101 protein-coding genes (2 of these 101 cut by a window edge) are annotated in these 115343 nt (G+C 44.0%); 39 read left to right on the top strand and 62 right to left on the bottom strand.

Features of this window, described 5'->3' with window-relative positions; all coding sequences use genetic code 11:
- Positions 1-1126: the 5' portion of a DUF5610 domain-containing protein gene (locus IW644_RS15770; protein ID WP_269918396.1), read on the bottom strand. Its footprint begins 191 nt before the window's first position; only the first 1126 of its 1317 coding nucleotides appear in the window; it begins with the start codon at positions 1124-1126; the stop codon falls past the left edge of the window.
- Between the two features lie 190 nt (positions 1127-1316).
- Here IW644_RS15770 and trmA point away from each other — a divergent pair, with 190 nt between their 5' ends.
- The gene (gene trmA / locus IW644_RS15765; RefSeq protein ID WP_269918395.1) at positions 1317-2414 is read left to right on the top strand and encodes a tRNA (uridine(54)-C5)-methyltransferase TrmA; all 1098 of its coding nucleotides are present in this window, start codon (positions 1317-1319) and stop codon (positions 2412-2414) included.
- 78 nt (positions 2415-2492) lie between these two features.
- Here the strand turns inward: trmA and fabR are convergent, their stop codons facing one another.
- Positions 2493-3086 (bottom strand): HTH-type transcriptional repressor FabR, encoded by a 594-nt coding sequence (fabR, locus tag IW644_RS15760; protein ID WP_269918394.1) that lies wholly within the window; start codon positions 3084-3086, stop codon positions 2493-2495.
- A 339-nt stretch (positions 3087-3425) separates the two neighbouring features.
- Here fabR and IW644_RS15755 point away from each other — a divergent pair, with 339 nt between their 5' ends.
- On the top strand, positions 3426-4553 hold the full coding sequence (locus IW644_RS15755) for an acyl-CoA desaturase (protein ID WP_269918393.1): 1128 nt from the start codon (positions 3426-3428) through the stop codon (positions 4551-4553).
- 183 nt (positions 4554-4736) lie between these two features.
- On the top strand, positions 4737-6158 hold the full coding sequence (gene sthA / locus IW644_RS15750) for a Si-specific NAD(P)(+) transhydrogenase (RefSeq protein WP_269918392.1): 1422 nt from the start codon (positions 4737-4739) through the stop codon (positions 6156-6158).
- Positions 6159-6212: 54 nt separating this feature from the next.
- On the opposite strand, the gene IW644_RS15745 is transcribed toward sthA, so the two are convergent.
- The gene (locus IW644_RS15745; protein WP_025254039.1) at positions 6213-6518 is read right to left on the bottom strand and encodes a hypothetical protein; all 306 of its coding nucleotides are present in this window, start codon (positions 6516-6518) and stop codon (positions 6213-6215) included.
- 114 nt (positions 6519-6632) lie between these two features.
- On the opposite strand from IW644_RS15745, the gene IW644_RS15740 reads away from it, so the two are divergent.
- Positions 6633-7211 (top strand): uracil-DNA glycosylase family protein, encoded by a 579-nt coding sequence (locus IW644_RS15740; protein ID WP_269918391.1) that lies wholly within the window; start codon positions 6633-6635, stop codon positions 7209-7211.
- On the opposite strand, the gene IW644_RS15735 is transcribed toward IW644_RS15740, so the two are convergent.
- On the bottom strand, positions 7208-9433 hold the full coding sequence (locus IW644_RS15735; RefSeq protein WP_269918390.1) for a bifunctional diguanylate cyclase/phosphodiesterase: 2226 nt from the start codon (positions 9431-9433) through the stop codon (positions 7208-7210). The two genes, IW644_RS15740 and IW644_RS15735, sit on opposite strands and share 4 nt — an antisense overlap.
- Before the next feature lie 142 nt (positions 9434-9575).
- On the opposite strand from IW644_RS15735, the gene IW644_RS15730 reads away from it, so the two are divergent.
- A complete protein-coding gene (locus IW644_RS15730; RefSeq protein WP_269918389.1) occupies positions 9576-10481 on the top strand; it encodes a TIGR03899 family protein in 906 nt (301 codons plus the stop codon).
- Here the strand turns inward: IW644_RS15730 and IW644_RS15725 are convergent.
- The 12 genes from IW644_RS15725 to IW644_RS15670 all read right to left on the bottom strand — a co-directional run bounded on the left by IW644_RS15725 (position 10478) and on the right by IW644_RS15670 (position 22129).
- The gene (locus IW644_RS15725; protein WP_269918388.1) at positions 10478-11224 is read right to left on the bottom strand and encodes a phosphoadenylyl-sulfate reductase; all 747 of its coding nucleotides are present in this window, start codon (positions 11222-11224) and stop codon (positions 10478-10480) included. The genes IW644_RS15730 and IW644_RS15725 overlap by 4 nt on opposite strands.
- Positions 11214-12935, bottom strand: a complete 1722-nt coding sequence (cysI, locus tag IW644_RS15720; RefSeq protein WP_269918387.1) for an assimilatory sulfite reductase (NADPH) hemoprotein subunit — start codon at positions 12933-12935, stop codon at positions 11214-11216. Before cysI ends, IW644_RS15725 begins: the two co-directional genes overlap by 11 nt.
- Positions 12935-14758, bottom strand: a complete 1824-nt coding sequence (locus IW644_RS15715; RefSeq protein WP_269918386.1) for an assimilatory sulfite reductase (NADPH) flavoprotein subunit — start codon at positions 14756-14758, stop codon at positions 12935-12937. Before IW644_RS15715 ends, cysI begins: the two co-directional genes overlap by 1 nt.
- A gap of 199 nt (positions 14759-14957) precedes the next feature.
- Positions 14958-15713 (bottom strand): TIGR04219 family outer membrane beta-barrel protein, encoded by a 756-nt coding sequence (locus IW644_RS15710; protein ID WP_179984562.1) that lies wholly within the window; start codon positions 15711-15713, stop codon positions 14958-14960.
- 3 nt (positions 15714-15716) lie between these two features.
- Complete coding sequence (locus tag IW644_RS15705; RefSeq protein WP_269918385.1) at positions 15717-16709, bottom strand: DUF2333 family protein; 993 nt, start codon at positions 16707-16709, stop codon at positions 15717-15719.
- A gap of 156 nt (positions 16710-16865) precedes the next feature.
- Positions 16866-17228: a hypothetical protein gene (locus IW644_RS15700; RefSeq protein ID WP_118492171.1), complete on the bottom strand. Its 363-nt coding sequence runs from the start codon at positions 17226-17228 to the stop codon at positions 16866-16868.
- Positions 17228-17428: a PspC domain-containing protein gene (locus tag IW644_RS15695; protein ID WP_025254029.1), complete on the bottom strand. Its 201-nt coding sequence runs from the start codon at positions 17426-17428 to the stop codon at positions 17228-17230. The genes IW644_RS15700 and IW644_RS15695 overlap by 1 nt, the downstream gene beginning before the upstream one ends.
- Positions 17429-17490: 62 nt before the next feature.
- Complete coding sequence (gene pspA, locus IW644_RS15690; RefSeq protein WP_269918384.1) at positions 17491-18159, bottom strand: phage shock protein PspA; 669 nt, start codon at positions 18157-18159, stop codon at positions 17491-17493.
- A gap of 344 nt (positions 18160-18503) precedes the next feature.
- The gene (locus IW644_RS15685) at positions 18504-18788 is read right to left on the bottom strand and encodes a hypothetical protein (protein ID WP_269918383.1); all 285 of its coding nucleotides are present in this window, start codon (positions 18786-18788) and stop codon (positions 18504-18506) included.
- Between the two features lie 192 nt (positions 18789-18980).
- On the bottom strand, positions 18981-19997 hold the full coding sequence (dusA, locus tag IW644_RS15680; protein WP_269918382.1) for a tRNA dihydrouridine(20/20a) synthase DusA: 1017 nt from the start codon (positions 19995-19997) through the stop codon (positions 18981-18983).
- A 126-nt stretch (positions 19998-20123) separates the two neighbouring features.
- Positions 20124-20528 carry a hypothetical protein gene (locus IW644_RS15675; protein ID WP_269918381.1) on the bottom strand — a complete coding sequence of 135 codons (405 nt, stop codon included), beginning with the start codon at positions 20526-20528 and terminating at the stop codon, positions 20124-20126.
- A 26-nt stretch (positions 20529-20554) separates the two neighbouring features.
- The gene (locus tag IW644_RS15670; RefSeq protein ID WP_269918380.1) at positions 20555-22129 is read right to left on the bottom strand and encodes an FAD/NAD(P)-binding protein; all 1575 of its coding nucleotides are present in this window, start codon (positions 22127-22129) and stop codon (positions 20555-20557) included.
- A gap of 484 nt (positions 22130-22613) precedes the next feature.
- Here IW644_RS15670 and IW644_RS15665 point away from each other — a divergent pair, with 484 nt between their 5' ends.
- The 9 genes from IW644_RS15665 (at position 22614) to IW644_RS15625 (ending at position 32324) form a co-directional block, all read left to right on the top strand.
- Positions 22614-23180, top strand: coding sequence for a hypothetical protein (locus tag IW644_RS15665; RefSeq protein ID WP_269918379.1), 567 nt, complete (start codon positions 22614-22616; stop codon positions 23178-23180).
- The gene (locus IW644_RS15660) at positions 23177-24202 is read left to right on the top strand and encodes a glycosyltransferase (protein WP_269918378.1); all 1026 of its coding nucleotides are present in this window, start codon (positions 23177-23179) and stop codon (positions 24200-24202) included. The genes IW644_RS15665 and IW644_RS15660 overlap by 4 nt, the downstream gene beginning before the upstream one ends.
- Positions 24199-25239 carry a glycosyltransferase gene (locus IW644_RS15655; RefSeq protein ID WP_269918377.1) on the top strand — a complete coding sequence of 347 codons (1041 nt, stop codon included), beginning with the start codon at positions 24199-24201 and terminating at the stop codon, positions 25237-25239. The genes IW644_RS15660 and IW644_RS15655 overlap by 4 nt, the downstream gene beginning before the upstream one ends.
- Positions 25220-26263 carry a glycosyltransferase gene (locus tag IW644_RS15650; RefSeq protein ID WP_269918376.1) on the top strand — a complete coding sequence of 348 codons (1044 nt, stop codon included), beginning with the start codon at positions 25220-25222 and terminating at the stop codon, positions 26261-26263. Before IW644_RS15655 ends, IW644_RS15650 begins: the two co-directional genes overlap by 20 nt.
- Positions 26260-27096: a glycosyltransferase family 2 protein gene (locus tag IW644_RS15645; protein WP_269918375.1), complete on the top strand. Its 837-nt coding sequence runs from the start codon at positions 26260-26262 to the stop codon at positions 27094-27096. The genes IW644_RS15650 and IW644_RS15645 overlap by 4 nt, the downstream gene beginning before the upstream one ends.
- Positions 27097-27374: 278 nt before the next feature.
- Positions 27375-27926 (top strand): hypothetical protein, encoded by a 552-nt coding sequence (locus IW644_RS15640; RefSeq protein WP_269918374.1) that lies wholly within the window; start codon positions 27375-27377, stop codon positions 27924-27926.
- A gap of 3 nt (positions 27927-27929) precedes the next feature.
- Complete coding sequence (locus tag IW644_RS15635; RefSeq protein WP_269918373.1) at positions 27930-29693, top strand: OmpA family protein; 1764 nt, start codon at positions 27930-27932, stop codon at positions 29691-29693.
- A 15-nt stretch (positions 29694-29708) separates the two neighbouring features.
- Positions 29709-30194, top strand: coding sequence for a Rab family GTPase (locus IW644_RS15630; protein WP_269918372.1), 486 nt, complete (start codon positions 29709-29711; stop codon positions 30192-30194).
- Positions 30195-30203: 9 nt separating this feature from the next.
- Positions 30204-32324: a putative bifunctional diguanylate cyclase/phosphodiesterase gene (locus IW644_RS15625; RefSeq protein ID WP_269918371.1), complete on the top strand. Its 2121-nt coding sequence runs from the start codon at positions 30204-30206 to the stop codon at positions 32322-32324.
- An 84-nt stretch (positions 32325-32408) separates the two neighbouring features.
- Here IW644_RS15625 and fghA read toward each other — a convergent pair whose 3' ends face one another.
- Complete coding sequence (fghA, locus tag IW644_RS15620; RefSeq protein WP_269918370.1) at positions 32409-33251, bottom strand: S-formylglutathione hydrolase; 843 nt, start codon at positions 33249-33251, stop codon at positions 32409-32411.
- A gap of 113 nt (positions 33252-33364) precedes the next feature.
- Between fghA and IW644_RS15615 the strand changes: the two genes are divergently transcribed.
- Genes IW644_RS15615 through IW644_RS15605 form a run of 3 tightly spaced genes read left to right on the top strand, consistent with a single transcriptional unit; the run spans position 33365 to position 36525 of the window.
- Entirely contained in the window at positions 33365-34279 is a 915-nt protein-coding gene (locus tag IW644_RS15615) for an acyltransferase (RefSeq protein WP_179984594.1), read from the top strand.
- Positions 34276-35169 (top strand): acyltransferase, encoded by an 894-nt coding sequence (locus IW644_RS15610; RefSeq protein WP_269918369.1) that lies wholly within the window; start codon positions 34276-34278, stop codon positions 35167-35169. Before IW644_RS15615 ends, IW644_RS15610 begins: the two co-directional genes overlap by 4 nt.
- Positions 35170-35172: 3 nt before the next feature.
- A complete protein-coding gene (locus IW644_RS15605) occupies positions 35173-36525 on the top strand; it encodes a mechanosensitive ion channel family protein (protein WP_269918368.1) in 1353 nt (450 codons plus the stop codon).
- 136 nt (positions 36526-36661) lie between these two features.
- Here the strand turns inward: IW644_RS15605 and IW644_RS15600 are convergent, their stop codons facing one another.
- Positions 36662-36853, bottom strand: coding sequence for a hypothetical protein (locus IW644_RS15600; RefSeq protein ID WP_014950735.1), 192 nt, complete (start codon positions 36851-36853; stop codon positions 36662-36664).
- Positions 36854-37202: 349 nt separating this feature from the next.
- On the opposite strand from IW644_RS15600, the gene IW644_RS15595 reads away from it, so the two are divergent.
- Together IW644_RS15595 and IW644_RS15590 are read left to right on the top strand one after the other, a co-directional pair.
- On the top strand, positions 37203-38042 hold the full coding sequence (locus IW644_RS15595; RefSeq protein ID WP_269918367.1) for a DUF2884 family protein: 840 nt from the start codon (positions 37203-37205) through the stop codon (positions 38040-38042).
- Positions 38043-38279: 237 nt separating this feature from the next.
- On the top strand, positions 38280-39092 hold the full coding sequence (locus IW644_RS15590; protein ID WP_269918366.1) for an NAD-dependent epimerase/dehydratase family protein: 813 nt from the start codon (positions 38280-38282) through the stop codon (positions 39090-39092).
- 198 nt (positions 39093-39290) lie between these two features.
- Here the strand turns inward: IW644_RS15590 and IW644_RS15585 are convergent, their stop codons facing one another.
- From IW644_RS15585 to IW644_RS15575, 3 genes are all read right to left on the bottom strand, one after another.
- On the bottom strand, positions 39291-40712 hold the full coding sequence (locus IW644_RS15585) for a sodium-dependent transporter (protein WP_179984599.1): 1422 nt from the start codon (positions 40710-40712) through the stop codon (positions 39291-39293).
- A 330-nt stretch (positions 40713-41042) separates the two neighbouring features.
- On the bottom strand, positions 41043-41768 hold the full coding sequence (locus IW644_RS15580; protein WP_269918365.1) for an SDR family NAD(P)-dependent oxidoreductase: 726 nt from the start codon (positions 41766-41768) through the stop codon (positions 41043-41045).
- Positions 41758-42153 (bottom strand): thiol-disulfide oxidoreductase DCC family protein, encoded by a 396-nt coding sequence (locus IW644_RS15575; protein WP_269918364.1) that lies wholly within the window; start codon positions 42151-42153, stop codon positions 41758-41760. The genes IW644_RS15580 and IW644_RS15575 overlap by 11 nt, the downstream gene beginning before the upstream one ends.
- A 259-nt stretch (positions 42154-42412) precedes the next feature.
- Between IW644_RS15575 and msrA the strand changes: the two genes are divergently transcribed.
- Positions 42413-42958 (top strand): peptide-methionine (S)-S-oxide reductase MsrA, encoded by a 546-nt coding sequence (gene msrA, locus IW644_RS15570; protein ID WP_269918363.1) that lies wholly within the window; start codon positions 42413-42415, stop codon positions 42956-42958.
- 104 nt (positions 42959-43062) lie between these two features.
- Here msrA and IW644_RS15565 read toward each other — a convergent pair whose 3' ends face one another.
- Positions 43063-44184 (bottom strand): hypothetical protein, encoded by a 1122-nt coding sequence (locus IW644_RS15565; RefSeq protein WP_269918362.1) that lies wholly within the window; start codon positions 44182-44184, stop codon positions 43063-43065.
- Positions 44185-44432: 248 nt separating this feature from the next.
- On the opposite strand from IW644_RS15565, the gene IW644_RS15560 reads away from it, so the two are divergent.
- From IW644_RS15560 to IW644_RS15540, 5 genes are all read left to right on the top strand, one after another.
- Positions 44433-46298 carry an alkaline phosphatase family protein gene (locus IW644_RS15560; RefSeq protein ID WP_269918400.1) on the top strand — a complete coding sequence of 622 codons (1866 nt, stop codon included), beginning with the start codon at positions 44433-44435 and terminating at the stop codon, positions 46296-46298.
- A gap of 17 nt (positions 46299-46315) precedes the next feature.
- The gene (gene fldB / locus IW644_RS15555) at positions 46316-46852 is read left to right on the top strand and encodes a flavodoxin FldB (RefSeq protein ID WP_269918361.1); all 537 of its coding nucleotides are present in this window, start codon (positions 46316-46318) and stop codon (positions 46850-46852) included.
- A 26-nt stretch (positions 46853-46878) separates the two neighbouring features.
- A complete protein-coding gene (locus IW644_RS15550; RefSeq protein WP_269918360.1) occupies positions 46879-47667 on the top strand; it encodes a CLCA_X family protein in 789 nt (262 codons plus the stop codon).
- Between the two features lie 142 nt (positions 47668-47809).
- Positions 47810-48220, top strand: a complete 411-nt coding sequence (locus tag IW644_RS15545; protein ID WP_136783761.1) for an ExbD/TolR family protein — start codon at positions 47810-47812, stop codon at positions 48218-48220.
- 183 nt (positions 48221-48403) lie between these two features.
- Positions 48404-49720, top strand: coding sequence for a choice-of-anchor A family protein (locus tag IW644_RS15540; RefSeq protein WP_269918359.1), 1317 nt, complete (start codon positions 48404-48406; stop codon positions 49718-49720).
- A gap of 32 nt (positions 49721-49752) precedes the next feature.
- On the opposite strand, the gene IW644_RS15535 is transcribed toward IW644_RS15540, so the two are convergent.
- From IW644_RS15535 to IW644_RS15500, 8 genes are all read right to left on the bottom strand, one after another.
- Positions 49753-52218: a cellulose synthase subunit BcsC-related outer membrane protein gene (locus IW644_RS15535; RefSeq protein WP_269918358.1), complete on the bottom strand. Its 2466-nt coding sequence runs from the start codon at positions 52216-52218 to the stop codon at positions 49753-49755.
- Positions 52215-53321, bottom strand: coding sequence for a glycosyl hydrolase family 8 (locus tag IW644_RS15530; RefSeq protein WP_269918357.1), 1107 nt, complete (start codon positions 53319-53321; stop codon positions 52215-52217). Before IW644_RS15530 ends, IW644_RS15535 begins: the two co-directional genes overlap by 4 nt.
- Positions 53315-55591, bottom strand: coding sequence for a cellulose biosynthesis cyclic di-GMP-binding regulatory protein BcsB (locus IW644_RS15525; protein ID WP_269918356.1), 2277 nt, complete (start codon positions 55589-55591; stop codon positions 53315-53317). The genes IW644_RS15530 and IW644_RS15525 overlap by 7 nt, the downstream gene beginning before the upstream one ends.
- Positions 55588-57813: a UDP-forming cellulose synthase catalytic subunit gene (bcsA, locus tag IW644_RS15520; RefSeq protein ID WP_269918355.1), complete on the bottom strand. Its 2226-nt coding sequence runs from the start codon at positions 57811-57813 to the stop codon at positions 55588-55590. Before bcsA ends, IW644_RS15525 begins: the two co-directional genes overlap by 4 nt.
- Positions 57791-58363 (bottom strand): hypothetical protein, encoded by a 573-nt coding sequence (locus IW644_RS15515; protein ID WP_179984611.1) that lies wholly within the window; start codon positions 58361-58363, stop codon positions 57791-57793. Before IW644_RS15515 ends, bcsA begins: the two co-directional genes overlap by 23 nt.
- Positions 58364-58667: 304 nt before the next feature.
- Positions 58668-59156, bottom strand: a complete 489-nt coding sequence (locus IW644_RS15510; RefSeq protein ID WP_179984612.1) for a YgjV family protein — start codon at positions 59154-59156, stop codon at positions 58668-58670.
- Positions 59157-59169: 13 nt separating this feature from the next.
- Positions 59170-60096 carry a tRNA1(Val) (adenine(37)-N6)-methyltransferase gene (locus IW644_RS15505; protein ID WP_269918354.1) on the bottom strand — a complete coding sequence of 309 codons (927 nt, stop codon included), beginning with the start codon at positions 60094-60096 and terminating at the stop codon, positions 59170-59172.
- 154 nt (positions 60097-60250) lie between these two features.
- Positions 60251-60874 carry an NAD(P)H-binding protein gene (locus IW644_RS15500; protein ID WP_269918353.1) on the bottom strand — a complete coding sequence of 208 codons (624 nt, stop codon included), beginning with the start codon at positions 60872-60874 and terminating at the stop codon, positions 60251-60253.
- Positions 60875-60944: 70 nt separating this feature from the next.
- On the opposite strand from IW644_RS15500, the gene IW644_RS15495 reads away from it, so the two are divergent.
- Together IW644_RS15495 and IW644_RS15490 are read left to right on the top strand one after the other, a co-directional pair.
- Complete coding sequence (locus tag IW644_RS15495; protein WP_269918352.1) at positions 60945-63155, top strand: S9 family peptidase; 2211 nt, start codon at positions 60945-60947, stop codon at positions 63153-63155.
- Between the two features lie 207 nt (positions 63156-63362).
- The gene (locus tag IW644_RS15490) at positions 63363-65219 is read left to right on the top strand and encodes a S8 family serine peptidase (protein ID WP_269918351.1); all 1857 of its coding nucleotides are present in this window, start codon (positions 63363-63365) and stop codon (positions 65217-65219) included.
- Positions 65220-65369: 150 nt separating this feature from the next.
- On the opposite strand, the gene IW644_RS15485 is transcribed toward IW644_RS15490, so the two are convergent.
- Together IW644_RS15485 and IW644_RS15480 are read right to left on the bottom strand one after the other, a co-directional pair.
- On the bottom strand, positions 65370-65744 hold the full coding sequence (locus IW644_RS15485; RefSeq protein ID WP_118492099.1) for a PH domain-containing protein: 375 nt from the start codon (positions 65742-65744) through the stop codon (positions 65370-65372).
- Between the two features lie 11 nt (positions 65745-65755).
- A complete protein-coding gene (locus IW644_RS15480; protein WP_269918350.1) occupies positions 65756-68734 on the bottom strand; it encodes a putative bifunctional diguanylate cyclase/phosphodiesterase in 2979 nt (992 codons plus the stop codon).
- A 196-nt stretch (positions 68735-68930) separates the two neighbouring features.
- Between IW644_RS15480 and IW644_RS15475 the strand changes: the two genes are divergently transcribed.
- From IW644_RS15475 to IW644_RS15460, 4 genes are all read left to right on the top strand, one after another.
- On the top strand, positions 68931-69965 hold the full coding sequence (locus IW644_RS15475; protein WP_269918349.1) for a serine/threonine dehydratase: 1035 nt from the start codon (positions 68931-68933) through the stop codon (positions 69963-69965).
- A gap of 132 nt (positions 69966-70097) precedes the next feature.
- Positions 70098-71798: an amidohydrolase gene (locus IW644_RS15470; RefSeq protein ID WP_269918348.1), complete on the top strand. Its 1701-nt coding sequence runs from the start codon at positions 70098-70100 to the stop codon at positions 71796-71798.
- Positions 71795-73207 (top strand): APC family permease, encoded by a 1413-nt coding sequence (locus tag IW644_RS15465; RefSeq protein WP_269918347.1) that lies wholly within the window; start codon positions 71795-71797, stop codon positions 73205-73207. The genes IW644_RS15470 and IW644_RS15465 overlap by 4 nt, the downstream gene beginning before the upstream one ends.
- Positions 73208-73210: 3 nt before the next feature.
- Entirely contained in the window at positions 73211-73852 is a 642-nt protein-coding gene (locus tag IW644_RS15460; protein WP_269918346.1) for an MBL fold metallo-hydrolase, read from the top strand.
- Between the two features lie 146 nt (positions 73853-73998).
- Here IW644_RS15460 and IW644_RS15455 read toward each other — a convergent pair whose 3' ends face one another.
- Entirely contained in the window at positions 73999-74514 is a 516-nt protein-coding gene (locus tag IW644_RS15455; protein WP_014950763.1) for a lactoylglutathione lyase family protein, read from the bottom strand.
- Between the two features lie 226 nt (positions 74515-74740).
- Here IW644_RS15455 and IW644_RS15450 point away from each other — a divergent pair, with 226 nt between their 5' ends.
- A complete protein-coding gene (locus IW644_RS15450; RefSeq protein WP_269918345.1) occupies positions 74741-75745 on the top strand; it encodes a LysR family transcriptional regulator in 1005 nt (334 codons plus the stop codon).
- 139 nt (positions 75746-75884) lie between these two features.
- Here the strand turns inward: IW644_RS15450 and IW644_RS15445 are convergent, their stop codons facing one another.
- Positions 75885-76718, bottom strand: a complete 834-nt coding sequence (locus IW644_RS15445; protein ID WP_269918344.1) for a class II glutamine amidotransferase — start codon at positions 76716-76718, stop codon at positions 75885-75887.
- A gap of 243 nt (positions 76719-76961) precedes the next feature.
- On the opposite strand from IW644_RS15445, the gene IW644_RS15440 reads away from it, so the two are divergent.
- The 3 genes from IW644_RS15440 (at position 76962) to IW644_RS15430 (ending at position 81276) form a co-directional block, all read left to right on the top strand.
- Positions 76962-77543 carry a hypothetical protein gene (locus tag IW644_RS15440; protein WP_269918343.1) on the top strand — a complete coding sequence of 194 codons (582 nt, stop codon included), beginning with the start codon at positions 76962-76964 and terminating at the stop codon, positions 77541-77543.
- A 3-nt stretch (positions 77544-77546) separates the two neighbouring features.
- A complete protein-coding gene (locus IW644_RS15435; RefSeq protein WP_269918342.1) occupies positions 77547-79106 on the top strand; it encodes a PepSY-associated TM helix domain-containing protein in 1560 nt (519 codons plus the stop codon).
- A 124-nt stretch (positions 79107-79230) separates the two neighbouring features.
- Positions 79231-81276 carry a TonB-dependent receptor gene (locus IW644_RS15430; protein ID WP_269918341.1) on the top strand — a complete coding sequence of 682 codons (2046 nt, stop codon included), beginning with the start codon at positions 79231-79233 and terminating at the stop codon, positions 81274-81276.
- A 96-nt stretch (positions 81277-81372) separates the two neighbouring features.
- Here IW644_RS15430 and IW644_RS15425 read toward each other — a convergent pair whose 3' ends face one another.
- From IW644_RS15425 to IW644_RS15410, 4 genes are all read right to left on the bottom strand, one after another.
- Positions 81373-82425, bottom strand: a complete 1053-nt coding sequence (locus tag IW644_RS15425; protein ID WP_269918340.1) for a hypothetical protein — start codon at positions 82423-82425, stop codon at positions 81373-81375.
- Between the two features lie 218 nt (positions 82426-82643).
- Positions 82644-83114, bottom strand: coding sequence for an inner membrane protein YiaA (yiaA, locus tag IW644_RS15420; RefSeq protein ID WP_269918339.1), 471 nt, complete (start codon positions 83112-83114; stop codon positions 82644-82646).
- A 10-nt stretch (positions 83115-83124) separates the two neighbouring features.
- Positions 83125-83934, bottom strand: coding sequence for a DUF2145 domain-containing protein (locus tag IW644_RS15415; RefSeq protein ID WP_269918338.1), 810 nt, complete (start codon positions 83932-83934; stop codon positions 83125-83127).
- A 7-nt stretch (positions 83935-83941) separates the two neighbouring features.
- Positions 83942-84340 carry a hypothetical protein gene (locus IW644_RS15410; RefSeq protein ID WP_269918337.1) on the bottom strand — a complete coding sequence of 133 codons (399 nt, stop codon included), beginning with the start codon at positions 84338-84340 and terminating at the stop codon, positions 83942-83944.
- 131 nt (positions 84341-84471) lie between these two features.
- Between IW644_RS15410 and IW644_RS15405 the strand changes: the two genes are divergently transcribed.
- Complete coding sequence (locus IW644_RS15405; protein WP_269918336.1) at positions 84472-85206, top strand: helix-turn-helix domain-containing protein; 735 nt, start codon at positions 84472-84474, stop codon at positions 85204-85206.
- Between the two features lie 99 nt (positions 85207-85305).
- On the opposite strand, the gene IW644_RS15400 is transcribed toward IW644_RS15405, so the two are convergent.
- The 9 genes from IW644_RS15400 to rutA all read right to left on the bottom strand — a co-directional run bounded on the left by IW644_RS15400 (position 85306) and on the right by rutA (position 95865).
- Positions 85306-86805, bottom strand: a complete 1500-nt coding sequence (locus tag IW644_RS15400; RefSeq protein ID WP_269918335.1) for an NCS1 family nucleobase:cation symporter-1 — start codon at positions 86803-86805, stop codon at positions 85306-85308.
- A 378-nt stretch (positions 86806-87183) separates the two neighbouring features.
- Positions 87184-89502: a TonB-dependent receptor gene (locus IW644_RS15395; RefSeq protein WP_269918334.1), complete on the bottom strand. Its 2319-nt coding sequence runs from the start codon at positions 89500-89502 to the stop codon at positions 87184-87186.
- Between the two features lie 271 nt (positions 89503-89773).
- Entirely contained in the window at positions 89774-91264 is a 1491-nt protein-coding gene (locus tag IW644_RS15390) for a CoA-acylating methylmalonate-semialdehyde dehydrogenase (RefSeq protein ID WP_269918333.1), read from the bottom strand.
- Positions 91265-91283: 19 nt separating this feature from the next.
- Positions 91284-91814, bottom strand: a complete 531-nt coding sequence (locus IW644_RS15385; protein ID WP_269918332.1) for a flavin reductase — start codon at positions 91812-91814, stop codon at positions 91284-91286.
- A 22-nt stretch (positions 91815-91836) separates the two neighbouring features.
- The gene (locus IW644_RS15380) at positions 91837-92457 is read right to left on the bottom strand and encodes a malonic semialdehyde reductase (RefSeq protein WP_269918331.1); all 621 of its coding nucleotides are present in this window, start codon (positions 92455-92457) and stop codon (positions 91837-91839) included.
- A 69-nt stretch (positions 92458-92526) separates the two neighbouring features.
- Entirely contained in the window at positions 92527-93387 is an 861-nt protein-coding gene (rutD, locus tag IW644_RS15375; RefSeq protein WP_269918330.1) for a pyrimidine utilization protein D, read from the bottom strand.
- Positions 93388-93445: 58 nt separating this feature from the next.
- Positions 93446-93829 carry a pyrimidine utilization protein C gene (gene rutC, locus IW644_RS15370; RefSeq protein ID WP_269918329.1) on the bottom strand — a complete coding sequence of 128 codons (384 nt, stop codon included), beginning with the start codon at positions 93827-93829 and terminating at the stop codon, positions 93446-93448.
- A 216-nt stretch (positions 93830-94045) separates the two neighbouring features.
- Positions 94046-94777 (bottom strand): pyrimidine utilization protein B, encoded by a 732-nt coding sequence (rutB, locus tag IW644_RS15365; protein WP_269918328.1) that lies wholly within the window; start codon positions 94775-94777, stop codon positions 94046-94048.
- Positions 94777-95865: a pyrimidine utilization protein A gene (gene rutA, locus IW644_RS15360; protein WP_136783790.1), complete on the bottom strand. Its 1089-nt coding sequence runs from the start codon at positions 95863-95865 to the stop codon at positions 94777-94779. Before rutA ends, rutB begins: the two co-directional genes overlap by 1 nt.
- 309 nt (positions 95866-96174) lie before the next feature.
- Here rutA and rutR point away from each other — a divergent pair, with 309 nt between their 5' ends.
- The gene (gene rutR / locus IW644_RS15355; RefSeq protein ID WP_269918327.1) at positions 96175-96846 is read left to right on the top strand and encodes an HTH-type transcriptional regulator RutR; all 672 of its coding nucleotides are present in this window, start codon (positions 96175-96177) and stop codon (positions 96844-96846) included.
- Positions 96847-96933: 87 nt separating this feature from the next.
- Positions 96934-97152, top strand: coding sequence for a VF530 family protein (locus tag IW644_RS15350; RefSeq protein WP_269918326.1), 219 nt, complete (start codon positions 96934-96936; stop codon positions 97150-97152).
- Positions 97153-97191: 39 nt separating this feature from the next.
- On the opposite strand, the gene IW644_RS15345 is transcribed toward IW644_RS15350, so the two are convergent.
- From IW644_RS15345 to IW644_RS15275, 15 genes are all read right to left on the bottom strand, one after another.
- The gene (locus IW644_RS15345; protein ID WP_269918325.1) at positions 97192-98082 is read right to left on the bottom strand and encodes an MBL fold metallo-hydrolase; all 891 of its coding nucleotides are present in this window, start codon (positions 98080-98082) and stop codon (positions 97192-97194) included.
- Between the two features lie 63 nt (positions 98083-98145).
- The gene (locus tag IW644_RS15340) at positions 98146-98394 is read right to left on the bottom strand and encodes a DUF1653 domain-containing protein (protein ID WP_179984635.1); all 249 of its coding nucleotides are present in this window, start codon (positions 98392-98394) and stop codon (positions 98146-98148) included.
- A gap of 87 nt (positions 98395-98481) precedes the next feature.
- The gene (locus tag IW644_RS15335) at positions 98482-98679 is read right to left on the bottom strand and encodes a hypothetical protein (RefSeq protein WP_269918324.1); all 198 of its coding nucleotides are present in this window, start codon (positions 98677-98679) and stop codon (positions 98482-98484) included.
- 143 nt (positions 98680-98822) lie between these two features.
- Positions 98823-99896, bottom strand: coding sequence for a DNA polymerase IV (dinB, locus tag IW644_RS15330; protein WP_269918323.1), 1074 nt, complete (start codon positions 99894-99896; stop codon positions 98823-98825).
- 276 nt (positions 99897-100172) lie between these two features.
- Entirely contained in the window at positions 100173-103757 is a 3585-nt protein-coding gene (locus IW644_RS15325) for an FG-GAP repeat domain-containing protein (RefSeq protein ID WP_269918322.1), read from the bottom strand.
- A gap of 320 nt (positions 103758-104077) precedes the next feature.
- Positions 104078-104311 (bottom strand): (Na+)-NQR maturation NqrM, encoded by a 234-nt coding sequence (gene nqrM / locus IW644_RS15320; protein WP_014950791.1) that lies wholly within the window; start codon positions 104309-104311, stop codon positions 104078-104080.
- Positions 104312-104320: 9 nt separating this feature from the next.
- Positions 104321-105346, bottom strand: a complete 1026-nt coding sequence (locus tag IW644_RS15315; RefSeq protein ID WP_269918321.1) for an FAD:protein FMN transferase — start codon at positions 105344-105346, stop codon at positions 104321-104323.
- A gap of 131 nt (positions 105347-105477) precedes the next feature.
- Positions 105478-106710, bottom strand: coding sequence for an NADH:ubiquinone reductase (Na(+)-transporting) subunit F (gene nqrF / locus IW644_RS15310; RefSeq protein WP_269918320.1), 1233 nt, complete (start codon positions 106708-106710; stop codon positions 105478-105480).
- Positions 106711-106730: 20 nt separating this feature from the next.
- On the bottom strand, positions 106731-107339 hold the full coding sequence (gene nqrE / locus IW644_RS15305; protein ID WP_015068138.1) for an NADH:ubiquinone reductase (Na(+)-transporting) subunit E: 609 nt from the start codon (positions 107337-107339) through the stop codon (positions 106731-106733).
- 3 nt (positions 107340-107342) lie between these two features.
- On the bottom strand, positions 107343-107975 hold the full coding sequence (locus tag IW644_RS15300; protein ID WP_015068139.1) for an NADH:ubiquinone reductase (Na(+)-transporting) subunit D: 633 nt from the start codon (positions 107973-107975) through the stop codon (positions 107343-107345).
- A 10-nt stretch (positions 107976-107985) separates the two neighbouring features.
- Positions 107986-108750, bottom strand: a complete 765-nt coding sequence (locus IW644_RS15295) for a Na(+)-translocating NADH-quinone reductase subunit C (protein WP_269918319.1) — start codon at positions 108748-108750, stop codon at positions 107986-107988.
- Positions 108740-109942 carry an NADH:ubiquinone reductase (Na(+)-transporting) subunit B gene (locus IW644_RS15290; protein WP_269918318.1) on the bottom strand — a complete coding sequence of 401 codons (1203 nt, stop codon included), beginning with the start codon at positions 109940-109942 and terminating at the stop codon, positions 108740-108742. The genes IW644_RS15295 and IW644_RS15290 overlap by 11 nt, the downstream gene beginning before the upstream one ends.
- A gap of 3 nt (positions 109943-109945) precedes the next feature.
- Positions 109946-111286 (bottom strand): Na(+)-translocating NADH-quinone reductase subunit A, encoded by a 1341-nt coding sequence (locus IW644_RS15285; protein ID WP_269918317.1) that lies wholly within the window; start codon positions 111284-111286, stop codon positions 109946-109948.
- A 509-nt stretch (positions 111287-111795) separates the two neighbouring features.
- Positions 111796-112974 (bottom strand): enoyl-ACP reductase FabV, encoded by a 1179-nt coding sequence (fabV, locus tag IW644_RS15280; protein WP_269918316.1) that lies wholly within the window; start codon positions 112972-112974, stop codon positions 111796-111798.
- Between the two features lie 325 nt (positions 112975-113299).
- Positions 113300-113920: an FKBP-type peptidyl-prolyl cis-trans isomerase gene (locus tag IW644_RS15275; protein ID WP_269918315.1), complete on the bottom strand. Its 621-nt coding sequence runs from the start codon at positions 113918-113920 to the stop codon at positions 113300-113302.
- A 233-nt stretch (positions 113921-114153) separates the two neighbouring features.
- Between IW644_RS15275 and ppc the strand changes: the two genes are divergently transcribed.
- Positions 114154-115343 carry the 5' portion of a phosphoenolpyruvate carboxylase gene (gene ppc / locus IW644_RS15270; RefSeq protein ID WP_269918314.1) on the top strand. It continues 1432 nt past the right edge of the window, so the window shows 1190 of its 2622 coding nt (coding positions 1-1190); it begins with the start codon at positions 114154-114156; the stop codon falls past the right edge of the window.

The raw sequence follows: 115343 nt of genomic DNA, 5'->3' as shown, positions 1-115343 counted from the left end.
TCATCTTCTCTAGATATTGAGCGATTGGACTAACCACATTACCGAACTTCGCGTTGTCGCTTTTATCTTCGTTATAGTGCTGAATATTTTCATATGTCTTTAGCACTTCTGTTTGTGTTGTTCTATTTAGTTGTAGCGCGTAACCAACCAACTCTTTGTCGTCAAAGCCTAAACTGAGTGCTTCTTCGAAAGCCTTGTCGATGTCGCCACTATAAAAGGTGTCGGCTAGATCCTGTACTTGTCCAATTAGATCAGCTATCGAATTCAATTCCTCTTCATCAAGCTCTCCTTTTAATGAAAAGCTTATACCGCTTCTTTCATAATATTGATAAGACGCTTGTTGGGAATAGCTCGCCGAAAAACCATTTTCATTTTGTTCACCATTTCCGCCAGATAGATCTTGAGATGCCTGAGCTTGAAAATTGAGTTGCTGAGAAGCCTGGAAAGATCGCAGGCTTTCAAAACTAAAGCTCACCTCATCACCATCTTTAGTACGAATTACCAAACTACCGCTTTTTTCGTCCGATGCAGCTAAAGCTTCTAAGGATGAAAGTTGAACAGCATTAGGCTGTTGGCGACCAAAGATATCGGTTTCTAGATCATTAATACCCGTATCAATAAGATCCCGGCTTTTAGTTATACCTTGCTCAATCTCTTCATTCATAAACCCAGCGAGATCTTTTTCAGCCATTGCGAAACCGCGGCTTACTCCTTCTCTTGCTTGGCTAAATAGCCCGGTCAGCTTTTCGTCACTGGCACCTCCATCGGCTGCGCCGCGAATAACGCTGCCCACGAACTTAAGTACGTTTCGGGCTACTTTTTCAAAATCGAATAAACCGTTCGACTTTTCTTCAAGATTTTTCTCTTTCGTTTCTTGTGGTTTTTGCCCATCTATTTCTAACGCTTGATTAATATTGCTACTTACCACGCGCAAGCCGATACTCGTCTGGCTACTTGAAACAGATACTGAAGCCGCTTGTTGCTTCGAGAACTCAGCGGCTTGCTGCAATCCGTCTTGCTGCAGCTGCTTTTTAAGCGCTTCATTCGGGTGAACCGTTGCCTTTTGATCCGCTTTCTGATCAACCTTTTGGTCTCCCATAAAAGCTTTAATTTGACCCACGTTCATAATTTGATCCTCACTATCCTCATTCTTATTATCGGCAAAGAATCAATATTGTTTAATTTTAATACAGCATTTTTTTCTAAAAGCTATTTAGGCAATCATGCATACTAATAATGAAGAAGTCGGGAGCGCTTGTTGCAGTTATTTTTTAAGGGACTACAATTCGCGACCTTAATAATGAATGGAGAATTTTATGACCACCAATGAACAACAACGCTATCAAGATCAGTTGGACGAAAAAGTAAATCGTCTCACCGCGTTGCTTTCTCCATTCAATGCACCAGAGCTTTCTGTATTCCCCTCGCAGCCAACGCACTATCGTATGCGTGCAGAGTTTAGAGTATGGCATGAAGGTGATGATTTATTTCACATCATGTTTAACCAGGAAACGAAAGAGAAATATCGCGTAGATAGTTTCCCTCCGGCTTGTAAAACAATAAACGATGCGATGAGACTTTTGCTTGAAGAAGTAAGACCGAACGAAACTCTAAGAAAAAAGTTATTTCAAATCGATTACCTTTCTGCACTGTCTGGCGAACTTGTTATAAGCCTTCTATACCATCGTCAATTAGATGAAGAATGGCAAGTGGCTGCAAAAGAATTAAAAGCAACACTTGAGACTCACTTTCCCAAAGTAAACATCATTGGTCGCGCTAGAAAGCAAAAGCTTATTATCGACAACGATTTTGTGATTGAGCGTTTACCAGTAAACGGTAGAGAATTCGTTTTCAAACATATAGAAAACAGCTTTACCCAGCCTAACGCTGAAGTGAACTGTAAAATGATTGAATGGGCTCTAGATTGTGTAAAGCCGCTCTCGGGCGATTTACTGGAAATGTATTGTGGTGCCGGCAACTTTTCACTACCGTTAGCCCTTCACTTTGATAATGTAGTGGGTACCGAAATAGCTAAACCTTCGGTGCAGGCTGCTCAGTTTAACATTGAGCAAAATCAACTTAATAATGTGAAGATCGTAAGACTCGCCGCTGAAGAATTCACTCAAGCTATGAAAGGTCAGCGCACGTTTAGTCGCTTAGAAGGCATAGATTTAAGTACTTACAATTTCACCACTGTATTGGTCGACCCTCCAAGAGCTGGATTAGATGAAGATTCACTTAGAATGATTCAAGATTACGATAATATTGTATATATCTCATGTAACCCCGAAACTTTGGCGCAGAACCTTGAGCTTTTGAGCGAAACTCATAAAGTGGCGCAGTCTGCGCTTTTCGATCAATTCCCATTCACTCATCACATTGAGGCTGGGGTTCTACTTACACGCAAAAGCTAATTTGCGTGTAAGTAAGGAAAAAGCTCACACTGAAATATAATTTGGAAGAACACTTTATACTGTAAATTCTTTTCCGCGCTAGGCTTTTTGCGTAGCGCCCACTTGAACAAAGCGAAGTTGCGCTTTCACTCTTTCGCCTATTTCACTTCTAAGCTTATCATCTGCTTCTAATGCTTCAGCCCCGGCACTAAATACCAGTCTTACCATTGCATCGGCTTGTAACTGGGCGCAGGCGTATTCTACGCCTTGCTGTTCGATAATGTAGTCAGTAAGTTCATCAATGAAATGTTGAATTTCTCTGAATACTGCAAGTCGGTAAGCCGAAGACGTACCGGTATGCTCTCGCAGTAATAATCGAAATACATTTGTATTGGCCGCGATGAACTCCATGAAGGTTTCAACAGAGGTATGGATTACGCCACCACCTGAAGCAATGCGCCTTCTAGCCTGACGCATAAGCTGGCGAAGCGCCAAACCCGCTTCATCCACCAGCGTTAGACCCAACTCGTCCATATCTTTAAAGTGTCGATAAAAAGACGTGGGAGCAATACCGGCCTCTCGGGCAACTTCACGCAAGCTAATTGCCGATAGACTGCGATTTTCGTCTAGCAATGAAAATGCAGCATGAATAATATTTTGGCGGGTTTTTAGTTTCTGTTCTTGTCGGCTCACGTTCGCACCCTGTGTTCATTAACTTTTAATGGTCTGATGATTTTTAATTTTAGAGACTATTCTCAACGTCATCTGAATAACCATTAACGCAATCGAACCTCGTACATCAAAGACTAGCACGCCTAGTTTATCGCAACACGTACTAGTGGGGGAAGAGAAACAAAATCATCTCTTTTATAAACAAGGGTTAAGCATTAATTCGTATATTTTCTCTGCGAATTGGCCTCCCTCGGCTATAATTAAACTTTACACATGTAAGCAGAACTAATCAGAGTTTTGCTTGCCTGAAGCCTCGTAAAAAGATAAATTAGCGAACAGTTGTAAGCCAAGTTGTATAAAATGAAAAAACCTCCTCTTATCCTTACTAATGTGCTGGTATTTATAATATCAGGCGCAATTGCGTTTATAGGTGTGCCGCTTTGGGTGGCATATCAGGGTATCGATTGGACAGAAATCGGTACTGCTATATTCCTATTCTATTTCACCGGTATGTCGATAACTGCTGGATATCATCGCCTGTGGTCACATAAAACCTATGATGCCAATATTGTAGTTCGTGTCATATTAGCGATTGGTGGTGCCATGGCACTGCAAAATAGTATTTTGCACTGGTCGTCAGATCATCGCGTTCACCATCGCCATGTAGATGACAACGACAAAGACCCCTACTCTGCAAAGAAAGGGCTTTGGTTTGCGCATATCGGCTGGATGTTACGGGAGTATCAAGCTAAGCGTTACGATGATTACAGCAACTGTAAAGATCTACAAAAAGATAGCGTTGTAATGTGGCAGCACAAATACTACTTGCCTATCGTACTCGCTGCTAACTTTGGTATTACTGGTCTGCTGGGTTATTTGAACGGCGACGTCATGGGCATGATATTAGTAGCTGGTGTATTGCGCTTGGTGCTAGTTCACCACGTAACCTTCTTTATTAACTCACTTGCTCACTTCTGGGGTAGCCAGCCTTACACTGATAAGAATACCGCACGTGATAATGGCGTTTTAGCATTCTTCACTTTTGGTGAGGGTTATCACAACTATCATCACATATTTGAGTACGACTACCGCAATGGCATTCGTTGGTATCAGTTTGATCCTACTAAATGGCTAATAAAAGGGCTCTCTTATGTAGGTTTAACGTCGAATCTTCGCAAAGTACCTGAAGAGCGCATCGAAAAAGCCTTGGCGGCCATGCAGCTTCAAAGGGCAAGTGAAAAAGTATCGTTACTGCCGAATGCGGAAGAAATGATGCACACTATTCAAGAAGAGTACGACCTGCTCATGCAACGGATGAGTGAATACTACGCAACGAAAAAGCGCGTTATGCGCGTCAAGAAGCGTACATTAAAACGCAGCATTGAAGGGTTAGAGCTTGCTTACAAATATAAAGAGATGAAGCACGCCTTTGCAGTGCAGAAAGAGAAATGGACGCAGCTGCAAAGCCTGTCACTACAAATGGCGTAGTATTACGCGTTTATCTACATCACTCGATTCAAACAAAAACCACATAAGTATCTGCTTATGTGGTTTTTTTTATTCTATAGTAGGATAGGGTCGCTATACTAAAACTAGACTCACTTATTTTGTATTGCGGATCACTTTTTTGATCAGCCGCGTAATACGAAGATAACAAAAGGGGAAAGCAAGATGGCAACGAAGCAAAAAACTAAAGCTCCGTCTTATCATTACGACGCGATAGTTATAGGCACTGGCCCTGGTGGAGAGGGTGTTGCTATGCAGCTTGCCAAGGCTGGAAAAAAAGTGGCTGTTGTAGAACGCTATGAGGCAGTTGGTGGTGGCTGTACTCATTGGGGAACCATTCCATCTAAAGCACTTCGTCATTCTGTCAGTCGTCTTATTGAATACAATACGTCTCCACTGTTTGCCGATAACCACTTAAGTAAAAGCCTTACGTTTTCCGACATTATGAGCCATGCTAGTGGTGTAGTGAAAAGCCAAACTCGCCTGCGTTCTTCTTTTTATGATAGGAACCGCGTTACCCTGTTTCATGGCGAAGCCAGCTTTGTCGATGCTCACACCTTGGAAATAACTCGAGAAGATGGCTCGAAGGACACGGTCACAGCAGCACAAATAGCAATAGCCACAGGCTCGCGTCCCTATTGCCCGAAAGATATCGATTTTAATCACCCCCGTATTTATAACTCTGACACCATCTTATCTTTAGATCACGATCCTAAGTCCATCATAATTTATGGAGCAGGTGTAATAGGGTCGGAATATGCCAGTATCTTTAGAGGCTTGGGAGTAAAAGTCGATCTAGTTAATATGCGAGATCGTTTACTGTCATTCTTAGATGACGAGATCTCTGATGCGCTAAGTTACCACTTATGGAACAACGGTGTACTAATTCGTCACAACGAAACCTACTCTTCTGTCGAGGCTACCGATGATTCAGTAATTTTAAACCTAGAGTCAGGCAAGCGCATGCGGGCTGATTGCTTATTGTTTGCTAACGGGCGTACGGGCAACACAGATACCCTGAAACTTGAGAATATTGGTTTAAAAGCTGATGGTAGAGGCCAACTCAAGGTTAACGAAAGTTATCAAACTGAAGTAGATAACGTATTTGCTGTTGGCGATGTGATTGGTTACCCAAGTTTGGCATCTGCAGCCTATAACCAAGGTCGATTTGCCGCTGAAGCCATGCTCGGCATCAATACACATTCAGCGTTAGTAGAGGATATTCCGTCTGGTATCTATACCATTCCGGAAATTAGTTCTGTAGGTAAGACAGAACAAGAACTTACCGCAGCCAAAGTACCTTATGAGGTGGGAAGAGCCCAGTTCAAGCATTTGGCCAGAGCGCAGATAGCATCAACGCAAACGGGTAGCCTTAAAATTCTATTTCACCGGGAAACGAAAGAAATACTGGGCATTCACTGCTTTGGTGAACGTGCCTCTGAGATTGTTCATATCGGCCAAGCCATCATGCAGCAAAAAGGCGAAGGCAACACGATCGACTATTTCGTCAACACCACATTTAACTATCCGACCATGGCTGAAGCCTATCGAGTTGCTGCCATCAACGGACTAAATAGGATTTTTTAACAGATACAAAAAAGCCGGCGAAATCGTCGCCGGCTTATATGCGTTAACTAAAAATTAGTTACGGTTCGCAGCAAGCGCGTTAAGCGAGTCTTTATGTGCTACGATGTCGATGTGCATATTTTCTTGATCGAATGTCATTGTTGCAATGGCGTAGTCACCCTGACTTTCGCTTGCAATATCGATAAGCTTTGCTTGTGCATCACGGAAACGAATGTTATTGCCGATTTGATCTGACATACATTGGTTATTCATTTCGAATGTTTTCGCATCCATGCAATCGAAAAGCTGGTTCTCACCAGATTCCGCATGCGCAATACCAAAGGCTGCTGATAGAGCTAATGTTAGTACTACTTTACGCATGTTTCTTCTCCTGTGTTACAGTCTACTACTGTCACTATTAAACATACTGTATATACATTAGATAGTCAAATTGAGATCATACAATTGTGACAAAAGTATTACAGAGAGAAATAATTGGAGAAAATTTTGAAAGGCCACGATGCGTTGGTGACCAAAGCAAAGAATTGCACACTGTGCGCACCCCACCTTCCCCATAAACCTAACCCTATTTTCAGTACTTCACCATCAACTAAGATACTTATAATAGGGCAAGCGCCAGGCTTGAAAGCACATGAATGCAATACTGCATTTAACGATCCCAGCGGGGACCGCTTGCGTGAATGGCTCAGTGTATCTAAAGAAACTTTCTATAACCCGCGCTTAATCTCTGTACTGCCCATGGGGTTTTGCTTTCCAGGGTATAAAAACCGTGCTGATGCCCCGCCCAGAAAAGAGTGTGCACCGACTTGGCACGACGCTTTTCTCACTTACTTAAAACCGAAAGTCACGCTTTACGTTGGCCGTTACTCGCAGCAGTATTATCTGCCCCACTACAAAACCTTAACTGAAGCAGTAGGCGCGCCGACAAATACACACTTCGTTTTACCTCACCCGTCTGGTAGGAATAACAGGTGGCTTGCTAAAAACCCTTGGTTCGAGCTGACTATACTTCCCAAATTGCAGCGTACTATTTTTTCAGCTTTATCTGATTAGTCGTGCGATTCAAGAAACGTTAGAAGTGCATCAAATGGCATGGGCTTGGCGTATAAATAACCTTGGGCCTCATCACAACCTAGTTTAATCATATAGCTTGCTTGCTCTCTTTTTTCCACACCTTCGGCAATGGTAAGTAAACCCAGCTTGTTTCCTAAGGTTACTATGGTTTCCGCAAGTACGGCATTGGCCCCTGGCTTGATGTCTTTAACGAAAGAACGATCGACTTTCAAACGATCTAATGGCAATTGCTGCAGATAGCTCATGGAAGAAAAACCAGTACCAAAGTCATCGATAGCAATTTGAACACCAAACTCTTTTAACGTACGCAAAGCATCTATCACAATTTGCGGCTCGTCCATTACCACACTTTCGGTTATTTCAAGCTCTAAGAGACTGGGATCGCAATTGGCTTTGGAAAGTGCATGTTTAACTTTTTCAACAAATAATCTATCGCGAAACTGGGGAATAGATATGTTTACAGCGACTCTAAGATGCCCATAACCCTTTTCCTTTAGCTCTTGTAATCGGCGACATGACTCTTCGAGTACCCATTCACCAATATCAACAATAAGACCAGAGTATTCAGCAAGGGGGACAAAAACAGCTGGAGAGATATAACCACCCTCTCCATCTGGCCAGCGAAGCAGGCCTTCCATACCCACCACTTTTTCATTGAGCAAATCTACTTGGGGCTGAAACCATAGTTCTAGCTTTCTCGCCGCAAAGTCGTTTCTTAATTGACGGATCATATCCAAACGCCACGTGGTCTGATCCTCAATATCTTTAGCGTAATACTCAAAGTTGTCTGTCAGGTTTTTCTTAGCGCGATTTAACGCAATATTGGTACGCTTTAAAATCTCAATACCAATTTGACGCTTATTCTCTAGCTTGCAAAACCCGACTGTTACATTCACAGGTAGCGTGTGATCACCAACTTTAAACGATGATTGGAAAAGTGCATTTATAGCTTCTGGACAGACAAGCTCATCCGGGCCGATAAGTCCAAAAACATCAGCACCAATTCGACCTTTTTTGACTTGGCCATCGAAAGACGTCTGAAAACGAGTGCTGATTGCGCGCAATAACTCGTTGCCAACTTCTTGCCCTAGCCCATCATTAACATCGGAAAAATGATTAACATCGATAAGCGCAACACTAAAATTTTCTCCACCAAACAAGTGAGGCTTGTCTAGCATATTAATGAACTCATTGCGGTTTGGTAATCGAGTTAACCAATCTCTGAACGCTGCATTTCTTAATTCATGGAAGAGGTTGACGTTTTCGTAGCCTACCGAAATGCTAGATAAGAATACTTCTAAAAGGTTTTTGTCTAATTCACTGATTTCGTGAGTTTGCCTAACATACACAGCGGCTTCGAAACCAGCGCGACTTATATAAAGTACAGAACAACTCGCCTCAAATATGTGCTTCTTAAGGCGTAAGCAACGGCTTATATTTTCTTCAATTTCAATGTTGTTAACGTCTACAACCGGGTGATTGATAAATTTCGCATATTCACCCGCGGCACCAAGGACATATACTTGTTCGTCGTCTTGGTCTAAAAGGGAACCGGCTCGGGCACATAACAGCCCTTCAGAATCGAGACCTATAAGAGAACTAATTTGTGTGACAACTCCTTCGCAGAACTCTTTGACCGAATGCTCTTCGAACAAATTAGCCGACGAGGTAATTATCTTTTCTAAACCAGCGCGACTTTGGCTTATGGTTATAATTTGCTGGTATGAGCGCAGCGAAGAAATAATGGTCGTCAGTAGCTTGGAGCGCGTAAGTTCAGTTTTCGTTTTGTAGTCGTTGATATCGTAAACTTTAATAACTTGCTCTTCAGGTGCATAACCTGGCTGCCCTGTACGCAAAATGATACGGGGCTCGTACAGTTTCATGTCTTCACGAATATATTTAACGACATCAAAGCCTGCATCGTCAGTTTCCATAACAACATCAAGCAAAATGATAGCGATACTGTTACCGTATTCGTGAAGTTTTTCTTTGGCTTGCTTCGCAGAATAAGCGTGGATGAAGTTTAACTTGCGATCGTTTACGATGAGATCAGATAGCGCCAGTCGCGTTACTGTATGAATTTCTTCATCATCATCGACGATAAGAATGTTCCAGTCTTTGCCTAATAATACCGGCTCCGTAACTGAATCATCATCATCTAAAAAAATTAACTCGTCGTTATCGTAATCCATTGCCGACATTACCGCTCATTTCCCCGATACATACAAAACAAGAATGCACGACTTACTGTATTAAGGAGACAATCGCATTGATAAATGGGTTACGCAATGCAATAGTGCTCTCATGTTACATGCTAATTTACATTCAATAATTTAAATCAATATGAAGATTACACCTCAGCACTTGCCCCCTGAGATTAAAAAAGCTCAGAACACGGAAGTCAGTAGCGCTAAAGCGCCTAGTGACCAACCCGCTGCTGAGAAAGTGGCGAGCTCTATCAAAGCGGATGTAAGCCGCCAACGCATGTTGTCATGGTTTGCTAGAGTGGGTATTAGCCCTTCCATGATGTCTCCTGATCCTAAAAAGCAAAAACATGCGCTAGAACGAAGGAAACAAATTCTAGAAACTCAAAAAGCGAGCAATCTTCAGTCTATTTTAAATATAGCACTAAATGTTTCAATCAACGAACAAACTAGCGATAATCTTGATGCAGATTGGTTTTTTGCCTTTAGTACCATGGCTGAGGAAATCTACAGCCAACCAATGCAAGAATTGTGGGGCAAGATTTTTGCCGTTGAGGTCGCCCACCCCGGTAGTTTTTCACTTCGCACTCTGCAGTTGCTCAAAACGCTCACACACAGAGATGCAAAAGTATTTAATAAAGCAGTTAACGTAGCGAGTCGAAAAAGTAATGATACCGTACCGCGCATATTAGTGGGATATCATAAGCGTAAAGGCTTGCTTTCTTTTCTTCGAAAACCCATTCCAGAACAATTGAACCTAGCCTCTGTTGGACTTAGTTACCCAGACCTATTGTCGCTGCAGGAAATGAAATTAATCTATGCCAGTGAAATCGAGAGTGGAGAATATGTAGAGGGGCAACGGGTCACATGGCGATGTGTTAATGAGAATATAACGCTTACGTGTAAAACTTCAGGCGTTGCGTTGGTGTATTACAAATTTACTTCTGTAGGAAGTGAGCTTTACAAACTGGTGACTAAATCTTCTAACGAAAAGTATTTACAAGAATTGAAAAAAGTATTGGGCGAGGTATTCAACATAAGTTAAATACCGTCACCAAATTCGTGTAATCCACATTCGCGCTTTAACCCGAAGAAGCGGGTATCCTGCTCACTCATACCTTCTTGCAACGACTGCGTTGTATGCCAATCGCCAATTGAAACGTAACCTTGCTCCCAAAGCGGATGGTAAGACAAGTCGTTATCTTTCAGGTAGTAGTGGAGGTCTTTGTTGCTCCAATCGATAATTGGATATAGCTTAAACTGCTGCCCTACTTTTTGTAATACAGGTAGTTTGCCACGCGTATCAGATTGGCTTCTGCGCAAACCTGCAAACCAAGTGCCTGCTTTTAGTTCTCCCAACGCACGCTGCATTGGCTCAACTTTGTTCATCTTGTTGTATTTTTCAATACCTTCGATGCCTTGCTCCCAAAGCCTACCGAAGCGCGCTTCTTGCCACGCAGATGACATTTTTGCGCTGTAAACGTGCAAGTTTAAATTAAGCTTCTCAACCAGCTCATCGATAAATTTGTACGTTTCTGGAAACAAATACCCGGTATCAGTAAGCACAACCGGGATATCCGGCTGTGCTTGAGTAAGCATATGCAGCATAACTGCCGATTGCGCTCCGAAACTCGAAGACACAATATGAGTATCGGGCAAGTTATCCAGCGCCCAAGCAACTCGCTCTTGCGCTGTCATTTTTTCCAACATATCGTTGATATCAGCAAGGTCTTCCTTGCTGATATCAAGCGTAAGTGGCTGCTGCTTTTCTGCTGTATTATTCGTCATAGAAATCCCGTGCGGAGTCTACTACTGGTTTTACAACACCAGCGCGAACAACATAATCACCAAAGGCCTCGCCACTCTCACGCTCTTTAGCCCATTGACCAAGTAGCGTATCTAGCTCTGCCATGATTTCTTGTTCGCTAATGTTTTCACGATACATACGAGGGATACGTGTACCTTCTCGGTTGCCCCCTAAGTGCAAGTTGTACTTGCCTGGACCTTTACCTACCAAGCCAACTTCAGACAACATCGCGCGACCACAGCCATTTGGGCAGCCTGTTACGCGGAAGATAACACTGTCTTCTTCCAGACCGTGTTTAGCAAGTAAACCCTCTAGCTCGGTAACAGCGTCTGGCAGGTAACGTTCAGCTTCCGCCATCGCTAGCGGACAAGTTGGCAGTGCAACACATGCCATTGAGTCTAGGCGCTGATTAGAAACACTTGGCGCAATAAGGCCATGCTCACGAGCCAAGGCTTCCACTTTGTCTTTGTCCTGGGGTGGAACACCAGCAATAATCAAGTTCTGGTTTGCAGTTAATCGGAAATCACCTTTGTGTATTTTGGCAATTTCTGCGCAACCTGTTTTTAGTGTTTTACCTGGGTAATCCAAAATACGACCATTTTCGATAAACACAGTCAGGTGGTATTTGCCGTCAATTCCTTCAACCCAGCCAAAACGGTCACCACGGTCGGTAAATTCGTAAGGTCGGCTATCTTGGAAAGTCACGCCTGCGCGTTTCTCAACTTCAGCTTTGAAGTTGTCCACGCCAACACGCTCTAGGGTGTATTTGGTTTTCGCGTTCTTACGATTAACACGATTACCCCAATCACGCTGCGTAGTAACAACCGCAGCGGCAACGTCTAGCGTGTTTTCCAGCGGTATAAAACCAAAGTCAGAGGCTTTACGCGGGTACGTGCTCTTGTCGCCGTGAGTCATTGCAAGTCCACCACCAACAAGTACGTTAAAGCCAACTAGCTGCCCATTTTCTGCAATCGCAACAAAGTTAAGGTCGTTCGCGTGAACATCTACGTCGTTTTGCGGAGGAATAACCACGGTAGTTTTAAACTTACGTGGCAGATAGTTATCACCTAAAATAGGTTCAACAGGCTTTTCAGTAGTCTCAACTTTTTCACCGTCCAACCAAATTTCTGCATATGCGCGAGTTTTAGGAAGTAAGTGTTCACTTATCTTTTTAGCCCACTCAAACGCCTGAAGGTGAAGCTCGGATTCAACTGGGTTAGAGGTACATAGTACGTTTCTGTTTACATCACCCGCCGTTGCAATAGAGTCAATGCCAACTTTGTTAAGCATTTGGTGCATAGACTTAATCTTAGGCTTTAATACACCGTGAAACTGGAAAGTTTGACGAGTAGTTAAGCGAATACTGCCATACATGGTGTGGTCAGCTGCAAACTTATCGATAGCTAACCATTGGTCAGGCGTGATCACGCCACCCGGTAAACGCGCGCGCAGCATCACATTATGAAGCGGCTCAAGTTTTTGCTTTGCACGTTCTGCTCGAATGTCACGGTCGTCTTGCTGGTACATACCGTGGAAGCGAATAAGCTGGAAGTTATCAGCTGTGAAACCACCGGTAAGATCATCTTTAAGATCCGTAGTGATGGTACCGCGCAAATTATTACTCTCGCGCTTTAGGCGCTCGTTGTCAGCCAGTTTGCCCTCAACGATAAATGGTGATTTTTCGTTACTCATTAATAGACATCCTTCTGATAACGTTTCGCTTTTCGTAACTCTACAATATAGGCTTTTGCATCGGCTTCAGATTTCCCGCCGTGCTCTTGCACAATATTGATTAAGGCGTTTTCTACATCTTTCGCCATGTGCATTGCATCACCACACACATAAAAGTGTGCGCCCTGCTCTAGCCATTCGTACACTTCTTTACCGTTTTCTAATAAGCGGTGCTGAACATATACCTTTTCTTCTTGGTCACGAGAGAATGCAAGGGTAATTTTTTCTAGCAGACCTTCTTTAACGTAACCTTGCCACTCTACTTGATACAAGAAATCTTGCGTGAAATTAGGGTTACCGAAGAACAACCAATTTTTGCCTTCAGCGCCTTGAACGTCACGCTCTTGCATAAAGGATCTAAACGGTGCAATACCCGTGCCTGGGCCAACCATGATAACAGGTGTATTCGGATCTTCCGGCAAACGGAAGTTTTCGTTGTTTTCAACGAAAACTTCTACCTCGCCATTTTCTTCCAAATACTCACACAAGAAGCCAGACGCCCCACCTTGATGACGATGACCAAACGCTTCGTAGTCAACGTGAGCTACCGTCAAGTGCACCTCGTCTTCTACGTCAGCTTGGGCTGATGCAATAGAGTACAAACGTGGTGTTAATGGTCGCAATGCATCTACAAGCTGCTGTTCAGATAGCTTACCTGGGTGGTCGCGTACAATATCGATGATTTGGCGTTCGGCCATATAAGTACGTAGCTGCGCTTTATCTTCCATCAAGGTTGCTAACGATTCAGAACCTGTTGCAGCCTGATATGACTTAATAAAGTTAGGGTAACTTAAGGTTAATTCAAGTTTAGACGTTAAGGCTTCAGTTAACGACATTGACGCATCGCCTACAGACACTTCAGCATTGCCATCTAGTGACAAAATGCTAATAAGTTCTGAAACCAAAGAAGCTGCGTTCTTAAACCAAACACCTAGCGCATCACCTGGCTTGTAGGTAATTCCGCTATCTTCAAGGCTTATTTCAATGTGACGGATATCTTTAACTGAATCGCGACCAGTAATCTTCTGCGCTTCAATTAACGTTGCCTTGAACGGTGCCTTTTTAGTGTATGTCTGGGCTGCTACGCCTTGCACTGCTGCCCCGGTTTGCGCCGCTACCGCAGCTTGTGGTGCCGCACTAAAATCATCTTTTAACGATTCAATCAGCTTGTTCAGCCATGCCTCAGCTTCTGCTTCATAATCAACATCACAATCCAGACGCTCAACGATAGGCTTGCCACCAAGTTTGCCTAAACGCTCGTCAAAGTCTTTACCTGTTTGGCAGAAAAACTCATAACTGCTATCGCCTAAACCCAACACCGCGTATTTGGTACTTGCCAGCTTAGGTGCTTTCTTACCCGCTAAGAATTCGTGCAATTCTATGGCGTCATCTGGCGCATCGCCCTCACCGTGGGTACTTACAAATACCGCCACGTGAGTTTCAGCCTTTAAGTTACGTGGCTTGTAGTCAGCCATGCTAACAAGCTTGCTGTTAAAGCCTGCTTCCTCTGCTTTGGCTTGACACTGCGCAGCTACACCCTTCGCATTACCCGTTTGTGAGCCATACAGAATAGTTAGCGTGGGAGCATCACCCGCTACTGCAGGCGCGCTTTGTAACGCAGGGGCAACCGAACCGCCTTGCGCAGCCGCCATGCCTGCAGCATAGCCACTTACCCAAGTAAGTTGATCACGATTTAAGCCTGCAATGGCTTGCGTAATTGCATTCCACTGCTGTTCGTTTAATACCGCGCCTGGCGCTGAGTTCGAATTAGAATCTTGTGACATAGTCTTTTAGCCTTTTATCAATGGCGCTAAGGCTAACGGCTTTCTACGAGAAGAGAAAAGAATAAATGAAACTTTTTTATTACTGAAAGTGCTAATGACTGTGTGAATAGGTAATAACGCGTGTAAACATTCCCCTCGGAAATTAAAAAAGGCGTGAACTGCACAAGCAGCCACGCCTTTAAAAACATATAGTTAGTGCTTAAAAATGAAGTTCTAAGCCTGCGAATACACCGTCAAATTCCATGTCAGCATAAACATCATCAAGATCTTCAATATCAACCGTTACGTTTCTGTAACCAACCTGAAGGGTCATATCGACTGCTAAGCTTTCGATGAATGAATATTGAACCGCAGCTTGATAATCACTTAGCTCGTGATCGTCAAACGATAAATAACTACCTTCAAAATATGCAGATAGCCCTGTGAAAGGAAGACCCAACTGAACTTTTGAATACGCCATTGGCACAATACCAGAAAATTCAGCTGAGCCACTGGTATCACTATCTGTATCGACCACAAACAAAGCACCATCGATGTATTTTGCGTTTACACCAAGGTCAAAGCTAACCAAGTCGTTATCAAACAACTCGTAGTACAAGATAAAATCAGTTGCATCAAGCTCTACGTCGGTATTGATCGTGGTGCTTTGCGCAAAAAGCTCACCATCAAAGGTAAAGGTTGAATCCAGTGTTGTGGACCCTGAATTATCTAACGTAGTGTGATTTACCTTCACATTCGGTAAGAAAGGCACTGGGTGTTCAAAGGCAATATATAACGCCGTATTGGTTTCATCGTCAAAGTTGAAATCAGCAGTGTTGTTGCTATCTGCAAAACCGCCTTGCGTGTCGGTTTGCCAAACTTGAGCTCCAACGTAAACGCCTGCGATAGTGTCTGCTTGAGATGAAACTGAAAACAATGCGCATCCCAATGCGGCAGCTATAAGACCTTTTTTCATTAATTATCCTTGATTAAGAAGTTCTGATATTTCAATTAAAGCAGCGTTTGCGCGAGAAATATAGTTAGCCATAACTAAAGAGTGATTAGCTAACATACCAAAGCCACTGCCATTTAAAATCATCGGACTGTAAACAGACTGTTGTGTTGCTTCCAGTTCGCGAATGATTTGCTGAAGACTAACTAATGCATTCTTATCTTCAAGCACATCGTTGAACTCTATTTCTACAGCTTTAAGAAAGTGTAGAAGAGCCCATGTTGCGCCACGCGCTTCATAAAAATTATCATCTAACTTCCACCAGCTTGTCTGTACAACGCGTTGACTGGTGCTAGGTGTAGATTGCTTCGCGTTAGCGTCACCAGCTAAATCTGTATTAACTCTAGCAGATCCTACGCTGGCGCTTAATCTTTGTGAATAGCTACCCAACCGTTTTTCAACCTGCTTCAACCATTCTCGCAGGTTATCTGCTCGGGTATAGAACTGACTGTCTGAATTACGTGTGTTTGCCAACTCGTCTCGGTACTTTTTAAGAAGTTCGATACCTTCAGCATAGCTAGATTCAGACGAAGGTAATGCCCAGCTTTTATGGTCCATATTGAATTTAGGGTGGGCTTTAGTCAGGTATGGGTTTTCAATTGACTGAGATTGAGAACGGCTGAAATCCTTACGCATAGAAAGTGCTAGGTCTCGCACCATCTCTAATGCTCCAAACTCCCAAGCAGGCATATTATCTAAAAAGACACCGGGTGGGATAACATCATTTGAAAGATAGCCACCAGGCTTATCTAGCAAAGTTTCTGACACATCAATCATAGTGGTAGTTAGTGTGTAACCCGCTATATTTGTAGGGTTCTCAACGGGTGAGTTCTGTTCCAAGCGCTTTCTGACATCAAATGTATCTGGAGATAAACTCCAATACCAACCGATTAACCAGAAAAGTAAAAAGATCACCACAGCGACAATCGCTATTCGTTTTGAGTTAATAGATTGTCTCATATAAACACCAACCTTCCTTTTAAATAACAAATAGCCGACGATGGTCAGCTATTTGAAACAACTAATATTATGTGAAAAATGCGAAACCTTTATGACGGTTTTCAATATAACACCACCTTTTACTACGTTAACACAATATAAAATTAATTATGTTAATTATAAAGTATGATGCATGTTTGTATCATTTTGCTGCTTATAAGCAGCAGAGTTACGATTTTTCAGCACATATAGTGCGATACCGATAAGTATAATTGGCCAGAAAGCACTAACGCCCAAAACAAGTAGCGCTAGGAAACCTGCGCCAAGCGCTAAAAGAATTGTTCCCATAACACTTATTGCGACAACAAAGCCAACAACGGCAAGGGCAACCCCAATTAGCGAAAGCACAGCCACATTCTCCCAGGGGCTAAGCAGTTCGTCAGACATGACAAGATGCATACCTAGCCAGCTATCTACAAGGCTACCCAAGCAATTAACCAGTACAATGGCAATAACCAGTGCAATTAGAAAGTTTTTCATTACACTAATCTCGGTAGTAGGATAACAGCAGCCACGTAAGCCACTAGCGTGATGGGGGTTGCGATGAATAAACCCGCTACCGCTGCCGCTCTTACCCATACTGCATCGATATCAAAATAACGTGCAACACCTGCACACACACCTGAAATAATGCCAGAATCAAGGTCTCTATAAATTCGCTTCTGTGATGGTACTTTCATCATCTTCTCCAAAAATGTTTCTTTCGATATCTACAATGTAAGTTGGCGGCACATAAGGTCGGCTACGCGACCTTTTTCTTCTTAAGCTCTGCCAGCTCCTTTTCAATCGCTTCGTCTGCTTCCATTGCATCGAACTCAGCTTGTAATGATGTTGCTTCACTCGACTTCGTTAAGTCATATGCATCCACTTGCGCTTCAAGATGGTCAATGCGCTGTTCGTAGCTTTCAAAACGCATCATGGCATCGTCAATTTTTCCTTCGTGATCAGCTTGCTTCACTTTCAAGCGTGTTTGCGCTGAATTTTTGCGCTGAACTAAGGTTTTTTGCTTAGCTTTGGCTTCTGCTAATTTACTGTTCAGTCTTGCAGTATCGCCTTGAATCTTTTCGATGCTTTCTGCTAGTTGCGCTTCTTGCTCTTTAAGAGAGTCAAGTTTTGAAACATACTTCTGCTTCTCTATAAGTGCCGCTTTTGCCAAAGACTCTTTGTCATTGTTCATTGCGATCTGCGCTTTATGCTGCCAACTATCAACTTGTTTGTTTACTGCTTCCACATGACGCGCTAGCGTTTTTTGCTGAGCAATAAAGCGTGCCGCGTCGGTGCGAACTTCAACCAGGGTTTCTTCCATTTCTTGAATAATCAAGCGGATGATTTTTTCTGGATCTTCAGCTTTATCTAGCATCGCGTTGATGTTTGCTTGAACAATATCGTTAATGCGTGAAAACATACCCATGATTCTTTCTCCGTTAAAAGTGGTGTTGTGGCTTCCAGCATTTATTCTCTTGTACACACTGCTAGTTGCCGCTGACTGAGTTCTCCTCAACACTTTTAGTATTACAATGACTATGCCATTTATTTATATTGTTGATATATATAGACTTTATTAAAAATTGAGCTTAAAACAGCTTTCTAACTTTAAGTTTAGATACGATAAATTAGTGTATTTAACCAACGCTATTGTTAAATTGACCACTTCCGGTTCAACGGCATTTACACTGTACCCTCATAAACTTACTTCATTGCTAAACACGCACAAAAAAAGCGCCCGTGGGCGCTTTTATCGATGCTGATTAACGGTTAATCAGCGTCTTTATCTGTATCTGGGTTGTCCGCTTCTGCTACAGCTAAGTCGGTAACGCTTACTTTACCGTTTCCACGTACCTCTTGAGGGCTCAATTCAAAATGGTAGGTGGCGTTGGCCACTGCTTGGTAAACATCGGACTTTATTTCTTGTGTGGTTGTAGTTACTGCATTTGAAACTACATGTGTCAAAAATGTTTGAAGCACTGACTCTTCTGCATTTGCTACACCGCTTGCCATGCTTGCTGTCAGTAAAGTTGCTGCGATTAATGAAGTTTTCATGTTATCCCTCTAAATTTAGTCAGTGCAACAACACGTTGTTGTCGCGATACTTAGAGGATTGCGAGAGGTGTGCCAACTCCTTAAAAGTAGCTTAAGCTGCTGATTTATATAAACTTAAAGAAAAGCCCGCAAAAATACGGGCCTTCGTGATAACTGAACAAATATTAAACTTTGGTCAAAAGCACTAAGTTATTAGCCTTTTTGACTATTGTACTCAGCAACTTCTTTTTGGGCGCTCTCTACGGCATCTAAAGCATTTAGAAGTAAATTAGGATCTGGATTCTTACCTGTACCATTTTGGCTTAAGTATCTTCGCCAAATGCGTCCACCTGCTTGCCCTTGATAAAGGCCCAGAATGTGGCGAGCTGCATGCCATGGTTTAAAATACGGGTCCTCTTGGCGCTCAATGTACTGCTGCATTTGAAGTACTATTTCACGACGTGACAAACTCTGTGCATTAGCGTCACCAAATATGTCTTTATCAACGGTAGACATAATATAGGGGTTTGCGTAAACCTCGCGGCCAACCATAACACCGTCAACGCTCTCCAGCTGTTGCTGGGTTTCAGCGAGTGTTTTAATACCACCGTTAATGCTAATTGATAATTCAGGGCGCGCCTGTTTTAGTCTGTGAACCCTAGGGTAATTTAAAGGCGGAATTTCTCGATTTTCTTTTGGGCTTAAACCTTGTAGCCATGCTTTTCTTGCATGAACAATAAAGGTGTCACAGCCAGCGTCTGACACTATATCGATAAAACGAGCAAAGTCTTCATCTTCGTCCATGTCGTCAATACCAATACGGCATTTTACAGTTACGGGAATATCTACCACAGCTTGCATAGCCTTAACGCAGCTAGCTACCACTTCAGGTTGCGCCATCAAACAGGCACCGAAGCTGCCGTTTTTAACCCTATCACTGGGGCAGCCTACGTTTATGTTGACTTCATCGTAGCCGCGCTCTTGTGATAACTCAGCACACTTAGCCATGTCGGCGGGATCGCTGCCGCCTAGCTGAACAGCGATTGGATGTTCTTCTTGGTTATAGCCAAGGTAATCGCCTTTACCGTAAATAATCGCGCCTGTAGTGACCATTTCAGTGTAAAGCAGTGTGTGCTTAGACATTAATCGTAAAAAGTAGCGACAATGCCTGTCTGTCCAATCCAGCATTGGGGCAACAGAGAATCTTCGGTTAAAGGGGGTGATTAGCACTGCGTTACCTTTTCTTATCTGCAAAACGTGGTCAAAAATGCGCCATGAAATTAGGCGATGCGCATTCTACCTAGCTATGTGCCAAAACAAAAGCGGGCAAGATTATAAACATGACTTTGGCCTGATTTATTTATCTCGAAGCTCAGAGTTAGAAAAAATATTGTAGTAATAAGTTGCTGACCACGTCAGCATCATAAAACCAACAAGGGAGATTGAATCAATAAATATTGCCAGTTCACTGTGCGGTGTATGGGTCAAACTTCCTAAAGTCGTAAAACTACTGGCCGCAATATGAACGTAATCATCTATGGATAAACTCACATCACCTTTGAAACCATTTATACCCCATACTTCATAGGCAAAATAGGTCATCAAGGTATACCAGGCAATTTCGACAAGGTGAATGAGAAATAGGCACACTACTACCGATACACTCATCATAAAATGAGAAGAAAAGCGTTTTGAAAACTGAGTGATTGTTCTTAATCCCCAGTAGTGAAATATTATTATTTCTATGGCGCTAAAAAGCATAAAGAGAACGCATGCAAAGAGTAACATTATTCACCTACAGCTTCTTCGTATGCATCAGTTTGGACACAATGATGAGCGATTTGCTTTCCAAAATCTGCGCATGTTCCTAAACCAGGGATATTAATATACCAAGGTGTCACGAAAGCAGATCCCACATAAAGTTGAGTAGATTTGCCATTTATCAGTAACTCGTGATTGTGAGCGACCGACCACTCGTCACCGCTTGTATACGCCCCTCTTTCGTAGTTTTTTCCGCTAAAGGTTAATAAGTCCTTAAGCTTTGCTAGTTTGTCTTCACATTCGATTATACCTTTAGCGTTAATTTTGATGCCGTCTGCATTACCATCTTCCTCTAACTTTGCATCTTCAGCTTGTTCGAAAGTGAGCACTTTGCTGTCATACAATGCAATCATCCGATTTGCGCTTTCTAGTGGAATTGAAGCGAAACTCGCTGAGAGCTGCGACTTTATATCTTGATGCTGAGTAAGAAAATCCTTAAGTAACAGGGGCGATTGCTGAATGTAATCTATACCCGCAGCAATAACAGCGGGCCAATCTGACTGACGGCTTACATCAGCTAAAGAAAGCAGTTCTGCTTTGAGCTTCAAAATAGGATGGCTTTGTCGATTACGCTGGTTGAGAAAAGTAAGGCTTTCGGCGAAAGACATGTTTTTAATCTGATGATAGATTTTCGGCATACTTTGCTCAAAAAGAGGCAATAACTTGTGGCGAAAGAAACTCTCTACATTACTAACATCAATTGCACAGTCTGCATTTAATATTTTTTTGTAGTCAGTAACAGCATCACTGTTATACCAAACTTTCGGAAACACCCCCGAACGTGAACGCATTACTATTTGGAAATCGTGTTTACTTCGGTATTCAATCCCATTCGCACTGTCGTAGAACTGCCCTTTAGTTCTCGCAATAGATAAAGCGGCGTCGATTGCCGTCAATGACATCCCGTCAATGGTAAATTCGCTGGCATCTTCGTGTGTATATTGCTTTGGGGGATAAGCCCAAAGCGCGTCATCAAGTTTGTCTTTGGCACATAGATCGCCGCCCATGTTGACCACGACACGATCAAAACCTGAACACTGTTCTTTGCTCGTATCAACGGTAAAACGATGGTTCTCTAAGGCAATGGATTTGACCTCAGTGTGAAGTTTTACGGTAACGTCTAAACCTTTTTGTTTTAGGCTCTGAATCGCTCGATTAAAGCAGAAACCTAAATACTCTCCTAATACTGCTCTTGGAATAACCTTGTTTGCTGCCTCCTCAGGATAGTCCGCGCACGAAAGAAAAGTCTTTAGGGTCGTTGGAACCAGGTCTTCACCATATATTTCATGGAGCCAAGCGGAAAAAGAGACGTTAAGTTTTGGGATTTCATTCTCTTTTAAATTAGAAAGTAAATTGGGGCTAGCATTCTCATTTCTAAATGGAGTTCCTTTGCCGGGCTCGGCATGTTTTTCAAAAATAACTATAGTCTGCGGAAAAACGTTTTTCTCCAATAACTCGCAAAGAAAATAAAGCGTCGTTGGCCCTGCGCCAATTATGGCTATATTTTTTAGTACACAATCTTGGTGAAAACTATTTTCCATGACGATCATCCCTTTTCCCTTTATTGCTTTTATTTAATCTAAGGTAAATTAGATCATTCAATTTAGTATTTATAGCATCTGTAATTATTCCTCGCCCGCTGCAACATTTTCATTCCATACGTTTCTTCATATTGTCACTCCCACAGTAAAGCGGGCTTATCTGAAGGCTTTGTCCACACTTATACAGTGGGCACACCTATTGCTTCAGCTCTTTTTGTTTTAGTTCTCTTTGCTTTAGTTGTCTTCACTAAAGTTATCTGTTTCAGCTTTTTGCCGTCACGGTGTAGTTAAAGCATTGAACGTATTTACTGCCTTACATGAGAGGGATATTCACATGGTATTTTTAAGTTCATCAAAAATTAATTCTGAATTAACAAAGTCTGAAAAGTTATTGAAGAAGCTGCCTTACTGGAAAATTTCAGAACGCTTAAAATTAGAGTTAAAACTACGCCATTTAAAAGAACAGCTTCATAAGTAGGTTGATATGGAACATCAATTAAGTGCTATTTTTGTTACTTACGAAATGATCGAATCTGCCTTACAAAATATTGAAAGGCTGCTTTTATCTATGCCCACTGCAAATATTATTCTTGTAGATAACTCGCCCCAAGAATATAAAGATAAGGACATATATAAAAATACTATAGAGCGAATTACTTCGAAGGTTACTTATTTAGAAAATCGCACGAACTCAAGGTTTACCGCTTATAACCTAGCGCTTAAGACGGTATCTAGCGGAAGAGTGGTATTTAGAACTGATGACGATGTCTTTAACGAGTCAGTCACAGCAAAGGTTGCTAAGGCTTCTTGGCGCGGTTTTGCGGTTACGCCCCATAAGTTCGATGGCCAGCTTCAGGTTAAACAGGATCACCAACGCCCCATAGAAACCTGCGTATTTGACCATCACTTTCTTAAAGGTTTATTACCGTTTGAGAACGCTACCAGCGCTGACTGGAAACTTTTAAAGCGCGCATACGATAAACAATGCCCCGAAACATTTGCCGAAGTCATACTTCATAAAATTGGTCATGGCAGAGAAATGACCGCATGAAAATAGCCATAATTGCACATCCCCGCTTTCCTATTAAGTCGCCTTTTCCTGGGGGCCTAGAAGCCTTTATTGCGTCTTTAGTTCCGCAATATAGTGCTCATGCAGAAGTTACGGTCTACGCGCATCCGGGTTCTCAAATCCAGAGCCCAGCTAAACTCGTAACGTTTCCGTTCGATACCGAAGCGCACAAGCAATACCCCGAGCTAATAGAAAATGATTTTTTGCTTAAAGTTATGAACGATATACGGCTTAAAGGCTTTGACGCTGTTCATAACAATGCTATCAGCCCTATTCCAACAGTTTGGGCATGTAAATACGACATTCCCATGCTTACAACCTTGCATACACCACCTTACAGCCGCCTCAAAGCATCGGCAGAACTCTCTTCTTTGTCTCCTTTTGTTCATTACAATGCTGTTTCCTATAGCGTCGCTGAGGCGTGGCAACCCTACATCAACGATACAATAGACGTTATTTACAATGGTATTGAGTTATCCCAGTGGGAAGGTAAAAAGCAAACAAAAGATCAGCTATTCAGTTTCGGCAGAATTGTTCCTTCTAAAGGTTTCGACCTGGCGATTAAGGCAGCCAGCCTTGTGGGTATAGAGCTTAACATCGCTGGCCCTATTTACGATCAAAACTATTTCGACGACAAGATATCGCCTTTCTTGGGCAAAGCAGTGAACTACTTAGGCCACTTGAATCATATGGAGTTGCAAAGCCAGTTAAAGGAATCGCGAGCGGCAATTTTTGGCGTACGCTGGGACGAACCCTTTGGGCTTTCTACCGTAGAGGCCATGGCAACGGGTACCCCTGTAGCGGCTTTTAACCGGGGCGCGTTTCCAGAAGTCGTATCTAAAGAAGGTGGCGCCTTAGCACGGGGTAACAATGTAGAAAGCCTCGCCGAAGCTATAAGCGCTTCTTTAGATAAACATAGTCAGGATGTCATACATCGCGCTCATAGGTTTCCTTTAGACGCTATGTGTTCCGCTTACCTCGATAAACTGGCACGTGTTTCATGAAAGTTTTAATGGTAACAAGCCCCATCGTATCGTTGAGAGAGCCCTTTAAAGGTGGGACCGAATCATTTGTCGTTAGCCTTGCAAACGGTATGGCTGATGCGGGGCATCAGGTAGATGTTCTATGTAAAGATGCCGACGAAGACAATAAGTTTAATACGCTTCACCTACAAGAGTCGGCTTTTCGTATGACTGACGCCATCACTAGTGAAACTGAAGGTCAAAAGCTCTATCAGGCTGCCCAATTCGGACTTTTCAATGCGGATGATTACGACGTTATACACTTTCACAGCTATTACCACGCCATGTTTGAATTCGCTTATTTTCATCAAAGACGTAACATTGTGACGCTACACAGCCCTTTGTCCGAACGACTTGCGCTTACACATAAATTGAACAGTATGAGAAGTGACGATAGGTATGTGGCGGTATCGCAACGTTTAGCTGATGAGTGGTGTTCGACCATATCCACCCCAATTGATGTTGTACAAAATGGTATTGACCTCTCACGACTGCCTCCTGCAGCGCCAAATAAACAGAGCGACTTAGTATGGGTAGGCAGGCTGTGCAAAGAGAAGAACCCCGTAGCCGCCATTCGCGCGGCGAAGCAGCTTAATATTTCGTTGATACTTTACGGCCCGATTAGCGATGAAACGCACTTCAACAACGATATCGCACCGTTATTGGATGCCAATATAAAATACGGCGGGCATCTACCACAGCAAGTACTCTATGAAAGGATCTCTGAAGCTCGAGCCCTCTTTATTACTTCGCTTTGGAAGGAACCCTTTGGCTTAGTAACACTTGAGTCACTAGCGATGGGTACGCCAGTTATAGGAACAACCCAAGCGATTCCCAGCGAGCTTCGTGTGCCTCCTTTAACCCAAACTATAGATCTTGACGACGTAGAATCACTACTAAGTGCCTATCGGGAAGCAGTCAGTATATCGGCGAGCCAGTGCCAAAAGGCAGCCCGACAATTTGATATCTCCAATACTGTAAAGGCATACGAGCGCATTTATGAACAAGCAAAAACCTAAAATCCTTTTTTACATACACCATCATGGCAAAGGTCATTTATCACGAGCGCAGCTGCTGATCCCTATTATTGAAAAATTTGCTCACGTTACATTAATTATTGCGCAAGATAACTTTTTACCGGCAGTGAAGTGTGCGCTACCAGAAAGGAAAATTGTTACCTTGCCGTCGAAATGGTCTTCATCCGATGTGGGTAAAAAGCGTACTTTCGATACCGCGTTCGAAGGCGTTCCTTTATCTGCGCAATCTACTCTACGCACCAGCTTCTTTGTAAATCATCTGCAAAAAGAGGCTTATGATGGCTTTATTAGCGATGTTTCGGCCGAGCTTACTATTTACGCTCGCGGTGCAGGTATACCCGTTTTAATGCAGCGACACTCGGGAGATATATCTATCGACCCCACTCAAGTTTTCGCATACCAGTGTGCGAATGCTTTATATGCTCCCTACCCGCGACAGCTAGAAGCTGATGATTATGCTTTTATCGGCAAAACACGCTTTTTAGGGAGTCTAACCAATCGTAAAAATAACTCGGCGCACCATTACAACGGCATAAGTATTGTTCACAGTGACCATGAAGTTATCAATGCAATATGCGAGGCTTTACTGCCAATAGAATTGCCTATAACAGCTATTGGTAGTGAACGCTCCCAGTTACATTATTTAGACAAGATTACGTACTACGAAAAGGTGAGTGACATAACGCACTCTGCGAACACCGACATAATTTTTTGCAGCGGGGGAAACAATACCCTATGTGAGCTGCTCGCGGCCGGCAAGAAGCTTATTGTTATTCCAGAGCCACGTCCCTATGAAGAACAAACCGCTAAGGCGATAAGATTATCTGATATTAATGCAGCTGTTCACTTGCCAAAAGCTGAGTTGGCCAATGGAGAAAATATCATCAAGGCGCTAAAAGCTTCGAACGATATAAAAACTGACACTATTAACGATATGTTTGATACAAGCTCTTCATCTGCGTGGGAACAAAGCTTTGAAAATTTAATAAGGGAGCATTTTTTATGAGTTTTTCTGTGGTTACGCTAGTAAAGGGTAGAAAAAAACAACTCGAAAACATGCTTGAAAGTATTAAACAGAGCACAATAGTCCCGAGTGAAATCGTAATTGTTTGGATGGAAGAGGAAACACGCAACGCACGCGTTGAAGATGAAGACCTGAACATTAAACAGCTTTACCTAGAAAAAGGAGAACTCCCCTTAGCTAAGGCTCGAAATTTGGGGTTTGAAAATACGACTCACGAACGCGTTATATTTTTGGATGTTGACTGCATATGCAGTCCTACTCTTCTTGAAGGATTGCTTAACGGCCTGAAAGACAAAACCATTACCTCTGCATATGCAAGATACCTCCCCTACATTCCTTTGTCTGGCTTGTATACGCAAATTGAACAAGATGCTCTTTCACACCCTAAACGAACGCAACTTGACGCAAACACACCACTACCTCATAAGAAGTTTTGGTCACTTGTTTTTGCATTGCGTAAGGATGATTTCTACGTCATTGGCGGATTTGATGAGGATTTCACAGGTTATGGTGGTGAAGACACCGACTTTGCAGAGCGATTTAATAAACAGCACTTCGATTTTATTCTCATAGATGATGAAGTCTTACATCAATATCACTTTAAATATTCGCCCCCGCTCAATTATTTAAAAGCAATCGTAGAGAACGCTAACCTTTTCTATCACAAACATGGATATTTTCCGATGTATTCATGGCTACAAGAGTTTTGCAAAAGAAGTTATGTGACTTTTGATGAACGTAAGCATAATTTTAAAGTTGTGCGCTTGCCGCACCAATTAGATATCGAGTTAGCGCTGTCTACAAAACCCTACTAGTTAACGCTTTAACTTTTCATTAGATTCGAAGGTCTATCTATCAGCCTCACTTAATAGTGCTTGAAGTATCCTTGCACTATTAAATTATTAACAACCCTCTGAAAAATGTGCTTTTTTTAACTAGGTATTTACCACTATTATGCTTTTAGCGTATTTCAAAATAAGTAATTAGCGGCTATTGTATAAAGTAATAACCGTAATTATTAGCACAAATAAAAATGTGATCGCAGATTACTCGCTATTGAAAGCAAAAGTACTGCACCTTCCGGAGACATTTTATGGCGGACAAGAAGCCGAAGGATCAACAAGCGCAAGACGTTAACGCAACGCAGAGCGCTCCCCAACCAGCTGACGAACTTGCTCAACTTAGAGAAATATTGTTTGGTCAAACAAACCGTGCTTTTCGCGCAGATCTTTCTGCCCTTGAGTCTCGTGTAAATGAAAGCTTCGCTAAATTAAACACGCATCTTGATAATCAGTTCAGTGATATACGTAAACTTATCGATGATCAGATCTCAGAGCTTTCTAATCAGCTAGCCAGCGCTAATGATAACAACAGTAACGTACAAGAACAGCTTCAGCACACTACCGATAAGCTGCAAAGTGAACTGGAAATTGCTGAAACGTCAGCGAAGAACGACAACGACGCTTTAGAAGCTCATGTAGTGAAAGAATTGGAGTCACTGGACAACTTGTTTAGCAAGCGTCATCAAGAGTTGTTAGAAAAGCTTCAGCAAGTTACTAGCGAGCTTTCAGAGAGTAAAACTGACAGGAAAACACTGGCAAACTTACTTTCAACCATGGCAACCAACCTCGCTACTGATCATTAATTAATGAGTGACAAGGTGCCGTCGTCTGAATTGCCGGACAACTCTCTTGAAAAAGTCAGAGAGTTACTTATTGGACGAGATGACAAGTTCGTTCAACAGAAGCTTGATCGCGATGCAAAGGGCTTTGTGAGCAATGTTGTTTCTGAAGCGTTATTTGAACGAGAAACAAAAGATGGCTCGGTCAACAAAGTCCTTGTTCCCCTTGTCGAAAAATCACTGCACCGCTCAATTGAAGCTAACAGCGAAAAGATTGTAGGCACACTTTATCCGTTGGTCGGTACGTTAGTAAGAAAAGCCGTTTCTTCATTTCTCGTTGAGTTTGTTGAGCGAACCAATGCATTAATCGAAAATAGCTTTAGCCCCAAAAGTATCTCGTGGCGCTTTAAAGCCTGGCAGTCTGGCGTTAAATACTCTGAATATGTTGCTTCCCAAATTTACCAGTATCAAGTTCAACAGCTGCTCGTCATTCATCGAGAAACCGGCACGTTACTTCACAGTATCTCCTCAGATCCGGATAAAGAAAAAGATGCGGATCTCATTTCATCAATGCTTGTGGCTATCAATGATTTTGTTGCAGATGCATTTGGCGTCACTGCTACCGAGTCTGATAACGAGCTGGGCGAGATTAAAACAGAAGATTTTACGCTACTGATTAAAATTGGCCCTCAAGCGTTACTTGTCGCAGCGGTAACGGGAAGTATTCCTCCTGAGGTTCGCGGTAAGCTTCAGCAGGCTTTGGAAGATTTTCATCAATTTTACCAACAACCATTAGTCAATTATGAGGGAGACAATGCCCCTTTTGACGGATGCGAAACTATCCTTGCGGATTGCTTGGTCAGCGAAAGAAAAGAGGGTGAAGGCAAAAAGTCAAAACGCGTGATAGGCGCTGCCGTGCTTTTGGTAATCTTCGCCGCCTTAGCGGTACTTTCCTTTATGCGACTATCGCTGAGTATTTTGAAGAGCGAGCTGCACGAGCTTACGCCTCCCCCTGGTATCATTGTCACCGATACCTATATATCAAATGGCATTGTACATACAAAAGTACTGCGCGACCCTATTTCCACCAGAATTGATCAATGGTTCAGCGACAATGGAATTGATGCAGAAAAGGTCACGGTAATTGAAGAGCCCTTTGTCTCTTTAAAACCAAGTGTGGTAGAGCGTAAACTTGAAACGCTCGTTAACCAGTACCCACTCAACGAGCTTGAAAGCATAACTATAGAAAAAGAGGAAAACCGCAGATTCCTGATATCAGGAACCGTGTTTAATACAACCGCGATAGACCTTACTCAGCAAATAAGCGCAATCCCAGGTATATCAGCAGTTTCCGTAGACACTACTTCCCTAAACGTAAAACCGGCTTATAACGTTGATGATTCAGTGCTTCAAAAAGCAACGTTAAACCGACTCGTTAATAAAGTTTCTTCACAAAATGTACTTTTTGCTACTAACCAAAAAGCGCTTTCTGAAGTACAGTTAGCAAAATTAGAGGCACTGGCAAACGATATAAAACAATTATTAATGCTTGCAGATAAAACAAATACTGTTGTGAGTATTGTTGTGATGGGTGCCAGTGACAATTCAGGCTCAAGTGCGCGCAATCGCGCCTTGAGCCAAAAACGAGCAGAGAATGTTGTGAATTCATTAATTTCACTTGGTGTAGAAAGTGATATTCTTATACCCGTAAGCTTAGGAGAGCTGCCATTGCAGAAGGCATCAATGGGGCGTTTAGTTATGTTAAATGTTTTAATTTCCAGTGAGCAATAGTAAGGAAGCTTTGCGGTGATACAGAAAAAAGTTTGTATTCTAGGGCCCACTGGTGTTGGTAAAACAAGCCTAGTAAAGCAGTTTGTCGAAGGTATTTTTTCCGAAAAGTACAAGACAACTATTGGCGTAAAAATAGACAAAAAACAGGTCAATAGAGAAGGGCGAGGTGTTCAGCTTCTCCTTTGGGATTTAGAGGGTATCGATAGATACTGTGGCTTTAATCCCCGCTATCTTCGCGGCGCCAGTGCTTATATTATCGTAGTTGATCAAACTCGCTCTCAATCTTTGCTTGAGGGTATAGAAATCCTCGACCTTGCGCGCGAGCATTACCCCGACATTCCCGCCTTTTTCGTAGTGAATAAAACTGACCTTCCCACTAGCTGGCATTGGAGTGAGGAAGAGCTAAATAATTACGCCCAGAGATTTTCTTCACTTACTAAAACAAGTGCGAAAACCGGTGAAAATGTAGAAAACTTATTCAGTACAATTGCGTTTTGGTAGGAGAGTGCCATGGACATCCATTTATTAAATGCGCTGGGCATAACTAACTGCGCGTTGTTTAAGTGTAACTCTGAAGACGATATCACGTGTTTAACACCGGAACTTCCATGGTTATCGAATGTAGTTTCGCTTGACGAAAACAATAAGCTTCAAAAAAAGCACGTTCCATCGATCTTTTTGGATGATTTCTTTTTCGATGCTGATGAGGTTTGGAAAGGAGAAACGTCGTTTACCCTATCTTCCGGTTTTTGGACCGAACAAAACGAAAATCAGCTTTTGCGTCTTGAAGCCCTGGCTATAAATAGCGGCTCTGGCTCTCGCTATCTAGTGGTCAAGAACGTTGAAGAACAATTTGATGAAAAACAACAGACGCTCCAAGCTGCCCGTGAATTGTTGTTAAGTCACCATGAAATTGTGGGACAGCACGAATACATTAGGCATAGATTAAACAATGTGCTGCGCAAAAACACTCGTCTGCAAAAGCTCGTGCCGCCCATACAGCAAGCTATCCATAATTTAGAAACGGGTGTTGTTATTTTAGATAATGAAGGGGCGTTAATTTTAGACAACAAAGCTTCACACCGGCTTCTGTTGTGTAATAGCACTACACCAAGCTCTATACGTATCATGGAGCTAATCAAAGATATCGACGCGCCGTCTACTTTTCTACCCGCATTAGTACAACGTAAAGCACCGTGGCAAGGCGAAATATACTGGCAACCGGTAGACGATTATAAGGTTTGGCTTCAGGTCACTATCCACCCTGTATTACATGGCGAAGAGCTCACCCATTGGGTTTATTTGTTTACTGACATCACGCACATACATAATAAAGAAGAAAGTGTGCTTACTGCCAGCGGCATGGATTCATTAACCAAAGTAGCCAATCGGAATTTGTTCACCGGTACGGTAAGACGGTTAGTTCAGGAAGACACTCCTTTTAAGCTATTTATTATTGATATCTGCGATTTCAAAAAGATTAATGAGGCGCTGAGCTACCAATCTGGGGATGAAATCTTAAAATCATTTGCTTTGCGGCTACAGGCCTTTGTTGGAAATAGCGGGTTTATTGCAAGGATTGGCAGTAACGAGTTCGCACTCGTAAAACGAATAGATACGTTTAAAGATGTAAGTAGCAGCGAGTACGTCAAACAGCTTGTGAGCAAGCTAACCAAGACCTACACCGTGCTTAACGGCAGCGAGCCTAATTTAGGTATTAACATTGGTGAAGCAAGTTTTCCTCAAGATTGCTCTTCAGCAGAAACATTACTTCAATGTGCAGATGTCGCACTTCAAGCGGCTAAATATCAAGGCAGAAACATCTCGTTAGTTTACAGCGAAGAGTTGCATAGTCAGCATAATGCTATTTACGAACTTGAATCAGAACTGCGGCGAGCGATTGCAAACAATGAGCTAAAACTATTCCTACAGCCTATTGTTGACCTTTCCTCTGGAAAAATCGTCAAGTGCGAAGCGTTAACCCGATGGATAACACCAGAAGGTAAGTTTATTTCGCCGGAAGTTTTTATACCATTAGCAGAGAAAAGTGAGCTCATTTTCCCCTTTGGCGAATGGCTTATTAATGAAGCTTGTGGCGCCATTGAGGCACTAAAGGCTTCTAACCTGGATATCAGGTTAGCTATCAATATATCCGGCCGACAAGTATCAGATTTAGCGCTACTAAACCAAATTAAGAATGCCCTGGAAGACCACCAGCTTTTCGGTTCTAACCTATCGATTGAACTTACAGAGAGCGTATTCATTGAGAGCTTGGAAACAGTATCCATATTGCTAAATGAACTTAGAGCTATGGGTATTACTGTATCAATTGACGATTTTGGTACGGGCTTCAGCTCGCTAGTCTATTTAAAAAAGTTACCCATTGATGAGCTTAAAATTGACCGTTCTTTCGTAAGTGAACTAGAGAAAAACACCGACGACCAAGCTATCGTTCAGGCGATTTTGGGGCTTGCGAATAATTTAAATATCAAAATTATTGCTGAAGGTATTGAAACGCCACAGCAACAGCAGTTTCTACAGAATCACCAATGCGCATACGGCCAAGGATACTTATATCAGCGACCCGTCGCGATTGATGAATTCATCTCACTTGCAAGAAAGCTCAAATAATTTACAGCCTTTTATGCAAAATGATACAAAAAGCCGGAACTTGTTCCGGCTTTTTAGTGCACTTCTTAGCTTAAATGAACACGCTTAAATTAGGCCCATATGTCCCGCATGGAACTCTAAATGCTCTTCAATAAACGATGCAATGAAGAAATAACTATGATCGTAACCTTCGTGCATATTTAGCGTAAGCTGCGTATCTGATTGCTGCGCAGCATGTACCAGAGACTGAGGCTTTAACTGTTCGTGCAAGAACTCATCTTTTGTGCCCTGCTCTACCAACAAAGGCACACTATGGGTTTTGCTTGCTAACAGCAAAGATGCGTCGTAGTCCTTCCATGCTGCCTTGTCATCACCTAGGTATCCGCCTAGTGCTTTTTCTCCCCATGGGCAATCTGACGGATTCGAGATTGGGCTAAACGCTGATACTGAAACAAATTTGTTTGGGTTACGCATGCCGATAACAAGCGCGCCGTGCCCACCCATAGAATGTCCGCTAATTGCCCGCTCTTTAGTTACAGGAAATTCGCTTTCGATAAGCGCTGGCAGTTCATCAACAATGTAACTATACATGTTGTAGTGTTTGTCCCACGGGGCTTGAGTTGCGTCTACATAGAAGCCCGCTCCTAGACCGAAGTCATAAGCGCCTTCTTCATCATCGGGCACACCTTCACCACGAGGTGAAGTATCAGGCGCCACGATGGCCATACCCAGTTCTGCAGCAAGCTTCATTGCCCCCGCTTTCTGCATAAAGTTTTGGTCGGTACAGGTTAACCCCGATAGCCAATATAATACCGGCACCGGCTTTTCTTTAGAGGCAAATGGGGGTAGGAAAATTGCGAAAGTCATATCGCATTGTGTGGTTTCAGCTTTGTGGGTGTAGCGCAAATGCTGGCCCCCAAATGCTTTATTTTCGCCAATAAGCTCCATTTCAGCTCCTTAAATTCGTAAAATTGCACCTTTATTGTGGAATCAGTAAAGGCTCTATCGGATTTTAGATCAAGTTCGTTTACACTAAGCGCCTAATTTTTGAGGTAAGTACAATGGTAAAAGCCCTGTTGCATCATATTGTTGGCACTATTTCGGTTATCTGCTATTTCCTGAATACAGTTTTGTGGTCAACGCCTATATTCATTCTCGCGATTTTTAAATTAATCCCCATAACCCCGTGGCGACGCTTCATCTCTTATTTGCTCGATGCCTGCGCTACCGCGTGGATTGGTGTAAACAACCTTAATCAGCGCATCAGCGGTCGAACCAAATGGCAGGTAAACGGACTAGAAAAACTTACCCGAGATGATTGGTATCTCGTCGTTGCTAACCACCAATCTTGGGTCGATATCCTTGTTCTTCAACGTGTATTCAACCGAAAAATCCCTTTTTTGAAGTTTTTCCTTAAAAAAGAGCTAATTTATGTGCCAATTCTTGGATTGGCATGGTGGGCACTCGATTTCCCATTTATGCAGCGGTATTCAAAGTCTTTCTTGGCTAAAAACCCGCATCTCAAGGGAAAGGACATGGAAACTACACGCAAAGCGTGCGAGAAGTTTCGCAACAAGCCCGTTAGTATTATGAACTTTGTAGAAGGCACCCGCTTTACGCAGGGAAAACACGATAGGCAAAACTCGCCTTTTCAGCATCTTCTTAAGCCCAAAGCAGGCGGAATTGCCTTTGTGTTATCGGCCATGGGTGACCAGCTACATAAATTGATAGATGTCACAATAGACTACCCTAACGGCGTTCCTTCTTTTTGGGACTTCGTGAGTGGCAAAGTGCGCGACATCCGCGTAAATATAAAGGTTATGCCTATTAAAGACATTATGGAAAATGGCGTATTCAACGATAGTTACTTTGATGATCCGCAAGTTCGCGCCCGTTTTCAAACGTGGCTAAATGAACAATGGCACGCCAAAGATCAGCTTTTAGATTCACTTAACGCAACTCAGAAACCATTATGATCCGTGTAGTACTTGCGCCTTTTATTTTTGTTTTGCACACCACGCTGCAAATTCTGAACCTCGCTCTATGGGGCGGACTAATTATTCTACTTGGCTTGGTAAAACTGCTGTTACCAAATGGAAGAATTAGAACTGCCTGGAACAAGGTTATGCATGCCCTAATGTTTAGCTTTGGGCGTATTAGTGTGCTGTTAATCAGGCTATTTAATAAGGTTGATATTGAGTGTTCGGTTCATGGTGAGCTTTCAAAAAACAGTTGGTATCTAATTATCGCTAATCACCTGAGTTATCTAGATATTATTCTGCTTATTGAATTTGCCACACACCGCATTCCCGCGCCTAAGTTCTTTCTCAAAAAAGAGCTTATCTGGTTACCCTTTGTTGGGTTAGGCGCTTGGGCGCTCGACATGCCCTTTATGCATAGATACACCCGCGCATATTTGGAAAAAAATCCGGACAAGAAAGGCAAGGACTTAGAAACCACTAAAGCGTATTGTGAAAAGTTTAGAACGGTTCCTACTACCGTCATCAACTTTGTGGAAGGAACGCGCTTCACAACCCAAAAGCATTTATCTAAGCAAAGCCCTTACGAAAACCTACTGCCACCAAAAGCGGGCGGGGTTTCTTTCACGCTTTCAGCTATGGGTGAGCTATTTACTAACGTGTTAGATATCTCGCTACTTTACCCTGAAAATAAACGTCACCCCATGATGGCAATGCTAAGCGGTCAGATGACAAAAATCGTTATCGACGTAAACGTTACCCCAGTGCCAGAGCTACAACAAGAATCAGAACGCACTGAGTCTGAGTTTCGTCTTTATTTCCAAAACTGGTTAAATGCTCTGTGGGAAAATAAAGACAACCGTATAAAGAAACTGTTGGAGTCGTAAATAATGGAAGTCAGTGCTTCAGTACGCGATCATTTCATTCATTTGGTTAAAGACGTTTTTCCTAATTTAACCACTGAAGATCCGCTTTACAATTTGCTTGCTCTAGGCTCTATACTATTCGTAGCAATCCTTATCTACGTGGTTGCGCGCCTGCTGGTGCGTCCTCAAATAGCCAACTGGGTATATAAGTCGAATAATAAGTGGGATAACGCGCTACAAGAACACGGCTTCTTTAGGCGTTTAATGCACCTTTTCCCGGCTCTCTTCATTTACGTTACCACCCCCGTTCTCATTGACGATGAAGCTGTCATACACGGAATGATGATAAAGAGTGCCCAACTTTACATGCTGTATAGTGGGCTATTAGCTTTGTATGCCATGCTAAGCACGGTAGAAGATGTCTACAATGCTTCAGCCCTATCCCGGCGCGCCCCTATTACAGGCTTTATTCAGGTAACGAAACTTGCCTTCGCGATCATTACGATACTACTTAGTATTTCGTTGATTGTAGATAGAAGCCCACTGCTTATTGTGTCTGGCTTAACCGCCATTGCAGCTGTTTTACTACTCATCTTCAGAGACACCATTCTAGGCTTTGTTGCCGGCATTCAGATTGCCGCCAACCGCATGTTTAATACGGGCGATTGGATTGCCATGCCTAAGTATGAAGTAGATGGGGAAATACTTGAGATAGGCCTGACCAACGTTAAAGTGCAAAACTGGGACAAGACCATCTCTACATTGCCGACATATAGCCTTACCACTGAAGCGGTAAAAAATTGGCGGGGCATGCAGGAGTCTGGTGGTCGTAGAATTAAGCGCGCAATATATATCGATGTGCACTCTATCAAGCTTTGCGACAATGACATGCTAGAGCGCTTTTCAAAAATTCGTTATATCAATGAGTATGTCGAGAAAAAGAAGAACGAGCTTCGTGCCTATCACAGAGATTATTCTATTGATGAATCGGATCTGTTAAACAACCGTCGCCTTACTAACATTGGTACTTTTAGGGCGTATTTAGAGGCTTATATACGTAAACACCCAGATATTAACCAAGAACTGACGCTTATGGTTAGGCAGTTGCCGCCTAATGAGCTCGGTTTACCTCTAGAAATTTACTGCTTTAGTATTCAAAAAGATTGGGTTAAATACGAGAAAGTTCAGGCAGATATTTTTGACCATGTCATGGCCATGCTAGACCTGTTCGACTTACGCGCTTATCAACGTGATGGGCACTTATCCTTGCTTGCCCATCGTGAACATAGCGTGTTTAACAGCTCTGAAGGAAACGATGCCCGACAGGAACCTGCTCAACGCCGTATTGATGACGAAAGTGCCAATACACCAAGATAAGTAAAGGCGCCAAGAGAAGCGCAGGACAAAAGCGAACACGGCCGCAATGACAACGGCTAGTAGAACTTACATCACTGTTGTTTAAGGGCGAAAAAAAACCGGCTGTAATAGCCGGTTTTTTCATAATGCTTATTGCTTAAGCCAGTGCGTAGGCCATCAGTAAGCAAAGTACTAAACCAGTAACGCCAAAAAAACCATACTCGATTTTTTCCTGCATACCTTCAGCACCTGCTTTAGCAGTCATAAAGCCCATAACGATGCTGCTTAGCCCTAGCGTAAAGGCAATTAGCGCAACACCAAACATAATTGCATTAATCCAATCAGCCATTGTGATAACCCCTTAAAAATATTGGCGGTATTATGCACCAATAAATAAGATTTAACCATGCTTGGATTGGCTTAAATGTATCGCTATTGGTATTAATTGATCTTAGTCAAAACTACTAATTAATTAGCAATTTCACTAAATAGTGAATTAAAGACTGCTCTAAAAATCCGCTCTCAAAACTTAACCCACTGAAAAATATAAACTTTAAATTTTGGCAAGGCCATTGCTCTAATAAACTAGTAAAGATATACCAGCGAATAACGCTAGTGTTTATTTGATAGTGACTCTACACCCCATCGCAGCGCTTAGAACAAGGTTAATGTGTCACACCTAAATTAAGGAATGAACAATGTCTAACAAACTACTACTTTCTGTTGCCGTTACCAGTGCTTTGATAAGTGGCCACGCATTCGCGCATGACACAAGCTTTCAGAACAACAGCTGCGACATGGAGCTAGATGGCCATATTCAGTATTACCAAGGCGATCTCACGGTTCAGATGGACAACGGTTCAGTAATGACCATTGATGCTCAACACAATATGACCATTAACGGCGAGTCAGTTTCGCTAGACAGAGAACAGCAACGTTGGGTAAGTGAATACTACAACAACATTGATATTGCTATTCCTATGACTCTTACCATTGCCAGTGAAGGACTGGAAATTGCCAACGTAGCAGTAACTGAAGTGTTTACTGAGCTGCTGGGCGGTGACCAAATGGGTGATGATTTCAATGAATTGTTCAACTCACTAGAAACTAAATTAAACACCTCATTTTATGATGACGCGGGCAATATTCGCGTAGATTCTACGAAATTTGACGAGCCAGGCTGGTTTGACGAGAGCTGGGAGCAAGAGTTTGAAACACAAATAGAATCTTTGATCAGTGAATCTATGGGCCGAATTCTTATCGCGGTTGGCACACAAATGCTGTGGGAAGGTGGTGATATGTCTGAGTTTGAACAAAAGATGGAGCGCTGGGGTGAAGATTTAGAATATCGCTTGGAAAGCCAAGCCGCTTCGCTGGAAGAAAAAGGCGAGGCTTTGTGTAAAGTGCTGAAGAAAGCCGACTATGCTGAAGGTAAAATGCAGGCATCTATATCAGGGCTTGATGACTTGAACCTGCTAGATATTGATCACAGAGATCACCAGGAGCAACGCGGCCACAACGACGAAATGAAAATGTAGTCGAGTAATTTAGCGAACTATCCCCGCTACAACAAACTACTTACCTTTCTGTTTCACTTATTTTGAAAACCGACTGAAAAACCAGTCGGTTTTTAGTTTTTATACCGGTCGCTATCTAACTTTTGAGTATTTCACCTCTTTCAGATTTCTGCTTTTTCAGTTAATGGTAGGCGTACTAACGACATCCGCCCCTCGATTGATGTACTCTTAAGCCCTAAACAAAGGGGAATTTAATCGATGACTCAGAATGTAGTAATTAGTGGCTATGGCTGGTTAGCCGGCTATGTAGGCAGCGCACTGTCAGGTAAGGTCAATATTATAGGCACTACTCGAAGCCAACAAAAACGCCTCGCGTTAGAGGAACAGGGTGTTACCGCTATAGAATATGCACTGGGCGATGATACATCGGTACTATGTAGCCACTTACAAAACGCGACGTTATTGTTAAATATTCCCCCTGGTAGAAGAAACACCAACCTCGAATCATTTACTGAAAATATGCTGCGACTTATTGATGCTGCACTAAGCGCAGACGTCGCGCACATTATTTTTATCAGTACCACATCAGTTTACGGCGATGACACGAATAACGTCCTTACGGAACAAAGTGACACGAACCCACAAACTGCGTCGGCGAAAGCCCACGTGACTATTGAAAACCATTTAATGTCTAAGCGAGACCAAACTAATATCAGTATTGTTCGCTTAGCGGGTTTAGTAGGTCCAGATCGTCACCCAGCACGTTCATTAAGTGGAAGACAGTTAGATGCAGGAAATAAACGAATTAACCTTGTCCATGTGCACGACATTGTGTCTGCGTTAACCTCGATTATTTGCGACAAACCGCTAAACGACGTTATACACCTTTGCAGTTTATCTCACCCTAAGCGCGGTATTTATTATGTAGATGCAGCTAACGCGATGGGTATAGACACACCACACTTTTCTGATACAGAAGCTCAGCCTGGCGGCAAGGTTATCGACGCTGCGCAAAGTTGGGAAAGGCTTAACATTACGCCTACCTATGGTGACCCCTATAGCATGTTTTAAGGCTTATGCTTGTATGTTTACTTGGCTCGCTAAGACGGTTGTAGATTCATTGAGATGTATTCGCCAATAAGTTGTCAAAAAGCCATGAATTAAGAGCTAATCGCTAAAAGAAACAAAAACGGCAAGCCTCAGGCTCGCCGTTTTTTTATCCGAATTTACTGCTAGCACACAGCAAATACACTAGTTTTGTATGGTGAATTAACCGAACAGGCTTACACCAAAGTATTTCACCGCCACCGTGTTTACAAAAATCACAAGTAGAATTAGCGGAATAAAGGTTTTCAACGAAACATCCACATACTTTTCAAACCAGCTGCCTTTATAGCCGCTACTGCCTTCTTCCAAAGAAGCATTAAAATTAGCACTCTTCCAGCGATAAATAACGAACAAGCAGATTAGCAGGCCGTTTAACGGCAAAATAGTGTCGTAGAATACATCGTAAATTACGTCAAACAGCGATTTATCGGCACCTGCGTAGTGCATAAATGACGTCAGCATATCAACTTTACCAAACGACAATGCACTTAGAATTGCCAGCACAATCATAATGCTACCTAAAGAGCCTAGCGCCCATTTACGGCTCACGCCTTTTTCGTCCATTAGTGCTGCGACTGGTACTTCAAAAATAGACACTAGAGACGTAATTGCCGCAAAGAACACGAGTAGGAAAAACAGGCTCGCGACTATCGAAGCGCCCATATAGCCTATGGAGTCTTGTAGTGCTAAAAAGATACTAGGCAGATAAGTAAAAATCATACCTACAGACGATTCACTTAACTCATCAGGGTTAATATCTGGGTTAAAAGAGAATATGGCAGGAAGAATCATTAAACCAGCGGTAAAAGCCACTGCGGTATCGGTTAATGCAACAAGCTTTGCTGCGCTTGGTACATCCGCACGTTTATCGATGTAACTACCGTAGGTGATAAGAATTCCCATACCCAGCGATAGTGAGAAAAAGGCTTGTGACAATGCGCCATTGACCACTTGCGCCGTAATTTTTGAAAAATCAGGAACAATATAAAACTCAACACCAGCCATTGCATTTTCGCGGGTTAGTACGAAGATAACAAGGCCGATAAGCATTACGAAAAGTGCTGGCATAAGCAGCTTCGCCGCTTTTTCTATCCCCTCTTTTACACCACCTTGAAGAATAAGGTAAACCACACCAACAACAGCAGCCATGTAGACGAAAATAGACTCTGAATTAATAAACACCCCAAAGGTATTGGGGTCTGCTAGTTTGTCTAAGTTTCCGCTAACTGCTTCAAATAAATAGCCAAAAAGCCATACAGTAATAACCATATAGAAAACGGCAATCATAAACGGCGTGGCAATCGCGAACCAGCCTGCGAGTTTCCACTTCTTTTCGTTACCACTGATAGCGCTGTATGCGCCTAACGGGTCTTTTTTAGCATGGCGGCCCACTGACATCTCTGCCAGCATAACCGGTAGACAAATGGCAAAAACAAAAATGGCGTACATTAAAAGGAATGCCCCACCACCGTTTTTAGCTGCACCGACAGGGAAACCCACCAAATTACCAATGCCCACTGCAGAGCCTGCAGCAGCCAATATAAAACCTATGCGCGATCCGAACTGTTCTCTGGCCCCGCTCATATCCATTCCTCTTGTTGAGTTATTGTTATAACAGTTCGCTTGTCACGCCTTGCGACATACAAATTAGCCTTGTATAAAACAATCACTTTTTTGCACTCACAATTTGTACTTGTTGTTCGTTCTTGATTCTCGTCGGAATCAAGCCGAGCGAACTGGTATTATTTATTATTAGGATGGCGTTTGTTGTTATGACTCACGTGTGGCGTCAACGCGTTGTATTGCTACCTCTATGGGCGTATCAATACGCTGCACCATTCCCAAAATAGCATGGTAACAGCAGTGAAATAAAAAGTCTTGATGTTGAACTTGCTGAAACGATGATAGACCGTATCACCAAGTTACCACTTCACCATTCCAGTCAATAAAATGGCAAGCTTGGTCCCGATCAAGCGCTGAAAGGTGGTGAACAAGTTGTTTGGCAGTAAACTCTGGTGTAAAGAGTTTTTTAGCGGCTACATTTTTTTGGAATGGCTTCGACAGTCCTGTATCAACAGTACCTGGGTGGTAGCATACCAGCATGACGTCTTTTAATCTGCGCTTGTACTCTACCGATGCTGTTTTAACAAACATATTGAGCGCGGCTTTCGATGCACGGTAGCCATACCATCCGCCAAGCCCGTTGTCTGATATGCTCCCTACTCTCGCGCTTAGGCAAACAAGGGTAGACCCTTCTTTACTCATAACATTGACCAAATGCTTAAGCCATATAGAGGGAATAATGCTGTTTGTCGCAAAGTACGCTGTCAGGGCTTCCTCACTGACATCTTCTAAGCGTTTTTCGGGGTGAATACCATCGTTTTCGTTATGCAAAAAACCGGTTGTTATTACTACCGTATTTAACACAACGCCTTGCTCAGCGAGTTGTTTTACAAAGCCGCTAATGTGCTTATCATCCTGTTCAGAAATTTGATGATACGAAACATTCTCTAGGTTGTTACTTTCAGATGCAGCTGCACGACTTATTGCAAACACCTTTGCGCCTGCACTGCGATATTGTTCTATAAGCGCAGACGCTATACCGCCAGATGCGCCCACTATAAGTACGTTATTTTCCATTCGGCTCTCCTGGTACACAGCGGTCGCACTGGCGTTTTTTTCCCGTTAAAAGGTAAGAAATGGTATATCTATGTTTTGCGAATACATTGTAGAAAGCATCGGCGGCATAACGAATAACAGGCCAGCGAAGCGGAGCATAAATCCAGCCCATACCTACTGCCTTCCACGCTTCATGGGTAACATCAAGTCCGGTAATTAGGGTGCCATCCTCGCGAAGTCCGTGAATTCTGGCGTTAAGCGCATGCCAATCCATGGCAGGATAGCGAGTTGCAAAATCAGGGGCCTGGATGTCGACCAGGGTGAGTTTGTTATGCTTGTCTCTTTTGCGTAAATGACGCATTTCGGCTATGCACAAGGGGCAATAACCATCATAAAAAATAATCACTTCTACCTACCTCTGCCACATAAGACACTTATCGCTTAAAAGACGATTTCGCCCATGCAAACATGGAAAAAACAAAGAATACATCGCGTTTGCCGCGCACTATGAGTGCTCTTATCGTGTGCAGTTTAAAACCGTTTTAAGCCGTCGCACGTTATTCTTATTTAATATTCGTTTATACGATAAAAAAACACGCTTGGATGACTTGTGTTGTGACCTAGGGGCACCCACACTACAAGCAAAGATTAAGAGAGGTTTTATTATGGCAAATTTACAAGTGGCCACTTTAGCAGGCGGATGCTTCTGGTGTATCGAGTCCGCGTTCAACACTGTCGAAGGCGTAGAAAAAGCAATTTCTGGCTATGCTGGAGGTGAAAAAGCCGATCCAACCTATGAAGAGGTATGTACGGGAAGCACTGGTCATGCAGAAGTGGTACAAGTAACCTTTGATGCAGACAACATCAGCTACCGTGAAATTCTAGAGATTTTCTTCGCGCTACATGATCCTACTCAGCTAAACAGACAGGGTAATGATGTGGGTACTCAGTATCGCAGCGCAATTTTCTATCACGACGATGCACAAAAAGCGGAAGCTGAAAAAATTATTGCACAAATCACAGAAGAAGAAATTTGGCCCGACCCGGTAGTCACTGAAATAGTAGCCGTGAATAACTACTATGACGCCGAAGACTATCATCAGGATTATTTCAAAAACAATCCGCAGAACCAGTATTGCTCTATGGTGGTTGCACCTAAGCTTGCAAAATTCAAAAAGACTTTTGCTTCTCGCCTTCGCAGCGATGCATAAGTAAAGTCAGCTTTTTTAGCGGCGTTTACAGGTTGGCTAAAAACGAAAGGGTTGCTTGGTAGCAACCCTTTTTCGGTTTTAAGGTCATCTTGAGTAGATAGACGCTAATCAAACCAAACGTCATTGATTTCTATCGGAAACAGTAACGGTGCTAAATCTTCATAGCGCGTCTTATGCGCCTCACATGTCGCATTTTTCATGTAATTCTTTTCCCACGGATCGTTAATTATCCATAGCGTACTATCAATAGTGACTAACCCTTCCATTGATGAATTATCCATTGTGTACTGTTCACAACTCTGGTCACTGGCAACATCAAAAATAATGGGAATGCGCTTTGTTGGCTTGCTGCCAGTGGTATCAATTACCCATAATTCATTGTCGTTTCTTGCAGCGCCAAATAAATATGATGCGCCTGTTGAGTGCGTATATAAAGCCAAGCCATTTATGGGGTGATTACCAGAGGTAAACGAAGGAAGCTGTAGGTCTGGTTCGCTCACGGTTGCAAAATCGCTCGATGAGAAAAAGTCTTTATCGACAGACAATGTAAAGACTCGTGGCTGTCCCGCTTTGTCTTTTTCTAACGCCAAATACAAAGTGCCGTCTTCTGCCATAGTGAGGCCTTCAATGCCGTCATTGGGGAAGTTCCCTACTTCGAACTCTTTCGGAAATTGTAGTGGACGTACTTCTGACATTTCAACATCACCATTGCCCTTGCGGGTTAATTTAACCAATAGGGTTGGGTAATCTGTAGAGCCTGTATCTTCGTACTTGGTTTCACAACGAGGGCTTAAGGCGCCAGTACGGGTAGCGTCTTCTGTGACGGTATAGATGACATTAGCATCTCTAGGGTCTACCGCTAACGCTTCTAAATCTGGCCGTTCGCTTAAGTAGCCATAAAAGCAGCTTCGACGCACGCTCCTTGAGAATGAAAAGCGTTTACTAGACGCGCTTAGCGTTGCCGTGTCAGGTGAAATGCTATGTAACTTCAACTGCTGCGTAACATCCGCGCTTGCATCTGCAATGGTTACTAGCTGTCCGTCTAACACCACTAGCCCTGATGTTTGGGGGTCAAACATCACTTTTCCAGATTCATCGAGGATCCACTTCCCTACCGTTGTTTCTGTCAAATCGGTAGGTTCTGGGCTAATAATGACATCTTTGGGCTCGCTACATGCGGTGACCAGCATCGCGGTTAAAACGGTGGCAGTTAAATATTTAAGCATAATATGAAGTCCTCTCTTTACTCACTAGAGCGAGAGCAGAAGCTAAAACTGAAAAAATTGTAAGGGAGTATATAGAGCATACCGTTTATGCACAAAAAAGAGTAAGGTTATAGCGGTTATTTACATTAGCGACTGCCTTTGTATCTGTAAAACACAGTCAAGAACGTAAAGCGCCTCAATCTAGGTGCAAAAAAAGGTTTTAGCTAGCAAATTAAGTATTGAAGGAGAAAGCCATTCCTACGCAGCACTTGCCCCAAGTCATTGCAGGGCCAATAGTTAGAAAAGTGACGTCTACTGAAAGCCATATATGGGTAGTCACTAGTAACGCCGAAGCACCACAACTGAAACTGTCTGCCTGTGACCAGACTATAGCAGGTGAGTGTCAGAGTGAAACTGTACGCGTAGGCTCTTATGCTTTCATCCACCTAATCTCTTTTTACGCCGCTGATCCTTTTAAAGACAAAGCGCGAATTAGCTATCAACTGTTATTTGACGATTCGTCTGCCCAAGCCGCATGGGAAAAAGAACAGCGCGCAATACTCTACGATGGTCAATCTACGCCAAGCTTTCACTACACCGAAACACCCGAAACTATTTTACACGGCTCTTGCCGCAAGCCCCACTTTCACGAAGATGATGCGCTGGCGCAGGTTGACGTGCTTCATAAGAATGCGTTTGAAAAAGATAAGAATTTCCCCGATCTTTTGTTGATGACGGGGGATCAAATTTACGCAGATGATGTCGCTGGCCCTATGCTTAAAGCAATTCACAGTGTGATAGAGCGTTTAGGCCTTTACCACGAAGCGCTTGAGGGCGCAGTGGTGGGCAATACAAGTGAACTTGCAACCCATGAATTTGGGTTTTATGAACGTGAACAGCTTCTGCCACAAATAGCGACCAACACGGTACTATCTTCAATTTTCTTTGGCGCCAAGAAAAAGCCTGTGTTTACGTCGGTAAATGCACAAAACCATTTAATTGGAAGTGCAGAGATCCTCGCTATGTATTTGCTGGTGTGGTCCGATACGCTTTGGACTAATGTATCCATAGATAAAAATGGGATCCCAGAAAAGTACTCAAACATTTTCGATAAAGAGAATGACGCGCTTACCGGGTTCGTTAAGCAATTACCCCAGGTACGCCGAGCACTAGCGCACATTCCTACTTATATGATCTTTGACGATCACGATGTTACTGACGATTGGAACTTAACTCGTGGTTGGGAACAAGAAGTTTATAGCAACCCTTTATCAAAACGCATGATCGGCAATGCTCTCATTGGCTACTTGCTATGCCAAGGCTGGGGCAATGCGCCTAAAAAAGTCGCGCCGCTGATCGCAAAAGTACACGAATCGATAAGTGAAAAAGGCTTCACTGCACACGATGAAGTTATAGACGATCTTTTAGATTTTGATCAATGGCATTACCGCTTAGATACCACGCCTCCTATTGAAGTATTAGACACGCGAACACAGCGCTGGCGCAGTGAATCAAATATGAACAAGCCTTCGGGCTTAATGGATTGGGAAGCGCTGTGTGATTTCCAGCATTCTATTATTGGCAAAGAATCTGTCATCGTTGTCTCTGCTGCCCCTATCTATGGGGTTAAAGTTATTGAGGCCATTCAAAAAATATTTACGTTTTTTGGCAAGGCGCTCACTGTTGATGCAGAAAATTGGATGGCCCATAAAGGTACTGCCAACGTCATGTTAAACATATTCAGGCACTACAAGACCCCGCCTGAATTCATTATCTTGTCGGGCGATGTGCACTATTCCTTTGTGTACGATGTGCGTTTACGCTTTAGGCGAAACAGCCCCCATATTACTCAGTTCACCTGCAGCGGATTGAAAAACGCGTTCCCGGATGGACTCATTAAGTGGCTAGATAGATTGAACCGCGTGCTTTATCGCTCCAAGTCACCTCTGAACCTTTTCACAAGACGTCGAAATATGTCGGTAAAAGCACGGGAACCTAGCAAGGGTTATGGCGAATTATTCAACGGCTGCGCCATCGGTGTATTAAAAATTTCACAGAAAAACGCCGATGTTCAGTGCAAAGCTTTGTTGAGCAACGGTAAAGAGGTAGAATTCCCAGCTTCTAAAGACGATTAGTTCAAAAGAGGTATCTAATGAGTGATAGCGCACTGTCCATCGGATTATTTTACGGCTCAACAACCTGCTATACCGAAATGGCGGCAGAAAAAATCCAAGCGCAGCTCAATAGCCTTTTTGACGAAGACATTGTTGACCTTCACAACATTAAAGATGTTAACCTGACGCGCACAGCCGAATACGACATCATTATATTTGGAATATCTACTTGGGATTTTGGCGAGCTGCAAGAAGATTGGGAGTCTCACTGGGAAGAGGTCCACGGCCTAAATTTAGCAGGTAAAACCATTGCGCTATTCGGCCTTGGCGATCAGCTAGGTTACGGCGAATGGTTTCAAGATGCATTGGGCATGCTTCACGATGCAATAATGCCTTCAGGTTGTAATATTGTGGGTTACTGGCCTAACGAAGGCTACGAGTTTACCGCCTCTAAAGCGTTAACCGAAGATAAAACCCAGTTTGTCGGCCTGTCTCTTGACGATGAAAATCAATACGACAAAACCGATGCCCGCATTGAAGCTTGGTGTGAGCAACTATTGGTCTCGATGGCTTAATTACCTAATACATTTGGATATCAGCGTTGGAAAATAAAGGCCGTCTTCATCAGCAATTCTATCGCAACGGCCCTAGCCACCGAGACGGTGCCGACGTATCGTTTCAAGATATACGCAAACTGTTTAATTTCGCTACGATCACGGTTGGCAGATGGGTGACTGCGGAAGAACAACAGATCGCTGCCAATTTGTTTTTTGACGCCCTGTACGATCTGGTTGCGATCCTTAATATTAATGAGCAAGTGCTGTCTTTAAACGGCTCTCTATCCCTTGCTTTTGGCAGTGGGGGACAAAAGCACAGTAGCGCCCACTACAACAGTGCGAAAAGACAGCTAGCGCTAGCAAAAAACGCAGGAGCGGGAGCTCTAGCCCACGAGTGGTTTCACGCATTTGATCACTACATTGCTCCTCGTATGTTCGACGGCGTTGCCGCTGGAAGTTTCGCCACGCAGGCGTGGCTGGATAATGCGCCAATGAACGCTCACCCTTTGAATCAAAAATTGAGCGATTGTTTCTCGTTATTGTTTTTAAATGATCAAAAAAGGCCAAATGAGTACTTTGTGCGATCCGTAGAAGCTGATCGCGCGCTAAAAATGTATTATTATGCTATGCCTCAGGAGATGGCCGCCCGCGCATTTGAAGCCTGCATTCAAGATCACGAGATCAAAAATGCGTTCTTAGTGCAAGGTACAAAAAAGTCAACGGAAGCTAGACTTGGCATTTACCCTCATGGTAACTTGCGTACATCACTCAATCAGGCATTGATGTTGTATTTTTACCAATTAGGTGTCGCTATTTCACGCAAACAAACTTAGTTTGTTGTTTTATTACCGTGAAACTGAGTATTTTTTCAACAACAAGTGTTAATGAGCACACTGTTTTTATACAAAAGTCTGTATATTTTTGTAACAAGCAGTATACTAAATGGCTCGAACGTAACAGAAGAAAGAAGACGAGATGAAAAGAAAGAAGCATACCTCGGCTGAAGACGAGGCTCAGATTGATATGACCCCCATGTTGGACATTGTGTTCATCATGTTGATTTTCTTCATCGTAACGACCTCGTTCGTGAAAGAGAAAGGTTTAGACGTAAACCGTCCAGAAGACAATCAAGCGAAAAACGACAAGCCTTCTAAAGCGCTTTCTATTCGTATTGCTGCTGACGGCACTATCACGATGGGTGGCCGTGAGGTTGATATTCGTCGTGTGGTTGCGAACACGCAAACATACCTAGCAGAAAACAACACTGATTCTGCTGCTATCCAGGCTCACGAAGACAGCGAGCACGGCACAGTAGTTGAAGTAATGAACCAAGTTAAAATTGCTGGTATCGACAAAGTATCTGTTTTGGTTAAAAAGAGCAGCTAAAACGCTTTATTAATCAAATACAAATTAAGTAAAAGCCACCTTCGGGTGGCTTTTTCGTATCCTCTCTTATACCAAAGTATCTCTTGTGCTATCGCGCGAATTTTGTTCAGATCGTACCATTCGGTGTGTCTGGATAAACCATGTTGAAACTCGGTTCCAGACTCTGATGTCACTGGAGCCATTATGCACAAAAAACTTATTTACACTGCTGTAGTTGCAGCGGTAATGTCAGCACCCCAGGTGTCTGCGGCAAAAATTGAATTAAGCGAAGCGTTTAACTACAACGCTTTCATCTTTGAAGATTACGAAGGTGAGCGTTCTGACGTTGAAGGCTCGTTAGCCGTAGGTGGAAACCTAACGGTTGAAGACTTTGATGTAGGTCTTCTACTCCCTACCGATCTTTCCTCTAGTGCGCTTTACGTAGGTGGCGATCTTAGTTACACCCGAGGCCATGTTCACGCAGGACAAACCACAGTTTCAGGAATGGTTACTGCGAATGGCGTAATGTTCGATGGAGCATTAAACAGTGGCAGTACTACCACTGTAACCTACGGTAGTGTGGAAAACGGCGGTATATTCAGTGAAGGTGACGTGACATTAGAGAAGGCAGGCGTTAATAACGGCGATATCCAGTCTGAACAAGCCGTTACCATCCGTGAAGCGGGTGTAAATGGTTCGATAACCTACGGTACAACGCTTACTGTGGACAACGCTGGCTATACGGGAAGTGCTGTGCAGTCTTCTAGTAATACAGTAAACGTCGACAATCTCGATTTTAATTCCATCGCTAATGAAGTAACGGCGCAGTCTCAAGACTTTGCTTCGATGAGCGTAAATGGAACAACAACACTGACCTGTACCGACGCTTCAGACCCAAATGCGTTAGTCAGTTGTAATGACAGTAATATCGATACTCTCGACACCATCGTATTTTCTGGCTCCGATGATGTGAATATCTATTCGATTAGTTCTGACTGGTTCAGTGCTGCCGACAAAGACATTGTTTACGATTTCTCTACCACCAGCTATAACATTATCAATGTGTATGGGGATACGGTAGAGCTGTTTAATACTGGCTTCTTCAATACTGCATTTACGCAGGAAAACGAATATTTTACAGAAAATGGCCAGTATAGAGACAACGATAACAACATAGGCCAACGTCACGATGGGCTTTACACTAACAATATTTTGTTTAATTTTGTTGATGCTGAAGATTTAACCCTGCACAGTGTTGGCGTAAAAGGTAGTGTCTTGGCGCCATATGCAGAGCTAAGCTTTTATAATGGTCACGTAGATGGCAACGTGATTGCCAATAGTTTGGTCACGCCGCTTGTGGAATTAGTTAATGACCAAGGCCAAACCTACAACGCGCCAACAGGCCAAATTAATAACTACCAGTTTGGCGCTATTAACGTCAGTGAGCCCGCTTCAATCGCCCTTTTATTTGGCGCAGGATGCTTCATGCTGGTTAGGCGTCGACAAGTTAGCAAGGTCTAAACAGGATTACTTGGTCTTTGATGAAAGCGGCTTTACAAAGCAAAGCCGCTTAATCTTGGTGAAGACAGCAAAAGCTCATCACTTGTTACACCAGTACCTTTCCCTTCTCGCCATCTTATTTGAATACCCGCTTCAAACGCTTGATATTCGACCGCAAACGCTTTTCCAATATAGCCAGCCACAATCCAGTTGTGGTCGATACGATATTGACCTTCAGCCATAAAATTGCCGCTTAAACCTGTGTCTGTGCTTTCTCCAAGAGAAACACCTTCTTCTACACTAGAGTACTCTTGTCCAATCGGAAAGCGCAGATCATCGTCTTGTTTAACACGAGAGAGCGCAAGTGAACTGCGCAGCTTAACCTGCCAGTTGAGTGCCTCTAGGGTTAGCAATTCAGAATAGCCGCCGATACTGACAAACTGACTCGGGCTAAAGTAGCCCCCGTTGCCTACTGTAAAACCACTTAAGTTTTTGTCATAGCTTGTATAGCTTAAGAACGGTCCTAAACGCCAATAATCAAGGCGAGAAGATACCTTATCAGCTATGTCGTAACTCACGTCACCACGAAGTGATAACGCGCTGTTATCAGCAACGAGTTCGCCTTCTAATCGGCTTATCTGCGCAGTTCCCGCAACCGACATATTGTCGGCTATGGAATGGGCAACTAATCCACGAACACCACTTTCTATCACATAGCCCCATGTTTGATCACGGTTGGCATAGAGCGTTCCGGTCTGACTTAATAGACTGTCTTCTTTTTCTTTTCTAAAGAGAGTAGCTGCAACTGTTGTGCGAGATAGAAACTTAGCTGCTGATATTTGCCCAGTGACTTTTGCGCCAACAGGTTGATCGAACATGCCATATTCCAAATTCGCGTAAAAATTAAAGTCTGGCGCTTGATAGTAGGCTTCAGCGCGAACACCTGTGTCTTCAAAACCGCTTATGCCCAAAGATTCAGTATCTAATTGCCTGTCTCCGAACCAATCACCAACTTGAGGAGAACCACTGTAGAACTGCTTATAGTCTAATGAAACTTGCCAAAGCCAGTTTTTATAACCGCTGCCAATACCGATGTATTGTGACAGTACATCAAAGTTACCAAGCCCCTCGCCACCACTTCGACTGCGGGTATTCATACCGTAAACTGCACTTAAGCCATCTTTAGTTTGTGCGGTAGCCGCTTGTGAATCGTCGTTTTGATAAGCTAACCAAAATTGTTTTCTAGGCCACGCGTTTCGCGTATTACGCGCTTGCAAAATGCTTTTTACTGCGCCGTATTTTAAGGCCAAGCGATTTAATGTAGCGTCATTACTTTGATTCAATGAAACCAATTCATTCGCAATAACCGTATTGGTTGGCGTTTTCGATAGCACTTGCTCGAACGCCGACGTTGCGGTGGATATGTCTTGTATTTCTTTTGCAGCCCAGCCAATTAACGCACGTTCCTCTATGCTTAAAGGCCGCAAGCGTTCAAGGGCTTCGCCAGCTTGTATACTTTCTTTGTAACGCCTTGTATCGTAAAACTGGGCCTGTCGACTAGCCAAGCCATCTGCACAGCGTTTAATGAATACCTCAGTATCAATACTGCACGCCAAATCGAAAGCGTTTTGCTTGGCAAGATCACTGCTTTGTGCGCTAAGTGCCAGATATCTGCCTTCGTTATCTTCGACTAAACTAAACAGCGCTTCGGCAAAGTCATAATTTTTTAAATCGTATTGTTGCCACGCCGCACCTTGTAGCACTTCTTTCGTGTAGCCACTGGTGTCAGATTTGAATAACTGTGCCAAGGATGTCGTATCTCGAAGCGACAATGCCTGCTGGAGTTTAATTCCCCTCACACTGTTTAAACCTTGCTGCGCTGATTGTTTATCAATATCTTGATCAGCCAACTGCAAGGCTGCGGTAAACTGTTGGTTAGCAACCTCTAACATGCCTTTGTCTATAGCAGTCCACCCCATGAGCAAGTAAAAGTCAGTGCGCTTTAACTGATTGCTTAACGCAATAAGCCTTTCTATTTTTTGCTTTGGCGTTGTCGCTCTAGCTTTAGGCGTTAATTGCGCAAACCTTTCTAATGGAAGCGCTTCTGAGGCAGGTTTGGCCACCTGTTTTTGAGACGTTTCGAGCGAATCATTGGGCCTAGAATCAGCCTCAGGTTTACCTGACTTATCTACTCTCGGCACTGAAACTACAGTCTTAATAGTGCCTTTAACTCGGCCATTAATTCTATTAAGCTCAGCTTCGACTTCTTCCGGCACCTTCCACTGGGGGTAACGAGCCTTTAAACGCGTAAATTCTTCGTTCGCTAGCTTAATCTGTCGTTCGTTAATGTGATACCAAAGCCCGGTTAAATCAGGTTGTTCTTGTTGTACCGGCAGTATGCCTAGATCTTTTTCTTTGTAGGTTGTTTTAGTTTGGCCGTACGCCTGCGTCGGCCCAAACGATGTGAGTAATGCGCCGATGGCTAGACAAAGTGACGTGCGTGTAAATCTTTCTTTCACGATGCGTTATCCAAAACCGCTAACATGGAAAGCAGCGTTAGACTTGCAGAGTAATAATCCATGTTACGGTCGATTGAGGGCCACTCAGGCTTTTCTTGCGCTTCTGATCTCATAAGGCTGTTTACTGCAATCTGAACCGACTTCATACCTTCAGACATCTCGTACTCAGCGGTCTTTTCATTTAACAAGTTTACGGTAGCTGGCGTAGGTGTAACAGCCCACCATGCATAATATGGCGCTAGTAACTCTTCGGCTAACTGAGTGTTTTTTCGAAATTGCGGTGACCATGAAAGCTGCAGTGGGATGCGGATCGCATTAAATCCGAATTCAGGCGATATCACGTTATCTAGGCTTACTGTGCCAATATCCTTATTGTCTGAGTCCGTATTGTTAGGCGTAAAACGCACCCAGTCACTTGGCAACTTATAAGAAGAGAATTGCATTTTAGACAGCAAAGCTAAGCCCGACTTATAGAGGCTTTCCCAGCGTTCGGGCGTAGCGGATATTCCCGCCAAATCAGTGATAGCGGGAAAAATCCAGTAAGACAAATTTAACTGCAAACTGTCCTTGCCTGCTTGTTCGGACGTAAATCCGTACTCACCTGGTAATAATACAACGCTGTTGGTGTTAGTTATCAACAACTTCTGTTCGACAGCACCCACAATTGCTTTAGCGTCTTCCAGATACGTGCTTACACCCCACTGTTCATGCGCACGCAGTAACGCCCATGCGATAAGAATTTCGCCATCAGAGGCGTTATTAGGGTCATCAATACAAGAAGCTGAATTATCAACACAAGGGCGATAACGCCAACTAAACAAACTGTCGTCACGCATTAACGTGCTTTTAGTCCAATGCCACAGTGCGTCAAAGGTATCTTTATCGTTTGCGGCAACGGCGAAGAGCATACCGTACCCCTGCCCCTCGCTATGTGATACCTCATCATTTCCGGTGTCGACTACCCGCCCACCATCAATAAACAGCGCTTTATACGCAATGTACTGAGACTTAAATTCGCTATCTTCTTCAGTAGAGCACGACATTAACAAAAGCGTGATACCCAATAAAAATATTGCTCTGATAAGGCTGTGTATATTTACCATGAGTCTTGTACTTGTTTGTTTCTGCGTTTCAATAGTAAATATATAAACAGGCTGACCACAAACACAATAGCAACGAAACCTATGAGCCAATACCAGGGGTTGTTAGAAAGCCATAGTCGCAAATACAGCCAATTATCATCACCTGCCCCTACCTCATATTTATCGCTAACTTGCATGACCAATGATGGTGATAGAGCATTTTTCCAAGCAAAGAAGTCGCCAGCCATTTGCCCCCACATTGACAAACTAACCAGGTCGGCAACTCTCGCCTGAAGCAGTTCAGGACTTTGTGCTGCAATAATGAACATGGTATCCGTTTGAGATGAAGTAGGATGCTCTTGGGCGGTCAATACTGCCTGCTCACCTAAATCACTTTCTTGTACTGTATGCCCATCTACACGCATTGCTTTGAAAGACATGTCGTCTGTAAGTGTACGTATGCGGTTGTACAAATTATTTTGCAATCGATAAGACCAACGTTTAGTCGCCTCTATCGCAGTGCTAAATTCGCTTTGCTCAATTTGCGAGAGGGTTTCAGGCGTGCCTAAAACAATAGCTGAGCCATCGGTAGAAACGATATTTTCTTCTCTTATCTGCAGGTTTAATAAAGGAATTTGTGCAACTTGTGCAAGTTTAGCCGTTAGCGTTAGCGCGGTACCTAGGTAGCTATCTGATGGAATGACAATTGTGGAAACAGGTGCCGACTTAAATCGTGCAAACGGGTAGGCAGTTTCAGACAATAACGCCAAATTCGGCTGCACGGCAACATTTCCTGCATCTGGAAACTCGATAGCAGAAGAATCTGCCAGCTGAAAGACTAAATGCTTACCTGAAACATCATCACAGGGCACTCCTGCAAGTGGCGCGCGTAAACTTAAATCAAAGTCGACATTGTTGATGCCTCCTTTAAAAAATCGCGCTGGCACCCTAAGTTGATAATCTCTAAACGACTGGCCGTTGTCATTATTAAGCGCTAGGCCGTGGACTAATTCATCATTCACGCTCACATTCATTACTGAGCCAGGCCCGAAACCTGCGCCATACCCAAAATCTAAGAACAAGTTAACACTGGCATTCTCTGGTACGTAAAAGTCAGCAGGTAATCTAAACGATACTCGTTTGTTGAAGGTGCCTTCATCTCTAAATTGCGATGTAGGCACGCCTAAATCCTGCAGCGTGTAATGATTATCAGGAGCCAGCACAAAATTGCGTTGAAGCGTGTCTGCCTTCATCTGAGTTTGGGATAGTATGGTGACTTGAGAGACTGGATTGATAGCGTCATCCATTACCGCCAGTGCTTTTGCAGCTTCAAGCACTTCAATTGGTGTAGTACCACTAACGATAAGCCGATAGCTCGCCGGTACAATTACTTCACCATCTTTAACAAATGCTGGCGTTCGCTGGGTTTTCAAAAATGCGCCGCCAATTTCGTTTATTACTTCATCAGACAAAACGGGAGATAAGGCATCTACGGTGCCAATCAATACGTGAACGGGCTGCTTTTCTTTTCGTTCCAAATACCAAGCAGTGCGTTCATAACGCGCTACGTTTTCCTCACCCCAATAGGTATTCTCAGTCTCTTTTAGTTGGGGCAACACATAACCGTCATCGAAGGTATCGTGCTCTACAATTAATGGTTGGTATTGATTTCTAAGCGCTAAAGCTTGTGCCACTAAGGGCAGAGTTTGTTGCTTTAGCTCGCTTTCGATTTCACGGGCTGTGTAAAGCTGTACGTCTCGCTGTCCGCCAATACCTGGATTAAAGAAACCGCTTAAACCTTCTAATTTAAAAGGTTTGTTATCAATTGATGTTTCTAATTGTAACGTTGACGTATAGGCATTGATTTCACTCCATAGTTCCGGTGCGCTGCCATCTACGCACTGTTCGGCATAGTGCTGGCTTACGGCTAACGTCAGTGAATTAAAGCCTTCTCGCCAAAGAGACTTGGGTATTTCTATCTCAGATACTAAAGACGGCCTTTGAGGGTCAAAAGCCACCTGACCGATAGTCGCGTTGTTGAACCTAACATAAAGTTGAGAGCGTTTCTTGATCAACGCTTGGGAGCTCAATACTTCTAACCGCAGTCGAGCACTGTCTACTTTTGTAACTGAACTAAGAGGTATAGGTATATCTAGCGTTGCGGCTTTGCCTTGAAGGCGCAGGGTTTCGTCGCCGCCGAAAAACTCTGTTAGCCTGTAAGTATCGGTTTGGGCCGCGAGGCTGAATGATACGCACAAACACAACATGAACATAAAGTATTTTTTAATCATTGTTTGTCCTTTACCGACTTAGGTAACAGACCTAATCTATCGGCTAATTTGCCTATTAATACAAGCATATGCAATAAAGCTGGCTTTAATCCAACTTTTAATACGTGTTTAGCTCCAAACCAGTAAGAGATAGGCCTGGTTCTACGACGTTGAAACGATAACCAACGCAAGCTGTCACAAAGAGTGAAGGCGATGACTTCGTTTTCTTGTTCGTCCGTTTCGGGAACAAAACGCACTCTTAGTATTTTAGATTTGCTATCGTAGTTCAGTACAACTATAGCGATATGTACATTCTTATTTAAAGCATGGCTCCATGACGAAAGTGTTGCCTTTTCCGGAACGAATGCCCCTTCACCTTTCAATCGCAACCTTGCTCCACCTAATGAAAGGTCGACTAAATCACCCACCCAAGCTTCATCACTTTTAGTTTTAATCACTACACTGTTGGTGGCTGGCAACCTAGCTTGGCTGCGTACCTGTTTTCGCTCTAGTAGAACACTCAACACTGACAGCAACAAAATTAAATTAAAGACATTCCAAAGCAATACGACTACCGTAAGCTCGCGGGTTAGTGGTTCAGTTATTAATTTATAAACTCCGCACCCTAGCGCGAAGGTAATAAGAAGTATTCCCCAGTAAAAAACATTGGAAAGCGGCGATACAAAGGTTTTCTCTAAGCTTTCTCCTTTTGGCGTAACGACAAAAGATGGCGCTCGAGGCTTTAAGAAAACTTTCACCAGTGCGTTTAATGTAAATGCGCATTGCAATATTTCGTAAAGCTCGGATACCAAGGGCCATCGCGTTCGCCCAAAGAGCATTGTTGAGATCATATAGGTTGCAACTACGTGGGGTAATGTAAATGCGAATATCTCTAGTATAGAGGCATGGTAAACCTGAAGCCCGAACACAAGATATGCTAAAGGCATGAATAAAAAGATAATGCGGGCGAAAGGAAACAGCCAAAACATGATTGAACTCATGTAGCCCACCCGCTGGTACCACTTCAGACCTTCCGCTTTAAAAGGTTTTTTAAGTAGTAAGATTTGCGTCATTCCCTGCGCCCAACGCATACGCTGTTGAATAAACGCATCGAAGGTTTCAGGAGCAAGCCCGCTTACCATAGGTCTGTCAACATACACAGACTCATAGCCCATTTTATGCAGGTCTAGCGCGGTTTCGGCATCTTCGGTAATAGAGTCACCAGAAATACCGCCAACTAAGTCCAAATGCTTTCGACGCATTAATGCGGCTGACCCACAAAAAAACGAACTGCCCCAATAATCTAGCCCTTTTTGGATAGTGCCATAGAACATGTCGTTCTCTGAAGGCATGCGCGTAAACGCTGAAAAGTAATTGCGCTCTACTGGGTCTGGGTTCGCCATAAAGTGAGGCGTTTGCACCAAGAACACTTTTTCGTTCTTAAGCATCCAAGGGACAGTTCTGTCGAGAAAATCAGAAGTAGGCACGTGATCAGCATCGAGGATTACAATCAAATCTCCCGTTGTATTTTGTATTGCACTATTAACGTTGCCCGCCTTAGCAAACTCATTTTTCGCCCGAGTGTGATAGGTAATACCTAAGCGCGAACAAAGTGACTGTAAGTCTTGTCGACGCTGTCTTGCTGACGCTGCCGAGATAGGGTTATCCGCGTTGATTTTCTGATCTGTACCACCGTCGTCAAGCAGATGAATATGAAGCTTATCTTTTGGGTAGTCCAACATTTGTGCGGCACGAATTGTGACCTCTAATATGTCTTCATCTTCGTTATAACTCGGAATCATAACGTCTACGCTTGGTAGCGTAGCCTTATCCATACCATCTAGTGAGAGCAATGGCCTACTCAACGGGAAAGCATTAACGATAGCGCCCAATACCGAAGTGATACCAGCATATATTTCTGCTGCGAACAGTAGCCATACTGCAATCATCGATAAAATATCTGAATAGGTGAGTGTATAAATACCCCGCCATAACAAATATCGTACGCTAAGTGCTATTGCTAAAACGAGGGCAAAGATACGGAATAAATGTTGGTATTTCTGAGTATGGAGCGCTTCTTTACTACAAAGCGAGATGAAGATTAGGATAGTAATAGAGGCCAATAGTTGGCCAAGAGCGTCCATTGGCGCTAAAAGCAAGCCTCCTAATAAACAAGAGGCTACCAAAAGCAGCAAAATTAGCTTGGAGGTATAGTGATGTCTATGAGCTTGCGAATAATCCAAGTTTGCGATCCAATATGTGTATTTGAGTTACACTTGCATAGTTCGCTCTGTTTATTAACTTCATGGTTCCGTCGACTATTTCAACTTCGTGGTTACTTTTGTAAAACAAGCTAGAGATATGGTCTCTGCGTTTTTTATTACTTTTCGAAACTAAGAACCATGCCGGGTAGGTCGCCAAACCGAAAGCTGCAACAGCAATTAAACTGTAGAAAACTGCTGGAGACATCGAAGGAGCCACGTAAAGGGAAAATAAAAACATAGCGATACTCAGGACCGTAAATATAGCAGTAATTTTACGTAAACGTATAACTTTTATAAGATTATTTTCCGCATCTAATAGCATCTTAAGACGCTTTTTCCAAAGGTTCTCGGTTTCAAGACTGGTGCTTACTTCTACCAAGCGTGGCTTGTTGCCAGCTGGCGCTGTATTTCTGAAATGTTGTGCTCGTTCAAACACATTTACCGCAGTACCGCTATCGATAGCGCTTTGAAAAGACTGCTCAAGCAGATCAGTTTGATCAATTTGTTGGTTGTTATCGACTAATTTCACTGCGCACGCTCTCCTGACTACTACACCACAAGTCTACTTCTGCACATCCGGAGGAAAAATTGCTGAAACCATACTTACTGATTAATAATGATACGCTTACATACGCAAAAGAAAATTGGACTTTAGCTCATTAAACTTTGGTATAAGCCTTTAAAAACGTGGGCTGACGTATACTCTGACGCCAAAAAACGGACCATTTGGAGAAGTGTTGCGAGACGTTTTCACGGCCTAAAACAGCTCAAATTTTAAGCTGAAAGAAGGCTAAGTTAGACTAATTGATTAGACAGGTGCGGTGAGAATAGTATTAAGGCTTTCTAAGCTTACTTAATATACTGATCAAATTACTGATATTGAAAACAGTACCGAAAATACTGCCTACAGATAAGGCGTATAGCAGCCCTAATGTTTCAGCTGCTAGAAACACTTTTCTAATGGTATGTGTGTTTCGAATAACCAGTGAACCTACGGTAAAAATAAGTGACGACGCATAGGCTATAAAAATTATCCAGCTGTGTTCTAACACAAACCATTCATAGGCGAGGAAGCCAAGATTCACTGCAACGAAGAAAGCCAAAATAGCATTGCTTCTGTGTTTAATAGCAATAAAGTTACGCACGCTTGCGAGTAGTGTACCGATGCCAGCAGCCATTGCGTCTAACATGAAAAAGTGGGCACTTAATGCACTTAAAGCAAACGCTGAAATAAGCAAATATTTGTCGACATTGGTTTGGCGATACCCAATAAAGTTTAAAACAACGGCTATCGCGCCAAAACCTTCTGCAACTATGTTCATTTATATAAGCTCATTAAAATTTAAGGTAAAAAGGCTGACAAAGGGCTTTGTATTCATTTGTGTAATTACCCTCGCGGTCTCTAATAACCAGCGCATTTTCATTCGCAACCTTTGTGGTAAAAAGCTGATGGTCTGCATACGCAGTGCAATCTGCATGTCCGCCGTCAGCATTCTTCATTACTTTGTTAAAGCGAAATGCACAAAGGTATGGGTCTTTATCCGATGTATGCTTTACATAAAGCATCGCTTCCAACAATAAGCCATGACTAGCGGCGGTTTTGATAATGTCAGCTTCCATCGACGCAGGGTAAACGCAGTACATTTGTCCACTTTCTATCAATAATGCACTGCTAGCGTTAAAAAGCTCGTTGGGGCTTAACGTAAATGTTTGCCTTGCTACCGAACGATTATAGTTTTGCTTGTTGTATGCATTTGAAAGTTTCGCTGGCGATTCGAAATACGGCGGGTTGGAAATGATAGTGTCATACAAATAGGCTGGTTCAAACCCCGCCACATCGCAGTTGTGAATATGTAGCTGCCCTGCCCACTTTGAATTTTTGAAGTTAACTGCTGCCTGCGCAGCTGCATCCTTATCAATTTCGATGGCATCAATTTTGATAGCCTCGACTCGAGGTGCATCATTGTTATGACTTAACAGGCTTTTCCCTGATGAAACAAAGCTGCTTGTGCTTTCTTTCTCTGCACCTTTTTTCACTAGACCGTCTTTCTCAGTGCTGCCCGCACTTGAACTGTCTGCGCCATGGCTATCTAGCTCAAGATCACCGCCGCTTAATGGATAAAAGCCTTCGGCTTTTTGCGCCATCATTAGGGCTAAAATGCCACTGCCCGTACCAATATCTAAAATACGCGGGGCGTGGCTAATGTCTGCACGAAGGTTAGCCCAACTTCCTAAAATTAGACTGTCGGTATTCACTTTCATGGCGCACTTGTCCTGCGCTACGGTGAATTGTTTACAGCGGAACATTCGGAAGTCATATTACCTAGTGCGTTAAGAAGGCGCGCATTCTATACCAAGTTGGATTGCGCTTCACGTTAAGCTGGTGACATATACTGCTAGCGCTTATTAGCTGTGCCTATTGCCAGCGCTGCAGCGACATCATGTTTCTGGCCACATCCACGGCATGAACGGGGCGATATTTCTTTAACGGCCCTTTCATTATGCTTTGCCAAATAGGTGCGGTCTTCTGCGCAATATCTTCTAGCGTTCGTGATTCATCTCGCTCACCCAGTAGCAATGAAGGTCGAACTGCTGAGGCATGGGGTAATTGCGGCATACGCATAATGGCGTTTTCTAGCTCGCCTTTCACCCGTAAATAAAAGTTACTGCTTTTAGCATCAGCGCCAACTGAAGATATCCACACAAAACTATCTGCCCTTTGAGCTCGGGTAAGCTGAGCGGCAACGTGAACATACTCAAAATCCGCACGGCGAAAGGCTTGTTTAGACCCCGCCTTTTTAAGCGTGGTACCCAGGCAGCAATAAACATGGTTTACACTGAAGTAACCTTGGTAGTCTTGCAGGTTGTCAAAGTCGATAACTACAGGTTTTAACCTGTTGTAGGGGTCGTTAAACATGCTAGAAGAAAGCGGTTTTCTGACTAAGCAGGTTACTTCATTGTACCGTCTGTCCTGTAACAGCATATTTACAAGCGTTCGTCCTACTAAACCTGTCGCTCCTAGCACCATTGCGGATTTCATACGTCGCACCTTGTATCATAAATTGATATAACTACAATCAAACCTTCGACAGTCAAATATGCAGATAAAAATGAAAAAAGCCCTTTTAATTGGAGCCGCTATGCTCTCTACTGCTTTAAACGCTGAAACGCTCACTATTGAGCGCATTTTCTCTTCTCCTTCACTTGATGGCAATGCGCCACGTTCATTGAAAGTATCCCCCGACGGCCAACGTGTTACCTTCTTAAAAGGTAAGCAAACTGACTACGAGCGCCTAGATTTATGGGAATACCATATTGAAAGCGGTCAAACTCGCATGCTGTTCGACTCAAACGACCTTCAAAGTGGCGAAGAAGTCCTTTCTGATGAAGAAAAAGCGCGACGTGAGCGCATGCGCCTATCTGGTAGCGGCATTGTTAGCTACCAATGGTCAGACGATGGTAAAGCATTGTTATTCCCGCTGGGCGGAGACGTTTTCTATCACAAGTTAGGCGAAAAAGGCGCAAAACAGCTTCTTGATACTGAAGCATTTGAAACTGATATTAAATTATCACCAAAAGGCAACTATATTTCGTTTATTCGCGACCAGAACCTTTATGTTAAACACATAGAGTCAGGAAAAGAGACAGCAATTACCAAAGAAGGCGGTGGCAACTTGAAATTTGGAATGGCCGAGTTTGTAGCCCAAGAAGAAATGGGCCGCATGACTGGATACTGGTGGTCGCCAGATGAAAGTAAAATCGCTTTTACCAAGGTTGATGAAAGCCCAGTAGACGTGATTACTCGTTCTGAAATTTATGCTGACGACATCAAGCTTATCAAGCAAAAGTATCCTAAAGCAGGTGCACCAAATGTATTGGTTGAACTTGCTATCCAAGACATTAATTCTGGGGATCGCACCTGGGTTGATTTAGGTGAAGATAAAGACATTTATTTTGCTCGCGGTAAGTGGATGCCAAACAACACCACCTTTACCTACCAGTGGCAAACGCGGGATCAACAAACCTTAGAGCTTCGCGCGTTCGACCTTAGCAATAAAAAAGAAAACGTATTGCTTACAGAAAAAAGCGATACCTGGGTAAACTTGCATGACGACCTTTACTTCCTAAAAGAAAAAGGCCAATTCATCTGGGCATCTGAGCGCGACGGTTTTAAACACCTTTACCTATTTAACAACAGCGGCGAAATGGTTAAGCAATTAACCAAAGGTGATTGGGTAGTTGATAGCGTTGAAGCTATTGATACCGCAAACAACCGCTTGTATTTCTCTGGTCGCAAAGACACACCACTCGAAAGTCATGTTTACAGCGTACCTTTAGATGGCGGTGATATCTCACGCGTAACTGAGTTAGGCGCCTATCATAGTGCTGCGTTTAGCAAAGATGCTTCAATTTTCATTGACCGTTTCTCAACTATCAATTCCCCTGCACAGGTAAGCTTAAACAGTGCAAACGGCGAGCGAATTACTTGGCTTGAAGAGAACAAGGTTGAAGAAGGCCACCCGCTACACGCTTATATGGACAGCTGGACAGCACCTGAGTTTGGTGACATTACTACTAAGGATGGCGCAACGCTTAAGTATCGCATCTACACGCCTGACAGCGCTAAGCAAAACCCTGAGCAAAAACATCCGGTTATTGTATACCTTTACGGCGGTCCGCACGCACAAGTTGTAACAAACAGCTGGGCGGGTAACCGTGGCTTGCTGTTCCAACACTGGGTTGATCAAGGTTATGTAGTATTCACATTAGATAACCGTGGTTCTAACTATCGCGGAAAAGCGTTTGAAGATCCTATTTATAAGAAAATGGGCTTCATTGAAGTAGACGATCAGGTTGCTGGCGTAGAGTTCTTGCGTACCCTTCCCTATGTTGATGCCGAGCGCATTGGCGTGCACGGTCACAGCTACGGCGGCTACATGACGCTAATGACCATGTTCAAAGCAGGTGACTACTTCGCAGCGGGTGTATCGGGCGCGCCGGTCACTGACTGGCGTCTATACGATACCCACTACACTGAACGCTATATGGGCAACCCAAATACGGATGACGATGCATACACTGCGTCTTCAGTATTCCCTTACGCGAAAGATTTAAAAGGCGACCTTTTAATTTACCACGGCATGGCAGATGACAACGTGTTGTTTACCCATTCAACGATGCTCTACAAGCACCTTCAAGACTTGGCGATTCCGTTTGAAACTATGGATTACCCTGGCAAGAAGCACAGCATCCGTGGTAAGCAAACGGGCATTCATTTATATCAAACGATAACTAACTTTTTCAATAGAACGATTAAGTAGCAATAAGTAGATGAAATATAAGGGTATAAAAACAACTTATTTTTATACCCTTTTTTTTGGTTATTAAACTTTATAATAATTTTTTGCTACAAGGTTTGTTAAATTTTTTTTCATAGTGTAGGTTCAAAAGTGAGCATTTTGCTTACCCGCCACACAAAAACAGTCAATAAGGTGGGAATGAACAACAGGTGAAATAGAGTGGTACCTATGAAAAATAATAAATTTACCCCTTCTTTAATCGCAGCTGGTTTGGCACTTTCAAGCTTCGGCGCTCTTGCAGACAACGACCGTTATATTATTCAAGTAGACAACAACGCTAAAGGCATTGTTAAAGCAATCGCAAAACAATCAGGCGCAGAAATACATGTTGATGCCGACGGCTTTATTGCTGCAACCTTCAACGGTAAGTCACTAGACGACGTTAAAGGCTTACTCAACAATCCACACGTAAAATTGGTTGAAGCTGACCAAAAGCGCGTACCTATGGCATTGTTTAACGACGATGCGGGCGACCCAACACAAACCCAGTTGACGCCTTATGCAGTTTATCAATCACAAGCTGACCAAGTTGTATTTGATAGCAACGCAGGCATGAAAGTGTGTGTTATCGACTCTGGACTAGATTCATCGAATGCCGACTTTAATTGGTCCGCGATTACCGGTGACAACGATGTTGGCACAGGTAACTGGTTTGAAAATGGCGGCCCTCACGGAACACACGTTGCAGGCACCATTGGTGCTGCTGATAACGGCTTTGGCGTAGTAGGCATGGCGCCTGGTGTTGATATGCACATCATCAAAGTATTTAACGCTTCTGGCTGGGGCTATTCATCAGATTTAGCTCAAGCTGCACAGCTTTGTTCTCAAGCTGGTGCCAATATTATCAACATGAGCCTTGGTGGCGGCGGTGCAAACTCTACAGAAGAAAATGCGTTTAAAGACTTCGTTGCGGCAGGCGGTCTGGCTGTGGCTGCAGCAGGTAATGATGGTAATAGCGTGCGTTCTTATCCGGCTGGATACTCGTCTGTTATGATGATTGGTGCAAACGACGCCGATAATAACATTGCTGATTTCTCTCAGTATCCGTCGTGCACCACAGGTCGCGGTAAACGCGTTACTACCGACGAGACCATCTGTGTAGAAGTCACCGCAGGTGGTGTAGATACTCTATCTACCTATCCAGCAGATGGAGCTTCACTTTCTTCAATGAGTGCTGACGGTGTCGGCTTTGCTTCATCAGCGATGGAAAATACCGGTACGGCATCAGCTGCAACCTACTTCCTAGGTCTAGGCGACGCAGTAGATACCGGCGCAGCAGGCAAAGTTTGTGTTATCGACCGTGGTAGCGTGTCCTTCTACGACAAAGTTAACAACTGTGAATTATCAGGTGGTGTGGGTGCTGTTATTGTAAATAACGAACCAGGCATGCTTTACGGCACACTAGGTGATATAAACAATACATCTATCCCTGCTGTAGGCGCAGCATTCGAAGATAGAAGCACATTAGTGGCAGCATCTACCATTGATATCTCAATTGGCGCAAGTGACTACGGCTACATGAGTGGTACATCAATGGCAACACCAGCCGTAGCAGGTATTGCAGCACTGGTATGGTCAAATCACCCAACTTGTACAGGTGAAGAAATTCGAAGTGCACTTAAAGCAACTGCGATGGACGCGGGTGCCGCGGGCAAAGACGACTTCTTTGGTTATGGTATCGCCCAAGCGGCTGATATGAACACGTACCTTACTCAAAATGGTTGTGCTGGCGGTGGCGATACTGGCGGCGGTGATACAGGTGGCGGTGACACGGGAGGTACGGGTGACCTGACCTTAACTGCTAATGGCTATAAGGTAAAAGGCACACAAAGAGTGGATCTTTCTTGGGCTGACGCTACGTCGTCAAATGTTGATGTATATCGCGACGGCAACGTGATTGCTACCACGGCGAACGATGGCGCTTATACTGATGCCCTTAACATTAAAGGCGGCGGTAGTTACAGTTACCAAGTGTGTGAGGCCGGCACTACTACCTGTTCAGCAAGTGTTAGCGTGGCTTTCTAAGGCTTTAGCGGTTTATGTTTCTGGCATGAAATTGCAATGATTAGCAAAAAGATTGTCGCAATTGAATAATAAAGAGAGAAACTAAAAAAACGGGCAGTTCACACTGCCCGTTTTCTTTTTATTAACCGTAAACTAGGTTTGCAATTGCGCCTAGCTAAACATCTGGGTTGCTAAGTTTTGCTGTACCGCTTGAGCAGACGATGCACTTAGTTCAATTTCAACGGGGTCGGCTTTACCCGACAACCAAATTTTAAGCTCGGCGTCAGTATCAAAATGCCCTGCTGTCTCAACGATAAACTGCGTAATAGATTTGTAAGGGATAGAGTGATAATTCACTTTGCGCCCGGTAAGACCTTGTTTATCAATAAGGATTAGGCGCTTGTTAGTAAATACGCTTAAATCGCGTACTAGCTTAAACGCAGAGGTAACGGTCTCGTTAGCTGCAAGTATAGGCGTAAGCTCTTCTTGTACGTCTGAAGCGCTCGTCTCGCTTGCATTACCCATGATGGTATCAAATAAACCCATGACATTTCCTTTTAGGCAGAGGCAAGTTTAACTCGCCATTGAACTCTATGCGCCAGCGGTTTGGGTTTATCTAAAGCGAAGCCCTGACCGAAGTCTACTTTAAGCTCTCGTAGTACCTCAGCAGTCGCGTTATCGACCACGAACTCGGCTACGGTCTGTTTACCCATACTGTGCGCAATATTATTTATCGCTGTTACTGTAGCATGATCGATAGGATCGTGAACGATATTTCGCACAAAGGAGCCGTCAATCTTAACGTAATCAACATCAAGATTTTTGAGGTAGGTAAATGATGACATACCTGCGCCGAAATCATCTAAAGCAAAGCTACAACCTAAATCGCGCAATGTTGAAATAAAATGTTTAGCGGCACTCAAATTAGTTACCGCTGTTGTTTCTGTAATCTCAAAACAAATTTTCTCAGCAGGTACCGAAGTACTTTGCATACGCTTGGCAATGTTGTGCAGCGCCATTTCATCACCTAGCGTAATACCAGATAAGTTGATAGCGACCTTACCCACGTTATCAATATGAAAGGGGTTACTTTCGAGAGTTTTTAGGGTGTTATCCACTACCCACATATCCACCTTGTTCATTAAGCCGTGTCGCTCAGCTAGCGGAATAAATAGACCAGGGCTAATAAGCCCGCCCTGTTGCCCGTTAAGCCGAAGTAGAATCTCATAGTGCTGTAAGTGGTCGGCCATCTCTTCATTGGATACATTGAGCGGCATTATTGCTTGGCTGTACAACTCAAAGCCGTCGTTTTGCAAAGCGTGATGTAACGCATGCAACACATGGTTTTCACTATCATCAATAGCCATTTGTGAATCTGTATCATGAAACACAAAATAACGGTTTCGGCCCAAGTGTTTGGCTTTGTAACACGCATTGTCAGCAGCTTTAATTAGCGCCTCAGCGCTTTGCGTGGTTTCGTTAATTTCTATTACCCCAATGCTTGCGCCTACAAAGAACAACTTGTCGTCATAAACAAAACGGTAGTTTGAAATAGCCAACAAGAGTTTATCGAGACGCTTTGTCACCTCGTCTAGGCTCTGGTTGCGAAATATGATGCAGAACTCGTCGCCACCTATGCGAGCAAGTAAGTCTTGCCCATTGACGTATTGTCTAAAAATAGTAGAAATTTCTTTTAGCAGCTTATCACCAGCCGGATGACCACAGCTATCGTTTACCAGTTTGAATCGGTCCATGTCGATAAAACACATCACGCTTTGTTGGCAGTAAGCACGAGGAATTTCTATATTGGCCACTTTTTCAAAACCAGCGGAAGTTAAACATTTCTCACCGCCTTTTGGCTTGGTTTGTTTTTGGGTGTCTTCAAGAATCTCTCTTAATTTTTCATCAAACGCGTAGCGGTTGAATAACCCTGTAAGCTGGTCGTGGTTAGCTTGAAAATATACTTCTTCCTGTAAAGCCAACTCTTTGGTAACGTCCCTAGCTATGCCTTCAACGGCAACTAATAGACCTTGTTCATCGTTTATTGGCGTGTCAGAGAACTCGATAGCTAACGGCTCACCTGTTCGGCCTTGATACCACACAACATAAGGTTCGGGCTTTTCACCATGGGCTATAGTTTGTTGTATATTAAACAACTCGTCTGGCACTTGACGTACATAGCGAGATTCATTTGCGCAAAAGTCTTCCGACGTAAAGCCAAGAATCTTTTCAATTCCCGCGCTTACATAAACAAAGTTATGGTCAACAGTTTTGGTGTACACAAAGTGGCGATGCATACCATCAACCAAACGGCGGTATTTTTCTTCACTTTCCTTTAGGTCACGCTGTGCGCGGAAACGCTCGGTAACGTCTCTAATCGTAATTGCTATATTTTCGCCTGCTTTTACCGCTTGTATTTTAATCCATTCAGGCATTATTTTATCGCTGCCTACCGCGATACGAGCCTCGTAAGGCACGCCATTAGCAGCCACATTCTTTACGCTTTCAAATTGATCTTGCATACCTAAGTAACGGGTTTGTTCTGCCAAACTCATAAAACGCAATGCGTCACAGGCACCACGGAATAAATATCGGCTGTATGAGTTTGCTTCCACGAGCGAAAAGTCATCATCTGTAGGCTGATAAATAAGTAAAGCGTCAAGTGAAGCTTCGCTGGCCGTTAAATAGCGCTGATGGCTTACAGATAGGTGAACTGCACCCTTAAGCTGTTTGTGCAGAACGAAACTCACCAGTGCTGACATCAATAGCCCAATCATTATTATCAACAAACCCGCGTTATAAGGGCTAAGTTGAGATTGCATGCTGAGAAAAAGCTCTCGCTCTAAGAAGGTGAATGGCTCAAGCCTTACGATGGAGCCATCGTTCAATAGCTCACCGCTTTGAAACAATATTTCGCTGTCACCCTGAAGCTGAAAGTTAAACTGCGGGCCCACTAGTTCGCCTAACATCACGCCTAAAATAGTTTGTACATCAAAGCCCGCTACGAGAAACCCATGTTTTGGCTCTTGGGGGCTGATAGCTCTGCCTACAACGATAAAGTGATGCTCAGCGGTGTCTGAATACAAAAGCGTACTTTGTAAGCCCTCTGAAAACCGAGATATATTTAAGCCTAGTGCTTCCATTGGCTTGCCGATCAGGCTGTTGTCTATGCGGGTTTTAATACCCGTGGAGGGAGTCGTCACCCAGGCTATTTCACCGTTAGCATCGATAAATACTAATGAGGAAAACCCCTTCTGCATGCCCATTAGAGAGAGGGCTTGCGCATTAAACCAATCAACTTGGTTAGGTTCAAAGGTAGGCCAGTTTTGCATAAGGTTATGCAGTGCTTGAATGCGTTCGCTAGAGAAAACCTCTAGGCTTATTTTAACCTGCTCGGCTACCGACTGGGCCTTTGAAATACGCGCAGTGCGTTCGTCGTTTTGAATAAACACACCCGCAGATACAAAGAGTAGCGCTAGGAAGATAAATAAAACTGTAGGTAAGGCATAAATACGATGATTAAGTTTGTTTAACATGTGCCTACCTCTGGAAACGTGCTGAGGTAGACTAAAGTACAATTATGAAATAAATATGAATTGCCTTATACACGATCTGGAATAGGCTCTAGCGTAATCGAAGCGTATCTGGCACTGTATAGTTTTTTATATTTAATACATGAAGGTACGTAAACCTTAGCGTGTTAAAAACACATTATTAAAAGAGCGGTATTAAATGAGCACTTCCCCCAGTTTCGACGATATAAAACACGCTTACGCGCGCATTAAGAGCGATATTAAAAAAACGCCCATTGTTGAATCTTCGCTGTTAAATGAATGGATGGGCAACCGCATTTTGTTTAAAGCAGAATGCTTACAGACCATTGGTGCATTCAAAATTCGAGGCGCAATGAATTTTTTAGCACGTTTGAAAGAAGAAGGCCGCTTACCAAAACATGTGGTTGCCAATAGCTCTGGAAATCACGCTCAAGCTGTTGCTTATGCAGCAGCACATTTCGGTTGTAGCGCCACGATTTTTGCAAGTGAAACTATATCGCCCATTAAAGCTGCGGCAACGCAAAGTTATGGTGCAGAATTAAAGTTATATCCTACTCGACCAGAGGCCGACGCGGCGGTTGAGCAAGCATCAAAAGCACCAGATACCGTGTGGATACCGCCGTTCAATCACCAGGATATTGTGGCGGGGCAAGGCACAGTGGCATTAGAAGCGTTAAATGAAATAGGTGATGTGAACGCCGTTTTTGCGCCGTGCGGCGGTGGCGGTCTGCTATCTGGTTCCTTACTGGCAACCCGTGAATTGCAGCCCAATGCTCTGGTTATCGGCGCAGAACCTGCCGAAGCAAACGACGCATCCATGTCGCTACAAGCGGGCGAGATTGTTTCTTTGCAGCACACGCCTAATACCCTAGCCGATGGCGCAGCCACACCTTCAGTGGGCGATGTTACCTTTCCTATACTGCAAGAGCTTGACGACTTTTATGAAGTGGACGAGCTACAAATTGCTTACTGGACGCAATGGTTACACCATTTATTAAAGCTTCATATAGAGCCAACATGTGCTATGACGATGGCTGCTGTTGCAGCCTGGGCGGCGAACACGCCGAAAGGACAAACTGCATTGGTAATATTAAGCGGGGGCAACATTAGCCAAGCGAATATGGCCAAAATTTGGGAAAGAGACTTTTTATTGCAGCCGCCTATCCTCGACTTTGAAGACGCTGACGAATTGGACGAGTATAAAGACGCTTAGACTTAGGCTAGATCTCAGACTTAGGTCCAAACCTAGCAAAGCGATATTTCGCTGTTTTCGCTTTAAAAACTACCTATGCGAATAGAACGACTTAATACTAAGAATAGAAAAACAAACAGGCAGAAACTTACTATGAACTCTACATTGTCTACGCTGACATTTAAAAAGCATTCGCTTTCAAAACTACTGACCGCAACATTTGCCACTGCGGCAACACTTGCCGCCATGACCACTACGCTTAAGGTTGAGGCAGCCACCCTCGTCGAAAACGTAAAAGGCTACACCTTAAATGAAAAGGGTGAACTCACTACTTTTAAAAACCTTCTTTTGGACGAAGGTAAGGTAGTTGCACTAGATGTAGATAAAGGTAAAACCTCAGTTGATGACACCATAGACGGCGAAGGCAAAGTCATGCTTCCTGGTCTTATCGACGCTCACGGTCACCTTCTCGGCTTAGGCGCAAACTTACTAGAGGTAAACTTGCGAGAAAGTACAAGTGCCCAAGACGCAGCTAAAATGGTTGCCGAATACGCCTTTGCAAATGGTCAGCAAACTTGGATTACCGGGCGCGGCTGGAACCAAGAGTTGTGGTCTGATAGAGCCTTCCCGACCGCGACTGATCTAGACAATGTTGTGTCTGATAAACCTGTAATGCTTACTCGAGTTGACGGTCACGCGGCGTGGGTTAATACGAAAGCCATGGAGCTAGCTGGTATCACAAAAGACACCCAGTCGCCTGTTGGCGGTGAGATTATCAAAGACGCCAACGGCAATCCCACCGGCGTATTTATTGATAACGCATCACTGTTAATTGAAGAGCACTTACCAAAAGCCAGTAACGCGATATACGAGCAGCAATTAAATGCTGCAGGTGAGCACTTACTAGCAAATGGGGTAACGTCAATGCACGATGCGGGTGTAGGCAGAGATGTATATGACTTCTATTTAAAAGAAGCGGTAGAGGGTGAATTACCTGTACGTATTTATGCGATGGTGAGCGCGACTGATCCTGAGCTTTCAACCATGTTGAGCAACGGTGCAATTCGTGATGAAGACGACTTTTTGTATATTCGTTCAGTGAAAGCCTATGGTGATGGTGCACTAGGTAGTCGTGGAGCAGCATTACTCGAACCGTATTCAGATGCGCCCCATCAACATGGGTTGCTGTTAACTCAACCAGAAGATATGACCCAACTTTTCACCACGGTTATTGGTGCAGGCTTTCAGCTTAACTATCACGCGATCGGCGATAAAGCGAATCATGTCGCGCTAAATGAGTTTGAAACTACGTTTAAAAATATAGGCGGCAGCGAGTTGCGCAACCGCATAGAACACGCGCAAGTTATAGCGCCTGACGACCTAGCCCGCTTTGCGTCGCTAAAAGTGCTTCCTTCCATGCAGCCTACGCATGCCACCAGCGATAAAAACATGGCGGAAGACCGCCTTGGTAAGGACCGTATGAAAGGCGCTTACGCATGGAAAACGCTGCTTGATTCAGGCATAGCCCTGCCTTTAGGTTCAGACTTTCCTGTAGAACTTGCTAACCCGTTTTACGGTCTTCACGCTGCGGTTACGCGTCAAGACAGAAACAACCAACCGGTAAAAGGCTGGTATGCCCACGAAGCCTTAACCGTTGAGCAAGCCTTCAAAGGCTTTACGCTAGATGCAGCCTACGCAGGGCATATGGAAGATACTTTAGGCACATTAACGCCAGGGAAATGGGCTGATTTCATTTTGGTAGACCAAGATATTTTCAGTATAGACGCTAAAGACATTTGGAAAACCGAAGTTCACGCCACCTATGTGGCTGGAGAAGAAGTTTTCTCTAAATGAGTAGCCAAAACAAAAGCCTTTTAACCAAAGGAATTGGCGGCATTGGCGCTGCCCTTTTGGTATTAAATGGCCTTATTGGGGCGGGCATTTTTGCTCTGCCCGCTAAAATGGCCGCGGAGCTTGGTGCTTTCAGCCCCTACATCTTTTTGATCTTTGGCGCACTCATGCTGACCATTGTCTGGTGTTTTGGGCAGTTAGCTGTGCGCTATCAAGAGACTGGCGGGCCAGTCATTTATGCCCAAAAGGGCTTTGGAAATGCGGCGGCGTTTCAAACTGGCTTTATTTACTACTTGGCTCGCGCAACCGCAATTGCCGCCAACATGCACGTGTTATTGCTGTACGCCGGGTATATGTGGCCCGAGCTTAATGCCGGCGCAGGAAAATCATATGCAATCATAGGGCTGACAGCAGCGTTAATTGTAGTAAATATTGTTGGTCTTAAGGCCGCTATGCGTTCGCTAGATACTATATCAGTGCTAAAACTCGTGCCTTTTGTAGCGCTTATTGTTGTGGGTTATTGGCAGCTCGACTTCTCTACTGCGCTGACAAGCTCTGCGGCTACCGTTGTCCCTGCATTCGACACTATATCAGCGGGTGCTTTACTTACGCTTTACGCCTTTATTGGCTTTGAGACGGTAGTGGTAACCAGCGGCGAGACTAATTCACCGAAAAAGACCATTCCTCGGGCGTTGATGCTTACGGTTTCAGGGATTGCCATCTTTTACTTTTGCGTGCAATGGCTTTATTGGCACACCGTAGGGCCTGCTAAACCTGATAGCGCACCACTTATTGCCCTTGCTAATGTGATATTTGGAGAGACCGGGGCACTGATAATGACACTCACCGCCGTAGTTTCGGTTGCCGGTAACTTATTGGCGAACATGATATCTACCTCTCGTCTTACGTTCTCTATGGCGCAGCAGTCTCTTATTCCCGGTAGACTAGGTAATAAGCTAGGTGAAATTCACTCGACCTTTGCTACCCCAGCCGTTTCCATAACAATATTGGGGATTTTCGCCAGTACCATGGCGCTTACCGGCAGTTTTGTATGGCTAGCGATTTCAAGCGTGCTGGCGCGGCTTGTGGTATATGCAATGTGTGTAATCGTATTAATAAAAGCGCAGAGAGCTTTTTTACGAGGGGGTTCTTCACAAGAGAGCCTTTCGCAAAGCTCGTCGCTATCTAATGAGCATGGCCGAAACTCTGACCTTACTACAGGCTCGGCCGCTAACGCTATAAACCCGTTAAAACGTTTGATACCCTTTGCCGCATTAACGGTTTGTGCATGGTCCATTGCACAGTCGGCAACCAACGCATGGCTATTTTTACTAGGTGAATTAGCTGTTGGCGCACTGCTCTATTTTGCGGTTTTTCATATCGCTCCAAGCAACAAAAAATCAAAAGGTTAAACAGTGGAAATTCAAGTTATACCGGTTACGCCCTTTGCCCAAAACTGCTCGCTAATTTGGGACCCAACTACTAACAAAGGAGCGTTTGTCGACCCTGGCGGTGATATTGAAAAGCTTATTGATGCAGCGTCAAGTAAGGGCGTGAGCATAGAAAAAGTCATACTGACTCACGGTCACCTCGATCACGTTGGCGGCACTGTCGCCATCGCTGAACATTACGGTGTGCCCATTGTTGGCCCTCACATCGGTGATAAATTCTGGTTAGATGCCCTCATGCAGCAAAGCCAAATGTTTGGCTTTCCGCCCGCTCAGCCGTTTGCTCCCAATGAGTGGTTAAATGACAACGACACTATTTCAGTGGGCAATTTAACGTTAGAAGTATTGCATTGCCCGGGACATACGCCTGGACATGTAGTATTGGTAGAGCGTTCAAGTAATCGGGTTATTGTGGGGGATGTAATTTTCGCAGGCTCTATCGGCAGAACTGATTTTCCGCAGGGCAATCATCAGCAGCTTATCGACTCTATTAAGCAAAAAATTATGGTGCTACCCGATGATATGACAATTTATCCTGGGCATGGCCCCACTACAACGGTAGCCACAGAAAAGGCGACTAACCCTTATGTTTCGGGTCAGTTTGGATAAGGTCTAACGTTTTATCAGCGGTTAAAGAACAAAAAGGCGAGGTGCGTTGAACAAGCTTTTGCTTGTTTCGCCCTCGCCTTTCGCTTATTTAAAGCTTGCTATGTATTTACTTAGCGCAATGCCTAAAAAGCGTTATTAACTAACGCTTACTCGTATGCGCCGCTTGCATAGTGCAACTCATAGCTGTGGCTATAAATTTCAAGAATATTACCAAACGGGTCTTCCATATAAATCATGCGGTATGGCTTTTCACCCGGGTAGTAGTAGCGCGGCGCCTTCATACGTTTTTTACCGCCAGCTGCAACAATCTTCTCAGCCAAGCCTTCTACGTCTGGATCTTGAACACAGAAGTGGAAGATACCGGTTTTCCAGTACTCGAAGTTGTTCTCGGGGTTCTCTTGGTTACTAAACTCAAAGATTTCAACGCCAACGCGATCACCTGTTGATAGGTGGGCGATACGGAATTTGCCCCAACCTGGACCAAATACATCGGTACACATTTCGCCAATGGCCGAATCGTCTTCAACAATTTCCGTTGGCTTCATGATGAGATACCAACCAAGTACTTCAGTGTAAAACTTCACGGCGGCTTCTAAATCGGGTACTGAAATTCCAATATGAGAAAACGTACGCGGATACGGTGTTTTTACTGCTTCAGTCATCACTTACTCCTATGTAGTGCAAGTTAACAAAATAGTTTAAGCGCCTAATACATTGCCTATTTCAGTGTTGGGTTAGATAACGTTGTTTGTAACATCTACCCAAGACCTCAATAATTCAGCTAATCGAAAATAGCGCTTAAGTGAATATGGATACATAGTAGCTAGACAACCAGAAAACATGAAATTATGATATCTTTTCAATTTCATAAATTTAATTTATAGCAAGATGATTAACCCTATTTGGCTAGACACCTTTATTACTTTAGTAGAAACAGGAAACTTCACTCGCACCGCTGAGCAACGTTTTATGACGCAGCCAGGAGTAAGTCAGCATCTGAAAAAGCTAGAGGAAGTATGTCAGTGCGAATTGGTGGTTCGTTTAGGCAAAGGTATTCAGCTTACAGAGCAGGGTCAGCGGGTATATCACTACGCTAAAAACCAACAGGCTAAGGAACAAGACTTTATTGCCAGCTTGAAGTTTGACGCCCCATTTGAAGGAAAGTGTTTAGTGGCCTGCTCAGGCGCTATCGCGCAGCGTATTTACCCTGCCCTGTTGGCACTTCAAAAGCAGCATAATGCGCTAAATATTCATGTTGAAGTGGCGCCTCGACGCACAATTTTATCAGGCATAGCGAACAATACGCTTGAGCTTGGCATTGTAACTAACCAGCCAGAAAGTGAAGATATACACAGCGAGTATTTAGGCGAGGAAGCGCTGGGGCTTATTCTACCGCGTAGCCTGCCTGATACGTTTGCTACACTGGTTTCAGGTTTGCCTGAAAATACACAGGACTTTATGCCTGATTCGGGCTCGGATGCAAAAGCAACAAGCGTATCTGAAAAAGAAAAGAGCAAAACTGTTGATGCTACAACATTAAAACACGTCATTAACCACTTAGGGCTTATTAATCACCCAGACGCCATGCACTACTTGCAGCGCTACTTTAACGATTGCGGAGAGCCTGAATTAGCCAAGGTTAATCCAAATAAGCTGCCCCATGCCGGCTACATCAATCAACTTTCGCAAATTCTACTGCCGGTAAGCGAAGGGTTAGGTTACACCGTGCTGCCCACCAGCACGCTAGACTTTGTATCGTTTGCCGACAAACTTACTGTTTACGCAGCAAAAAACGAGGTAACCGAGCCCTTATACAGTGTTCAAACACCCCACAGCGCACTCCCCGCTCGCTACCAAGCAGTAAAACAAGCCATCAGCCAAGTATTGGTATAAATATCAGGGTCAGAGTACATTATTAATTTAGCCAACTCGAGTTTTGGGGTCAGAGTACATTATTTCGCTGAATTACCAACTAAGCGCCGAGCATTTTGGGAACAGACCAGTAAAATTACTCTGACCCCGCAATTCGTGATTAGTCATGAAGCGAAGGGTCAGGCGCTACCATTTCGGCTTCTCTTTTGTGTTCGGGTACATCCACTTTACCAGAGGCAATGACTTCCCCCTCTTGCCAAAGCTTCCATTCGCCTCGCTCGTAAATATCCCACTGTTCATCGTTGGTTAGCGGTTCGGTAGCGATAATACTTACTACATCCTTTGGCGTGGTTTCAGCAGCAAAATCAATTTCTACTTCGACATCACTTAAACAAGCCGGGCCAAAAGGCGCTCTACGGGTAATGCTGGCTAGCTTCGTACTACAAAACGTAAATAGCCAGTCGCCATTACTCAGCAAGCAATTGAACACGCCTTGCTGTGCGTATTCTTGTGCTAGCGCCACCAGTGTTTCAGCTAACTGTTCAGGCATGGCGTCTCGGGGTAAGTTCTGTCTAACATTATTCATGATGTCGCAGAAAAGCTCTTCGCTGTCTGTATCCCCTACCGCTTCATAAATACCTGCTCGCCGTGAGAAGTTAGGCAACTGCCCATTGTGTGCAAACACCCAATAGCGCCCCCACAGTTCGCGAGTAAAAGGATGCGTGTTCGCTAAGTTGATGTTACCAACGTTAGCTTGTCGAATATGACAAATGGCGTTTTTACTTTTGATAGGAAGCTTCGAAACAAAGTCAGCAATGGGTGACGTGGCGCAGGGTTCAGGGTCGTGAAACATACGAACGCCTTTTTCCTCGTAAAATGCCACGCCCCAGCCGTCTTTATGCGGGCCCGTTTCACCGCCACGGCGCGTTAATCCCGTAAAGCTAAAACACAAATCTGTTGGGGTATTGGCACTCATGCCTAGAAGTTCACACACGTTAATTTACGGCCTCTAACAATATTTGTGTTCAGCATAATAAAGGGCTGGCGCTAGTTCAATTCTCAATTAGGAGCAATCAGCATTTCATAATTAAAGAGGTTCTAAAGAGTCCATTAAATAAAACAGTAATGTAAATAACAATTATTTCTATTTACATATATACTTTAGTTGAATATCCTATTGGCGATTTTTTAAGGCTGTTTGCCGCAAACAAAAATAAAAGCTAAAGGAGAGCTTACGTTGACGACTTTATTTGGAATTGGTTTAGTCTTCTGCGTGTTAGCGTGTACAGTCTTGTATGCTGGGAACCCAAATCAGCAGTGGTTTAAAACACGCCCTTATTCATTTAAAACAGCCATCATCGGTTGTATTAGTCTCTGTACTGTCGCCACTTTTTGTTTTATCCAGTCGTTTTCAGTAGCCGCAGCAATTTTTACGACTTTTACGCTTAGCATGCTTGGTTTAAGCCTTGTTCCGCTTATTACTCGGTGGGAGAAGCCTTTAACCGCACCACGTGGGAGTAAATCAACATTAACTCGTGCCCAAGGTAGTCAAGTTAATCCACCACAATGGTGGCTAAAAAGTATTGGAGCACTTTTACTGGGGCTTCCCCTAGGTTTATTTACTAGCGCACTTATTACTTTTGCAGTATTCAGTAACACGCCTTTAGACGTCAAAACACAACACCTTATGTGGTGGATAGTACCCATCTGGCTCACGCTTATAGCACTTATATACTTTTCTCATCGTCCACTTCGCATCTTCACTGCTATCGCTCTTTTAACCTTTGCAGAGTACCTAGCAATACAGGTCTTCATTTAAACCATGAAATTAGAAAACTTTAAGAACTACCAAAACATTCATATTTGGACAGGCATTTTATCTGGGCTTTTATTGTTTATCTGCTTTGCAACTAGTGCTTTTACCATGTTTAAAGGGCCGCTGAACACCTGGGCGCTACACAGCGAAAATACCATGCCTGCCATCGCTGAAAGCCAGTATGACGACCTAATTCAACAAGTGCTGACTGTACATCCTGAAGCAGGTAAAGAAATGACTGTATATTTGCCAGCGGCAATGACAGAACATGCGCCGGTTCAATGGGTAGTGAGGGATGAAGATACTCATGATGCGGTCTATTGGCATGCCTCGTTGGATGAGAACGGGCAACTTATCAGTCAGCAAGCATTTCTTTCAGATATCGGTGATTTTCTTGATCATTTACACAGAACCGCGGGGATCCCAGGAGGTGACGATCACGATGCGGTAGGTATCTGGATAATGGGTATCGTTTGTATACTCTACTTTGTCGCCATTGTATCTGGCTTGGTTATATTTCTCCCCACATGGGCAAAAGACTTATTTGCCCTGCGAAAAGCAAAGAAAGCCAAACGTTTCTGGGTAGATTTTCACAATATTTTAGGTATTTCAGCGCTCCCTTTTCATATCATCATTGCCGTTACCACTGTGGTATTTGCCTATCACGATATCCTTTACGGCACTATGCAAAGCTTTGTATATAAAGACAAGCCCATGTTCAATCGGCCAGCTGCAATAGAGGTAGACAGAAACAACGAAAACCTTCTCTCTATTGAAACATTACGCCAAAAAATCACAGAAACTGAGCCTGACTTCAACATGGCTGAACTGCGCTTTTCCGGTCTAGGTACACCACGTTCTAGATTGATCATAGGCGGCGAACTTGAAGGTGAGATCATACGCGGCCCTTATTATGCGTTCTGGGTAACAGACCCATACACCGCATCTGCTGGGTATACAGCAATGTTACCTTCCGTGTCGGGGGTAGCAGGTAAAATTGTAAATAGCTTTTTCACACTTCACTTTGGAGGTTTTGGCGGAAGCACAATTCACTGGATTTATTTTGCATTGGGCTTAAGCGGTTCACTGCTATTTTTAACCGGCAATATCATTTGGATAGAAGGTAGAAGAAAACGCTCGACAGCTAATGCTCCTGCCACACAGAAACGCTCGGTAAGAATTTTATCGCGCCTAACTGTCGGCGTTTGCACAGGAACCTTGGTTGGGATTGGTTTATCTCTTTTGGCGGCGAAGCTTGTATCGGCAGCACAAGGTAACATTCAACTCTATCAGCACCTTGGCTATTACGGCGGGTTCCTAGCAGCGATAGCATACAGCTTTTGGGTTTCCCCTCTTAAAGCAGCCATTCACAGCCTTTATGCACTTACCTTCATAGCAATCAGCCTTATTGTAGCGACCTGCATTTATTGGAATGCCAGTGTATCAAGCACCATAAATATCGCGTTTATCGGAGTCGCTATTTCGCTAATTGCGCTGTTTATTTTGATTGCGAAACGTCTGGCTGCAAAGCGCACGCTTGTGCCCCAAGACGGTGTCTGGCAATAACCTAAATCTAACCTCTGGCGGGTGTTGACCGTTGGCAACCGCCAGAACTTTATCACTTAAGCAATAAAAAGAGCCTCGTTCAAAGCGGCCGTACTACTTTGAGAAGCAATAAGGAACTACTTATATGAGAAACGCGTTTCCATCATCGTTATCTGTGATAGCAATGGCAATATCAACGGTCGGCTTTACTGCCAATGCTCAAAATGTACAAGTCCCTGACGGGAGTGTTGAGGAAATTGAGAAAATCGTCGTACTAGGTGAAAAAGCCAATCGTACGCTAAAAGATTCAACATCATCCATATCTGTACTTACTGCAGATGAGATAAACAATACGCAATACAAGTCTGTATCTGATGCCCTGTCAGAAATCGCCAACGTAGTAACACTATCGGGAGCATTGCCCGACATTCGCGGTGTTTCAGGAAACGGTGGCGCTGGGGGCTTTAATTCAATTGCTGGTGGCGCAAAAGGGCGCGTATCGACCTTAATTGATGGCGTAGCACAGCCTTTTGTTGCCGATTTGAGCGGCGATAGTGGTATGTGGGACTTACAGCAAATAGAAGTTTTCAGGGGCCCTCAGTCTACAAGTAATGGTAGAAACAGTATTGCCGGCTCTGTCTTCATTAAGACTAATGATCCTTCTTTCGATTGGGAAGGCGCAGCCCGAGTAGGCTATAGAAATAAAGACCAATATATTGATACTGCAGGCGTTATCTCGGGTCCAATTATTGAAGATGAGCTAGCGTTTCGTTTAAGTGTTCAAACGCTTAACGCAGATACCATTACCAATGGTGAAGGTTTTGAAACTAACCCACCAGACTACGACATAGACGAAATCGAAACACAACGTGTGCGCGCGAAGCTTAAATGGCAGCCTAGCGACGACCTTTCATTTATGCTCACGCACACCTACAACAATGAAGAAGGTGACACGGGGCGTATCTACTATGAACTTGAGAATTTAGACGAACGAAACCGCATATTCTTTAGAGACATTGAAACGGAAATCTCTACGACTTCGCTACTTACAGAGTATGCAATCAATGATAACTTTTCGTTTGACCTTATCTTGGCTTATATGGATTATCAGTGGGGCTTTGATAGTTACGAAGCGAGCGATGAAGCAGAACAGACACTTGTTTTCGATGAAACCAATACCACGGTAGATGCAAAGCTAAACTTCGCGTTCAGTGATGGTGAAACCACAGGTTTTATTGGTTTCTATTACTTCGAGCGTGAGCAAGATATTTTAAGTACGGGCGCATTTCCTTACTACGGTGACGACGATAGTGAATCCATCGCACTATATACCGAAGCCAACTTTACTTTATCGGACAAGCTCACGCTTACCGCAGGTGGACGCCTAGAAAGAGAAAGCCAAGACAGGCACTTCGTTTACGACCCCATTGATGATGTATACATCGAAGATACTAATATTTTCCTTCCAAAACTTGCGTTAACCTACGATGTAGATGGAAGCACTACGTTAGGTATCAGTGCTCGTAAAGGGTATAACGCAGCGGGTGGCGCACTTAATTTTACTGCTCAAGAGTACTATTACTACGATGAAGAAGAAGTCTATACCTACGAATTAAGTTCGCGCACATCGTTAAGCAATAATACGTTTATTAGTGCTAACCTCTTCTATAACGACTATTCGGGCTTTCAAGCATTAAGCTCCACCCGCTTTATAACGAACATGCCAGAGGTAACAACTTATGGCTTGGAAGCGGAACTGCATACAAATCTAACTGACGATCTACAGCTTAATGCAGGTATTGGCTTGCTTAATAGTGAAATTACCGATGCGGGCGAGAACTACCCTGATGTGGATGGCAACGAATTAAACTCTGCTCCGTCTTTTAACGCTAATGTAGGTGCTAAATACTGGCTAAACGACACATTTAATGTTGGCGGCTCGGTCCGTTACATTGGTGAATACTTTGGTGACTTTTCAAATACTGAAGAGCGCGTGGCCGGAGACTATACCTTGGTGCGCCTAACTGCTGGCTATGAAACTGATAACTGGTCTGTTACAGCATTTGTAGACAACCTTTTCGACGAAACCGCCATTGTGACACAAGAGCCTGTCAGTGCTCGCAACCCGGCGGGCTACGCTGCCATTGCGGACCCGAGAAACGTTGGCGTTTCTGCTACTTATAAATTTTGATTTACCTTAAAAAGTAAAACTTTTGCAAGCCACCACCACTCGTGACGTATCGCGAGTGGTGGCAAAGGCTTTTAACTTTTATTGTGTAGGGAAGAATTAATTGATGGCTTCAAGTTCCCTGTGTAGCAACGACGGGTTATCGACGCTTAAATATAGCGTCGACATATTTTCATTTAATAAAGCCATAGCAGAATAATATGCTTGCGGCCTATTGAAGGTAAGTTTGACGTTAGCAGCGCCCCTTCCAAAGTGAAAATCCTCTTTGGTTAAACTTCTACTCCACTCGCCAACTTCAATGCTTTCTATATTCGCTTTTGGAATCACAACCATTCCCCACCACGAATTATTCACTACAACCTTATCCTGCCAAACGAAACAACTGTAATTTTTGCTTACCCGATAGTTCGCAACAAACATGATCACTAGATAGAACACTAAGGTGGCGACAACTAGAGCAATAGTTTCACTGAATTGCGATAGCAATACGTAGGAGGCATAGGTTGTGACACTCAACGCAATGAGTACGCCCAGTAAATGCCACCACTTGCCAGATAGTAACTTAAGGTGCACTGCGCTTTTCACATGTTTTTTACTGAAGCTAGGTATAGCGTAATACCAACTTGCCGGTTCGTGAGCCAACATTAAAGCAAGCTCTAGTTGCTTAGCCTCTTTGCTACCTTTTTCCGGTGCTTCATCTTTTTCATATTTCTCGAGCATGTGTATACGCGGGTCGCCGCTCAGTTTACGTGCGCCCCAAAGTGCTTTTATGATAGTTACCAAAAGCACTACTTCAATAATCATTAATACGGCAATGATGGGGTATTTTAGGTAGCTGATAAACGCAAAATAGTGCGCAAGCTGTTCCGGGTAGTTATAGCGGGCTATTAAACTACTTAAAGAGAATATTAGCAGTACTTTCCAAAGAGCCTGTTCGCCAATACGGATAACCCAGAAGTAATACAACACCGGCAGCACAAGGAAATAAACCAACGAAACAAGCGCCGTATTACGCCAGCTTGGCTCTGATATGATATTGCTGAATTTCAGCGTAATGTCTGGCAAGGTACTCGGTAGAAACCATGTGCCTATATAAAAACAAACCGCAGCAACGATTAAAAAAGCAATTCTGTATTTGACGGGTTTACGCATATTTCATCCCTGATGCGTTGAAGATAAGAAGCAGCTAAAAAGCTAAACAATTGATACACAATACGAAAAAGTGGGGGCAGAGTAAATTAATTTGATGGCGGGGTCGTCTGACTTTGGCGAAATGTACTCTGACCCTAAAACTTATGGGGGTCAGAGTACATTAATTTGCTGGCAGGGTTCGTACAGCTTTGGTGAAATGTACTCTGACCCCGTTACTTTTATGCGGCTTTTACTTTGGTGGTTGTTTCAGGTTGTGAAACGTTAGTTTCTAATTGAGCTTCGTCGCTACTAAGTTCATTTTGATTTTGGCTATCACGAACATTCTTTTGAACCGTAATGGCGGCAAATAAGCTTAAGGTAAACGCCATTCCGAAAAAGCCTTTTTCACTCAGTAAAAGTTCGGCGTTTAGCAATCCAATAACTAAGAGTACAATGGCTGACCCAGTAGCTACCGCTGAAGCTAAAAAGTATGCTTTGGTTGTAGGTACACCTTCCATTTTATCGCGCACCGTTTTTTGTAAGCTCACCACAGAAAACAAGCCAAATAGCATAATAGTAAAGTAATAGCCTTTTTCGTTGAGGGCCATAGGCGCGTTGTACAAACCTATGAAATACGCACCTACGCCTACAATTAATGCTGCTAGTGACGCGATTCGAAACGCTTTAGTGGGTTTATTCATGTTTTGCATAGTAAAACTCCTAAATATTCTCTATTTGACCCGTATGGGTAAACGTAACTGCCTTGTTTGTTAAATTGTACTTTTGCATATAGCGAGCAAGGCTTCCGAAGGTGGTGGTTTCTACCTTGCGACCGTGATCTGTCAGTGTTACGCCATCACTGAACATACTCGCTAAGCCAAGTTTAGCGCGGCTCATATTCACTTTTTGCGCCGAAAAGTGGGCTTTTGCATTTACCTTTAGCTGCGCAATATCAGTGGTTGAATAGATTGCAGCGTTCAAAACATCAAGGGTGTATTCCGTGCAGTTTTGACGTTTACTATTAAACGGGTTTGCCACTACCGAATATCGAGCATTGTGAAGCTGCTTGGCTTTGTCATCGCGATATAGCTTCACCAACGCTTGTTGCACTTCTGCTGAAGGAATTATTATTCCCGCCTCTAGCGCATACGCGCCCCAGAAGAAGTCTACTGGATAGTCGGTAATTAAATGACTTTTGCCCTGCTCTTCTGCGTCTTGATATAAGTTGTGTATGGCATAGCCTTTCGCCGTACTACCGTCACTTAGTTGAATACTTGAGTAAATAGCAACGGCGGTATGGGTAAAGCGAATACCTTTTGGCATATCCTCAATAGGTCTGCCACGTCTGGCAATAATAAATGCCCGTGCCCCTTGGCCTGCCGCATACTTTTCCACATCTTTTGAAAAAGTTGCGATAGCTTCCGGCGTAAAAGTAGGTTTACCGTGTTGCTGGCTACCCGCGTATACATCGTGAATACCAGACATCAACAATACAAAAGCGAACCCGATTGAAGTTAAGTAGGCTTTCATGTCTAACCTACCGCTTAGTATTAGTTGTGGTCGTGATGGTTTGCGTAGTAACCACTTGGTTTGGAGCTGGGTCGGCAGTAATAATAGTTTCGGTTATCACCAAAGGCTGGTTATGCGCCACTGAAGATTGATGGCTAGCTTTATGAAGGTTGCGAGCACTTTCATTAACGGCGCTTTCTGCCACCGCACTTCCGGCAACAACAACACTTCCGGTCAATACCACAGGCACTGCCACCACCGCACTTGCTACCGAAGCGGTTGTCGCTAAACCTTCAGAGGCAGCTAACGCACTGTGCTTACTCGCTTTGCCGCTATGGTCAAAAGAGTCATCTGCCATTGCAGAGTGGGTAAGAAGCGCACTACTTAATAGTGCAGTTAACATCAATGTTGAACGTGTATTTTTCATATCACTTGCTCCTAGTTTGTTAAGACAAGATGTGTCTGAACACTTTCTACACTAGAGCCAAGAATAAATTTCGTAAACCAAAATGATTAATGTAGTATTAAATTACACCACAAGTATAAAAAAGTAATACCATGAGCCAAATCAGCCTTGTGTACAACACCTTGAAACAATGCTTACGGGAACAGCGACTTACCTATAAGCAGCTTGCGGAAGCGCTTAATGTGAGCGAAGCAAGTGTGAAGCGTAACTTTTCTTTGCAGGCGTTCAGCCTTGATAAGTTAGAGCAGATTTGTGAATGCTTAAATTTGTCATTAAGCGATTTATTTAGCCTTTCACAAAAACAGCAAGAGAAAATTTCGCAGCTGTCTGAAGAGCAAGAAATGGAACTGCTCGCTAACCCTAAGCTACTGCTTGCCGCCGTGTGCGTTCGAGACGGATGGCGCTTTTCTGAACTTATCGAGCATTACGATATTGATGAAGTGGAAGGCATTAAGCTAATGACAACCCTTGATAGGCTTAGGCTTATCGAACTGTTGCCGAACAACCGTTATAAGCTTCTCATCGCACAGGATTTTCGCTGGATCCCAGGCGGGCCGCTAGAAAAATTTATGGAACAGGAAGTTATGGTGAAGTTTATGGACCCAAAGAAAAACGAACCTTGGATGTTCCGTTTTTATTTGCGCGGTCGCTATTCTCAGACCTCGGTATCTATCATTCAGCGGCGCTTAGAGCAGCTTAGACAAGAAGCAGCTAAACTCAGCAGTGAAGATAATGATTTACCGATAGAAGAGCGCCAGCATGTAGGTTTACTAATGGCAATGAGACCATGGGAGCCTTCGCTTTTTGAAAACATGAAGCGAAAATAACCCTGACAAAGCATATTTGGGGGTCAGAGTACATTTCGTAGAAAAGTACTCTGACCCCACGGGCTTGCTGCGCAAAAGTGTACGTTGCCCCATTTTTGGTTATGAAGCGCTTCTTGCCTGCATGGTAGCTGGTACTCTGTTGGACAGCAACAGGTATACGATACTGGCGATAATTAGCCCCACGAACCATGCGTAGGCGTAAAGCGTATCAAAAATGGCAGGTACGCTATCTACAAACCCAGCTGCGTGCGCAAAGCCAGGGATATTAGGCAAAATACCAATAACAAGTGCAGCCACGCCCGCCATGTTCCAACCATTGTTCGCGTCATATTCGCCACTGTGCTGAAACAGCGCATCAATATTTAGCGTCGATTTTCTCAAGATAAAATAGTCGGCAATGAGAATACCTGCGATCGGGCCGAGTAGCGCTGAATATCCCGTAAGCCAGGTAAATAAATAACCACCGGCGGTTTCAAGTAGCTTCCAAGGAAAAATAGCTACACCTATTCCTGCGGTAATGTATCCGCCCACTCTAAAGCTAATTTTTGAAGGCGCCATGTTGGAAAAGCCATACGCCGGAGCAACCATGTTAGCGGCTAAATTCGTAGTTAAAGTAGCAAGAGCTAAGGCAGCTAACGCAAAGACCACGCCCATTCCGCCCATTCTGCCAGCGAGTGCTACTGGATCCCAGATGGCTTCACCGTAAATGGTTACAGTTGCCGAAGTAACCGCTACCCCAATAAAGGCAAACAGTGCCATAGGTAAAGGCAAGCCAATAGCTTGCCCTAGCATCTGATCTTTCTGTGATTTAGCAAAGCGAGTGAAGTCGGGAATATTTAGAGCCATGGTTGCCCAAAACCCCACCATAGATGTAAGACCTGCGAAGAAAGCAGACCAAAACTGGCCTTCTTTAGCGCCCCCTTCTACAAATTGAGATGGCGTAGATAACATAGCGCCAAATCCACCGGCATTGATGTATGCCCAAGCAAGAAGCGCTAAGCCCATTAAGATCAAAAATGGTGCAGCAAAAGTTTCAAGCCAGCGAATAGATTCAGTGCCATGCTTAATGAAAACCAAATGCATTGCCCAAAAAGCAAAGAAGCACAGGGTTTGGGTAATATCTATACCTAAAAATGGCAGCGCCTGCCCTACAAACGCGTCGCCGCTCACGCTATTTAAAATAACGTAAATCGCACTGCCACCCACCCATGTATTAATGCCAAACCACCCGCAGGCTACAAGGCCGCGAGCCAAAGCAGGAATCTTCGCGCCTTTGGTACCAAAAGCGCTGCGCAGCAATACAGGAAAAGGTAACCCATATTTAGCCCCCGCGTGACCAATTAGCATCATTGGCACTAGCACAATAACGTTACCTAAAAGCACGGTAATCACTGCCTGATACCAATTCATACCTTCAGACACTAGTCCAGCAGATAGCAAATAAGTGGGCACACATACCACCATAGCCACCCATAACGCCGCATAGTCCTTCCACCTCCAAGTTCTTGTTGCCTCACTGGTGGGCGCTAAATCTTGGTTCCATAAGTCGCCATCGTAATGGGAAGGTTTTGTCATGGGTTGATTGTTGGTGTTATCCACGATCTATTTCCTTGTTGTTTTGGTGTTGCACGCACTTGTCTTATTTATAATAAAAAACAGGTTTTTACGAAGCGTTACTGTTAGCAAAATACCAAATATTTTGCTGATTCTTTTGGTGACATTTTTTGAAAAAATGCCGCATTTTTTTAACTTGAGAAAACACGCTATCTAGCAATAAGTCGCTAATAAAAACAGAAGCAAAAATGCTGCCGCTTTGCACTTATCGATAACGCGACACCTAGATACCGTTTTATAGAATTTCGGTATCTAGGTTAGCTAAATAGTTTGTGTTTTCGGGTTAGAGCGTTTTCGAGCAAGGCCGTTTTCGAGTAAGGTTTAGGGTTTAAGCCAAGTGACTAAAACGCCTTACTTACCAAACTAGAAACTTCGTCTAATGGTCACCCCATATGTTCTAGGTTTTGCATAAGAAATTTGGCTTGTGCCGTAAAAGCCTGAAACGTCAAAGCCAATGAGTTCGTGGTCAGAATCAAATAGATTATCTACGTAAGCAGCTAGGCTCCATTTGTCTTGACCATCAACCCAGGTTAAGCGTGCATCTGCCGTAGCATAGCTATCAATTTCATGAGCGGTAAAATTCCGCGCATTGTGAAAAGTTTCAGACTGATAGTTTGCTGATAGCTGTGCAGCCATATTTCCTTCGAACGCATCCCAATTGTACCTGAGCATAGCAGACGCTTGGTATTCAGGGGTAAATGGCGGAGTAGTATCGGCAAAGTAACCTGACGCCACTTCTAAGTCTTCAACCACAGCATCGGTATAAGAGAAATTCACCATCAAATCCAAACTGTCTGTTGGTGTTAAAAATACTTCAAGCTCCACACCGCTAAACGAGGCTTCTTCATTCGTCACAACACCGGCATTATTTACCCATGAAAAAGACTGGTAATCGTTGTAGTCATAGTAAAAGACATTGGCATTAAACACGCCGCTACCCTGCATGAAGCTTTGCTTTAAGCCTGCTTCGTAGGAAGTTAGCTCTTCAGGCTCATAAAAACTGAACCCTCCGAATAAGGGCGCATTAAAACTTCCCGCTTTTACGCCACGATTAATTCCCGCGTAGTACAAACTATTGCCAATGCTATATTCCAACTGTAGCTTTGCCGACCATAAATTTTGATCGTTGCTTTGCGAGAGTATTTCCAAAGAAGACGTACTGGTGTCAATCTCAATCACTCGGTCATCGGTATTTTCATTCTGATACACGTTACCGATAAAGTCTTTGTTTTCTCGGGTATAGCGAAGTCCGCCTACTAATACCAAGTCATCCGTTAAGCTGTAGTCAATTTGCCCAAATACAGAGTATGACTCGGTTTCAAGGGCCACTAAGGTGTTATTTTCTTCACCGCCCAAGAAAAAGGTGGTGGGTGAACCCGCCAAGCCCTGGCTATAGTCTGTATCGATAGACAGATAATAAAGCCCTCCAACCCACTTTAAGTCGGCAGTTTCACCTGAAAATCGAAATTCTTGGCTTAACTGTTCGATGGTGCTATTTGACTGGAAGATAAGTTCAGGAGACGCCGTTTGGTCAGAGTCAAGACCAACCGTACGCTTAAATTCTTTATAATCTGACATCGCAAAGAAATCGAAGCTTTCGAAGGCATAGTCTAGTGTTGCCGCTAAGCCTTTTGACTTGATTTTGTTTTGATCGTCAAAGGCAAAATCTTTATTTACCTTGTTGCCCGAACCGTCAGGGTCAAAGTTACCGTTAAAGTCGCCACCTTGTACTGGGCGGAAGGGGTCACCATTAAAGTTGCCGTCTACGCACACACCCGCTTGTATAGTGTCACAGCCTAGAGGGTCGTCAGCAGCAAAAATTACATCTATCACATTGCCCGCGGCATCTTTCACTTCTGTGGTATTTACCACCTGATACGGGCCTTCACTTTTGGTGGTATCAGACCAGTTACCGCTTAGAAGTAAGGTGCCTTCCTCGCCAATATCAAACATTAACTGAGCACGAAACGCTTTAGTATCGTCGTTGTAGCCGTCTTCCCCGCCACCGACCGAGCCTAATCGAGTATCGGGTGCTGCACCGTCTTCGTAAACATTTTCGAGTATTTCACCTTGCTGATTGGTAAACCCAGAAAAGCGACCATAAATGCCGTCTGCTAGTTCGCCTGATATCGCTCCTTCAAAACGGTATTGCTCGAAACGGGCTGCGGTAAACTCTGCATAGCCCTCGGTGTCGGCGGTAGGTTTTGCGGTAATAGTATTTACCAGTCCGCCTGTGGCATTTCTTCCGAATAATGTTCCCTGCGGGCCTTTAAGAATTTCGATGCGAGCTACATCGAATAAACCAAAGGTTTGTGCTTGGGTACTGGCTAAATAGCCACCGTCGACATAAACCGCCACCGGTGCTTCCGCCAAGTCAGCGTAATCGTTTTGCACCACGCCTCGAATATTGAAAATGGCGCGCTGACCACCGATATCACCGGCCAACGATACGCCAGGGGTAAACGCGATAAGCTCGGTACTGCTTTCAAGGCCAAGGGCTTCTAGTTGTTCACCAGAAAACGCGGTAATAGCGATACCCACATCGCTTATATTCTCGTTGCGCTTTTGCGCGGTAACTTCAATACTTTCCCAAACATTCTCTGCAGCAAAGGCCGCTGGCGCACTCAACGCCATCCCAACGGTTAACGCCAGCAGACGCTTGTGTGTGTTTAACGTATGCATGTTTTACTCTCGTTTATAGTTCTTTTTAACAAGCCTTGCGGCGGTGTTGTCCCGATATTTTTATAAGAGTAACTGTCGACGTGAACTGCTTATCGATTGCCACTGGGGTGCAAACCTAAGGCAGGACTGGAGAGGAACTGCCAAAGGTTTGCGGGTTTAAATTGTTATAATTAATGGCATAGCTTTTACTACCTACCACCAGTGAGTATTTGCTGTTTTAGCTAAAGGCATTAATGCACTGGCAGTATGTAGATGTTTATTAACTTGTTAGTTAACTAGGAAATGAAAAGCTGACTCCTTCTCTAACACCACTAGAGGGCCAACGTTGGGTAATAGTTTTGCGCTTAGTATAAAAACGCAGGCCGTCAGGTCCGTATGCGTGAAGGTCGCCAAAGAGTGAACGCTTCCAACCACCGAAACTGTGATAAGAAACGGGCACAGGCAGCGGTACGTTTATGCCTACCATGCCCACCTGAATATTGTCGGAGAAATAACGGGCAGCTTCACCGTCGCGGGTAAAAATGCAAGTGCCGTTGCCGTACTCATGTTCGTCAATAAGCTGCATGGCTTGCTCCATACTTTCAACGCGCATTACCTGTAATACTGGGCCAAAAATTTCGGCCTTATAACTTGTCATTTCAGGGGTGACTTTATCGATGAGCGTGGCACCTAAGAAAAAGCCAGTTTCATACCCCTCGACTGTGGGGCTTCGCCCGTCAACGACTACATTAGCGCCCTGCTCAACTGCACTTGTTATGAACCCTTCTACTTTCTCTTTATGCTGCTGTGTAATAAGCGGGCCAAAGTCATTAGACGCATCGTCAAATGCCCCTACTTTCAAATCTTTCATCGCCGACTGCATCTTATCTACAATCTCATCAGCTATCTTGTCGCCCACGGCAACCACCACAGACAATGCCATGCAGCGCTCGCCCGATGAACCAAAGGCTGCGCCTAACAGTTGATTAACCGCGTTATCGACGTCGGCGTCAGGCATAACAATGGCGTGATTTTTAGCCCCGCCTAGTGCTTGGCAGCGCTTGCCACTAGCATTGGCTTTTGAATAGATGTATTCGGCGATAGGCGTAGAGCCTACAAAACTTACTGCTTTAATGCGCTCGTCATCGAGTATCTGATCAACCGCTTCTTTATCGCCATTGATCACATTGAAAACACCGTCGGGTAACCCTGCTTCTTTAAGCAGCTTTGCTAAGAAAATTGCGCAGCTTGGATCTCGTTCTGATGGTTTTAAAACAAAAGTGTTGCCACATACTATGGCGAGCGGAAACATCCAAAGCGGCACCATAGCCGGAAAGTTAAATGGGGTAATCCCTGCCACCACACCAAGGGGCTGAAACTCGCTCCATGAATCTATGTTTGGACCCACATTTTTACTGTGTTCACCTTTAAGCAACTGCGGCGCGCCACAGGCAAATTCTACGTTCTCAATACCTCGCTGTAGTTCGCCCGCCGCGTCGTGGCTTATTTTTCCGTGCTCCGCGCCAATTAGCGCGATAATTTCATCCGCGTGCTCTTCAAGTAAACTTTTGAACTTGAACATAACGCGAGCCCGCTTGCTTACTGGCGTGTTTCGCCATTGCGGAAAAGCTTGCTGTGCGTTAACAATGGCTTCGTTTACGGTAGCTTTCGATGCCAGCAAAACCAGCTTCTCTGCTTCGCCCGTTGCTGGGTTATAAACATCTTGCATACGCCCTTTTGGGGTACAGGTTTCACCGTTTATAAAGTGGCCTACTACTTTCATTGGGTATCTAATCCTTCAGTTATGCGTCTTTGCACGCGCTGTGATATCCGCGCTGGTAATATAAAAGGGCGTCGGCGTCTTGGTCTTGTTTAATGTCTACTACTTGGCAAAAAAGCACGTCGTGTGTAGCAACACTTTTTACATCTGTGATAACGCAATCAAAACTGACGGCGGCATCGAGTAGTTGAGGGCAGCCAGTTGCTGACTCGCCCCATTCGCCAATTTCGAAGCGTTCACTCATAGGCGCTTTACCACCAAAAGTATTTGAAATTGACTGATGCTGTGAAGTTAGTGTGTTAATAACCAGATGCGTGCTGTTTTTAAATACCTGGTGTACCGAAGCACTGCGGTTTAAACACACCAGTAAGGTTGCTGGGTTGTCGCTTACGCTGCACACCGCGGTTGCTGTAAAGCCAGCGCTCCCTTCTGGACCAGTTGTTGTAACGACGTTTACCGCTGCCGCTAAGCTAGACATGCCCTGACGGTATTGCTCAGGCGTAACCGGGGGAAGCACTTCTGTTACTGCGTTTTTTATTGCTGTAATAGTCATACAAATATCCTTTGTGTTGGCGTTACAATATTTGACAAGCTTGCTCGAAGCTTAAGCGAGGCAAACGTTTGTGCACTTTCTTTCCATCGCCATAGCCAATGTTAAGCAAGAAGTTCACCTTCCACGTGCTATCGGAAAAGAATGTTTCGTTGAGTAATTTGGGGTTAAAGCCAGACATGGCACCGGCATCAAGACCTAGTGCACGCGCAGCGCTAATTAAATAAGCCCCCTGCATGGAACTGTTCCGCATCGCGGTTTCATAGGCGGCTTCAGGGCTTGAAGTAAACCAGCTTTTCGCATCCGCATAAGGAAATAGCGTAGGTAATTCTTCATAGAATTCTTCGTCGTAAGCCACGATAACCGTACAAGGTGCGGTCATGGTTTGCTCTACGTTACCGCTTGAAAGACAAGGCTTGAGTTTTTCTCGCCCTTCATCTGAGGTAATAAAAACAAATCTCGCCGGGCTGCAATTTGCTGATGTCGAGCCTACTTTCACCAAGTCATAAAGCTGCTTTAGTATCGCTTCATCTATCTTTTTATCGAGCCATGTAGTGTGCGTATGAGCACCGCTAAATAACTGGGCTAGACCACTTTCGCTAATGGGGCCTTTTGTTTCATATTGAGTTTTCTCAGATACCGTCATTTCAAATTCTTTCCAGTTTTTAAATATTATTAAGTAGTGTGTCAGCTACCTAAGTATTGAGTTAGGCGTTTAAGCTATTCGCGCTAAGTATTCCAATACCAATTTATTTAAGTCCTCAGGCGCCGTAATACTCGATGCATGACCGCCATATTCCATTACCGATAGCTCTGCGTTAGGCATGGCATCAGCTAATAGTTTTGAGCGCTGCCATGGAACCAAGGTGTCGTCTTTATTTGCTAGGGCTAATGTGGGGGTAGTGATATTTGCAAGCTTGTCATCGATATCGAACGCGCTAAGAGCGCCGATACGAGCTAGCAAGTTATCTACATCGGGAAAATGATTAAGTAGATGCGCCTCTTCATCGTCTAAGTGCTGTGAATTAGCGGCTATCCAATCTGGTGGAAATAGCAGCAACGCCTGCAGTTGTAGGTACATGTCTTTTCTATCCGCAGCGAGTAAGGCTTTGCGTATATCAAAGCAGCGCAGGGTGTGCGGATTGGGGCTGCTCCATGCATTTACTAGCACTAGGCTTTGCAGTAGGTTGGGCTGAGTTAAACCGAGCTCTAAGCCCACCAAGCCGCCTAATGCATGACCAACAAAATGGCATTGCTGTACTTCCAGTTTTTTCAGCAGTGCAGCCAGTTCATTGGCCATATCAGAAATACTGTAGTTCGCTGGCAAGTCACCCACACTTTTGTTGGTTCCGAGTTGGTCGTAAGTGATCACTCGGTAGCTTTGGGTAAAGTCAGCCAGTTGAGGCTGCCAAAACTTAGCAGCCCCGCCTAGCCCTGAACTAAACACAACCGTTGGCGCGTCGGGCGACGTAAGACCGTGTATTTCGTAATGTGTTTTACCGCACATTTCGCCGTGCATTTTGCCGTGCATTTGGCCGCTCGTGTGGGCGTAGCTTGCCTGCGTATCAGAAGGCATATAGCTCACCTACATAAAACCAATGAGCACAATTAATGGGAAGTCCGAACATAGCTGCTTACCCGATGTGTGCTGTAGAGGCAATTTCAATTAAGGCTTCAGGCTTTACCAACCCAACTTTAATGCAGTAGCGAGCAGGCTTTTCGCCTGGGAAGTATTCGGCGTACACCTTGTTTACCGCGGCGTAGTCGTCCCAATCGGTAATAAAAATTGAGTTGAAAGTGACGTCATCCATAGTGCCACCCGCCTCTTCAATAACGCTTTTGATGGTTTCTAAAACGTGTCGAGTTTGTGCTTCAGCGTCACCTACATGCACCACATAATTATTTTCATCAAACGGCAAAGTGCCTGACACATATAAAATATTGTCAGCCATAGAGCCTGGAACAAAAGGGGCTATTGGCGTTGAAGTACCCGCTGGAATAATGGCTTTCTTTGGCATAATTACATTCCTCATTCTTTGTGCTATTTAGACAGTGCTTTCAGTACTGCTTTAGCTAATTTTTTATAAAGGCAGAGCTACTTGTTGCCCTTTATTTTTTCGATTATCGGATTCTCGCTTTTAAGCTTTCTTTCCCACTTTTTAATAGCTGCTATGGGTTTAAGCTAAATGGGTTTACGCTTTACGTGCTGCGAGCTCACGACTTGGCTTTTAAAATTAAGAAGGTTTAAACACCTCACAAAATTGCGCCGTGGTAGACACCCAACCGAAAAACGTTTGAATATTAAAAAGAGACGCTTCATGAATATCTGGCGGGCCAGCTTGATAGGCAGCGTCAGCAAGCACCACACCAAAATATTCCAGATGGAAGCCATCGCGCAGCGTCGACTCCACACACACGTTAGTGGCAATGCCGGTAAACACTAAGTTGCGAATACCACGAGCCCGCAGCATGCTGTCTAAATTGGTGTTATAAAAACCGCTATAACGGGTTTTAGGGATAACGATATCGTCGGCTTGAGGCTTTAATGCGTCTACGAGTGCATAGTCCCAAGTGCCTTTGGCAAGCAAACTGCCCTTAAGCTCAGGCTGTTTGCGCATAGTTTTAAGGGCGTTAGACTTATACCAGTTAGGTGAGCCAGGCCCCCCCGCTTCTTTATAATCCGCGTCCCACCCATTTTGTAAGAACACCACCGGCATGCCTGCGGCGCGAGCGGTATCAAGCACCTTAACGGTATTTTCAATAACCGGCTCAGTAGTAGAGACATCAAACCCCGCTTTGTCTAAATAACCGTTTTTACTGGCATAAGCGTTCTGCAAATCCACAACTATCACGGCGGTTTCAGCTGGGTTTAGGGTTAAGGGCTCTGGTTTGGCAGGCAGCACTGGCTGCTCTTTTTGGCGTGCTTGAAAGCACCCTGACACTTCAAATACTTCACCGGCAGACATTAGGCTGCTCCCGATGTTTCAAGTAGATGCTGACGGGATTTCATTAGCGGCTGAATTTTAGTGCCGAAATCATCCATACCTTTAAGGAAATCATCAAAGGTTAGCAATACACCTTCGCAGCCTGGAACCGTCGCGATTTCATCTAGCATAGAAGCGACTGATTCATAAGAGCCAACAAGGGTCCCCATATTCAGGTTTACTGCTGAGGTTGGGTTGGTCATATCGCGAATGTTGGTGTCTTTGCCTGACTTTTTGTCAGCCGCGCCCTGCGTTGCCATCCAATCTAACGCTGACTGATCTTTACCCTCTTTATAGCTTTCCCATTTAGCCATAGCTGCTTCGTCGGTTTCATCAGCAATGACCATGATAAGCACCGCGGAGCCTACGCTACGACCGTGCTTTTCAGCGGCTTCGGTCAAGCGCGCAGCGGTAGGCGCAAATGCGGTAGGTGTATTCACACCTTTACCAAAACAGAAGTTATAGTCGGCGTGACGGGCGGAGAAATCCATGCCCGCGGCACTTTGCCCAGCACAAATAAGCGGTATTTTTCGCTGTGGTTTAGGTAGCATACGGCAGTCATCCATTTGGAAATGCTCGCCTTTAAAATCACTTTTCCCTGTTTCCCACAGCTCTTTCACAACTTTGATGTATTCATCCAAATATTCGTAGCGGTTACCGAAAAACTCATCGCCCGGCCACATGCCCATTTGTGAGTATTCAGGGCGTTGCCAGCCGGTAACCAGGTTGACCCCAAAACGACCATTGGAAATAGAATCGATAGTAGTCGCCATGCGTGCCATGATCGCTGGTGGCAAGACTAACGTTGCTGCTGTGGCATACAATTGTATTTTTGAAGTAACAGCGGCAAGACCAGCCATCAACGTAAACGACTCTAAGTTGTAGTCCCAAAATTCTGTTTCACCGCCAAAACCACGCAACTTGATCATAGAGAGCGCGAAGTCCATATCGTACTTTTCTGCCTTCATTACAATCTCTTTGTTGAGATCGAACGATGGTTTGAACTGAGGCGAATTTTTAGAAATTAACCAGCCGTTGTTACCAATCGGAATAAATACACCTATATCCATGTTGTTCCCTCTGCTTGTCTGCGTTTTAAGCGGTTTACCCCGCTTTTTTTAAGGTTGCCGAATTCAAAACATTGAAGTGGCGGTATACATAGTGAACAGCATAAAGCAGGCCAATTTATTTATTTGTTAATTTTCAATATCTTACATAATGCGCAATTTGAAATTAGACCTATTGGTTCAATTTGGAACATCCAGTCCAGTGCAACTGAACTTAATTGGTGCATATTTGTGCAAATGGGTTTATAGGTTAGAAAACTGCGCGTAAACTATGCGCCAGATTGCAGAAATCCGGTTAAGAAGAATTGAGTAGTGAGTAAATCTGAAGACCAAGTAAATACAAAAACAGCAAGAGCTTTTAGCCCTACCACCCAGAAACGACGAGAAAAGGCGCTATTAGAAAAGCGCACCCGCATTATGGATGCTGCGCTATCATTATTTGCAAAAAACGGCGTGAGCGGTACCACGGTAGAGCAAGTATCGGAATTAGCGAATGTCTCAAAGAGTAACTTACTGTATTACTTTAAAAGTAAAGACGGTCTTTACCTATCGGTTATCACTCACCTATTAGATGTGTGGCTGACGCCGCTGCAAAGCTTTTCTGCAGAACAGGAACCCATAGCCACCTTAAGTGAATACATAAAAGTAAAACTTGAAATGTCACGGGATAACCCGGCCGAATCAAAACTTTTTTGTATGGAAGTGGTACAAGGTGCACCGCTTTTAATAAAGGAATTAGAAACGCCGCTTAAAACATTGCTGGATGCAAAAAGCGCCGTGATTAATGCGTGGATTGAAGCCGGCAAATTAAAGCCTGTCGACCCCATACACCTAATTTTTAGCATTTGGGCTATTACGCAGCACTATGCAGATTTCAGCGTTCAGATTAAAGCGGTCACGGGTAAAGATTTAAGCGATCCCGACTTCTTCGATAGCACGCTTAGCAACATTCAGCACATTATTTTAGATGGGCTAAAGCCTTAAAGAGGAATGGGGGTCAGAGTAATGACTCTGCCCCCCATTGTTTGTGATAAACTAAAACATAGAGTAAATGCAAATTAGCGGCACATTATGAACCAACAACCCAACAATCCCCTACACGGCTTAACGCTTGAAAAAATTGTGACACAACTTCATGAGCGCTACGGCTGGGACGGGTTGTATTACCGCATAAGAGTGAACTGCTTTAACAACGACCCTTCGATTAAATCATCTCTTAAGTTTCTTAGAAAGACCCAGTGGGCGCGAGACAAAGTAGAACAGCTCTATATTCAAACATTTAGTAATTAAAATAGTGTAGCGTTTTACACTGACCCTATTATTTGCGGCCTAAGCGTCGTTGTAGAGTGTAGCTATCCACTTTTCTTCAGTAATAAAGTTCCAGCTCCAGTCGGCCCACTTTTCATCTAGGCCCATCGCTTTTACTTCATCAAGGGTTTTGCCGTCTTGCTTAAGCGTCTTAACGTAGTCGAAAGTTTCGCTGATCATGGCTAAAAACGCGGAGTATTCTTGCTTGTTACTAATATCGCCGTGGCCTGGAATGATAACCGTCTCGTCATTTATTTTCGCTAGCAACTGCTCTACCGATTCCATGTAGCCTTCCACATTGCCACCTGCACCTTGGTCGATGTAAGGAAAACGGCCATTGAAGAATAAGTCGCCCGTGTGCATGACGTTGGGTTGCTCAAACCACACTACGCTATCGCCGTCAGTGTGTCCTACTGCTAAATGCATTACATGTAGGGTCTCACCATTAAAGTAAATTTTAATCCCATCTTCATAGGTAATGGTTGGCAGGGCTTCCGGTTTTATCTTCTCATCGTTAGCTAGCCGAACGCGCACATTTTCATGGGCGAGAATGGTGGCACCTTTGTGACTGTGGAAAAATGCATTAGAGCCTGTGTGATCGCCGTGATAATGCGTGTTTATCACATATTTAGGCTTATCACTGCCTAGCTCACCAAGCTGGGCCGCTATCTTTTCAGCCAGTGGCGCAAATTGGTCGTCGATGATAAGAATACCGTCTTCCCCAGCTGATACACCAATATTTCCACCTGCACCTGTAAGCATGTGCACAGAGCCTTTTATCGCTGTGGCTTTAACTTCGACATCGGCGAACCTGTCTTGTGCATTTGCGGGGTGAACCGCTGAATAAATTAAAGGGCTTGCAGCTAAGAACGCAGCCATAACGTGGGCGCTAAAGCGAGATGCAGTTTTCATTATTATTTCCTTGTAAGAAGCCTGTTTATATAAGACCTTTTACACTATGACCTAATTTCACAATTAGATCATTTTTTCGTCATTAGGGATATCACCCACATAAGCAAAACGAGGGAGTGTCTCTCCGTCTTTTTCCACTGACTCTAAAAACATATCCAGAGGGCGAACCCATAACGCTTTTTCGCCATAGCACGGCCGATATACCACTAACTTACTTTCGTCTTCTGAGTGGGTGGCGACTTCGTAAACATCGTATAAATTGCCTTTATAATGCTTGTAACGACCGGGGGTTTTAAGGTTTGTATCTATCATGATGCCTCAAAGTTGATTACTGTTAGTCTTCATATACCCAGTATACTTTGTGTCGACCGTGTAATGTAGACTTCGAATATTGGCGACTTACTTCAGCTCTCTAGAATGCCTCGCTGATTTCAGAGCATACTTCAAAGGCAGTAGCCCACCACCGACCAACACAATTATTCTCAAAACCTTATTTTCTACAAATAATTGAGGGTTGAAGAAGCAAGCAATCACTACAGCACTTGCTAAAATAGTAAAGGCAATATCGCCCCAAAAAGAAATTTTTCTAATCTGCATTTTCCGTCCCTGTTTCTCGCTGTAACCTTTGTACTCTAAAAACCATGTTAGAACACTAAAATCTGAAACTTGCCTAACCAATACACTCTAGAATACATAGTGCGCTTACGGTGCACGACTTACATTATAAAAAATATTGACGATTAGTAGCCTTCAAAAGGCAAAACCAGCTGTTGTGTTGATTGGTCGGCGGCGAGGCCTACATGCACGCCAACAAGACGGATGCCACGTCCTGTTGCTCGCTCAAAAGCTTCCTGCATTAATGTACGAAAATAAGCTTCATCTAGCGTGGCACAGCGATGCTCAACAGTAGTTAGCTGAAAGTCGTTAAACTTTAGCTTTACGCCTTGTGTGCGAATACGCACAGGCTTGCCCGTCCGCTTCTTATGGTTTTCCATTCGTTCCTGAAGCTTTTCAAATAAGTGGGGCAGAAAGTCGATACATTGATCGATAGTATGGATATCTTCACTTAACGTTCGCTCTACGCCTATAGACTTGCGTTCTCGAGATACTGACAACTCGCGCTCATCGATGCCATGAGCCCGTTCCCACAGTACACTACCGAACTTACCCAGTTCTTTTTGGATGCGTTCGAAAGGATACTTACGAACGTCATTGCAGGTATTAAGCCCCATGCGCTGCAGCTTTTGCATGGTAACTTTGCCCACGCCTGGAATTTTCTTTAGCGGCATTTCGCGTACAAACTCATCAAGTTTGTCGGGCGTGATCACGCAAATACCGTCAGGCTTGTTTTCATCGCTGGCTACTTTTGCCACGAATTTGCAGGGCGCGACCCCTGCTGAAGCGGTAAGACCTAACTCGCTTTCAATACGAGCACGTATTTCTTCAGCTATTAACGTAGCGCTGCCACCACAAAATTCACTGTTAGTAACATCCAGATAGGCTTCATCTAACGATAGGGGTTCAATAAGGTCGGTATAGTCTGCAAAAATCTTACGTATTTTTTGCGACTCAGCGGCATACACCTCCATACGCCCTTTCACTAGCGTCAGATTTGGACATAACTTCAAGGCATAGGCTGTTGCCATAGCCGAGCGCACACCAAATTTGCGGGCGGGATAATTACAGGTAGAGATAACACCACGACGGTCGGCACTGCCGCCAATAGCAATGGGAATATTGCGCAAAGCTGGGTTGTCGCGCATTTCAACTGCGGCGTAAAAACAATCCATGTCGACGTGGATAATTTTTCGCATTACCTGCCTTTGCTCTTAACGTGCTCACACGAAACTGTACAAAAAGACAGTATATTATCAAAAGCGCTTAATTACACTACCTCGTTTTGATTATTAACGAGATTGATTGGTCCCCACTCTTTTACATGAATGGCTCAAGTTGAAACGAGTGTTTTTTACAGAACGTTGCCAGAATTAAAGTACTAAACAAAAAGCGGCGACACACCATCACTGATGTGTCGCCGCTCAATTATGTAAACGCCAAAACAAGTATCAAAATTGCCCCAGCAGTTTTACTTAATTCACTCGGCCTAACCAGTACATTACACGAGATGTTGCCATCATCACTTCTAGGCTCCCCTCAGCAGATTTTCTCACGTGTAGAGAATGGCTGCGGGCCGGACCAATCAACGCAGGGCTTTTCCAAATACTGATGCCTTCAACCGTCATTTCGCTGAGTTCAGAAGCACCGTAGTAACTCCAATCATCGTCATGCGCCGTTGTAACAAGAAGTGTCTGTTCAGTAGCGGTTACTGGATTGGCTACCATGTCTACAATAACCTTACTCACCGAAACGTCTGATGCCTTAGTCAAACTAGTGTCAGTTACATCAAATATAACCAGTGATTGGTTCTGATTGTTATAACAGGCCAGTTCAGCGGCAGCGTCACTATCAGCATTGATAAAGGCAAGGCGCGCGCAAGAAATATCGGCGCTTGCCTGAATAGAGAAACCTGATGTTGTTGGCTTAAGTAATTGCGTTATGTCGTCGCCTTGAGAAAGCGCCACATACACATTGCCATTCATCGCGACAATATCGAAATCACGGAAATATTGAGGCATGGTGTAAGTGGCCAACATAACTTGATTGTTCACGTCGACCGCTTTTAGTGTGCGACCATCAACATACACTGCATCATCGAAACCATCGTTATTGAAGTCAAATGCCTTGATAACTGAAACGTCATTCGAATAATCGCCTGTAATTTCGTATTGAATAGAGAAATCATTTAATCGCATTGCGGCGAAGGCGCCATCGTAGGTTTCTGCACTAGGTAGGAATAAATCACCAGCACCGTCATTGTTGTAATCGGTAGTTACAGCAACACTAGAGTTATCCCAGTTAGAAGAAATCTCTTCACTAGTAATGTAATTCCCTGAGTTCTCCATTAGTAAGACCTTGGAGCCGTCATAACCGCTCCCCGTACTCGGCACGAAGAAAACAGCACGTTCGTCACCAGGATACAAATCTGCCCACCCAGCCGCGTTAAAGCTGTCTAGTTGATGTGTGGTTGCCGTCGTTTTTATTGTTGCAGAAGTGGCTGTGACATCTGCCGTTACGAGTAAGTCCTCTCCAGAAGAAGTAGTGCCAGTGCCCCATAACAGTTCGTTAAGGCCATCATTGTCGGCATCGCCAAGGGTCAGCGAGGTTGAACCGTGATCAACCATATCAACGCTAAATACTGAAGTGAGCGTATTATTAGACAGCTTCATGGCGTGGACGTTGCCCCATTGGCAGTCCCCTACAAGCAATACAGGGTTACTATCGTCAGTCAGTTTCCCTGCGCTAATGTCGCAAGTATTAAAATTCTCAACACTCGTAATTTGAGACTTGTCTTGTGCTGAGTATACATAGATGTAAGACCAACTGTCAGCGCCTACAATTTCATCAATACCGTCGCCATTTACATCGGCAACGGCAATGTGATGACTACCAAATCCTGAGTTCAAAAACCACTGGTTTTCACCAGTATCAAGGTCATAAACCAAACCAGAATTGGTAACCAGTTCTAACTGAGCGTCAGAATCTACATTACCCAGAGCAATTTCATAGGTATTTTCAGCGGTAAACGTAAATAAAGGTGATTCTGGCGAATTAAGATCTACCACCACAACATCATTGGCATCGCCGTAATCACGTGATGAATATAGGTAGGCCAATTCATCGTCACCATCATTGTCTATGTCTCCTAGAACAGCACTATGTATGAAATTGTCGGTGGTAAAAAGCGTTGTGGCCGCTTCGTCAATGTCGGTAACGATAGATACGCCGTGTTCAGATATCACTAAAATATCGGGGTAATCGTCGTTATCAAAATCGGTACTGAGAACTTGTTTTACTGTTTCACCGTGCTCGATTTGGTAGGGGTACATCCAAGTTTGGTTGTAGCTGCCGTTTTGATAAGACAGTAAAAACACGCGATTTGCAGAATCGGTAGAGAGCACTTCATTGTCGCCGTCGTGGTCGAAATCACCCACTACCATTGAATTGTTCATCTTAGGCACTTCAATACCCGAGCGTGCTAACTCTTGAACCTCATTATTAGTCACTGAGACATCAGTTTTGACTACTTCAGCACCTTCTTCGCCAGTTGAAAAACCAAATTCGTAAAGTTGGGTTTTAAACAACTGATTACTCGGCGCTTGCCATGAAATCAATCCATCTTCGTTAATGGTAGCGCCTGCTGGCGCTGACACTAAGGTAGGAGCACCTTGATTGTCGCCAAGATCAGGGTCAGACACAATTGCTCTGAATTCGATATATTCTCCAGGAGACACTGACTCTGGTAAATTCTCAAAAGCTACTTGTGCTGGTGCATCCGACAGAGTAATTGAAGTGCGATCTGACTCTACAGTGTTAGCGCTATCAGAGACGACCATTGACACTTCTACTACATCGTTAAATACAGCGCGATAGGCGGGAAAGGTATCTCCTGTAACGTCTTCTACTAAGTTGCCATTGAGATACCAGCGGAAACTGACCGTTAAATCTTCGTAGTCTGTATCGCTATCATTATAATAGCCAGGGCTAACAGTAATGGGTGTCGTCGTGTCTACTGAGTCCCAGGTATAAAAATCAGGTGCATAGACAGTGGGTGGCATGGACATGTCAGCAATAGCGACAAGTGATCTGTCTGCAAGGTTACCACTAATTAAATCATGGCCATCAATTATAAATGTACCTAGGTCGTAGGTACCGTCGTTATCTGTATCTTCTAAATAACGAATAGTGCTTTGTTCGAAAAGTAAGGTTGCAGTTTTATCACCCGCTACTACTACTTCGCCATCGTACATGTATGGCCATAAATACTCAGGGGCCTCTGCTTCGACAGCTAGTTTACCTTTAGAGCCAACATAGAAGTCTAATTCAGCATGGTTAAGGCTTTCATTGGGTGAATCAGATATGTCGTAATTCCCCGTTAATTTATATTGCTCTGCGCCAATAGTGAACGCCACATGTTGGCTGGTATCTACGTGATAGCTACCGTTAGTTTCATTGAAGCTTTCATCAATTGAGACAACGCCAGACAAAGTATAAGGTACACCTTCGATAGTCCATGTCAGACTGTCGAAATACATACTGTATTTCGCGGCGCTATCTGACACGCTTTCAATGGCAATAGCCGTCGACCCAGAAATAGCAACGCCATTGCTATACAACCAACAGTTTTGGTAATTCATGGCGATAGTACCTGTTAAGGTATCGGATACTTTGCCGTCATAAGCAACACTACCACCTTGATCACAGGCATACGTTTTTTTAATCGTTCCGCCGTTTACGTCATTAGAAAAATCCTGTTCTGCCAGTTCTGGTACTGTCATGACGGAATCATTAAATAACAAATTGAAGGCTTGTTGGACCAGCTCTATATCTACTTCCGCATTAACTGTTTCGCCTTGGTATTGTGCATTTGCAATTGCCTTGGCTGCAGTGTTGAGGCGTGATGGGGTGTAGTCTTTCGCGTTTAAGATGATGGATGATGACGAAACCGGAGTGGAGCCTCCGTTATCCGACACATCAGAGTCTGAACCTCCGCCTCCACATGCGGCTAGGGATAATGCGATAATACTGAAGGTCCCGAGGCGTACACTGCGTGTCATAACTCTTCCTTGATGTTTTATTATTGGTATTGGTATTGGTATTGGTATTTTATGAGACGTAAATTTAACCTAAATACAAATGTGGAGCAACGAAATATGGGTTGAGCGAAACAAAGTTACAAAATATAAACGCCTGTTCATGGCTTGTTTGTAAAGATAACGTTCCCTTTAACTGTTTCGCCCATGAAGCATCCCCGACAAGTTACATTTAGTTAGCTGTCCAGACTCGGTGTTAAATGTCCATCTAACAGATACAAAAAAGCGCTGTCGATGAGTATCAAACAGCGCTTTTATAACTTAAGCCAACGAGAGACTAAGCATTACAAAATTTGATTTTGCTTCCACTCGTTTAATTTTTTCTGGCGGGCTTCTTCTTTTTCCATACGTGACTTTTTACGATCGCACGGTTCTGGACAGTCACAGGCTTTTTCGATACCAAGTGCCCCTAAGCCGCCACAGCTTCCAGAAATTGATTTTTTCTGAAAAAGGTAACCTACGGCCATAGCCAGTACCATTGTTAGAAAGAAACCAAAAGCAAGAATGAATGTAGACATTGCTACCCCCTAATTATGAACTGTGACCAGTTTATCAAATTCTGGCGACGCATACTCTTCAAATCCGTCTTCTGTGCGACGAATGAGGAATACCGCAAGTTGCTCTTGCTCTGCAACCGCTATTGCTTGCTCCCATCCCATCACATTAAATGCCGTGGCTAAACCATCTGACGTCATAGATGAAGGGTGAACAACGGTGACCGACACCAAGTTGTGTGAAATAGGCTTACCAGTAGTCGGGTCGATTAGATGCGAATAACGAACGCCATCTTCTTCGTAATAGTTACGGTAGTCACCCGATGTAGCAACCGCGTTTTCACCTATTGAGACAACTTTTTGAACTGCACGTTCAGTAGTGACCGGCTTTTCAATAGCAATAAGCCATTCACTTCCGTCGCCTCGCTCGCCTTTTACGCGCATTTCACCGCCTATTTCCACAAGGTAGTTTTCAATACCGTGCTTTTCAAGGATCTCAGCCACTTCGTCAACGCCAAAGCCTTTGGCAATAGTCGATAGGTCGACGTACAGCATAGGATGACTTTTCTTTAAGCCTGTTGGCGTGGTCGACAGCTTCTTATAGCCCACATATTCACGGATATCGTCGATGTCTGCCTGACTGGGCACTTTCTCAGGGCGCTTTGTGGGGCCAAACCCCCATAGGTTAACCAGCGGACCAACGGTCACATCAAGTACACCGCCACTAAGATTAGCCAGGCGGAGCGCTTCATTTACCACGGTTAACGTATCTGGCGACACAGCAAAATTATCGGTGTAACGATATTGATTAAACCTTGATAGTTCTGACGTTGGGTCGTAAGTAGACATCATCTTATTAACGTCAACAAGGCGGGCATCTATTTCAGCCTGTAAGCCATCTACCGGCGCTTCAACTACAAGGTATTTAACATTGTAGGTTGTGCCCATTGTCTGCCCTTGAAGATGCACTACAGGCGTTTTTTCGTCGCTACAGCTTGCGAGAAGTAGAATACCTACCGCAACGAAGGCGAGGAAAATTCGAATAGCAAATCGAATCACGATGTTGTCCTTAGCTAATATGCACGAAACGAAATTACGTGCATTATGCATGTTGCTTCAACGAAAAAGGGGCTTACGCCCCTTTTAATATGCTTAATAACTTTTAAGCGAGTAGCTCTTAAATTAAACGCTTAGCCACCGAAGTCATCTAGCATGATGTTTTCGTCCTCGACACCTAAATCTTTAAGCATGTTGATAACGGCCGCGTTCATCATAGGTGGTCCACACATGTAGAACTCACAGTCTTCTGGTGCAGGGTGATCTTTCAAATAGTTCTCTAGAAGAACTTGGTGAATAAACCCTGTGTAGCCTTCCCAGTTGTCCTCAGGCTGAGGATCTGAAAGTGCTACGTGCCACTCAAAGTTATCGTTTTCTGCTGCTAGTTCGTCGAAGTCTTCTGTATAGAACATTTCACGAAGTGAACGTGCACCGTACCAGAAGCTCATTTTACGCTTAGACTTAAGGCGACGAAGCTGATCGAAGATGTGTGAACGCATTGGGGCCATACCTGCACCACCACCTACGAATACCATTTCGTTTTCAGTTTCTTTCGCGAAGAATTCACCGAACGGACCAGAGATAGTCGCTTTGTCGCCTTCTTTCAGGCTCCAAATGTACGATGACATTTTACCAGCAGGTAGGCTTAGGTTATTAGGTGGCGGCGTAGCGATACGCACGTTCAACATAATAATGCCTTCTTCTTCTGGGTAGTTCGCCATTGAGTACGCACGAATCGTTTCTTCGTCTACTTTAGACTCGATGTCGAAGAAGCCAAAACGCTCCCAGTCACCGCGATATTCTTCAGGAATGTCGAAGTCTTTGTACTTAACGTGGTGAGCTGGCGCTTCAATCTGAATATAACCACCTGCACGGAAAGGTACGCTTTCACCGTTAGGAATTTTAAGCTTAAGTTCTTTGATGAAAGTTGCTTTGTTATCGTTAGAGATAACTTCACAATCCCATTTCTTAACACCAAATACCGACTCTTCCAGCTCGATTTCCATGTCTTGCTTAATAGCAACCTGACATGAAAGACGGCAGCCTTCGCGTGCTTCACCTTTAGTGATGTGGTCTAGTTCAGTTGGAAGAATTTCACCACCACCTGAGTGTACGTCTACACGACACTGACCACATGAGCCACCGCCACCACACGCAGAAGATACGAAGTATCCCGCATCAGCTAGAGCACCAAGTAGCTTACCACCTGGCTCTGTTTTGATTGCTTTGTCTGGGTCACCATTGATAGTGATAGTAACATCACCGCTTGGTACCAATTTAGACTTGGCAAACATGATAATAAATACCAGCGCTAGAACGATGGCAATGAACATGCCTACGCCTAGATATATTTCTACATTATTCATTTATATGCTCCCGAGCTTTCTTACAGCTGAATACCAGTGAATGACTGGAAGCCTAGTGCCATTAGACCCGCGATCATAAATACAGAACCTAGACCACGAACGCCATCTGGCATATCAGCATACTTAAGCTTTTCACGTACTGCCGCAAGCAACACAATTGCTATTGCCCAGCCAATACCACTTCCTACGCCGTAAACAACACTTTCGGTCAGGTTATATTCACGCTGTACTGCGAACGCTACACCACCGAAGATTGCACAGTTAACGGTAATAAGCGGAAGGAAGATACCTAGTGCGTTATAAAGCGCAGGGAAGAACTTATCTAAGCTCATCTCTAGGATCTGTACCAATGCCGCAATAACACCGATAAAGGTTAGGAAGTTAAGGAAGCTTAAGTCAGCTTCAGGGAAACCTGCCCATGCTAATGCGCCTGGAGCAAGAATGTTTACATAAATAATTTGGTTAACCGGAACCGAGATACCTAGTACCACGATAACAGCAACACCAAGACCCATAGCAGTTTTTACTTTCTTAGATACCGCAAGGAAGGTACACATACCTAAGAAAAGTGATAACGCCATGTTCTCAACGAAAATTGAGCGAACAAATAACGACAAATAATGTTCCATGACTTACTCCTTAGGCTCTACTTGCTCAGGACGGATGGTACGGATAACCCAAATCATACCGCCGATTAAGAAGAACGAGCTGAATGGTAGAATTAACAAACCATTACCTTGGTACCAGCCACCGTTTTGAACCAGTGGAAGGATTTCGAAACCTAAAATAGTACCGAAACCAAATAGCTCTTTAATTGTACCAATAACAATTAGAATGAAAGAGTAACCTAAGCCGTTACCAATACCATCAAGGAAGCTCATCAGAGGTGGGCTCTTCATGGCGTAAGCTTCAGCACGACCCATTACGATACAGTTAGTAATAATAAGACCAACGAAAACTGACAGCTGCTTCGATATTTCATACGAATACGCTTTTAGGATTTGGTCTACAACGATTACCAACGACGCAATAATGGTCATCTGGATAATAATTCGAACGCTAGATGGAATCTGGTTACGAATAAGTGAAATAAACAAGTTTGAGAACGCTACAACGCTTGTAAGCGCTAGCGACATTACCAAGGCTGTTTCCAGCTTAGTGGTAATTGCCAGTGCTGAACAGATACCCAATACCTGTAGGGCGATCGGGTTGTTGTCCAGGATTGGCCCAAAGAGGGCCTTTTTCATTTCTTTAGTATCTGCCATGAGACTTCCCTTATGAACGCCATGCTTGGTTCTTCAGGAACTGGCCGAAGCCTTGCTCGCCTACCCAGTAACGAATGGTGTTTTCAACACCGTTACTAGTTAGGGTTGCACCTGAAAGCGCATCGATAGTGTGAGGATTGCTAGGGTTAGCATTTTTCACTACGCGAATAGCAACTTCGCCATTCTCGTAAAGCTCTTTGCCGTCCCATTTTTCCTGCCAAGCAGGGTTTTGCACTTCACCACCTAGTCCTGGCGTTTCTTTTTGCTGATAGTAAATAAGCTCGCGAACCGTTTGGCCGTCTGCATCTATCGCTAAGAATCCGTACATAAGATCCCAAAGACCGCTACCGTGTACAGGTAAGATGATACGAGATACATCACCTGCTTCGTCACGAACTAAGTAAACACTCGCCACGTTAGGGCGACGTTGAAAACCAACATTGCTGTTAGTTACCTTTGTGCTGTACTCAGTTTGCTTAGCAGCTTTATACATATCGTAATCTGGAGCAGGCGCCTCAACAAAAGTGCCTTCTTCAAGATTTACGTAACGCTGCTCTACTCGCTCACTGTATGTGCTTTCGATAGCGTTGTTGCTCATGCCCATTTCGTAAAGGCCTGCAGCATTAAGAATGTTGCTCTTTTTATCAAGAGCCGCGTTTGTTTGCTGTAAAGAGCGAAGGCCAACAGCCGCGCCAGAAACAACAATTGAACAAACCAAACATACGGCAACTACTACACCGATAGTTTTGCCTAAAGATTCTTTCTTAGCCGACACGTGCTACCCTCCGCTTGATGTTGCTTTGTGCGACAAAATAGTCGAACAGTGGCGCCCACAAGTTAGCAAATAGAATTGCTAGCATTACACCTTCAGGGAAGGCTGGGTTAAGGACGCGGATTAGTACCGTCATGAAACCAATGAAGATACCGTAAGCCCACTTACCTTGGTTTGTGAACGACGCAGAAACTGGGTCTGTCGCCATAAAGAACATACCAAAAGCAAGACCACCAACAACAAAGTGCCAATGTGCAGGCATTGCAAACATAGGGTTAGTATCGCTGCCAATTAGGTTTAGTAGAGTTGCGAAGAAGGCAACACCTATCGCTACACCAGCAACAATGCGCCAGCTTGCTATACGCATGTACATGATGAACAAGCCACCAAGAATAATAGCAAGAGTAGATACTTCACCCGCAGAGCCCGCGATAGTACCGATAAAGCTATCCATCCACTGAGACATATCAGCGTAGTCTAGGTTACCCCAAGCTGCTTGGCTAAGAGACGTTGCACCCGAATAACCGTCTGCTGCTACCCATACTTGGTCACCTGAGATTTGTGCAGGATAAGCAAAGTAAAGGAATGCACGACCAGACAGAGCTGGGTTAAGGAAGTTACGACCTGTACCACCGAATACTTCTTTAGCGATAACAACACCGAAGGTAATACCTAGTGCTACTTGCCATAGAGGGATAGTGGCTGGAAGTGTAAGTGCAAACAGTACTGACGTTACGAAGAAGCCTTCGTTAACTTCGTGCTTACGCACAGAAGCGAAAAGTACTTCCCAGAAACCACCAACAGCAAACGTTACTGCATAAATAGGTAGCCAGAAACATGCACCGTAGAAAAATAGACCTAAAATGCCAGCATTTGTCAGATCACCACCTAATGCAGTGAAAAGACCCGCCTGCCATGTGTCAGGCAGCGTTCCCGCACCAGCAGCAATAGCTTCTTGCGCTTGGAAACCAATGTTATACATACCAAAGAACATAGCTGGGAATGTTGCCATCCATACCATGATCATGATGCGCTTAAGGTCAATGCTGTCACGCACGTGCGTGTTAGCTTTGTTTACTTTACCTGGCGTATAAAAGATGGTCGCTGCAGCTTCGTAAAGCGCATACCACTTTTCATGTTTACCACCTGGTTCGAAGTTTGGTTCGATCTTTTCTAAATACGCTTTTAAACCCATGACTTAACCCTCTTTCTCTATCGTGGTCAAACAGTCGCGTAAGATAGGAGCGTAGTTGTATTTGCCAGGGCATACATAAGTACACAATGCCAAATCTTCTTCGTCCAACTCTAAGCAACCCAACGTCTGAGCACCGTCAGTATCACCAGAAATCAGGTCCCTAAGCAGAAGCGTAGGAATGATATCTAGGGGCATAACGCGTTCGTAATTACCAATTGGAACCATAGAACGTTCAGAACCATTGGTAGTTGTTGTCATATCAAATTTCTTGCTGCCACTTAGGTGACCTAAGTAAGCACGAGTCACTGAGTGTTGGTTTGAACCAGGTAGGATCCAACCGAACAATTTCTTCTCGCGACCTTCTTTTAGTAGTGAAACTTGGGTGTGGAAACGGCCAAGGAAACCGTGAACGCCCATCGCTGTTGTACCACTTAGTACAGAACCAGAGATAACACGTACTTCACCGTCTACCTGCTCGTTGGCAGTTAGCTCGGTCACATCTGCGCCAATTACAGTGCGCACTAGACGTGGGTTTGTTGCAGCAGGACCTGCAAGTGAGATAACACGGCGGTTATCTAATTCACCCGTAGTTAGCAATGCACCAATCGCCATAACGTCTTGGTAATTGATGTGCCAAACCGTTTTGTTCATGCCGGCTGAATCAAGGAAGTGGATATGAGTACCCGGTAGGCCCGCAGGGTGAGGACCGCCAAACTCTTCAACATCAACTGCCGCATCGCCAGTAGCAACAGAAGCACCTGCCGCTTTACAAACGTAAGTTTTGCCACCACTCAATTGCGTTAGCGCTTTAAGACCATTTACAAAATCGTCTTGGCGCTCAGCAATAATCACAGCAGGATCTGCTGCAAGTGGATTAGTATCCATTGCTGTAACGAAAATTGAGCTTGGTACAGAGTCTAGCTGAGGCGATTTGCTGAATGGACGTGTGCGTAACGCTGTCCACATGCCTGACTCTACAAGGATTGACTGAAGCTGCTCACGTGTTGCGCTCGCGATCTGGTCAGCTGCAATTTTATCAAATGTTACGGCATCGCTGCCGTTCACTTTGATAACTACAGACTGAAGAACACGTTTTGCACCACGGTTAACCTCTACCACTTCACCCGCAGCGGGAGCAGTGAATTTAACGCCAGGATTCTTTTTGTCTTCAAAAAGAACCTGACCTTTCTTCACTACATCGCCAACTTGGACGTGCATGGTAGGGCGCATACCCACATATTCTTCTCCCAGAATGGCAACGCGCGTTGCAGCAGATGCATCAGCAATCTCCTGCTTTGGCGCTCCCTCAATTGGGAGGTCGAGACCTTTCTTGATTTTTATCATATGTAATTGCACTACTCTAATAGAAATACCCTTTTGCATGACCGCAGAAAACCTGCCTGTCAGCATGCAAAAACGCACTATTAACAGGTGTTAAACACCTTTTTTGTTGATTGATGGAACTTGCTGCAATTGCTACGGTCAGCCTGTTATGAAGCCGTAACGCATAATTCCTTAAGCGGACGCTTTGTTCGCCCTTTCTATATAGACCACCAGCAGAAATTTACACTTATTATTGTTGTTGTGTAGCTGCAATCGCCACTGCTGTTTTGGTAGAGGCAGAAAAGACCCCTACTTAATTTCGGGATTTTAGCATTAACCCATACGTTTGTGCCACGCTATTTCAAGATAAAGGCAAATTTTTCTACAATTTAATGTAAACCTTTGGTCTTATTCATTTACATTTTTTTCGCTAGCACCCTATATCGGCTTGTAATAATGCACAAAAAAGCCGTCAAATCAGACGGCTTTTGCACAAATAGCATTAAGTTAATTAATGGTAAGTTTAGGTTTTACCACTTAACCAATGGGTCAACTTCACTGTCGTAATCAACGCTGTCAATATCAAAACCAAACAGCTTTAGGAACTCATGGTGGTAACCTTTGTAGTCACTTAAGTCATGAAAGTTCTCTTGTGTCACTTGGTCCCATAGCGCCTTAATTTTCGCTTGGGTAGCATCGTTAGTTTCTTTGCCATCCATGCGATAGCGATTTGCTTCATCTAGCGTAGGAGTATTCCCAAATAGGCATTGTGTGAATAAACCATGAATTTGTTCAATACAGCCTTCGTGAGTGCCCTCTTCTTTCATTACTTTGTAAATAAGTGAAATATAAAGGGGCATAACGGGAATAGCAGAACTTGCTTGAGTCACTAGCGCTTTCAGTGAGCTCACGTTTGCTTGTACAAGCAAATCACTGTTTTTGCCAATAATGGCTGCAGCAGCGCGGTCTAGGTCTTCTTTTGCTTTGCCGATAGTCGCTTGACCGTAAATAGGCCATGTAAGCTCTTTACCTATGTAGGTATAGGCAGTGGTTTTGCAACCTTCTGCTAGCACATCAGCATCGCGTAGAAAGTCCATCCAACGTTCCCAATCTTCGCCACCCATCACTTTAATAGTGTTGAGGATCTCATCGTCATTGGCAGGCTCAAGCACCACTTCATGCACTTTATCTTTATCTGTATCGTAAGTTTTTGTGGTATATGCCTCGCCTACTGGCTTAAGTGTCGACTTGTAGGTCACGCCGGTTTGCGGGTCAGTTCTACGCGGAGACGCAAGACTGTAGATAACCAAGTCAACTTTACCCATTTCAGCTTTGATTTTTTCAATAGCTGCGTTTTTAATCTCATCAGAAAAGGCATCGCCATTAATTGTATCTGCATACAAGCCTTTTGCTTTGGCTTTTTCATGGAACGCTGCAGTGTTGTACCAACCAGCAGTACCCGTTTTGCGTTCCGTTGGTGCTTTTTCAAAGCACACACCTAGTGTTTTTGCACCATAGCCAAAGGCAGATGTGATGCGTGACGCTAAGCCATAGCCTGTTGAGCTACCAATAACCAGCACATTTTTAGGGCCTTCGCCTAAGTCACCTTTTGCTTCCACATAAGCAATTTGTTCATCAACCGCTTTAGCACAGCCTACCGGGTGCGCGTTTGTACAAATGAAGCCTCTCACTTTAGGCTTGATAACCATAATAATTTTCCTTATTTGAGCGTGGGGCTATTGTAATGCCGAAGCCACTGATAACAACTCGGAGCAGATGGAACTCCGCTGACCTTTAATACGCTTTTGTCAGCATATCGCATACATGCATAGTCACCAACAAAACATAGTAGCATCACATATTTAGATTTAAAAAAGCGAAACACAAACAACCTCAGAGTATGAGTGCACTGTTTGTTTACAAACTAAGCGTTAGAAAAGTAATAGACTAGAAGATAGAAAGGAATAACAGATGAAACAAAGAAGAATACAGGTATTCACAGGAGTACCACTGGGCACTCCTGTGAAGAAATCGTTAACCTAGAACGTCAAGAAGTTCTACGTCAAAGATTAGGGTGCTGTAAGGTGCAATAGCTGCGCCAGCGCCCTGCTCACCGTAAGCGAGGTCATGTGGTAAGTATAGACGATACTTTGAACCTGCTTTCATAAGTTGAAGTGCTTCAGTCCAACCTTTGATTACGCCGCCTACTGGGAATTCAGCTGGCTGACCACGCTCGTAAGAGCTATCAAACGTAGTACCGTTTATAAGCGTACCGTGGTAGTGAACACGTACTGTGCTAGAAGCATCTGGAGTCTCGCCGTCACCTTCAGTAACAACTTCGTATTGAAGACCAGATTCAGTTACGGTTACTTCGTCACGCTTTGCGTTTTCTTCAAGGTACTTTGTGCCTTCTTCAATAACCGCTTTGCTTGCTTCTTCTTTAGCAGCTTGCATACGCTTGTGAATTTCGCCAAACGCATCACGTAGAGTGTCGTTATCAACCTGAGGTGCTTGACCTGCGAAGGCGTCTTTAAGGCCAGCTACAACAGCGTCAATCGCAAGTCCGTCAAACGGATTTGATTGTAGTTGTTGACCCATTTGAAAACCAATGCCGTAGCTTGCTTGGGTTTCTACTGTATTGAATGTATCAGTCACAAGAACTCCTGAAATTAAATTACAAATGCAGTACAAATTTCAAACAAAACGCATAGCGCGAGAATGTTTCTGCATTTTCCGGTGCAAGAGTGTATCACACCACAAAATATCTTGCTTTGAGCAATGTTAACTAGGGTGCAAAAGTATCAAAATGTTGTAAATTATAACCGAAAGTGGTTAGACAAGTCGCAAAGGACACAGTATGGTTAGGCCCATATATTTAGGAGGAAAGCATGCAAACACACTACGATGCTGAACTGAAAGATACCGTTCGATACCTTGGTAAAACCCTTGGTGAAACAATCAAAAATCAATTAGGTCAGGAGTGGCTAGACCGTATTGAAAAGATTCGAAAAGGCGGCCGAGCTTCTTATCAGGGAGACGCTACTTGTAGCGAAGAACTGAAAGAAACTTTCAAAACAATGTCTGACAGCGATTTGCTTACTGTTGGTCGTGCCTTCGCACAATTCTTGAACCTAGGTAATATTGCCGAGCAAGAATACAACGCGGCGATGAATGTTGATGCATCGATTGATGCTCTGTTTAAACACCTAGATAAAGCAGAACTGACTGCTGACAAAGTACAAGACGCCGTTGCAAAACTAAACATTGATCTTGTACTAACCGCGCACCCTACCGAGGTTACGCGCCGTACACTTATTCATAAACACAAAGAGCTAGCGGATTGTCTTCAGGCTGTGCATCAAGCATCGTTAAGTGATGTTGAGCGCAAAAAGATAGAAACACGCATTGCTGACCTTATTGCGCAAGCTTGGCACACCGAAGAAATTCGTTCAGTGCGCCCGACGCCTGTTGATGAAGCGCGCTGGGGCTTCTCGGTCATTGAAAACTCATTGTGGGAAGCGGTACCTGACTTCATGCGCGAGCTTGATGGTCGTTTAAACGAAGATTACGACGTATCGCTACCGCTAGATTCGTCACCAGTACAATTTAGCTCTTGGATGGGTGGAGACAGAGACGGCAACCCATTTGTTACTTCAAAAGTAACTGAGCAAGTATTGCTGCTGGCGAGAAAGCGCGCGGCGAAGCTTTTCGCAATCGACCTAGATCGTCTGCAAGTAGAACTTTCAATGTACGATTGCAACGAAGAACTACGTGAACAAGTAGGTGATGCAAACGAACCGTACCGCGCCCTACTTCGCCCGTTGGTTAATAAGTTTATTGCTACTCGTGACGGCATTGCCGACTATCTTGCAGGTAAAAACCCAGACACGTCTAACTGGATAGAAAGCGACGATGAGCTTATCGAGCCGTTGATGCTTTGCTATCAGTCACTATTAGACTGCGGTATGCAGGTTGTTGCTAACGGCCTACTTCTAGACACCATTCGCCGTGCTCGCGTATTTGGTATTCATCTTCTACGCCTTGATGTACGCCAAGACTCTGAACGTCATGCAGACGT

This window comes from Alteromonas sp. PRIM-21, assembly GCF_027563165.1.
Lineage (GTDB): Bacteria > Pseudomonadota > Gammaproteobacteria > Enterobacterales > Alteromonadaceae > Alteromonas > Alteromonas macleodii_A.
This window is presented reverse-complemented; position numbering and strand designations above follow the sequence as displayed.

What these genes read in the sequence shown, in the direction of transcription:
- IW644_RS15340 (WP_179984635.1), bottom strand. Translation starts at nt 98,394, where the DNA reads ATGATAGATACAAACCTTAAAACCCCCGGTCGTTACAAGCATTATAAA.
- IW644_RS15510 (WP_179984612.1), bottom strand. Translation starts at nt 59,156, where the DNA reads ATGAACATAGTTGCAGAAGGTTTTGGCGCGATAGCCGTTGTTTTAAAC.
- IW644_RS15410 (WP_269918337.1), bottom strand. Translation starts at nt 84,340, where the DNA reads ATGAAAAATACACGTTCAACATTGATGTTAACTGCACTATTAAGTAGT.
- IW644_RS15500 (WP_269918353.1), bottom strand. Translation starts at nt 60,874, where the DNA reads ATGAAATCCGCAATGGTGCTAGGAGCGACAGGTTTAGTAGGACGAACG.
- IW644_RS15435 (WP_269918342.1), top strand. Translation starts at nt 77,547, where the DNA reads ATGAAATTAGAAAACTTTAAGAACTACCAAAACATTCATATTTGGACA.
- IW644_RS15700 (WP_118492171.1), bottom strand. Translation starts at nt 17,228, where the DNA reads ATGAAAAACTTTCTAATTGCACTGGTTATTGCCATTGTACTGGTTAAT.
- IW644_RS15675 (WP_269918381.1), bottom strand. Translation starts at nt 20,528, where the DNA reads ATGCTTTTTAGCGCCATAGAAATAATAATATTTCACTACTGGGGATTA.
- IW644_RS15415 (WP_269918338.1), bottom strand. Translation starts at nt 83,934, where the DNA reads ATGAAAGCCTACTTAACTTCAATCGGGTTCGCTTTTGTATTGTTGATG.
- msrA (WP_269918363.1), top strand. Translation starts at nt 42,413, where the DNA reads ATGGCAAATTTACAAGTGGCCACTTTAGCAGGCGGATGCTTCTGGTGT.
- nqrE (WP_015068138.1), bottom strand. Translation starts at nt 107,339, where the DNA reads ATGGAACATTATTTGTCGTTATTTGTTCGCTCAATTTTCGTTGAGAAC.
- IW644_RS15450 (WP_269918345.1), top strand. Translation starts at nt 74,741, where the DNA reads ATGATTAACCCTATTTGGCTAGACACCTTTATTACTTTAGTAGAAACA.
- IW644_RS15475 (WP_269918349.1), top strand. Translation starts at nt 68,931, where the DNA reads ATGAGCACTTCCCCCAGTTTCGACGATATAAAACACGCTTACGCGCGC.
- nqrM (WP_014950791.1), bottom strand. Translation starts at nt 104,311, where the DNA reads ATGTCTACATTCATTCTTGCTTTTGGTTTCTTTCTAACAATGGTACTG.
- trmA (WP_269918395.1), top strand. Translation starts at nt 1,317, where the DNA reads ATGACCACCAATGAACAACAACGCTATCAAGATCAGTTGGACGAAAAA.
- IW644_RS15405 (WP_269918336.1), top strand. Translation starts at nt 84,472, where the DNA reads ATGAGCCAAATCAGCCTTGTGTACAACACCTTGAAACAATGCTTACGG.
- yiaA (WP_269918339.1), bottom strand. Translation starts at nt 83,114, where the DNA reads ATGCAAAACATGAATAAACCCACTAAAGCGTTTCGAATCGCGTCACTA.
- IW644_RS15540 (WP_269918359.1), top strand. Translation starts at nt 48,404, where the DNA reads ATGCACAAAAAACTTATTTACACTGCTGTAGTTGCAGCGGTAATGTCA.
- IW644_RS15470 (WP_269918348.1), top strand. Translation starts at nt 70,098, where the DNA reads ATGAACTCTACATTGTCTACGCTGACATTTAAAAAGCATTCGCTTTCA.
- IW644_RS15485 (WP_118492099.1), bottom strand. Translation starts at nt 65,744, where the DNA reads ATGGGTTTATTTGATACCATCATGGGTAATGCAAGCGAGACGAGCGCT.
- fabV (WP_269918316.1), bottom strand. Translation starts at nt 112,974, where the DNA reads ATGGTTATCAAGCCTAAAGTGAGAGGCTTCATTTGTACAAACGCGCAC.
- IW644_RS15465 (WP_269918347.1), top strand. Translation starts at nt 71,795, where the DNA reads ATGAGTAGCCAAAACAAAAGCCTTTTAACCAAAGGAATTGGCGGCATT.
- IW644_RS15350 (WP_269918326.1), top strand. Translation starts at nt 96,934, where the DNA reads ATGAACCAACAACCCAACAATCCCCTACACGGCTTAACGCTTGAAAAA.
- IW644_RS15300 (WP_015068139.1), bottom strand. Translation starts at nt 107,975, where the DNA reads ATGGCAGATACTAAAGAAATGAAAAAGGCCCTCTTTGGGCCAATCCTG.
- IW644_RS15665 (WP_269918379.1), top strand. Translation starts at nt 22,614, where the DNA reads ATGGAACATCAATTAAGTGCTATTTTTGTTACTTACGAAATGATCGAA.
- nqrF (WP_269918320.1), bottom strand. Translation starts at nt 106,710, where the DNA reads ATGAATAATGTAGAAATATATCTAGGCGTAGGCATGTTCATTGCCATC.
- IW644_RS15710 (WP_179984562.1), bottom strand. Translation starts at nt 15,713, where the DNA reads ATGAAAAAAGGTCTTATAGCTGCCGCATTGGGATGCGCATTGTTTTCA.
- fldB (WP_269918361.1), top strand. Translation starts at nt 46,316, where the DNA reads ATGAGTGATAGCGCACTGTCCATCGGATTATTTTACGGCTCAACAACC.
- IW644_RS15650 (WP_269918376.1), top strand. Translation starts at nt 25,220, where the DNA reads ATGAACAAGCAAAAACCTAAAATCCTTTTTTACATACACCATCATGGC.
- rutC (WP_269918329.1), bottom strand. Translation starts at nt 93,829, where the DNA reads ATGCCAAAGAAAGCCATTATTCCAGCGGGTACTTCAACGCCAATAGCC.
- sthA (WP_269918392.1), top strand. Translation starts at nt 4,737, where the DNA reads ATGGCAACGAAGCAAAAAACTAAAGCTCCGTCTTATCATTACGACGCG.
- IW644_RS15705 (WP_269918385.1), bottom strand. Translation starts at nt 16,709, where the DNA reads ATGAGACAATCTATTAACTCAAAACGAATAGCGATTGTCGCTGTGGTG.
- rutA (WP_136783790.1), bottom strand. Translation starts at nt 95,865, where the DNA reads ATGGATATAGGTGTATTTATTCCGATTGGTAACAACGGCTGGTTAATT.
- IW644_RS15390 (WP_269918333.1), bottom strand. Translation starts at nt 91,264, where the DNA reads ATGAAAGTAGTAGGCCACTTTATAAACGGTGAAACCTGTACCCCAAAA.
- dinB (WP_269918323.1), bottom strand. Translation starts at nt 99,896, where the DNA reads ATGCGAAAAATTATCCACGTCGACATGGATTGTTTTTACGCCGCAGTT.
- IW644_RS15635 (WP_269918373.1), top strand. Translation starts at nt 27,930, where the DNA reads ATGAGTGACAAGGTGCCGTCGTCTGAATTGCCGGACAACTCTCTTGAA.
- IW644_RS15590 (WP_269918366.1), top strand. Translation starts at nt 38,280, where the DNA reads ATGACTCAGAATGTAGTAATTAGTGGCTATGGCTGGTTAGCCGGCTAT.
- IW644_RS15655 (WP_269918377.1), top strand. Translation starts at nt 24,199, where the DNA reads ATGAAAGTTTTAATGGTAACAAGCCCCATCGTATCGTTGAGAGAGCCC.
- IW644_RS15725 (WP_269918388.1), bottom strand. Translation starts at nt 11,224, where the DNA reads ATGACGAATAATACAGCAGAAAAGCAGCAGCCACTTACGCTTGATATC.
- IW644_RS15530 (WP_269918357.1), bottom strand. Translation starts at nt 53,321, where the DNA reads ATGGTAAATATACACAGCCTTATCAGAGCAATATTTTTATTGGGTATC.
- IW644_RS15745 (WP_025254039.1), bottom strand. Translation starts at nt 6,518, where the DNA reads ATGCGTAAAGTAGTACTAACATTAGCTCTATCAGCAGCCTTTGGTATT.
- IW644_RS15495 (WP_269918352.1), top strand. Translation starts at nt 60,945, where the DNA reads ATGAAAAAAGCCCTTTTAATTGGAGCCGCTATGCTCTCTACTGCTTTA.
- IW644_RS15730 (WP_269918389.1), top strand. Translation starts at nt 9,576, where the DNA reads ATGAAGATTACACCTCAGCACTTGCCCCCTGAGATTAAAAAAGCTCAG.
- IW644_RS15695 (WP_025254029.1), bottom strand. Translation starts at nt 17,428, where the DNA reads ATGAAAGTACCATCACAGAAGCGAATTTATAGAGACCTTGATTCTGGC.
- IW644_RS15480 (WP_269918350.1), bottom strand. Translation starts at nt 68,734, where the DNA reads ATGTTAAACAAACTTAATCATCGTATTTATGCCTTACCTACAGTTTTA.
- IW644_RS15640 (WP_269918374.1), top strand. Translation starts at nt 27,375, where the DNA reads ATGGCGGACAAGAAGCCGAAGGATCAACAAGCGCAAGACGTTAACGCA.
- IW644_RS15425 (WP_269918340.1), bottom strand. Translation starts at nt 82,425, where the DNA reads ATGCGTAAACCCGTCAAATACAGAATTGCTTTTTTAATCGTTGCTGCG.
- IW644_RS15755 (WP_269918393.1), top strand. Translation starts at nt 3,426, where the DNA reads ATGAAAAAACCTCCTCTTATCCTTACTAATGTGCTGGTATTTATAATA.
- IW644_RS15715 (WP_269918386.1), bottom strand. Translation starts at nt 14,758, where the DNA reads ATGTCACAAGATTCTAATTCGAACTCAGCGCCAGGCGCGGTATTAAAC.
- IW644_RS15490 (WP_269918351.1), top strand. Translation starts at nt 63,363, where the DNA reads ATGAAAAATAATAAATTTACCCCTTCTTTAATCGCAGCTGGTTTGGCA.
- IW644_RS15430 (WP_269918341.1), top strand. Translation starts at nt 79,231, where the DNA reads ATGAGAAACGCGTTTCCATCATCGTTATCTGTGATAGCAATGGCAATA.
- IW644_RS15395 (WP_269918334.1), bottom strand. Translation starts at nt 89,502, where the DNA reads ATGCATACGTTAAACACACACAAGCGTCTGCTGGCGTTAACCGTTGGG.
- cysI (WP_269918387.1), bottom strand. Translation starts at nt 12,935, where the DNA reads ATGAGTAACGAAAAATCACCATTTATCGTTGAGGGCAAACTGGCTGAC.
- IW644_RS15605 (WP_269918368.1), top strand. Translation starts at nt 35,173, where the DNA reads ATGGAAGTCAGTGCTTCAGTACGCGATCATTTCATTCATTTGGTTAAA.
- IW644_RS15670 (WP_269918380.1), bottom strand. Translation starts at nt 22,129, where the DNA reads ATGGAAAATAGTTTTCACCAAGATTGTGTACTAAAAAATATAGCCATA.
- IW644_RS15380 (WP_269918331.1), bottom strand. Translation starts at nt 92,457, where the DNA reads ATGACGGTATCTGAGAAAACTCAATATGAAACAAAAGGCCCCATTAGC.
- IW644_RS15325 (WP_269918322.1), bottom strand. Translation starts at nt 103,757, where the DNA reads ATGACACGCAGTGTACGCCTCGGGACCTTCAGTATTATCGCATTATCC.
- IW644_RS15285 (WP_269918317.1), bottom strand. Translation starts at nt 111,286, where the DNA reads ATGATAAAAATCAAGAAAGGTCTCGACCTCCCAATTGAGGGAGCGCCA.
- IW644_RS15615 (WP_179984594.1), top strand. Translation starts at nt 33,365, where the DNA reads ATGGTAAAAGCCCTGTTGCATCATATTGTTGGCACTATTTCGGTTATC.
- fghA (WP_269918370.1), bottom strand. Translation starts at nt 33,251, where the DNA reads ATGGAGCTTATTGGCGAAAATAAAGCATTTGGGGGCCAGCATTTGCGC.
- rutD (WP_269918330.1), bottom strand. Translation starts at nt 93,387, where the DNA reads ATGCCTTCTGATACGCAGGCAAGCTACGCCCACACGAGCGGCCAAATG.
- IW644_RS15545 (WP_136783761.1), top strand. Translation starts at nt 47,810, where the DNA reads ATGAAAAGAAAGAAGCATACCTCGGCTGAAGACGAGGCTCAGATTGAT.
- IW644_RS15505 (WP_269918354.1), bottom strand. Translation starts at nt 60,096, where the DNA reads ATGAAAGTGAATACCGACAGTCTAATTTTAGGAAGTTGGGCTAACCTT.
- IW644_RS15455 (WP_014950763.1), bottom strand. Translation starts at nt 74,514, where the DNA reads ATGACTGAAGCAGTAAAAACACCGTATCCGCGTACGTTTTCTCATATT.
- IW644_RS15580 (WP_269918365.1), bottom strand. Translation starts at nt 41,768, where the DNA reads ATGGAAAATAACGTACTTATAGTGGGCGCATCTGGCGGTATAGCGTCT.
- IW644_RS15625 (WP_269918371.1), top strand. Translation starts at nt 30,204, where the DNA reads ATGGACATCCATTTATTAAATGCGCTGGGCATAACTAACTGCGCGTTG.
- IW644_RS15345 (WP_269918325.1), bottom strand. Translation starts at nt 98,082, where the DNA reads ATGAAAACTGCATCTCGCTTTAGCGCCCACGTTATGGCTGCGTTCTTA.
- IW644_RS15525 (WP_269918356.1), bottom strand. Translation starts at nt 55,591, where the DNA reads ATGATTAAAAAATACTTTATGTTCATGTTGTGTTTGTGCGTATCATTC.
- rutB (WP_269918328.1), bottom strand. Translation starts at nt 94,777, where the DNA reads ATGTCTGCCGGTGAAGTATTTGAAGTGTCAGGGTGCTTTCAAGCACGC.
- pspA (WP_269918384.1), bottom strand. Translation starts at nt 18,159, where the DNA reads ATGGGTATGTTTTCACGCATTAACGATATTGTTCAAGCAAACATCAAC.
- IW644_RS15645 (WP_269918375.1), top strand. Translation starts at nt 26,260, where the DNA reads ATGAGTTTTTCTGTGGTTACGCTAGTAAAGGGTAGAAAAAAACAACTC.
- IW644_RS15290 (WP_269918318.1), bottom strand. Translation starts at nt 109,942, where the DNA reads ATGGGTTTAAAAGCGTATTTAGAAAAGATCGAACCAAACTTCGAACCA.
- IW644_RS15585 (WP_179984599.1), bottom strand. Translation starts at nt 40,712, where the DNA reads ATGAGCGGGGCCAGAGAACAGTTCGGATCGCGCATAGGTTTTATATTG.
- IW644_RS15600 (WP_014950735.1), bottom strand. Translation starts at nt 36,853, where the DNA reads ATGGCTGATTGGATTAATGCAATTATGTTTGGTGTTGCGCTAATTGCC.
- IW644_RS15735 (WP_269918390.1), bottom strand. Translation starts at nt 9,433, where the DNA reads ATGTCGGCAATGGATTACGATAACGACGAGTTAATTTTTTTAGATGAT.
- IW644_RS15335 (WP_269918324.1), bottom strand. Translation starts at nt 98,679, where the DNA reads ATGCAGATTAGAAAAATTTCTTTTTGGGGCGATATTGCCTTTACTATT.
- IW644_RS15610 (WP_269918369.1), top strand. Translation starts at nt 34,276, where the DNA reads ATGATCCGTGTAGTACTTGCGCCTTTTATTTTTGTTTTGCACACCACG.
- IW644_RS15685 (WP_269918383.1), bottom strand. Translation starts at nt 18,788, where the DNA reads ATGAAAACTTCATTAATCGCAGCAACTTTACTGACAGCAAGCATGGCA.
- IW644_RS15660 (WP_269918378.1), top strand. Translation starts at nt 23,177, where the DNA reads ATGAAAATAGCCATAATTGCACATCCCCGCTTTCCTATTAAGTCGCCT.
- IW644_RS15385 (WP_269918332.1), bottom strand. Translation starts at nt 91,814, where the DNA reads ATGACTATTACAGCAATAAAAAACGCAGTAACAGAAGTGCTTCCCCCG.
- IW644_RS15565 (WP_269918362.1), bottom strand. Translation starts at nt 44,184, where the DNA reads ATGCTTAAATATTTAACTGCCACCGTTTTAACCGCGATGCTGGTCACC.
- IW644_RS15595 (WP_269918367.1), top strand. Translation starts at nt 37,203, where the DNA reads ATGTCTAACAAACTACTACTTTCTGTTGCCGTTACCAGTGCTTTGATA.